We start from the raw sequence: 94,209 nt of genomic DNA on the forward strand, positions 1-94,209 counted from the left end.
GTCGGCTGATCGGCTCCTTCGTGCACGGCTCGATGGCCAACGCCATGCCGCAGGCGATCGGCGCGCAGGCCGCCCAGCCCGGCCGCCAGGTGATCTCACTGTCGGGCGACGGCGGCTTCACCATGCTGATGGGCGATCTGATCACGCTGACGCAGATGAAGCTGCCGGTGAAAGTGGTCGTCTTCAACAACGGCGTGCTCGGCTTCGTCGCGCTGGAGATGAAGGCCGCGGGCTTCGTCGACACCAATGTCGATCTGGAGAATCCTGATTTCGCAGCGATGGCGCGCGCGATGGGTATCTTTGCCCAACGCGTCGAAGACCCCGGCGAGCTGCCCGGCGCGATGAAGGAGATGCTGGCTTATAACGGGCCGGCGCTGCTCGACGTAGTCACCGCCAAGCAGGAGCTGTCGATGCCGCCGACCATCACGCCCGAGCAGCTCAAGGGCTTCAGCCTCTGGGTGCTGCGCGCCGTGATGAACGGTCGTGGCGACGAGGTGCTGGACCTTGCCAAGACGAATCTGCTGCCGCGTTAACTGCGCTTGGCTGACGGCACCGGTAGCCGCTCGTGACGGTGCTGGAAGCGCTGCCAGTGCAGCACGGTGCCGATCAGCAGCGCCGGCACGAAGCCGAGCACGATCAGGAAATGCGGCAGCGCCTTCGGCGAGATGAAGGCAATGGCAACGTCCGAGATCAGCCAGAGCGCGGCGAACATCACCGCGAAATCCGTCCGTGGGCAGCGCAGATAATAGAACACGGCAGTGACGACGATGGCAGGCCCGATCGCAATGGCGATCATCACCGCCGTCAGCTCCTTCGGCGTCAGCGCGTCGAGCACCATCGATGCCAGCAGCCAGAGTGCGGCGAACATGGCGACGATGTCGAGCGGATGCCGCAACTCAATATCTCCCGCGGGAACGCGATATCGTTGTGTCCTGCGCCCCGCCCGTCAAGTGAAATACGCCTATTCCTCGTCACTTCCGGGCGTTGGCCGCAACATGAAATGACCGAAGGCCGTGGCGATCGGCTTGTCCGGATAGTCCTGCCAGGCCCGCGCCTCGAAGGCGACGATGCGCCGTCCCTGCTTCACAATCGATACGTCGGCGAAGGTGTCGAGCGCCCGGCCCGAGCGCAGATAGTTGACGGTGAGGCCGATCGGTTTGGGTGGCGCCGCAATGCCGAGCTCGCGCGCCACGCCGACGATCGCGGTGGTTTCGAGAAAAGCGCCGGTCATGCCGCCATGAATCGCGGGCAGGATCGGATTGCCGACGATCTTCGGCGAGAACGGCATCGTCAGCGTGGCGTCTCCGTTAACGCGAATGCCGAGGCAGCGCGCGAACGGGCTGTTCGCGAACGGACCATCTGAATCCTCGGGCGTCTCGAGCGTCGGAATGCTGCGCGAATCCATTCTGCGGTCGGCGAGCATGTTGGTGCGGTTGGCGCCGATCATGAAGCAGGCGGTCGCGGTCGCCACCGGATCGTCTTCGGACTCCTGGTAAGCGGTGGAGCGGACGAAGGCGATCGAGCGTGTGGTGCGGTAGCAGACCGAATGCGCCTTGATATCGAGGCCCGGCGTTGCCGGCTTCTGATAGTCGATCCGCAGGTCGAGGGTCGCGATCGCGCGCGTGCCGTCGAGCGCGAGCTGCACCGCCATGCCGCAGCTCTCGTCCAGCATCGCGGTGACGACGCCGCCATGCAGAACGCCGGTCTCGGTGTCGCCGACGAAGACGGGACGGTAAGGCAGGCTGGACCAGGCCTCGCCGGGCGCGAAGCGGTCGAGCTGGAGCCCGCTGATATGGCCGTAATCGGAGCGCCGGCCCTTGATGGCCTCGGCGAGTTCCTCGAAGGGAAGCGCGGTCGATGAGCTAGGCATAGCGACGTTCTAGACCAGTGCCGCGCACCGCGCAAAACCCGCATGTAACCTTCGCACGCTCCCGCAAGGCCGGTTTGGTCTCGACAGAGGCGGCCGAAGCGACGATGGTGGGTGCTTCGTTCGTTCGACCTATCCGCAAGGAGCGCTCATGACCGACCCCGAAACACCCTCGACCGCCCAGGGGCCCGTCACCATTTCGACCTCCAGCTCGGAGCGGGCCCCGATCATCTATTTCGACGGCGCCTCCTGCTTCGGCCATCATAACGGCGCGATCCAGATCGAGCTTGCCGCGAATCTCCTGATGCCGGTCGGCGCCGCAGTCAGGGTCGACGTGGTCCAGACCGCGCACCTGCGTTGCAGCGTGGCCGCGGCGCTTGCCCTGCGCGAAGCGCTCGACAAGGCGCTGGCGATGTACAAGCAGGGCCAGCAGCAGCCGCAGGAGGAGATTCCGGCGGTGAAGAATTGAGATCGCGATTGACATCAATTTGTCTTTGCGCCACCTTTCGCGCAGGTTGATACAACCTGCCGGTTGCGCCCTCCGTGGAACGGTGAATGTATCGAGCCCTGATCGGCCCCCTTTGCCCGAGCGACCGGGTCAGCAACGCAACTACCTGACACACCTGGATCGCTCATGCAGAGGACGAACCCATGCGCGATTTTCGCGATGCCAAGGCTATGGCGCAGACCCTGCGCGAATCCCTGACCACCAAGACCGTCACCATCAGTCACAGCGAGAGCCTCGAACTGGTGTCGAGGATGCTGGGCGTCGCCGACTGGAACACGTTGTCGGCGGTGCTTCAGGCCGAGCGCCGTGACACGGTTGCGCCGGCTGCGAAGCTCACGGCGACAACGGCGTTCTATCCGGCCATTCCGTTGCGCGATCTCGTTCCGTTTCCGAACGAGACCTACCCGCTGTTCGTGGGACGCGAGAGAACGATCCAGGCCTTGAATCAGGCGTTCGAAGGTGGGCGGGAGGTTGTGGTGGCGATCCAGCGTGAGGCGGCGGTCGACGAGCCGGGCCTTGCGGATGTCTACGAGATCGGCGCCTAGCTCAGTTGCTTGAGCTTGAAGCACTCCGCGACGGCACGCTCAGGGTGTTGACCCGAGGACTTAGGCGTGTCGCGCTACGCGGCTTTGCCGTTGAATCGGTCGCGTATCAGGCCGAAGTCACTGCCATCAGCGAGGGAGCGACTCGCGACGCGCGGGATCTGATCCGAAGGATCTATCAGCGCTTCCAGGATTACACGGCGGTTCACGGAATTCTCGTGCCGGACATCTGGCTGTTCTTTGATTCAACCCGTGATCCCGGACAGATCGCCGATACCGTCGCCACGCGGATGAAGCTGCCTGTCAGCGAGAAATACGAGCTGTTGGCGACGCTCGATCCCATGACGCGGCTTGAGCGCATCGAAGCGCTGCTTGACCAGTCGCAACGTCCGGTTTCGGCAAATTACGCGGCCACGAAGCGGCTGGCGTTCGATCTCGCTGACCGGCGTCGCCATCAATACGCGACGCTTGAGCATTTGCTGCTCGCCCTGATCGAAGATGCGAACGCGTCCGCCGTGATGCTCGCCTGCTACGCCGATCTTGGCAAGCTGAGGCAGAGCCTCGTGCAATATCTCGACAACGAGCTCAAACACACCGTGATCGAGGCCGGAAGCGCCGAGCCCACCGCCGCGTTCAAGCGCGTCGACCGGCGTGCCGCATTCCACGCTCAGGAGGTGGGCCATGCGGCGGTCACTCGCGCCAATGCGCTTGTTGCCTTGTTCGCCGAAACACGAAGTCCCGCGGCACGTCTGCTCGCGGAGCATGGCGTCTCGCGCGCGCGCGCCGACAAAGCGATCGCGCGAGGTGTTGGCTAAGAGTGCTCCAACATCGGCGATCGCATCTCAATGCGATCGCCGATCCTTCAGCCCACATGCACCTTCGGCTTCTTGCCGCCGTTCCACTTGCCGTCGAGCGCGCGCTCGATCTGGGCGGCGAGTTGCAGCAAGAGCCCGTCATTGGCCTGCTTGGCGATGGCCTGGATGCCGAGCGGCAGGCCGTGCTCGTGGGTCGCCATTGGCAGCGAGATCGCCGGGATGCCGCAGAGATTGGCGAGCGGCGTGAAGGCGAAATTGCGCCAGAGATTGCCGAACCAGTCGAGCACGTCGGGATTGTCGGAGATCGTGAGATATTCCTTGGTGCCGACCTTCGGCGTCGGCAGCGCGGTGACCGGCGTCAGGATCACGTCCCACTGCTCGAAGAAAGCGCCGAAGCCGCGGGAGGTCGTGTTGAAGACGCCTTGCATCTTCGCGCGCTCGGCGAAGCTTGTGTGTCGGCCGGCTTCCCAGATGCGGATGTTCATGGGCTCGATCAGATCTTCCGGCGGCTTCTCCAGCCCGCGCGCGGCGAGCATGTTGGAGATCAACACCGCAAAGTTCGAGATGTAGCAGGTGGTCTGCGCCGCGAACGCAGCGCGGAAATCGAGTTCGGGCAGCGCATAATCGACGTGATGGCCGAGCCCTTCGAGGAAGCGGCCGGTCTTCTCCAGCTCGGTGGCGATGTGCGACGTTGCAGTGTAATCGCCCCAGGTGTGCGATAGCGCGATGCGGAGCTTGCCGGGATCGCGCTTGATCATCTCGGAATAGGGCTGCGCCGTGGTCCAGAACGGCATGAACTCGCCGGGGGCAGGTCCCCTTGCATGATCGACAAAGGCGGCAGTGTCGCGCACGCTGCGCGACTGGCAGCCCTGGATCGAGACGAGGCCGGTGAGATCGGACATGTGCGGTGCGAGCGAGAACACGCCACGCGACACTTTGAGCCCGATATTGCCGTTGACGCCGGCGGGAATGCGGATCGAGCCGCCGCCGTCGGTTGCATGCGCGATCGGCACCACGCCGGCCGCGACCATCGCGGCGCTGCCGGCCGACGATCCGCAAGTGGTGTAGTCGGTATTCCAGGGATTGCGCGTGACATAGACGGCGGGATTGTCGGCCGAGCTGCAGACGCCGAATTCCGGCGTCGTGGTACGTCCGATCAGGTTGAGGCCAGCCTGGCGGAATTTGCCGGTCAGGAAGGTGTCGGCGGCTGCGCGATTGCCGCGCATCAGGAGCGAACCCATCTCCTGGAGGCGGCCCTTCATGGTCGGTCCCAAATCCTTCATCAGGAAAGGCAGGCCTGCGAACGGGCCGGAGAGGTTGGCGCCGTCCTTGGCGGGATCGGCGATCAGGTCCTCGAACAGCTCGACCACGCCCGACAGCGCCGGATTGACCTTGGCGACGCCCGCCGCGGCCTGCCGCGCCAGTTCCTTCGCCGTCAGCTCGCCGTTGCGGACGCGCGCGGCCAGCGCCACGCCGTCGTGCTGCGCCCATTCATTCCAGCTCATCGGCAAAGTCATGTCGGCAAAATCCTCTTGATGCGGCGCCATCTTTCCTTTCGCAAGGACCTTCGTGAATCAACTGAGCCGGCGCGGGGGGCAGGGTTGCATGGGGCGGAGAGGTGGAGGCGCAGAGCTGCCGATCGTCTCAATCCGACAGTCGCGCGATCACTGCAACCGGCCCGCCGCCCGGCGGTCCCTGATGCTCGGCCCCGCCGGAGACGTAGATGGCGCCGGTGCCGGCGAGTCCCGCAATCAGGCCGCCAACCGCAGCGCGGGCGTGGCGGGTGGCGCTGATGTCGGTGTCTTCCAGCATGGTGTGGCGAAAGCCGCGCACGCTGCCGTTCGGCGAAGCCTCGGCTTTGGCGAAGATGTTGACCAGCTCGCGACCCGTCTTTGCCTGCGGCGCCACGCCGAGCCCGACGCTGTTCAGCGCCGACACCACCGCCGGGGCATCGATCGCGTCGGTCATTACGGCATGCCCGATCTCGAACGCGCTTGCTGAAGACAAGGAGTTGCCGAGCACGATGACGACGTTGTGCATCAACTCGATTCCGGCCGAAGTGGAGGCAACGGACGAGAACAGATCATCGCGCCGCAGCACGTCCTCGTCGCGGACGTCAGGCGCGATCTCGCCGAGCGCGACCGCGACACCGAGCGCGGAGGCGCCGCGCGAATAGGCCATCGAGCCATAGGCGCTGGCCGTCGCCGTCTTGTTGCCGCGAGCGTTGGCCGCTTCGACGCGATCGCTGGTGAGCAGTGGACACTTGATCTGCACGAAATGAACGTCGGCAGAGTCAGTGATGCCGGCATCCGCCATCGCCGCCTTGACGGCTTTCGCCGTCTCGGTAATCTGTGCCGAGTGGCCGAGCTCCTCGGGGAGGAAATCACGGGTGTGTGCCATGCCGATGCTCAGGCGCTTGCCGGACATGCCCGCCGGCCGCCCCTCGACGTCGCGCCGCGTAAACACCGTGATATGTGGGCTGAGCACGCCTTCGGTGCCGCCCGACATCACGAACGCGATGCGCTGCTCGACCTGCTCTGGAGGCAGGCCGAGCCGCGGCGCAAGCGCCGCGCACAACGCGGCCACAGCATATTCCCGCGTGAAATCGTTGACGCCGCCATTGCCCTCGGTCTTGCCGAGGATTGCGAGGATCTCGCTTGGATCGATCGCGCCTGAGCTGATCATACTGATGAGGCCGGACACGTCGCCGGGGCCCTTGGTGGCGATCCTGATGGCGTCGACCGATGTCGTCTGCATTGCACTTCTCTTTGGGGGTTCGGTGGTCCGGCAGACAAAACAGTCGTCCAAGCCGGGCGCCTGTCAATCCCCGTCGTCGTCCTGGCGAAAGCCAGGACCCATTACCCCCAGGGAGCAATTTGGCGAAGATTCGTCGTTCGGTATTGCTTCCGGCCGTGATCGACAGACTCGCCGTGGGTCCTGGTCTCCGGCAGGACGACAGCGGAATTTGTGCGCCGTCTTCGCCATCTCCACGAATGTGGCGAGATCGCATCGGTTCAACAAAAAATCCTCTGTCGACGGCCGTCCGCTGCACCTTGATGAATCAACCCCGGTTGGTTCATAAGCGGCGTCCCGTGGCCGGTGCTTCGCCGCCGTGTCGCGTGCTAGGATAGAGGAATTCTCGCGTGGCAAATATCAACCAGAAAATTGCGCAGGAGCTTGGGGTTCGTGCCGAGCAGGTCGAGGCAGCGGTGACGCTGCTCGACGGCGGCGCCACGGTTCCCTTCATCGCCCGCTACCGCAAGGAAGCGACCGGTGCGCTCGACGACGCGCAATTGCGCACCCTGGAGGAGCGCCTGGTTTACCTGCGTGAACTTGAAGACCGCCGCAAGGCCATCCTCGAATCGGTCCGCGAGCAGGGTAAGCTCGACGCGGCTCTCGAAGCCAGCATTCTTGCCGCCGACAGCAAGGCGCGTCTCGAAGACATCTATCTGCCGTTCAAGCCGAAGCGCCGCACCAAGGCCGAGATCGCCAAGGAAGCCGGCCTCGAGCCGCTCGCCGATCAGCTGATGGCAGAGCCTGGCAATGATCCCAAGGTCGTGGCCGAGGCCTTTGTCAACGCCGAGAAGGGCGTTGCCGATGCCGCTGCCGCGCTCGACGGCGCCCGCGCCATCCTGGTCGAACGTTTCGACGAGGACGCCGATCTGATCGGCGCTCTGCGCGAGGAGATGTGGACCAATGCGCGCATGGCCTCCAAGGTGCGCAACGGCAAGAAGACTGAGGGGGAGAAGTTCGCCGATTATTTCGATTTCTCCGAGCCGCTGACGAAGCTGCCGTCGCACCGCATCCTGGCGATGTTCCGCGGCGAAAAGGAAGAGATCCTCGACCTCCAGATCCAGGCCGAGGCCGAGGCGCCGCCGCCGGGCGTGCCGAGCGCCTATGAGCTGAAGATCATGAAGCGGTTCGGCATCGCCGACCTCAAGCGCCCCGGCGACCGCTGGCTGATCGACACCGTCCGCTGGGCTTGGCGCACCAAGATCCAGGTGCATCTCAACATCGACCTGCGCATGCGGTTGTGGAATTCGGCCGAGACCGAGGCCGTTCGCGTGTTCGCCTCGAACCTGCGCGACCTCCTGCTCGCCGCGCCCGCCGGCACCCGCGTCACCATGGGGCTCGATCCCGGCTACCGCACCGGCGTCAAGGTCGCGGTGGTCGATGCGACCGGCAAGGTGGTCGACACCACCGCAATCTATCCGCACGAGCCGCAGCGGCAATGGAACGAGTCGCTGGCGACCCTCGGCAGGCTCGCGCTGAAGCATCGCGTCGAGCTGATCGCGATCGGCAACGGCACCGCCTCGCGCGAGACCGACAAGCTCGCGGCCGACCTCGTCAAAGGCCTGCCCGAACTGAAGATGACCAAAATCGTGGTGTCCGAAGCGGGCGCGTCGGTCTATTCGGCCTCCGCCTTCGCCTCGGAAGAGCTGCCGGGCCTCGACGTCACGCTGCGGGGCGCGGTCTCGATCGCGCGGCGGCTCCAGGACCCGCTCGCCGAGCTGGTCAAGATCGAGCCCAAGGCGATCGGTGTCGGGCAGTATCAACACGACCTCGGCCAGGCCAAGCTCGCCAAATCGCTCGATGCCGTGGTCGAAGATTGCGTGAACGCCGTCGGCGTCGACGTCAACACTGCCTCCGCACCGCTGCTGGCCCGCGTGTCGGGCGTCGGCACAGGCCTTGCGCAGAGCATCGTGGCGCACCGTGACGCCAACGGCCCGTTCAAATCGCGCAAGGCGCTCAAGGACGTGCCGCGGCTCGGGCCGAAGGCATTCGAGCAGTGTGCGGGCTTTCTGCGCATCGTCGGCGGCGAGGATCCGCTCGACGCCTCTGGCGTGCATCCGGAAGCTTATCCGGTGGTGCGCCGGATTCTCGCGGCGACCAAGAGCGACATCAAGGCGCTGATCGGCAGCAGCGAGATCGTGCGCACGCTGAAGCCGAAGGATTTCGTCGACGAGACTTTCGGTCTGCCGACCGTCACCGACATTCTGCGCGAGCTCGAAAAGCCCGGCCGCGACCCGCGCCCGGCGTTCAAGGCCGCGGTGTTCAAGGAAGGCGTCGAGGAGATCAAGGATCTCAAGAAGGGCATGATCCTCGAGGGCACCGTGACCAACGTCGCCGCCTTCGGAGCCTTCGTCGACATCGGCGTGCACCAGGATGGCCTCGTGCACATCTCGGCGATGTCCAAGACCTACATCAAGGATCCGCGCGAGGTGGTGAAGCCCGGCGACATCGTCAAAGTGAAGGTGCTGGACTTCGAGGTCGCGCGCAAGCGCATCTCGCTGACGCTGCGGCTGGATGACGAGGTCGGCGCCAAGAAGGACGCGCCCGGCATGCAGCGCGACAACAATTCGCGCAACAGCGCGCGCATGACCTCGTCGGCGCCGCGCAAGCAGGAATCCTCCGGCGGCGGCGCGCTTGCGGAGGCGTTGCGGCGTGCAGCCGAGAAGAACGGCGGCAAGCGGGTGTGAGTCTCAACTTCTCCTCGCCCTTTTGCGGGGAGAGGTGATCTGCTCCACGGATAGCGAGTTCTATCGCCTCGTCATTGCGAGGATAGTAGCGAGGCAATCCAGACTGCCTCCACTGGACAGTCTGGATTTGCTTCGTCGCAAGAGCTGCTTGCAATTGACGAGGAGAGAGCGGTGGGCCGCCTCCCTAACACGCGCGTCAGAATCTGGCGCATTTGTAAGTTGAAGGAGACGGCGCGTTCTCCTCTTCTGAACCTCCGAGTGCGGCTGTGTGACCACCGCACTGTAAGGAGGATTTTCCGATGAAACACAGGCTTCTCACAGGCCTCGCCGCAGCGGCAGTTGCCGCAACGCTGGCGGTCGCATCGCCCGTTCTTGCCCGCGCCGGCGGTGGCGGACATGGCGGGTTTGGCGGCGGTGGCCACTTCGGGGGCGGCGGCATGCATGTCGGTGGTGGCGGCATGGGTGGCGGGGGCATGCGAGTGGGCGGCATGGGCGGCGCTCATTTCGGTGGCGCGCGCTTCGCCGGTTCACCAATGGCCGCCCGCGCCGCCATCGGGCCGCGCTTTGCCGGTGCGCCATTCGCGACCCGCACCGCCTTCGGCCCGCGGTTTGCCGGCACGGGCTGGCACGGCAGGCCCTTCATTGGCCGGCATGCTTTCTTCTTCCGCCATCATCATCGCTTCCACCGCTTCGCCTTCTTTGGCGCGCCTTTCATCTATGCCAGTTACTATGACGGCTGCTGGCGCAGGAGCTGGACGCCCTATGGCTGGCGATGGGTCAATGTGTGCGGAGACTATTGGTACTAGCATCGCCGGACCGCACCATTGTCGCGGTCGCCACCGGGCAGTTCCGCTCAGCCCCGGAACGGGATAGTCTGGTGGCGATCGTCGCGCGGAGTTCGTCATGACCGGAGGTCACCGCCGCATCCTGGTCGTCGAGGACGATCCGGAGACCGCAGGCCAGCTCGTCGAGGAACTGACGACCTCCGGCTACGAGGTCGATCTCGCCGGCACGGGACGCGAAGCGCTTCACCAGGGCGGCGCCCGCGACTATGCCGTGATCACTATCGACCGCATGCTGCCCGATATCGACGGCATCACGGTGATGCGCCAATTGCGCGACGACGGCATCGCTGCGCCGTTCCTGATCATTTCCGCGCTTGGCGAGGTGGATGATCGCGTGCGCGGCCTGCGCGCCGGCGGCGACGATTATCTCGTCAAGCCGTTCTCGTTCGTCGAGCTACTCGCACGCTTGGAGGCGCTTGGCCGCCGCAGCGAGACCATCGCCAAGGAAACGCTGCTGCGGGTCGGGGATCTCGCCATCGACATGATCGCACGCAGCGCCAGTCGCCGCGGCCGTAAGATCCCGCTGCTACCGCGCGAATTTCAGCTGCTCGAATATCTCGTTCGTAACGAGGGCCGCGTCGTCTCCCGCGCCATGCTGCTCCAGCACGTCTGGGACCTGCATTTCGACCCCTCCACCAACATCATCGACGTCTATGTCGGGCGCGTTCGCCGCAAGGTCGACGATGCCCAGGCCTATCCGCTGATCCACACCATCCGCGGCATCGGATATTGCCTCCGTGCTCCTGGCTAAGACGCTCCGCTCCTCGACCTTCCGCCTGGCGCTGATCGCGATCGCGGCGTTCGGGCTGATCGTCGCAGCGATCATGGCTTACGTCTATTTCGGCACGCTCGCCTATGTGAAGAGCCGGCTCGGCGAGACCGGCGATCACGATGCCTTCGCGCAGATGATCGAGCTCGCGATCGCTGCGGTCGCCGTGCTGCTGCTGGTGCTCGCCGGGCTCGCGGCCGTGCTGGTGACGCGGCGCACGGTCGGGCGGATCGAGCAAATCAACGCCACCAGCCGCGCCATCATGCTCGCCGGCCTCGACCAGCGCATTCCCTTGCGCGGCAGCAACGACGAATGGGACCGCGTCGCGGAAAACCTCAACCAAATGCTCGACCGCATCGAGACGCTGATGGGGGAGGTCAAACAGGTCAGCGACAACGTCGCCCACGATCTGCGCACCCCGCTGACGCGCATGCGCGGACGGCTGGAAAAGGCCTATCACACCCCGCGCAACAGCGAGGCGGATGCGGCGCTGATCGGCGACACCATCGCCGATCTCGACGCCGTGCTCGGCATGTTCGCTTCCATCACCCGGATATCGGAGATCGAGACCCGGGCCCGCACCGGCGCCTTCCGCGGGCTCGACCTCGCCGAGATCGCCGGCGAGGTCGTCGAGCTCTACGACGCCGCCGCCGAGCAGGTCGCCACAAAGCTCAGTCTCGCCAGCGATCGCGAGGTGCCGGTGACCGGCGACCGCGACCTCTTGTTCGATGCCATCGCCAATCTCGTCGACAACGCGATCAAGCACGGCCGCAAAGGCGGGCAGGTGACCGTCACCTGCCGTAGCGCCGATGGCGGCGCGGTGATCGCGATCGCCGACGACGGCCCGGGCATTCCCGCGGAGGAACGCGATTACGTGTTCAAGCGCTTCTACCGGCTCGAGCAGAGCCGCTATACGCCGGGCAATGGCCTCGGCCTCAGTCTCGTCGCCGCAGTCGCGCGCCTCCATGGCGCCGAGATCGCGCTGCATGACAATGCGCCGGGCCTCACCGTCCAGCTCAGCTTCAAGGCGGCATCAGCGACGTGAAGCGGTGGTGTCACAGATCGATCACGCCGCGGCGCGCCGCATGCGCGACCGCGTCGGTGCGGCCGGTGGCATCCAGCTTGTCGAGCAGCGAGCCGACATGGAATTTCACGGTGTGCACGGAGATGCCGAGCTGGCGCGCGATCATCTTGTTGGAGGCGCCCTCGGCCATCAGCGCCAGCACGTCGAGCTCGCGCTGGGTCAGCGCGATGTCGCCGGGCATGATGCGCGGATCGCGGGCAACAATCGTCGCCGCGGCGTCTTCGCCAGGCGCGACGAGGCGAAGTCCGGCGACGTTGCCGAGCAGCTTGGCCAGGCGATCGGCGAGGGCTGGGTCGTCGATCTCTAGGGCCAGCACGATCTCCGGCGCGTTGTCCTCGCTCACGCCTCCGGCCTCTCGCCGACCGTGACCTTGAAGCTGACCGGCTCGCCGCCGCGGCGAACCGCGACCTCGACCACCGCGCCGACGCTGGAAGGTCCCAGCGTCCGCGACAGCGCGCGCACGCCGGACAGTTTCTGGTCGTTGACCGCCACGATCACGTCGCCTTGCCGGATGCCGGCCGCGGCCGAAGGTCCGGTCCTGTCGACATTCATCACCATCGCACCGATACCGTCGTCGAGCCGCACCGGCTGCAGCCCTACGCCGAGATAACCGCGCGCGATGCGGCCGCGCGCCTCGAGCTGCGGCGCGACGCGCGCGATCGTCGCCGTCGGGATCACCAGCACCCGCCGCGGTCCGAGCACGGCCATGCCGAAGGCTTCACCCGACGCATCGAGCGCAAGTCCGCCCTGCTGGCTACCGCGCAGGCGGACGTCGAGCTCGATCCGCGCATCGATGTCGCCGCCGCGTAAGGAGCGCCAGCTCTTGCCGGACGCCGATACCATCCCGAGCGCCGCACTCGGCGCATCGCGGTTGGTTGCGACAACGATCGACAGCGTGCCTAGCGCAGGGACTGATGTGGTCAGCTTGACCGGGGCAATCGCGGCCTCAGTGCGCAGCAGCGCGATATCGGTCGTATGGTCGCGGCCGGCGATAGCGGCGGCCACTCGGTTGCCGTCGGGAAGGCCGATCTCGACCGCGCCCTCGTCGGCGAGGGCCTCGTCGGCCGTGACGATCAGGCCCGGCTTCCACACGAAGCCGCTCGCGCGGGAGCGGTGCGAGTAGACGGAGACGACGGACGGTGCGGTGCGCGCCACCATGTCCGCGAGCGCGGACGACAGTGAAGACAGAGGAGTTGGGTCGGTCATGGCAGGCTCCTGTAAGCTGTCCTCAATCTGGGATATCGCAGGCGGTCCGGAAACTGGCCGCGTGGCCAGGGCAGCGTCAGCGCCGGCCGACGAACATGTGATTGGGACCCGCTCACGGAAACGTGTAGCAATCGGCCCGACATTGCGCTGTACGGCCTCAACCATTTCCGCGGGCCCTGACTGAATGAGCATGGATCTCACCCGCCGCACTCTGCTTCAGCTCGCCGGCGCGGCCTCTCTCGCAATGGCGGCCGCTGCCGCGGCGCGCGCCGAGGACAATGCGCAGGGCGGCGGGCCGACTTATGCCAGCCGCACGCCGATGCGGGTCGGCATGGTGACGCTCCGGGTGAAGAACCTCGACAAGCTCGCCGATTACTACCGCGACGTGATCGGGCTCACCGTGATGGAGCGCTCGGCGACTGGCGCGAAGCTCGGCACGGCCGGCGTCGCGCTGCTGGTGCTGGAAGCCCGTCCCGATGCCGCAATCGAGCCGCGCAACGCCGCCGGCCTCTATCACACCGCCTTCCTGATGCCGACGCGCAAGGATCTCGCGCGCTGGCTGGTGCATGCCGCCGCTCACCGCGTGCCGCTGTCGGGATTTGCCGATCACCTTGTCAGCGAATCCGTCTATCTCGACGACCCCGAAGGCAACGGCATCGAGGTCTATGCCGACCGCGATCCCTCGCAATGGCAGTGGAGCGAGGGCGGCGTGAAGATGGCAACCGACGAGCTCAACATCCCCGACTTGCTGTCGCTGACCAATACGCGCGTGGCCGACTATGCCGGCGCGCCGGAAGGATTGCGCATCGGCCACATGCATCTGCGCGTCAGCGATCTCGCGCAGGCCGAGAGCTTCTATCACGCCAGCATCGGCCTCGACCCGACCCGCCGCCGCAGCGGTGCCGCGTTCCTCTCCTCGGGCCGCTATCATCATCACCTCGGCATGAATGTCTGGCAGAGCCAGGGTGCCGGCCAGCGCGACGATCAAATGACGGGTCTTGCCTGGTTCTCGCTGGTGACCGAGAAGCAGGACATCCTCGCAGCCCAGGAGGAGCGCCTGCGCAAGGTTGGCGCACGGGTCAGGGCGCTTGCGGGCGGCCTGGAGGCCGTCGATCCCTGGGGCACGCGGGTGCGCCTTCTCAGGGTTTGATCGCCGGCGCAGGCGTTGGTAATACGCCTCAGGCGCAAACCAATTGACCGGGGTCCACGCCCGATATGTCCGAATTCCACGGTGTCTTTCCCTATCTCGTCTCGCCCGTCGATGCCGACGGCACGGTGCGCACCGAAGTCCTCGGCAAGCTCTGCGACGATCTAATCGCCGCCGGCGTGCACGGTCTGACGCCGCTCGGCTCGACCGGCGAGTTCGCCTATCTCAATGCCGCGCAGCGCATGGCGATCGTGCAGACCACGATCGAGGCGGCCAAGGGCCGCGTGCCGGTGGTCGCGGGCGTCGCTTCAACCTCGATCGCGGACGCGCTGGCGCAGGCGAAAGCGTACCAGAAGCTCGGTGCCGACGGCATCCTGGCGATTTTGGAGGCCTATTTCTCGCTCGCCGATGCCCAGGTCGAATCCTACTTCCGCGCCATCGCCGATGCCGTGGACATTCCCGTCGTCATCTACACCAATCCGCAATTCCAACGCTCCGACCTCACCCTCGATGTCATCGCGCGCCTCGCCGAGCATCCGCGCATCGGCTAAAGGACGCCTCGACCAACACCGGCCGGCTGCTCTCGATCATGAACCGCTGCGGCGATGCCTTGCGGGTGTTCTCGGCCTCCGCCCATATCCCGGTCGCGGTGATGCTGATCGGCGGTCTCGGTTGGATGGCAGGTCCGGCCTGCATCATCCCGCGCCAGAGCGTTGCGCTGTACGAGCTCTGCAAGGCTGGTCGCTGGGAGGAGGCCATGAAGCTTCAGCGCCGGCTGTGGCGCATCAACGAGGCCTTTGCCCGCTTTAATCTCGCCGCCTGCATCAAGGCGGGGCTTTCGATCCAGGGCTACGACGTCAGCGACCCTGTCCCGCCGCAGGCCGCGCTGACGGCCGAGCAGCGCAGGATGGTGGAAGCGGCGTTGCGGGAGCTGGCATAGCCGATTGTCACGCGGCAATATGCCCCCAGGTGCTGCCGCAAGCCGAACTATTCCCTATCTGCTTCGATCAGGAAACTTCCAGGCGCTTGCGACGTTGCTGCGTGAGCGAGATCCGCCACCTTAGGATGAGCATCTGAGCATTGTCTTCAGTATACCGCGGTGATCACCCATGAATCGTCGCTACGGAATTGCCGCGGCAGCTCTGGCCGCTCTGCTACTCGTGGTCACTGCCGCGAAAATCCAGCATGCGCCGTGGACCACGCCCGCCGCGCGAGCCGTCGAGCAGCGCGGGCCGCTGTCGGAGGCCGAAAAGGCCACGATCGACATCTTCGAGCGCGTATCGCCTTCGGTTGTCCAGGTAGCGGTGAAATCGGCGGCCAGTCCTCTCATGGGTGAGGAGGGCCAGGGCGGCGCTTCCGGCACGGGATTCGTTTGGGACGCCGAGGGGCACCTGGTGACGAACAATCACGTCGTGGCCAATGGCGGCGAGATCGCCGTGCGCTTTGCGTCCGGAGAGGTGGCCCAGGTCGACCTGGTCGGTACCGCTCCCAACTACGATCTTGCGGTCCTGCGAATCCGGAGTGTGCGCGAACTCCCTCCGCCGGTGGCTCTCGGCAGTTCGAACGATCTGAAGGTCGGGCAATCCGCCTTTGCGATTGGCAATCCCTTCGGGCTGGATCAATCCATGACCAGCGGCATCATCAGTGCTCTCAAGCGCAGGCTTCCGACCCATGGCGGCCGGGAGATTGCCAACGTCATCCAGACTGATGCCGCGATCAACCCAGGCAATTCAGGCGGGCCGCTGCTGGATTCCGCAGGCCGCCTGATTGGCGTCACAACGGCGATCATATCGCCGTCCGGCTCGAACGCCGGCATCGGCTTTGCGGTGCCGGTCGATGTCGTGAACCGGATTGTCCCCGAACTCATCCGCAACGGTCGCGTGCCGACGCCCGGTATCGGCATCGTGGCCGCCAGTGAGGATGTTTCCACGCGGCTTGGCGCCCAAGGGGTGATCGTGGTGCGGACCGCCCCCGGCAGCCCTGCGGAGCGGGCGGGGATTCGCGGGGTCAACTTTTCGACTGGCGCGGTCGGAGACATCATCACCGCGGTGGAAGGCAAGCCGGTGCGGCGCCTCTCCGACTTGACCGATGCGCTGGAGCAGGCCGGCGCCGGGAAGACCATTCGCCTCACTGTCAAGCGGGGCTCGGACACCCGCGACGTGAATGTGGGCATCATCGACATCGAGCGTTCCTGACGTCGCAATCTGCGCGGCCAATGGAGGCGTGGCACGCAATGCTGATGTGCTGCGGCTCGGTTGTATCGACTGCAAAATCGGCTAAAACCGCCGCGGTCGTTTTCCGGATTTCAAGGACATAACGGAATGAACATTCTTCCCGGCAATTTGCGTTTCGGAGCGGGCCAGCCCGTCAAGCGTTTGGAAGATCAGCGGCTGCTCACCGGGAAGGGGCAATTCATTGACGACAAACCGGCGGACGGCGCGCTGTGGTTGCACGTGCTGCGCTCGCCGCATGCGCACGCGAAGATCGTCTCGATCGACACCAGCGCCGCGGCGTCGATGCCTGGCGTCACCGCGATCTATACCGGCGCCGACCTCGTCAAGGACGACATCGGCAGCATTCCGACGCTGAACATCTTCAAGCGTCCCGACGGCAAGCCGATGACGGTGCCGCCGCGCCGGCTGCTGGCCCATGAAGTCGTGCGCTACGCCGGCGAAGCGGTCGCCGCCGTCGTGGCCGCCTCGCGCGTGGAGGCGCAGAGCGCGGCCGAAGCGATCGTGGTCGAATACGACGTGCTGCCTGCGGTGGTCGACCCGGTGGAGGCCGTAAAGCCCGGTGCGCCCGTGGTGTGGCCGGACGCGCCCGATAACATCGTCGGCGCGATGAGCTATGGCGATGCAGCCAAGGTGGACGAGGCCTTTGCCAAAGCGGCGCACACGGTCGAGCTCGATCTCGTCAGCCAACGCCTCGTTCCATCCGCAATGGAGCCGCGCTCGACCATCGCCGAAATCGACAAGAAGACGGGACGGCTCCTGCTGCACGTGCAGTCGCAGACACCGGCCTCGACTCGTGACGTGCTGGCGGAGGCCGTGCTCAAGCGTCCCAAGGACAGCGTGCGGGTGCTGGTCGGCGACATCGGCGGCGGCTTCGGCCAGAAGACCAACCTCTATCCCGAGGACGGCATCGTCGCCTATGCCGCGACCAAGCTGAACAAGAAGATCCGCTGGCGCGGCGACCGCACCGACGAGTTCGTCGGCGGCACCCATGGCCGCGATCTCACCTCGACCGCTTCCTTCGCGCTGGATGAAAAGGGCAAGGTGCTGGCCTATCGCGTCAAGTCGATCGGCTGCACCGGCGCTTATTCCTCGGGTGCGGCCAATATCATCCCGCTGGTGCTCGGGCCGTTCGTGCAGACCGGCGTCTACGATCTGCCGCTGGTGCATTTCGAGGTGAAGTCGGTGATGACCCACACCGCCCCGGTCGGTGCCTATCGCGGTGCGGGCCGTCCCGAAGCCGTCTTCATCGTCGAGCGCCTGTTCGACGCGGCTGCGCGAAAGATCGGCATGGATCCGCGCGCGATCCGCAAGGCCAACTACATCAAGCCGGCGCAGCTGCCTTATACGAATGCCGCGGGCCAGGTTTATGACTCCGGCGCCTTCGCGCACATGCTCGACCGCGCCGTGAAGCTCGCCGACTGGGACGGCTTTGCCGCGCGCAAGAAGGCGGCCAGGAAGAAGGGCCTGCTCTATGGCCGCGGTCTCACCTCCTACATCGAATGGACCGGCGGCCGCGCCCATACCGAGAAGGTCAGCCTGCACGCGACCTCGCAAGGCCGCGTCGTCCTGCATTCCGGCACCATGGCGATGGGGCAGGGCTTGCAGACCACCTACACCCAGATGATCTCCGACACCCTCGGCATTCCCATGGACAAGATCGACGTCGTCCAAGGCGACACTGATCTCGCCATGGGCTTTGGCAGCGTCGGCTCCCGTTCGCTGTTCGTCGGCGGCACCGCCGTGGCCGTCTCCTCCAACGACCTCATCCAGAAGGCGCGCGAGAAGGCCGCGAACGTGCTGGAGACCTCGATCGAGGACATCGAATATCAGGGCGGCATGCTCACCGTGGTCGGCACCGACCGCCGCATCAGCCTGTTCGATCTCGCCGAGAAGGAGACCGGCGCCAAGCTCAGCGTCAATTCCGAAGGCGAGGTGGATGGGCCGAGCTGGCCGAACGGCACCCATATCTGCGAGGTCGAGATCGATCCCGAGACCGGCGTTTCCCGCGTCGTGCGCTACACCACCGTCGACGACGTCGGCGTTGCCGTGAACCCGATGCTGGTCACCGGGCAGATCCATGGCGGCGTTGTGCAAGGCATCGGTCAGGCGTTGTATGAGGGCGTGTCCTACGATGCCGACGGTCAGCTCCTCACCGCGAGCTACCAGGATTACTGCATCCCGCGCGCCGACGACGTTCCGCCGATTGTGGTGACGCTCGACGATTCCGCGCCCTGCCGCACCAATCCGCTCGGGGCCAAGGGCTGCGGCGAGTCCGGCGCCATCGGTGGCCCGCCCTGCGTCACCAATGGCGTGATGGACGCGCTGGCCGAGCTCGGCATCACCCAGCTCAATACGCCGCTGACGCCGCAGAAGATCTGGCAGGCGATCCGGGACGCGAAGGCGGGGTAGGCCTGGCGCGTTGTTGCGTTAGCTGCTGCGTCAAGCTCAGCTCGTCATCCCGGGGCGCGCAAAGCGCGAACCCGGGATCCATAACCACAGAGAGTGGTTTGGTGGGAAGCTGGTAACTCCGAGTCCCCGTAACCACCTCTCGCTGTGGTTATGGATCCCCGCCTCCGCGGGGACGACACACGGAGCAAGGGGCTCCATCTGGGCTACGAAGCCAGATTCAAATCCCCAGCATCATCTTCGCGATGATGTCGCGCTGGATCTCCGAGGTGCCGCCGAAGATCGTATATGCTCGCCCGTTGAGATATTCCGGGATCACCGTCAGCATCTCCTCCGGGACCGGCGGCTCGTGGTTGAGCCTGTAGAGCGGCCGCATCGGCTCCACCGCGAGGGCGTCGTGACCGATCACGTCGGCCCCTAATCGCGTCACGGCTTGCCGGATTTCGCTGTTGCGCAGCTTCAGGATCGACGACACCGCGCCGGGATTTTGTCCGGTCTGCAGCGCCGAGAGCACGCGCAGCTCGGTCATTTCAAGCGCGTCGATGTCGACCTCGACCTCGGAGATGCGCGTTGCGATGTCAGGACTGTCGATCGCGCGGCCCGTGAGGTCGGACCCGGCAAGATCCGCGATCGCCCTCAATCCCTCGCGCAGCTTCGCCGAGGCGATGCCGGAGCCGCGCTCGAACTCGAGCAGATATTTGCCATAGGTCCAGCCCTTGCCTTCCTCGCCGACGCGGTTGGCGACGGGCACGCGCACGTCGTCGAAGAACACCTGGTTGACCTCGTGGTCGCCGCCGATGGTGAGGATCGGGCGCGTGGTGATACCAGGCGTGTTCATGTCCATCAGGATGAAGCTGATGCCGTCCTGCTGCCGCGGCCCGTCGCTGGTGCGCACCAGTGCGAACATGCGGTTGGCGTGGTGGGCATGCGTGGTCCAGATTTTCGTGCCGTTGATGATGTAGTCGTCGCCGTCGCGCACCGCGCGCGTCTTCAGCGACGACAGATCGGAGCCCGAGCCTGGCTCGGAATAGCCCTGACACCAATAATCGTCACCTGAGAGAATACGCGGCAGATAAAAATTCTTCTGCTCGGGGCTGCCGAAGCCGATGATGACGGGGCCGACCATCTTCACGCCCATCACATTGACGTTCGGCACGCCGGCGCGTGCGCATTCGGTCTCGAAGATCCAGCGCTGCGCCGGGGTCCAGTCCGGCCCGCCATATTCGACCGGCCAGCCCGGCGCGCCCCAGCCCTGCCGGTGCAGCGCGCGCTGCCAGGCCTTGCCGATGTCAGGATCGGAGAACACCGAGGGCGTCAGCGCGGTTGCGCGCTTCATCTCCTCGGTGAGGTTTTTCGCAATGAAGCCGCGCACCTCGTCCTGGAAGGCGCGCTCCTCGGCATTGAACGACAGGTCCATGAAGCGCTCCTCGTATCAGGCCGGCAGTTTGGTACGGCCAAGCTGGGCGTGGCGGGCATAGTGGTGCGCGCTGCCGCCGAACAGCGTGTCGAAGGCCACCAGCCGCTTGAAATAGGCGCCGACCTCGAGCTCCTCGGTGACGCCCATGCCACCATGGAGCTGGATCGATTGCTCGCCGACGAAGCGCGCACACTTGCCGATCTTGGCCTTCGCACCCGACGCAGCCCGCGCGCGCTCAACGGGTTCGGCGTCGGCTTTCAGTGCGGCGCGCAGCGCCATCGAGCGCGCCTCGTCGACCTGCATCGCCATGTCGGCCAGGCGGTGGCGGATCACCTGGTTGGCCGAGAGCGGACGGCCGAACTGCTTTCGGATCTTGGTGTATTCGAGCGTGGTGTCGAGCAGCGTCTGCATGATGCCGACGGCTTCCGCACCTAGCGCAGCCATGGCGCGGTCGACGGCCCATTCGATCGCGGGCAGAGCATCGCTGCCGTCGCCAAGCAGGGCGCCTTCGGGAAGCTGCACGTCCGACAGCTCGATGTTGCAGGCGCGTCCGCCGCCGAGGCGAGCGTAGTCGGCGATTGTGAGGCCCGGTGCCGTCGCCGGCACCACGAACAGGCCGATCCGTTCCGAAGGTCCGTGATGGTCATGCATGAGTGCGGAGACGATGATCTCGTCGGCAGCATGCCCGTCGAGCACCGCGATCTTTTTGCCGGCCAGATGCCAGCCCTGCGACGTCTTGTTGGCGCTGGTTGCGACCTTGGCGAGATCGAACCGCGCCGCGCGCTCGGAATGTGCCAAGGTGAGCTTCAGTGATCCGTCCCCGACCTTGGGCAGGCTCGCCTGCTTTTGCGCCGTGGTGCCGCATCTAGCGATCAGCGCGGCCCCCAGCACCACGGTTGCGACATAGGGCTCCGACACCAGCCCGCGGCCTAAGGCTTCCATCAGGATGCCGACATCGACCGCCCCGCCGCCGAGCCCACCGAACTCTTCGGGAAGCGGCAACGCCAGCCAGCCGAGCTCGGCGAACTGCCTCCAGATGGCCGGGCTGAAGCCGAGCGGATCGCTTGCCATCGTGCGGCGGTGAGCGGCATCGTAGCTTTCGGCTACGAAGCGTTCCGCGCTCTCGCGCAGCAGGCGCTGCTCGTCACTGAGATTGAGGTCCATGTGCCTACTCCGCCGCCGGCGGCTTGCGCACCGAGGGATGCAGGCCGGAGGGATCGACGATCATGCCGTACTCCTGGAGATTGTGGGCATGGCAGAGCTGATGCAGTGCAAAGGCCTGGTCGATCGCGGCAGGCTGGCCCATCACGTCCACCGAGCGGTTGACGGCCTCCTTGGTTAGCTTCAGCGCGAAGGACGGTTTCGTCGCGATCCGGCGCGCCAACGCCAGCACGCTTGCTGACAGCTCCGCGCGTGGGACGACCTGATTGATCATACCGAGCTGATGCGCCTCCTGGGCGCTCCAGCTATCGGCGGTGAACAGGAACTCCTTGGCCTTGCGTGGGCCGAGCTCCCAGGGATGGACGAACCATTCGACGCCGCAGACGCCCATGGTGACGACAGGGTCGCAGAACTGCGCATCGTCGCTGGCGATAATGAGGTCGCAGGCCCAGGCCAGCATCAGCCCGCCGGCGATGCACTTGCCGTGCACTTCGGCGATGGTCGGCTTGGCGAGGTTGCGCCAGCGCCGCGTGATCTGGAGATAGATCTCCTGCTCGCGCGCGAAGCGGCCGTGAGCATTGGGCTCGGCAAAGCCACCCCAATTTCCGATCGGCGGAAAATCGACGCCCGCGGCATTTTTAGCCCCGGGACGCAGATCATGCCCGGACGAAAAGTGCGGACCGTTGCCGGCCAGGATGATCACCTTGACCGCGTCGTCCTGCACGGCCGCATCGAAGGCGGCGTTGAGGTCATAGGTCATTTGCAGGTTTTGCGCGTTGCGCGCGTCGGGCCGGTTCATCACGATCCGGGCAATCGGCGGCTCCGGCCGCTCCACGAGGATGGTCTCGAACGAGCTCATCGCTTTCCCTTGCCGTTTCCGTTCTTGTTTTATCCGAGTTGACTATGTCGTCCAGGGATAGGCAAGAGGCTTGCGTCAGTCGGCTGCTTTTCTCACGCGCCCAATCTGGTAGCTTGCGCCAGATTCCACCGGGAGAAATTTGATGCGCAAGATCCTGACCGTGCTGGCAGCGCTGGCCTCGCTGAGCTTGGCCAATTGCGGCTACAACGCGATCCAGAGCGAGGACCAGCAGATCAAGGCCAATTGGTCCGAAGTCGTGAACCAGTATCAGCGCCGCGCCGATCTCGTCCCCAATCTGGTCAATTCGGTGAAGGGGTTTGCCCAGCAGGAAAAGGACGTGCTGCTCGGCGTCACCAATGCGCGCGCCAAGGTTGGCAGCGTCCAGGCAACGCCGGAGGTGCTGAACGATCCCGCAGCCTTCCAGAAATTCCAGGCCGCCCAAAGCGAGCTCTCCAGCGCGCTGTCGCGGCTCCTCGTCGTCACCGAGAATTATCCGCAGCTCAAATCGGATGCCCTGTTCAAGGATCTGATGTCGCAGCTCGAAGGCACCGAGAACCGCATCACTGTGGCGCGAAACCGCTACATCAAGGCCGTGCAGGAGTACAACGTCACGGTCCGATCGTTCCCGACCAACCTCACCGCGATGGCATTCGGCTACAAGGAGAAGCCGAATTTCTCGGTCGAGAACGAGAAAGAGATCTCGACCGCGCCGAAGGTGGACTTCAACCCGGCGCCGGCGCCGTCGAAGTAGGCGCGTCGTTTCGCGAATGCGCCAAGTCTCAATCACCGCTCTCATTCCCCGCGAAAGCGGGGAATCCAATACGCCGCGGCCTCTCCGTATCTCGCCTGCGTCTCTGGAATACTGGATCGCCCGGTCCCGGCTCCGCCAAGGGCTTCGCCGGGCACCTCGGTATTGGGCCGGCGAAGCGTCAGCGAAGACGGCAAGCCGGGCGATGACAGCGAGGGTGTGGTGGGCCCTTTCGGTCTTCTCGTCGTTTGTTCTCGCCGTCGCACTTCTTTTCGCCTTCGCGCTCCCCGCCCACGCAGACATCGCCATCCCCCAACTGACCGGCCGCGTGGTTGACCAGACCGGCACGCTCTCGAGCGCCGAGATCGCTACGCTGTCGCAAAAGCTGCGCGACTTCGAGAATCGGAAGGGCAGCCAGCTCGCCGTCCTGATCGTGCCGACCACACAGCCGGAGACGATCGAGCAGTTCTCGATCCGCGTTGCCGAGGCCTGGAAGATCGGACGCAAGAAGGTTGACGACGGCGCCATCCTCATCGTCGCCAAGAACGACCGGCATTTGCGCATCGAGGTCGGCTATGGCCTCGAAGGCGTGCTCACCGACGTCACTTCGAGGCGGATCATCGATGAAGTCATCACGCCGAAATTCAGGACCGGCAATTTCAGCGGTGGCATCTCGGATGGTGTCGATCGCATGATGCGGGTCATCGATGGCGAGCCGTTGCCGTCACCCTCGCGCAGCGTCAACTTCGCCCACAATCTGGACGATCTCGTGCCGGCATTTGCCGTGGCGCTATTCGCTTCCATAGGCATCGGCGGGGTCTTCCGCGCGATGCTGGGGCGGCTGCTCGGATCATTGGTGACCGGCGGCATCATTGCCGCGGTGACTTGGCTCATCCTCGGCTCTGCCGCGCTCGCCGCGGCGGTCGGCGTACTCGGCTTTATCATCGGGTTTATCGCCGATCTGTTTTCGGCGGCAACGCCAGGCACGGGCCGCTCGCGCGGCGGCTCATGGTCGAGCGGCTCATCGGGAGGCGGTTGGAGCAGCGGATCGTCGAGCAGCGATGATAGCTTCAGCGGCGGCGGGGGCAGTTTTGGCGGCGGCGGCGCCTCGGGGAGTTGGTAGGTCATGAGCATCAAGCGCATCACCAGGCACCTCGTGCAGCATCATTGGCGGGCGAAGCGGATTTTTCCGCAGGCCGTGCTCGACCGCATCGAGCAGGCGATCAAGCGGGGCGAAGCCACCCATTCCGGCCAGGTCCGCTTCGTCGTCGAAGGCGCGCTCGATGGTGCGCCGCTGTTCCGCAACCAGCCGGCGCGCGCGCGCGCGCTCGACATGTTCTCGCATCTGCGCATCTGGGACACCGAGCACAACAACGGCGTTCTCATCTACCTCCTGCTCGCCGACCGCGACGTCGAGATCGTCGCCGACCGCGGCATCGACGCGAGGGTTGGAGCCGAGCGCTGGGAGAGCATCTGCCGCGCGATGGAGACCGAGTTCAGGGCGGGCCAGTTCGAACGCGGCGTGATCGCGGGCATTGAGGCCGTGTCGCGCGAGCTGGCGCGGCATTTCCCGCCGCAAAGACCGCATTCGAACGAGCTGCCGGATGCGCCCGTGGTGATGTGATCTCGCTGGTCTTGGCCAAGGCCAGGACCACGTCGGAGAGGCGCCCTGCCTCGCGAATGAATCCTACGGGCGCAATGCGCCCCAATGCCGCCTCCGCTGACAATTTGTTGCACGCCGCCACGCCGGTTCCACTTTCCCGGCCAAATTCGGCCTCGGACGAGTTCCTAAAACTTCGGTAAGCGGGTCCCGAGGTAAGGATTTCGCAAGCAATGAAAGTTACCAAAAGGTCAACCTAGACTGGAGTATTTGAGCCGTGAGCGAACCAATGCCCGAGCAGGCCGCCCTGGATCATGGCGCCGTCGAAGCCGCAGCGACCGCGTCGCAGACCGTCGAGGCCGCCGGGATCGACGCCCCCTCGATCGCCCCTGACCACGAGGCGCCGCCCAAAGCCGACCCGGTCAAGATCGAGCCGCCAAAAATCGAGGCATCAAGGATCGAGGTGCCGAAGTTCGAATCCAAGACTGAACCCAAGGCTCAGTCCAAAGCTGAGTCCAGGACTGAACCCAAGCCCGAGCCCGGCAAGCTGATTGTAATGGCACCTTCGGAACGCTCCTGGGATCGCGAGGACTTTGCCCCGCATGTGAAGGCGGAGGAGCCGCGCGAAACCGGCGGCAAGCGCCGCCTGTCGGCGATGGCTGCGGTGGTGGCGATCGCTGCTTGCGTCGGCGCGATCAGCGGCGCGCTCGCGACCGCCGGGATGATGCACTTTGCCGGCCCGGCCCCGGCGCCGGTACAGGTCGCCGATACCAGCGCGCTGGACGCTTCCGTCGCTCGGATCGATGCCGACCTCGTCGCGCTGAAGGCCAATGTCGAGCGCTCCTCCAAGACCGACGTCAGTCAGTTCAACCGGACCAACGACCGCCTCGACAAGCTCGAGAAGGCGCAGGCCGAGCCGTTGGCCAAGATCGCAAAACTGTCGGAGACCGTCGACAAACTCCGCGCCGCGCCGCCAGCGGCCCTTGCGCAGGCCGCAGCTGCCGCGCCCGCCAAGGAGACCACCGGCTCGATCGCGCCGGCCCAGGTTGCGACCGCCGCAGCTGCGCCGGCACCCGCCGCGCCCAAGACCGAGGTCGGCCGCCTGCCGACGATCGAAGGCTGGAGGCTGCGCAACGCAGCCAATGGCGGCGCGCTGATCGAAGGCCGCGACGGCCTCTACGAGGTATATCCCGGCGATCCCATCCCCGGCGTCGGCCGCGTCGATGCGATCCGCCGCCAGGACGGCCGCTGGGTGGTCGTCACCAGCAAGGGCCTGATCGTCGCGCGTTGAGCCCTCATATCCGGCCTTCGAAAAGGCGCTTCACCACCGCGTGAGACGCCTTTTTGCTTGAATCGGCTGGTCGGCGCGGTGTTACTTGGGGCATGAGCCGCGCCTTGCGAATTGTCGTTGCCGCCGCCGCATTCTTTGGCGGTGTCGTCTCGCTTTCCGCGGCGGAGAGCGCGCAATTGACGCGCGGCACGGCGATCACCGATCCTGATCTGTTGCGCCGGCTCGATCAGAGCGATGCTCTTACGATCGTGAGCCTGCTAAAGCCGGAACGGAACGCCGACGTTCCGCTCACGACGGACCTGCTGTTCTCGTCGTTGCCGCAGCTCAAAGCGATTCCGCCGGCGATCGATGCGGAATTGGACCGCTACATCGCTCGGTACAAGGCGACATACCCGGGCGAGACCATCGGCGTCGGCGAGGGCTTTGACGTGCAATTGTTCGACCGAGCCAATCTGAAATCGCCCGACACGCGTTTCGTGCTGGCCGGCATCGTCAACCGTATGGACCGCGCCTATGTCTCGGAAGAGTCCTGCGGCGAGATCCGGCTGATCTACCGTCTCGCGCGTTACGAGAGCAGGCCGGAGGGCGGCAACACCGCAACGCGCCTGCCGATGACGCTCAATCTGGTGATGAAGGCGCGCGACGCGCGCCAGACGGACGGGAACAATCGCGTCACCTGCGCCGAGATCGCGCGCCGCTGGCTCGACAATGGCGACTGGCAGGAGTTGATCGGCAGTCGCTCCTCGCCTGCCATGCTCGACCGCATCGAGACTAACATCCAGGTCTCCATCGCGCCGAAATCGGCGCTGCACGATTTTCGCTCCGACTATCTGCTCAAGGTGTTCAAGTACGACGCTGCGAGGAAAACGTTCGAGGAAGCGACGCTGGAGAACCAAATCGACCGCGACCGAATCCTTGCCGACGATGCGCTTCGGCGCGAGTTCAGGGATTGGCTGCTCGCGCCCGAAAACCTGCGCGAGTTCGATCGCGGCACGGTGCTGATCCCGGAAAAATTCCTGGCGACATCTGCGGTGGTGCCGACACCTGCCGGGCTCGATGCCTCGGTGTTGCAGCCAGAGTTCGGCATGATGCAAGGAGAAGGAAAAGGGGAGGGCAGCGACGTTCCCGTTTTCGGCGATGACGATGTGGTCGGTGCCTTGAACCAGGCTGCCGCGCGCGGCATCGAGCTGCAGAACGTCCGCTCGGCCGCGGGCTTTCAGCGCCGTCTCAACGACGTCACTTGTGCCGGCTGCCACCAGACCCGCGGCATCGGAGGCTTCCATTTCCCGGGCGTGGATTGGCTTGCGGACAAGTCCTCCAACTCCGCCAACGTGCCGGCCTCGCCGCATTTCTTCGGCGACCAGCTCCGCCGCCGCGACATCCTGACCGCATTCGCCGCGGGCAAACGTCCCGATTTCTCACGCGGATTTGCCAGCCGGCCACAGACCCGCGGTGGCCACGAACTGGCCGGGACCGAATATCAGGACGGCTGGGGCGCGCATTGTTCCCTGCAAAATGCGGGATCGGGAACGACGGACAAGAGTTTTACGTCATGGAGCTGTGCTAAAGGCCTTACCTGTCAGGCTGCTGCGGCCTCGCGCCGCATCGGCATGTGCTTCATCAAGACGCGCTAAACCGATTTGGATGACCCATGACGGATCCGAGCGAAGCCAACAAGGAGCGCAATCGCGAGATTGCGCACAACGAGGAAGCCAAGCAGGTCACCGGCAGCATCCGCGTTAGCACCTGGGCGGTCGCGATGGTGGTCATCATCGGCGGGATCCTGTTTACGCTCGGCTGGCTGGCCGTGCGGTAGTCGGCGCCCTCACTTGGCGTAATTCGTCATCCGTTTTCCTGGCAGCAGTTCATAGGCCGGCTTCCAGCCGGGCAGTGCGGCCATGCGGCCGAGCCAGGCGTGGATGGCCGGATGGCTCGCCGCGAAGTCGAAGCCGTGCTCGTCACTCGGATAATGCAGATAGGCCATCATCGAGATATCGGCGACCGTCGGCTTTGCGCCGATCGCGAATTCATTGTGCTGGAGGTGTTCATCGAGGATGCCGAGGAAGTCCTCGAGCCGTCGGCGAAAATGCTTGAGCACCTGCGGATCGTTTTTGGCGGTGAAGGCGCGCATGAAGCGATAGGTCGCCATGTAGCCGGTGAGCTTGTGGTTGTCCCAGAACAGCCAGCGCAACAGCTCGAATTTTTCCTCGTCCGTATCAGCGCCAAAGCGCCCGTACTGATCGGCAAGCTTGAGCAGGAGCGGCGCGGTCTGCGTCATCTTCACGCCGTTGATTTCGAGCACGGGGATCTCACCCATCGGGTTCACCGCCCTGCGCCATTCCGCGGTGCGCGTGACGCCGCCGCCGAAATCGGTCCAGACCGGCTCGAATTTCTCGCCGCAAAGCGTCAGCATCAGCGCCAGCTTGTAGCTGTTGCCGGATTCGGGGAAGTAGTGCAGGCGGTAGCTGGGCATGGGACCTCGCAGGCAGACGGGATGCGCTGCCGATCATTATACCGAGACGGTCTCGCGCCGTCATTGCGAGCATAGCGAAACAATCCAGCAATGCATCCGCGGGGGGATTCTGGATTGCTTCGCAGCGCTCGCGATGACGATGCCGTGCGAGTGCGGCTCCTAACCCACCGCCCCCGAACCCCGCAGCTGCTTGATCGCCGCCTCGTCGTATCCCGCCTTGCGCAAAATCTCGTCACTGTGCTCGCCGACAGCGGGCGGCTTGCGCGGCTGCACCTTCCTGGCGCCGTCGATCCAGATCGGGCTGTTGATGGTGAGCATGGTGTCGTTCTCGAACGGCACCAGAACCTCATTGTCGAGCATTTGCTTGTCGTTGGGGATGTCGTCGAGAATGGCAACGACGCCGAACACGAGGCCATTGCCGTCGAGGATCCTGCGCCATTCGGCGAGATCCTTGGTGGCGAAGGTGTCGTCCAGAATCTTGATCAGCTCGACCGAGCGGGCGTGGCGGTCGGCCTTGGTGACGAAGCGCGGATCGTCGATCAAGTCCTCGCGCCCGAGGCAGCGCGCCAGCGTCGGCCACTGCCGCTCCTCGTTGAGCAGGGACAGGATCAGCCAGCGGCCGTCCTTGCACTGGTAGTGGTTGGCCACCGCGTTCAGCGCGCGCTCGCGCGGGCGCCGCTCGCCGAACTTGGCGCCGCAGAGTTTCGCCTGCGCCAGCACGCTCGCGGCCCAGACGCCATTGGCCATCAGATTGGAAGCGACATGCGAGCCCTTGCCGGTCTTCTCGCGCTGATACAGCGCGGTGACGATGGCGCCATAGAAGGCCATGGCGCAGGGATGGTCGCCCATGCCGGCGACGGAGCGGGCCGGTGTCGTGTCGGTATCGGCGCGGACGAGGTCCATCAGGCCGGAGCGCGCCCAATAGGCATTGCTGTCGAAGCCGGGCTTGTTGGCTTCCTCGCCCTTCTCGCCATAGCCGGTGAAGGAGGCGTAGATCAGCCGGTCGTTGAGATGGGCGAGGTGGTCATAGGTGATGCCGAGCTTGGCGCGCACCGGCGGCGGCATATTGGTGATGAAGACGTCGGCCTCCGCCACCAGCTTATAGAGCACGGCCTGCGCTTCCGGCTTGGAGAGGTCGAGCGCGATGCTCTTCTTGTTGCGCGCCTCCAGCAGCCAGGCGAAATTGTGCTCACCGGTCGGATAGCCCGGAAGGTTCGGCAGATTGCGGTAGGGATCCCCAGTGCCGGGCGGCTCGATCTTGACGACGTCGGCGCCGAAATCCGACAGCACGGTCGCGGCCGCGGGCGCTGCGATGAAGCTCGCGCAGTCCAGAACCTTCAGCCCGGCAAAGATGCCCTTTTCCATCGCGGCGTTGCTCCCTCGCTCTTGTCGTTTCCCGCGCGCTGGAATTGGCGCGGGCGCCTCGTGGGAGCATTAGACCGATGTTTCGGCAGGATGCAACGGCGCCCGCTGCAGGGCCTCACTCCTCCCCCGCAAGCAACGCAGCATTGCCGCCGGCCGCCGCGGTGTTGATGGTCACGGTCTGCTCGGTCGCAAAGCGCGCGAGATAGTGCGGGCCGCCGGCCTTGGGGCCAGTTCCGGACAGGCCATTGCCACCAAACGGCTGCACGCCGACGACGGCGCCGATCATGTTGCGGTTGACGTAGATGTTGCCGACCTGGACTCGATCGATGATGGCCTCGATAGTGTCGTCGATGCGGGAGTGGACGCCGAGGGTGAGGCCGTAGCCGGTGCGCTCGATCGCTTGCAGGACCCGTTCCAGATTCTCGGCGCGGTAGCGTACGACATGCAGGATCGGCCCAAACACCTCCTCGGTGAGCTGGCTGGCTTCTTTGAGCTCGAAGATGTGCGGCGCGACGAAGCAGCCCTCCGGTGCGTGCCCTGCAAAGTGCAGCCGTGCCTCGCCCTTCATTCGCGCGATGTGTGCATCGAGACGCTGCTTGGCCTCGCGATCGATCACCGGCCCGACATGGGTCGCGACATCGCTGGGGTCGCCGATTCTGAGCTCGCGCGCCGCGCCCGCGATCATCTCGATCATGCGGTCGGCGACGTCCTCCTGCACGAACAACAGCCGCAGCGCCGAGCAGCGCTGGCCGGCGGAACGGAAGGCAGAGGTCACGACATCGTCGGCGACCTGTTCGGGCAGCGCGGTCGCGTCCGCAATCATGGCGTTGGTGCCGCCGGTCTCCGCGATCAGCGGCACGATCGGTCCGTCCTTGGCGGCGAGCTCGCGGTTGATGCTGCGAGCGACCTCGGTCGAGCCGGTAAAGACAGTTCCCGCGATGTCAGCATGCGCGGTCAGCACGGCACCGATGCGGCCGTCGCCGGTGACGAGATGCAGCGCGCTCTTGGGGATGCCAGCCTGGTGCAGCAGGGCTACGGCCTCGCGCGCGATGCGCGGCGTCTGCTCGGCAGGCTTTGCGACAACGCTGTTGCCGGCCATCAGCGCCGCTGTGACCTGGCCGAGGAAGATCGCGAGCGGAAAATTCCACGGCGAGATCGCGACGAAGACACCGCGGCCGCGCATAGCGAGCGCATTGCTCTCGCCGGTCGGGCCGGGCATGGCGGCGTCAACGCCGAACAATTTGCGGCCCTGCGCGGCATAATAGCGGCAGAAATCGGCGGCCTCGCGCAGCTCCGACAGCGCGTCGTCCAGCGTCTTGCCGCCCTCGGCTTGCAGCAGCGCGATGAAATGGGCCCTGCGGCTTTCCAAAAGATGCGCAGCCTGCTCCAGCGCCGCCGCGCGCGCAGCCGCCGGCGTCCGGCTCCAGGCGACAAAGCCGGCGCGCGCGGCAGTCACCGCTGCGTTGGCCCGATCCGGTGTGGCATCGGGGATGGGCTTGAGATCGATCGCCTCGGCCCTGATGTCGGCCAGCAGCTGGTCGAGTGCGGCACGCTCACCGAATTCGACCCCGCGCGAATTGCGGCGCTCCGGCGCAAAGAGATCGCGGGGCAGCGGAATCCTGGGATGAACCGCCTGTTGCGGACGCTCGATGGCATCGGCCGGACGCTGCAACAGCGCCGACACCGGCACGCGATAATCAGCGGCCTGCGCCACGAAGGAGGAATTGGCGCCGTTCTCGAGCAGTCGTCGCACCAGATAAGCGAGCAGGTCGCGATGGCTGCCGACAGGCGCATAGGTGCGGTAGGCGATGTCAGCATGGTCCTTGGCAAGCTGCTCGTACAGCGCTTCGCCCATGCCATGCAGGCGCTGGAATTCGAAGCCGCCACTGCCTTGCGCAAGCTCCAGCACAGTCGCGACGGTTAGCGCATTATGGGTGGCGAATTGCGGGAAGATGCGCGGCCTCAATGCCAGCAGCTTCGAAGCGCAGGCGACGTAGTTCAGGTCCGTCATCGCCTTGCGCGTGAACACGGGATAACCGTCGAGCCCGCGCTCCTGTGCACGCTTGATCTCGGTGTCCCAATAGGCCCCCTTCACCAGCCGCACCATCAGCTTGCGCTCATGCGCGCGGGCCAGCGCATCGACATAGTCGATCACCGCGCTCGCGCGCTTCTGATAAGCCTGGATCGCCAGGCCAAATCCGTCCCAGCCGCTCAGCGAGGCATCGGCGAGTGTTGCCGCGATCACGTCGAGCGACAGCTCCAGCCGGTCGGCTTCCTCGGCATCGACGGTGAAGTTCAAATCATGGGCTTTGGCGCGCTGCGCGAGGTCCAGCAGCAGCGGCACCAGTTCGCGCATCACGCGTTCGCGGCTGATCGCCTCGAAGCGCGGATGCAATGCCGAGAGCTTGACCGAGATGCCGGGCCGATCGGGCAGGGGATGGTTGCCCGCGGTCTTGCCGATGCTCTCGATCGCGCGCGCATAGGCCTCGAAATAGCGCTTGGCGTCCGCCGCCGTGCGTGCGCCTTCGCCGAGCATGTCGAAGGAATAGCGCGGCTTCTGGCCGGAGCGCGGCCGGCCGCGCTCGAGGGCCTGCTCGATCGTCTCCCCCAGCACGAAATGATTGCCCATCAGCCGCATCGCCTGGCGCGTGGCGGTGCGCACGGCGGGCGCCCCCAGCCGCTTCACCAGCCGGCCGATGGTGCCGTCAGGCGTCTCGCCGGGCTGGATCACCCGTGCCGAGAGGCCGAGCGCCCAGGCCGAGGCATTGACCAGGAAGGCGGTGGACTTGGTTTCGTGATGGATGAAGTCGCCCTCGCCGAGCTTGTCCTCGATGAACTGGTCGGCGGTGCGCGCATCGGGCACGCGCAGCAGCGCCTCGGCCAGCACCATCAAAGCGAGCCCCTCCTTGGTCGAGAGCGCGAATTCCCGCAGCATGTCCTCGACCCCACCGAGCCGGTCGTCGCGCTTGCGGATCGCCTCGATCAGCCGCGTCGCGGTGCGGTCGATCCGCGCCTCCTGCAGCGGGCTGAGATGCGACGCCGGCAAGAGGCGGGCGGCAATCTCGCTATCATCGGCCGCGTAGGGCGCGGAGAAGGGCGGTGGGATGTTCGGCATGGCGTGTCCTGTGGCTGAAATCCAGGATAAGGCCCGCGTTACCGTAGCTCGATAGACAATTTAGCCAAGTTGCCTTAGAAAATGAAGATCATTGGCTATTTGGCCCTGTAAGATATGGAACTTGACCGAATCGACCGGAAAATCCTCTCGATCTTGCAGGAGGATGGGCGCATCGCCAATGTCGAGCTCGCCGAGCGCATCGGGCTGTCGCCGACCTCGATCGGCGAGCGGTTGAAGCGCTTGCAGCGCGAGGGGTTTGTCGAAGGCTACGGCGCCCGCCTCAACCCGCACCGGCTTGGCCTCGGTCTCTTGGTGTTCGTCGAGGTCCTGCTCGACAAGACCACGCCCGACAATTTCGAGCGTTTTGCGCGCGCAGTGAAGCTGGCGCCTGAGGTGCTGGAATGTCATATGGTTGCCGGCGGCTTCGACTATCTTGTCAAGGCGCGGCTGGCAGACATGACCGCCTATCGACGTTTCCTCGGCCAGACCCTGCTGTCGATGCCGGGCGTGCGGGAGACGCGGACCTATGCGGTGATGGAGGAGATCAAGCGCGACGCACCGTTGCCGGTGGGCTGACGAAATGCCGTCGCGATTGTCATTGCTGTGGCGTTGGATGAGCGGTCTTCACGGGAAAAATAGCTGTCCTTGTGCAATCGCAACGCCTGTCGTCGAATGCACTGGCCGTCTTCTGAAATTTTTCTTGGCCCAGCTCCCGGACGGATCCGGGAGGCAGCAAAGGCTGACGCGGGCTTATACTTTGAGGTTCTCTGCGGAGGTCTTGCCCCGGTTTGCGATCTCTTCGTATTCCACCGTCTGTCCCTCGTTAAGTGTGGACAGACCGGCCTTCTGCACTGCCGAGATATGCACGAACACATCCTTGCCACCCGACGCAGGCTGGATAAATCCATAACCCTTCGTCGGGTTGAACCACTTGACCGTACCTTTAGCCATCACGACTTCTCCGCGGGTCTTCCTCCGAGATCTCGAATCGCCAGTCCCCGCCAACCGGCCGGTTCGGTCCTAACAGGATACGCGGAATGTGGCAGGCTTGGTAGCTCAAACCACATCGGCATTTCGCCGAATTCCGCTCAACTTCGCAGCGATTTTGCCGGTTTTGCCCGTTTCGCGGTCAAATGGCCCGTGTGCTGCGGATCTACTATCGAGAGGGATCGCGTAGCCGTTCTTCCTTAACCCTCCCCTGGAGGGCCCTCCAGGGGAGGGTAAGAGAAAACGCGGTTGATGCGGTCCTTCAGTACGTCGCGGCCAGATAATCGACGATCTTGCCGACGTCGGCATCGTCGATCGGTGCGCCATAGACCTTGATCATCTTGGTCACCTCGGCCTGCCAGAAGCCCTTCTTGTCCTTCATCGGCGGCTGCGTGGCGACGTAATCCGATGAGTGGCAGGCGCTGCAATTGCCCTGCACGACCTCAAGATTGGGCCCGGGCTTGAACGCCGCGACCTCGTCTGGGGTCTTGTAATTGACCGGCGCCGCAAGTGCCGAACCGATCACGGCGGCGAGAGCGAGCGAGATGGCGAGGAGAACGGTGCGCTGCATGGTCATTCTCCTTCAGGCCACGGTCACGCGGACGGTTTCGACCACGTTGTGCAGATAACCCGCCGGGTTCCAGCGCGGCGTATCCGGCTGGGTCTCGCCGCCATTGCCGGTGGCGCGGACCTTGAGCTCATGGCTGCCGGCCGCGAGCTTCACCGGCAGCTTCCATTCGCGGAACGAGTACTTGCCCAGATCCTTGCCGAGCTTGGCGCTGGTCCAGGTCTTGCCGCCGTCGGAGGAGACCTCGACCTCCTTGATGCCCTTGCCGCCGTCGAAGGCGATGCCGCGCAGAATCGCAGTTCCCGCCTTCAGCTTGGCGCCGTCGGGGACGCTGGTGATGAAGGAGCGGATGGTGAATCGGTTGATCGGGATCGTCGCCTTCGGCGCGGTGCCCGGCTCGACCGCGTTGTTCGGCGTGTCAGGGATGCGATAGGCCGACTTCATCCAGAAGCCGTCATAGACGTTGTCGATCACCGTGATCTCGTTGAGGTGCTTGACCCAGTAGGTGCCGTAATAGCCCGGCACGATCAGGCGCAGCGGGAAACCGTTGAGGAACGGCAGGTCCTCGCCGTTCATGCCATAGGCCAGCATCACCTCGCCGTCGGTGGCGTGATCGAGATCGAGCGCCTTGACGAAATCCGGCGTCTTGTCGCTGACCGGGCCGTCCATGCCGTTGAGGGTGACCTGTTTGGCGCCGGCCTGCACGCCCGCCATTTCCAGCACCGCCTTCAGTGGCACGCCGCGCCAGCGCGCATTGCCCATGGCGCCGTTGGCGAGCTGGCCGCCGGCGACACGTGGCTCGAAGAAGCCGCGGCTGTTGCCCGAACACTGGTTGACGGCGACGATCTCGGTCGCCTTCATCTTCCTTCAGCGACAGCTTCAGCGGCTTGTCGACCTTGCCCTTGACCTCGAGCGTGAACTTATCGGGGTCGAGATTGTAGGGCAGGTCGGAGAGATGATAGCGCACGAAGAATGCGTTGTTGGGCGTGATCGGGCCCTCGTTGAACACCGCGAACGGCGTCTCGAGCTGCGGCGGCCGGCTGGTCAGGCCGATCATCGGCCGCTTCTGTGGATATTTCACCAGCGGCCGTTCGCCATTCGCAAAGGGCAGGATGACGGTGTCGAGCGCCAGCGCTCTGGTTGAGTTCAGTGTGGCCGCAAGGGCGGAAAGGCCCGCTCCTTTGAGCAGGTCGCGTCGATCGAACATTCTCATCCCCTCCCGGAGCTTTTCGTCGGATCGCGGTCATCACCGCGATCCCGCACTCATCTGTTGCAACGATTTGGACGAAGTCAATTCGTGCTTTCGCAGCAAGCCCATGCCGCTGCGTTGCAGCAGGCCGGTGTTACGGGAGTAAGGCGAGGGCGATGAGATGGAGTCGAGTTGTAACCGCGGCGCCGGCGCGCTCCACCTCTCCCGTTTGCGGGAGAGGTCGGCGCGAAGCGCCGGGTGAGGGTTCTCTCCTCTAGGGGATTGTCCCGTTGCGGAAGCACCCTGTCCCCAACCCTCCCCCGCAAGCGGGGAGGGAGTGCACTTTCCGTGTGGCTTACGCGCTACGCGGCAACGCGCTCGCCTCGGTCGACGAGCGCCGTCAAGTCCCTCGCATCCGCGACGACACGCACGGCAAGCGGCTCATCGCGACCGCGGATCGCGACCTCCTGCTGCGGCAGGGCGTCGTCGGCAAGGCCCGCGGTGCGGCGGACTTCCTCCGAGACAATAGCCTCGCAAGCGAGCGTCTTGGTCATGTCCTGAAGCCGGGCAGCGACGTTGACAGCATCGCCAAGCGCGGTGAAGACGATGTGATCGCGATAGCCGATGTCGCCGATGATGACCTCGCCGCCGTGGATGCCGATGCCGAAGCGGATCGGCTGGCGCAGATCGTGGCTCAGGAGCTCGTTGAGCTCGTCGATACGCGTCGCGATGCCGGAGGCCGCCTTCAGCGCCTGCCGGCAGGCCGCTTGCGGCTCGGCCGACAGCCCGAACAGCGCCAGCATGCCGTCGCCGATGAACTGGTTCGGTTGACCGCCGTTCTCGATCACCGCCTGCGACACCGCGCCGAGGAAGCGGTTGACGATGAAGAGGGTGTCGAACGGCAGCTGCTTTTCCGCGAGCCGGGTCGAGCCGCGCATGTCCACGAACAGGCTGACCAGATAACGCTCCTGGCCAATTCTGGCGGGCGTCGAGGCTTGCGCATTCGCGGAGAGTGTGTGCGGTGTGAAGAGCTGAAAGAAGGAGAGGTCGGACGTCGGCCGCAGCTGGCAGGCGAGCCTGATCGAAGGGTCGCTGGCGCCGACACGGGTCAGCACGAAGACCTCGCGCGGCGACGGCTCGGGCAGGGCGCCATGATCGCCGATGATGCGGATGCGGCAGGTCGAGCAGCGGGCGCGGCCGCCACAGACGCTGGCATGCGGCACATTGTGGCGCAGGCTTGCTTCCAGCACCGACAGCCCCTTGGGGACCCGCACCGTTTTCCCATTGCCGTAGGACAGCGCGATCATGCCGCCGCGCCGTTCGCGTAACGCGCGCACGCCGCGCGCCGCTAGCGCCAGTCCGAGCAGGCCGAAATAACCTATGGTGAGGCTGCCGGTGATGCGGTCGAGCGTATTGCCTTCGGCGACCGTGCCGACCTGGCGGCGGGTGAGATTGTGCGTACGCCATTCTCCATCGTCGCTCTCGACGGCGACGCTGCGCCCGCCCTGGTAGATGCCGAGCAGCGACAGCGTCGGAATCAGCACGGCAGCCGCGAGCAGATAGGGTGCCGCGCGCGTGAACAACGGTTTGAGGCGAAGCCAGAAGAAGATCCCGATGCAGCCGTGCACCCACGCAATCAGAAGCAGGATCGTCATCTGCCAGAGCCGGCCGGGCGAGGCGACGAAGAACAGATAGAGCTCCTGCGGATAGAGTTTCTGGTGTCCGTACAGCGTCTGGCCGAGCCGCACTCCGATCACATGTCCCATAATCAGGACGGGAATGCTCAAGCCCAGCACCAGCTGTAGCGGCTCGATCGCCCGCCAGCGGAACTGCCGGCGCTGGTACAGCGCGTAGAGGCCAAGCCCCATATGGGTAAGTGCGGCCGTGTAGAAGACGATCGCGACGGGGAGGAACCGCCAGAATACGGTGTGGTAGTAGACCCCGACCTCCATGGCATCGACCGAGATGTTGCCGAGCGCATGGTTGAGGAAGTGGCTGACCACGTAGCAGAACAGGATGACGCCGCAGACGAGGCGCACCTGCCGCACGCTGGTGGCACGGACGGCAGACATCTGTATGGGAGCGGTGGCCATGATTCGACTGTATCAGTTCATGAAAGAGAACCGCCAGCGTAGCGTTTAATTCCGGAGGTGGACAGCTTTGGAGATCACATGCGCGGCAAGGAGCCACACACTCCGCCGTCGTCGGGGACGAGCGCGCGTCGATCCGGGACGACAGGGAGAATGGAGCTCCCGCATTGACTCCCCGTTACAGGTTGGCGAAAAGCGCGGCCGTGACGACAGCCCCTGATATCACCGTTTCCCTTCGCGGCGCCGCGCGCCGGCCCCTCGTCATGGCCGCAGCGATCATCGCCGCGATGACCGTGCTGCGGATCGTCTACGCCTCCGAGATCGAGTTGCGGACCGACGAGGCCTATTACTGGACCTGGTCAAAGGAAACGGCGCTCAGCTTCCTCGATCATCCGCCTGGCATTGCCTGGCTCATTCGCTTCGGCACCGCGATCTTCGGCGATACCGCGCTCGGCGTCCGCTTCGGCGGCATCGTCGCGATGCTGATGACGCAGCTGCTGCTCGCCGACATCGTCCGTCGTCTCACCCATGACGCACGGACAATCATGATCGCGGTGCTGATGCCGGAGGCCGCGCTCTATTACGGCCTGCTGATGGCCAAGGTCGCGCCCGATGTCGCCATGATCCCGTTCGCAATGGCGATGATGTGGTCGCTGGTGCGGCTGGCGCAAAGCGGCGATGGACGCTGGTGGCTTGCGGCCGGGCTGTTCGCGGGCCTGTCTATGCTGTCGAAATTCACCGCGATCCTGTTTGCGCCCGCGGTGGCTGCCTTTCTGCTGGTGCCGGATTGGCGTCGGCGTTGGTTGCGCAGTCCTTACCCTTACCTCGCTGTGCTGGTCGCGACTCTCGTGTTCTCGCCGGTGCTGATCTGGAATGCGCAGCACGACTGGGCCTCGTTCCGCTTCCAGGGCGTGCGCGCCACTGCCAATTACGGCATTTCGCTGCGCACCATCGGTGATTACATCGGCCTGCAATTCGGCCTGGTTGGCTTCGTGATGCTGCCGGTGATGCTAACGGGCCTGGTGCTGACGGCGTGGCGCGGCTATCGCACGCGCGAGCCGGTCGCGATCCTGTTGTCGACCGCGGTGCTGGTGCCGTTTCTCTATTTTTTGGTCAAGTCGACGACGCTGCGGGTCGGCGACACCTGGCCGATGTTCATGTGGCCGGTCGGCTTTGCCGCTGCGGCTGTGAACCTCGCAACGATGACGAAGGAGAGATGGTCGGCTCGCATGGTCAGATCGTCGGCGTTCTGGGCCAGGACATCCATCACGACGGGCATCGCCTTCGTCGTCATCGTGTTCCTCTATTACGTCGCCGCGCCCTGGAATCTCCTCGGCAAGATCGATCCGATCGGCGCCGAAGCCGGCTACGAGCAGGTCGCCGCGCGCGCGCAGGCCGCACTCGATGAGACCGGCGCGACCTGGATCGCGACGACCGACTACCGCACCTACGCCATGATGCGCTGGCTGTTCAGGGGCCGCGTGCCCGTCGTCGAGATCAACGAGCGCGGCCGCTTCCAGGATTTCCGCGATCCCGGCATGGACCGGATCAGGGACCACGCCGGCATCTATGTCGGGCGGGAGCCGGATCATCGATCATTGCTGTGGGAGAGCATCCCGGCGAAACGCAAGCAGCTTGGCCAAGTCGAGCGCCGCTGGCGCGGGCTCGTGATGGACACCTATGTGCTGGAAAAGCTCACCGGCTGGACCCCGGAGCTCTCACCGCCGAAGGACTCGCCGCTGTTCCAGTGGCGGGTGCTGGCGGGGGCATCCCATAGCCCTCCAGGGGAGGATAAGAGAGGGCGCGCTACTCCTCGTCGTCTTTCCGCCGCAGCAGATCCGTCGCGAGATCCGCGAGCTTCGGCGGCGGCAGCGCCGCGAACGGCAGCGGGCGCGTGACATCGATCGCGGCCAGCCCCAGCCGCGCCGTCAGCAACCCATTGAGCACGCCTTCGCCGAGCCGCTGTGACAGCTTCGCCGCGATGCCGTGGCCGAGCATCTGCTGAACCAAACTATCGCTCGCGGCCATGCCGCCCGTGATGGCGAGGTGGGCGATGACTTGGCGGAGCAGTCGGACCATGCCGAGCGCGCCAGGGCGGCCGCCGTAGAGATAGGCGAGCTGGCGGATCAGGCGCAGCGCAGCGACGAACACGAACAGTACGTCGATCGCCGCGCGCGGCGAGACTGCCGTGACGATCGAGACCTTTTGCGCGGCTGACGACACCAGCCGCCGCGCCTCTGCGTCCAGCGGCGACATCAACTCGCGCTCGGCGAGGCGGATCATATCGGCGCCGTCGATGATCTCGCCAGCATGGCTCTCAAGCGTCGCGCGGGCGCGGGCGAGCTGCGGGTTCTGGTGCGCAATCTTCAGGAGGTCGTGCACGATGAGGCGGCTTTCCTTGCGATCATCATTGGCAAGGACGGCGGCGGCGCGCTGATGCAGTTTCTCGATCGTCGCGAGCCGCGCCAGCCCGAACGCCTCGCGCCCGATCACGACCGCGAGCGCAAGTGCGGTGACGAACGCGAAGGCAAGGCCAACCATGCCGAGGCTGTCGCTGCGCGCAAATAGATCCTCGATCAGACGAACGACACCGAGCCCGGTACCGAGCAGCGTCAGCCCGGCGAGGCCGGACCAGAACAGCGCGCCCCAGGGAAAGCCGCGCCGCGCCGGAAGCGTGGTTTGAACTGGTACCGGCAGCGCCAGCGGATCGGGCTCCGGCGTGATCTGGATCGTGCCACGACCGACCCGTCCCGTCTCGTCGGCCTCGGTGACGACGACGCCGGGATCGTCCAGCCGGAACGTCGCCGGCCGCCGCTGCTGGGATCGCTCGTTCATGAGAGCTTGTCTCCGATCAGGAACTGAAAGGCACGGTCGAGGCGAATATGTGGCAGCGCCGGCTCTTCGGTGCCTTCTTCGTGCTCGAGCTTTGGCGGCCGGAAGCGCAGGAAGCGGAAATCACTCTTCTCGGCAGCTTGCGTCGCGAGTCCGCGGAACGCAGCCGTACCATTGAACAGCGGCTCGGGATCCAGCGGTAGATCGCCTGGAAAGGTCGCAACCTCGGTGTTGCCGTCGAAGAACTCGCCGCCAGCGCTTTCGCCTGCGGACGGTGTTCCTAAAATCGACGGCAATTTGTCGCGGCCATGCGCCACCTGCGCCTCGCGCGTGGCGCGGACGGCGGCGAGCGCGACGACGTCGATCTCCGCGCCGGTATTTTCGGCGCGCATAACCGCGCGGGTGACCGCACGGCGCAGCACGGCCTCGAGCCGGTCGTGGCTGGAATGATGCAGATGGTCCGCCTTGGTTGCCGCGAACAGGATGCGGTCGATGCGCGGCCGAAACAGGCTGGAGAGCAAGGTGCTGCGGCCGATGTTGAAACAATCGAGAATGCCGGCAAGCGCAGCTTCGAGGTCGTGCAGCGCTTCGGGTCCGGAGTTGAATGCCGTGAGCGCATCGGCCAGCACGATCTGGCGGTCGAGCCGGGCGAAATGATCACGAAAGAACGGCCGCACCACCATGTCCTTGTAGGCCTCATAGCGGCGCACCATCATCGCCCACAGCGATCCCTCGGGCGCCTGCCCGCCAGCGGGCACGTCGAGCGGCGCAAAGGTCAGCGCCGGCGTATCTGCGAGATTGCCGGGCATCAGGAAGCGGCCGGGCGGCAAGAGGCTCATCGCAAAACGCTCGTCGCGGCAGGCGCGTAAGTAATTGGTGAAGAGCTTGGCGGCCGTGAGCGTCGCCTGCTCGTCCTCACGTGCCTCGGGCTTGAGCGTTGCAAGATGCGCGTGCCAGTCTGCGGCAAGATGCGCGCGCGGCGCCTCGCGCGACAGTGTCAGGCTTTCGGCCGACCATTGTTCGTAGCTCTTCTGCAGCAGCGGCAAATCGAGCAGCCATTCGCCGGGATAGTCAACGATGTCGAGCGTGAGCGTGCGGTCCGCGCCGTTCCGGCGCTGATAATCGATGACGAGGCGGAGCTCGCTGATGTCGACGGTCGAGTTCGGCCAGCGCCGCTCCTCGATCAGCGCGCGCAGATGGGCCTCATAGGCAAAGCGCGGCACGGCATCGTCCGGCTGCGGCGCCAGATGCGCCCGTGCGATCCGGCCCGAGGCATAGGCGTCGAACACCGGAAACCGGCCGCCGCGGGTAAGGCCGTGGATCAAGGCGGTGATGAACACCGTCTTGCCGGCCCGCGACAGGCCGGTGACCCCGAGCCGCACCGTCGGATTGAAGAAATGCTCGCCATAGTCGATCAGCGCCCTCGCCGACAGCCGCGCCTCCTCGACCATATCCTGGAAACTGAATGCCATATGAACGCTGAGTGATCTCGGGCGGGAGGAATGTGCGACCGTTCACAAAAGTGGCAATTGCGTGAGGAAAATCAAGTTTCATACTTCCACCGCCTTTCTCGGCAAATCAGCCGCTTGAACGACGCGCCGGTCGCGAAACACCCATACAAGAAGGGCATTGCCTCACGTTGCGGATTGCCATGACCGTCTTCCAACTGAAACACTTCGCATCCTCCTCAGTCCATGCCGCGGCCGACGCGATCGGCTGGGATTATGACCGCGCCGAGCTGATCGCCGACGGTGTCATTCACGCCATCGGCGTGCTCGCCGGGCTCATCGCCGCGACCGTACTGGTGGTGCTGGCGGCGGTTTATGCCGACGCCACCGACATCGTCGGCGTCTCGATCTATGTCGCCGGCCTGCTTTCGATGCTGGTGCTGTCGGCGACCTATAATCTATGGCCGGTGTCGCCGGCCAAATGGGTGCTGCGGCGGTTCGACCATGCGGCGATCTATCTCCTGATCGCGGCGACCTACACCCCCTTCATCCTGGAGCTGAAGGACAGCGTGTTCGCGCTGCTACTGCTCACCGGCGTCTGGTGCGTCGCGATCCTCGGCATTGTGCTGAAGCTGTTCTATCCCGGCCGGTTCGACCGCATCTCAGTCGGCATCTATCTCGCGATGGGCTGGAGCGGCGTCATGCTCTACGACGCCGTGGTCAGGGCGCTTCCTGCGCTGGCGCTGGGCTTCATCCTTGCGGGCGGCCTGCTCTACAGCTTCGGCGTGATCTTCCACGCCTGGCGGCGGCTGCGCTTCCAGAATGCGATCTGGCACGGCTTTGTCTTGGCCGGCGCGGCGTGTCATTATACCGCGGTGCTCGACCTCGTGTTGAGCTGAGCAAGCCGCGAAGCGGTAGAAGAGACGCGGGCCAAGACAAGAGGAGACGTCGCATGCAGGTGACCGGCAAGGTCGTGGTCGTCACGGGCGGCGCCAACGGCATCGGCAAGGCGCTGTGCGAGGCTTTTCACAGGGCGGGTGCAGCCAAGGTCGTGGTCGCGGACATGGACGCCACCAACGCAAGGGCGGTCGCAGCCATGGTGGACGGTGCCGCCTTCAAATGCGACGTCGCGCAGGAAAAGGACATCGCCCACGTCATCGAGCAGACCGAGCGGCAGTTCGGCCCGATCGAGCTGTTCTGCTCCAACGCCGGCATCGGCGGCGGCTTCGATCCGATGTCGGAAAATGCCGGCGGCGATTCCGATGAGCCGTGGCAGCGGAGCTGGGCGATCCACGTCATGGCCCACGTCTATGCCGCGCGGCATCTCGTTCCGCGCATGAGGGCGCGCGGCGGCGGCTATTTCCTCAACACGATCTCGGCCGCAGGCCTGTTGTCGCAGGTCGGCAGCCCAGCTTATTCGACGACGAAGCACGCCGCGGTCGGCTTTGCCGAGAATCTCGCGATCTCGCACAAGGCGCACAACATCAAGGTCTCGATCCTCTGTCCGCAGGGCGTCGACACCAACATGCTGCGCTCGATCCCGAAAGGCCCGCAATCCGGCGACGGTGACCTGACGCCGGAGCAGGTCGCAAAAGACGTGCTCGCCGGCCTCGAACAGGAGACGTTCCTGATCCTGCCGCACCCCCAGGTGCTCGGCTACATGCGCAAGAAGACCGAGAATTACGACCGCTGGATCGGCGGCATGGCCAAGATCCAGGCGAAGATGCGGGAGGAGTTCGGGAAGTAAGGGCGCTGTCATGCCCTGCGCAGGCCGGCATCCAGTACTCCGCGGCTTCTCGATTGATCGCTGCGGCCTCGGAGTACTGGATCGCCCGCCTTCGCGGACGATGACAGTTGAATGTGTGACGGAATTCGCCCCTAGTGCTTCTGCCCGTAAAGCACCGGCACCGTCGAATCCACGACGACCTCGATCAGGCTCGTGCCCGCAAACGTCATTCCGCGCTTCAGCGCCTCGCCCAGCTCCGCCGCCTTCGTCACCCACACCGCTTCGCACCCCATGCCTTCGGCGAGCCGCACGAAATCGATCCCTGGCAGCTCCAGGCCCGGCACGTTCCTCACCTGCATCACCTGGCTGAACGAGCGCATCGCGCCATAGCCGGAATTGTTGATGACGACGACGGTGAGCGGCAGCTTGCGCTGCGCGGCGGTCCACAGCGCCTGGATCGAATACATCGCCGAGCCGTCGCCGATCAGGCAGACCGTGCGCTGCTTCGGCTTGCCGAGCGCCATGCCGACCGCGGCGGGCAGCGAATAGCCAAGGCCGCCGCTCGACATCGTGTAAAAGCTGTCCTGGCCGCGCATCGGCATGAACTTTTGCATCGCTGGCCGGTGCGAGGGGACTTCCTCGACCAGCGAGCTACCGTCCGGCATTGCCTGCGACAGCGCATGCAGCAGGAATTCGACCGGCAGCGGATCGGCGGCCTGCGGCGCCGGCGGCAGCGCGCGGCCCTTTGGCGCGGCGCGTTTGCTCTCCGGCAGAAGCTCGAGCAGCAGGCTCAGTGCAGGCTTCATCGTCGCGATGATGCTGGTGCCGACCGGCGTCACCGCCGCTGCATCCGGATCATCGGTGATCTGGAAGATCGTCGCACTGCCGTCGAAGATCGCGGCATGGCCCTCGACATGAAAGGTGAACACCGGCGCGCCGATCACGACGATCAGGTCGTGATCGCGTAGTGCATCGGACAGCTGCGCGGGCGAAGCATGCAGGAAGCCCGCGAATTGCGGATGGCGCTCGGGGAACGAGCAGCGCGCCGAGAACGGGCTGACCCAGACGCTGGCTTTGGCCTTCTCGGCCACGCGCACCATCAGATCGACTGCGCCGGCGCGATCGACGCCGGGGCCAACGACGACGGCAGGGTGCTTGCTAGACGTCAGCGCTTTCACCAGCGCCTGCATCGCATCAGGTTCGGGCCCGATCTCCCGGCTGACCTTGCGCGCCTCGATCGGAGATGCCGCATGCGCCCAATCGTCGATCGGGATCGACACGAAGGTCGGCCCGCACGGCGCCTGCATTGCGGTGTAATAGGCGCGCGCGATCGCGGCCGGCACGTCCTCGGCCCGTGCCGGCTCGACGCTGTATTTGACGTAAGGCCGCGGAAACTCCGACGCGCGCTCGGCGTAGAGAAACGCCTGCAAGGGAAGGATCGAGCGCGCCTGCTGGCCAGCGGTGATCACGAGCGGGGTCTGGTTGCGATGCGCGGTGTAGATGTTGCCGAGCGCGTTGCCGACGCCGGCCGCCGAATGCAAATTGACGAAGCCGGCATTGCGCGTGGCCTGGGCGTAGCCGTCGGCCATGCCGACCGCGCTGGCTTCCTGCAGCGCCAGCACATAGTCGATGTCGTCAGGCCAGTCGCTGAGGAACGGCAGCTCGGTCGAGCCGGGATTGCCGAACACCCTGTCGATGCCGAAAGAGCGCAGCAGGTCGAGCGTGGCCTGCTTCACGGTGACGGACTTGCTGCCGGTCTTGCCGTTCTTGGACATGGTTTCGGTCCCTTCTCGATCCTCAGGGTGAGGGTCTAGATTCCCGTATCGTCGCTGCGCTCGCAATGACGAGGAGGGAGCAGTGCACTACCACACCGCCGTGCCCTTCATCGTCGGCTGCCCTTCCGCGTTCGCGGTCCACAGCTCCATGCTCTCGCCGCTGTCGTTCGCGTTGATCGAGAACTCCGTGCCCTCGAACAGCGGCTGCACGCCCCGATAGGTAAATTTCTTCGGCGCCTTGCCGCCATGCAACCGGGCCGCCATTTCGATGATCAGCGCCGCCTGCAACGGGCCGTGGAAGATCAGGCCCGGATAGCCCTCGACCTTGGTGACGTAGTCGCGGTCGTAATGGATGCGGTGACCGTTGAAGGTCAGTGCGGAGTAGCGGAACAGCAGCACGGGATCGGAGACATGAGTCTCGCGATGCTGCGCCTTCGGTGGCGGGGGCGGAGCCTTGGCGGGCGCGGGCGCGCTGCTCGTCATCTCGCGATAGACGATGTCCTGCCGTTCGCGAATGGCGAGCCCGCGCGGCGAGGAAATGCTGTGCTCGACCGAGACGAAGCACAGCGTGCCGGTCGAGCCCGATTTCACCTGCACGTCGGCGATGCGTGAGGTGCGCGTCGATTCATCGCCAACGCGCAGCGGCTCAAGGAACTCGATCTCACCGCCGGCCCACATCCGGCGTGGCAGCGGCACCGGCGGCAGGAAGCCGCCGCGGGTCGGGTGGCCGTCGGGCCCTAACATCGACATTGGAAACACCGGCTGTGCCAGGCACCAATGCACCGTGAACGGTGCGGCATCGCCGTTCCTGGGCTCGCCGACCTCCTGGAACAGCGTCGCGCGCAATCCTTTCACGAGCTGCGCGGTGACGATGTCGGTGGCCTCTTGGCTGCGGCCGATCCATTGCCGCAAATGATCGATGTCGAGCTTCTCGGTCATGACGCCTCGCTCTGCTATGTCTTGGATTGGGGACGTTCGCCGATCGCCGGCACCGGCCCATAGCTGCGCGTCTCGCCAACGATGATCGGCGCCGGCGCGGGATAGCTGACCCGGCCGTTGGGCGTATCGACCTCGATGCGGCGCAGATGCGGATGGTTAGTGAGGTCGGCCATGGTGTTGACCTCGGCAAAGGCGATGTCGGCGTCGGACAGCCGCTTCAGCAGCTCGTCGCGCGTCATATGACTGAAGGCGTCCGCGACGGTCTTGTCGGTGAAGTCGCGGTTGCGCACGCGCTCGACCATGTTGGCGACGCGCGGATCGCTTGGCAGGTCCGGCTGGTTCAGCACCTTCGCGCAAAGCGTCTTCCACTCGCGCTCGCTCTGGATCGAGATCAGAATGTCCTTGCCGTCCTCCGAGGTGAACACGCCATAGGGCGCGATCGACGGATGGCGCAGGCCCATGCGCTTTGGAGGATTGCCGGCCTCCGAGTTGAGCAGCGGCACGGTGCACCAATCCGCCATCACGTCGAACATGGAGATGCGGATGTCGGCACCTTTGCCGGTACGCCCGCGCGCGATCAGCGCCTCCAGGATCGCCGCATGCGCGGTCGCGCCGGTCGCGACGTCGACGATCGACATGCCGACGCGCGAGGCGCCGTCGGGATTTCCGGTGATCGAGGCCAGGCCGCTTTCCGCCTGAATCAGCAAGTCATAGGCCTTGCGATGCGCGTACGGGCCCTCGTCGCCGTAGCCGGTGATCGTGCACGAGATCAGCTTGGGATAGTCCTTCAGCAGCCGCTCGCGCGAAAAGCCGAGCTTGTCCATCGAGCCCGGCTTGAGATTCTGGATCAGAACGTCGGCGCTTGCGATCAGCTTTTCCAGCTCGGCGCAGCCTTCTTTCGTTGCGAGATCGACCACCACCGATTGCTTGCCGCGGTTGAGCCACACGAAGTAGCTGCTCTGGCCCTTGGCTGCCGCGTCATAGCCGCGTGCAAAATCGCCCTCGGGGCGCTCGATCTTGATCACCTCCGCGCCGGCATCGGCCAGGCGCGACGAGCAGAACGGTGCCGCCACCGCCTGCTCGACCGCAATCACCCTGATCCCGTCAAGTGCTCCCATGATGGCTGCCTCAATACGAGCGGGGCATGCCGAGCACGTGCTCGGCGACGTAGGACAGCACGAGGTTGGTCGAGATCGGCGCCACCTGGTAGAGCCGCGTCTCGCGGAACTTGCGCTCGACGTCGTACTCCTCGGCGAAGCCGAAACCGCCATGAGTCTGGATGCAGGCATTGGCCGCTTCCCACGACGCGTCCGCCGCGAGCATCTTGGCCATGTTGGCCTCCGCACCGCAATCGAGCCCGGCCTCGTATTTACGCGTGGCCTCCTTCACCATCAGCTCGGCCGCACGCATCGAGGCGTAGGCCTTGGCGATCGGAAACTGGATGCCTTGATTCTGGCCGATCGGTCGGCCGAACACCGCGCGCTCCTTGGCATAGTTCGTGGCCTTCGCGATGAACCATTTGGCGTCACCGACGCATTCGGCCGCGATCAAAATGCGCTCGGCATTCATGCCGGAGAGGATGTACCGAAAGCCCTTGCCTTCCTCGCCGATCAGATTTTCCGCCGGCACCTTCATGTCGGTGAAGAACACTTCGGTGGTCGCGTGGTTCATCATGGTGCGGATCGGGCGGATCTCCAGACCATTGTTCTTGGCCTCGCGCATGTCGACGATGAATACCGAGAGACCATCGGTGCGCTTCTTGACCTGCTCCTTCGGCGTGGTGCGCGCCAGCAGCACCATCAGGTCGGAATGCTCGGCGCGGCTGGTCCAGATCTTCTGGCCGTTGACGATGTAGCTGTCGTTGCCGTCCTTGCGCGCGAAGGTCTTGAGCGAGGAGGTGTCGGTGCCGCTGGTCGGCTCGGTGACGCCGAAAGCTTGCAGGCGCAATTCGCCGCTCGCGATCTTCGGCAGATACTTCGCCTTCTGCTCGGCATTACCGTGCCGCAGCACCGTTCCCATCGTGTACATCTGGGCGTGGCAGCCGCCGCCATTGCAGCCCGCACGTTGAATCTCTTCCAGGATCGCCGCTGCGGCCGAGAGTTTCAGCCCCGCGCCGCCATATTCCTCAGGGATCAACACCGAGAGATAGCCGGCCTCAGTCAGCGCATCGACGAAAGCCTTCGGGTAAGCCATCTCGCGATCAAGCTTGCGCCAATACTCGCCGGGAAATTGCGCGCAGAGCTTGGCGACCGCTTCGCGGATGTCGGCGTAATCTTCGGTGTGGTGTTCTTGACTCATGGCGTTTCCAATCAATAGCGGCAGTTAAGATAACGCCGGCCAATCCCCCGGCGTTGTGAAAACAACGCCAGTCCCCTATGCTCATTTGCTATAGCGTATGGAGTAGCCTTCCAGGATTGGCAAGCATGGATTTCCGTCAGCTTAGGACCTTCAGTTGCGTGGCGGAGCTCGGCAGCCTGTCCAAGGCGTCCGACACGTTGCGCGTGGCGCAGCCGGCGCTCAGCCGCCAGATCAAGCTCTTGGAACACGAGCTGCGCACCGAGCTGTTCACGCGCAACGGCCGCGGCATGGTGCTGACCGAAGCCGGGCGCCTGCTGCTCGCGCGAACCTCCGGCATCGTCCGGCAGATCGACCAGATCCGCGACGACATCCAGTCGGCCAAGGGCCCGCCATCCGGCCAGGTCGTGCTTGGCCTGGTTCCGACCGTGAGCTGCGTGCTGTCGGCGCGCTTTGCGCGGCGCTGCGTCGAGAAATTTCCCGGTATCTCGCTGCGTATCGTCGAGAGCTACAGCGGCCATCTCGTCGAATGGCTGCATCGCGGCGAGATGGACTTGGCCATCCTCTACGGCCGCTCGGCCGACCTGCATCTCAACGTCGAGAGTCTCGGCCGCGACAACATCGTCGCTGTCGGCCCGCGCGGCTGTGGTCTCGCGCGCAGGAAGAGCGTCGACATCGGCTGGCTGCTGCGGCAACGGCTGGTGCTGCCCAGTCATTCGCACGGCCTCCGCGCGCTGATCGAGCACGCGGCGGCCCAGCGCAAGATCAAGCTCGACGTCCAGTTGGAAGCGGATTCGTTTCGCGTGCTGACGAGCCTGGTCGAGGAGGGCCTCGGTTTCGCGCTGCTGCCGCCATCATCCGTCCACGGCGAGGTCGCGGACGGCCGGCTGGAGACCGCGCCCGTATCCAAGCCGATGACGCGCGAGCTCATTTTCGCTTCTCCGATCGATCGTCCGGCCTCGACGGCCTCGCTCGCCATCACCGGACTTTTGCGCGAGGAGGTCGCGGCCTGCCGCAAGGAGGGCCTGTGGGACATCAGGCTGAGTTAAGTGCGCTCGTGCTTAGAACAGCCCGGTGCCAACTTGCCTTCGCATCTGGCGCGAGCTGTCATGCCGGAATTTTATAGCCGAGGTGTCGCTGCGCTTGCCGAGTATCAGGGGCGATGCGCTCTTCGCCTCACCCTCGGTGTCATTGCCCGCGAAGGCGGGCAATCCAGTATTCCAGAGGCCGCACGGCTGGAACCGAAAGGCTGCGGCGTACTGGATGCTCCGCTTTCGCGGAGCATGACAGCGGAGATTGATGAGGTCGCTTGCCCCAAAGAGCCTTCTAGGAGCGGAGCCTATCCTACCCCGGAATCCGCACCGGCAGCGACTCATACCCCTTGATGAAGCTCGAGTAGATCCGCTTGGGCTCGCCGACCACCTCGATGCGGTCGAAGCGCTTCAGCATCTCTTCCCAGATGATGCGGAGCTGGAGCTCGGCCAGACGCATGCCGACGCAGCGGTGGATGCCGAACCCGAAGGAGAGGTGGGTGCGCGGCCGCGGGCGGTCGATGATGAAATCGTTCGGCTTGTCGAACATCTCCTCGTCCCGGTTACCGGAGACGTACCACATCACGACGCGGTCGCCCTTCTTGATGTGCTTGCCGCCGATCTCGGTGTCTTGGAGCGCGGTGCGCCGCATATGCGCCAGCGGCGTCTGCCAGCGGATCACCTCCGGCACCATGGAATCGATCAACGCCGGGTTGGCGCGCAGCTTGTCGTACTGCTCCGGGTTCTCGTTCAGCGCCAGCACTGAGCCGGTCATGGTGTTGCGCGTGGTGTCGTTGCCGCCGACGATGAGCAGGATGATGTTGCCCATGAGGTTGTCGGGGTCCATGTGGCGTGTAGCCTCGTTATGGGCCATCAGCGACAACAAATCGTTGCGCGGCTCGGAATTGACGCGCTCGTTCCACAGCTTCGACATGTAGGCATAGCACTCGTCCATCTCGCGGCGGCGCTCTTCGGCCGAGGCGACGATGCCGCTCTTGGGCAGCGCGGTCGAGACGTCGGACCAGCGCGTCAGCTTGCGTCGCTCCTCCCAGGGGAAGTCGAACAGGGTCGCCAGCATCTGCGTCGTCAGCTCGATCGAGACGCGCTCGACGAAGTTGAAAGTCTCGTTGCGCGGCAGATTGTCCAGCACGGTCTGCGAGCGCTGGCGGATCAGTTTGGCCAGTTCGTCCAGATGCTGAGGGGTGAACATCGGCGACACAGTCTTGCGCTGCGCCGAGTGCCGGGGCTGGTCCATGGCGATGAAGCTCGGCCAGTCATAGCCTTCGGGCACGTCGCGGATCGAGATGCCGCCGAGCTTGGAGTCGGAGGAGAAGATGCCGTGATTGGTGTCGACGTGCATGATGTCGTTGTACTTCACCACCGACCAGTAGGGCTCGATCGGCGCGTTGGTGCAATAATGCACCGGCTCTTCCTTGCGCAGCCGCTCGAACCACGGCCATAAAGTATCGTCCTGGAACAGCCTGGGCGCGCCGGGGTGGAATTGCGACAACGGCGTCGCATAGGCCTCCTCGCGGGCCCTGCGCATGCGTTCGGCCTTGTCCACTCTAACCGGCGCTTGGATGTTCATGGTCGTGGCTCCAGTTGATCTTTCCTTCGCCTCTTTCCGCACGCGGGAGAGGGGAGTTCTTCGACTCACACGGCGATCTTCACCGGCAGCGTCTCGATACCCTTTACGAAACTCGAATAGACCCGCCTGGGTTCGCCGACCACATCGATATGGTCGAAGCGCTTGAGGATCTCTTCCCAGATGATCTTGAGCTGGAGTTCGGCCAGCCGCAAGCCCACGCAGCGGTGGATGCCGAAGCCGAAGGAGAGATGCGTGCGCGGGCGGGCGCGATCGATGATGAAATCGTAGGGCCTCTCGATCACCTCCTCGTCTCGGTTGCCCGAGACATACCACATCACGACCTTGTCACCCTTCTTGATCTGCTTGCCGCGGAACTCGAAGTCGGAGAGCGCCGTGCGCCGCATATGCGCGAGCGGCGTCTGCCAGCGGATCACCTCCGGCACGAAGCTGTCGAGCAGATCAGGATTCTCGCGCAGCTTGCGATATTGCTCCGGATGCTGGCTCAGCGCGTAGATCGAGCCCGACATGGTGTTGCGGGTGGTGTCGTTGCCTCCGACGATCAAAAGAATGAGATTGCCGAGGAAGTTCTTCGCATCCATGTCGCGCGTGGCGGCGCCATGCGCCATCATCGACAGGAGGTCGCTCTTCGGCGGCTGCGCGATGCGCTCCCTCCAGAGGCGGGAGAAATAGGCAGCGCATTCCGTCAGCTCGGCCTGCCGTTCGTCTTCGGTCGCCACGAGGCCGTCGGGACCGGGAATGGTGGTGGCAATGTCGGACCAGCGCGTCAGCTTGCGGCGGTCCTCCCAGGGGAAGTCGAACAGCACCGCCAGCATCTGCGTGGTGAGCTCGATCGAGACGCGGTCGACCCAGTCGAACACCTCGCCGCGCGGCAAATTGTCCAGGCACTCGGCCGAGCGCTTGCGGATGTTGAGCGCGAGATTGTCCAGATGCGTCGGTGTGAACATCGGCGCCACGGTCTTGCGCTGCGCCGCATGGCGCGGCGGGTCCATCGAGATGAAGCTCTCGCGGCGCAGGTCTGGATCGATGTCGCGGATGGTGATGCCGCCGAGCGCGGAGGCGGAGGAGAACACCGAATGATTGGTCTCGATCTCCATGATGTCGTTGTAGCGCGTCACCGACCAGTACGGCCCGAACATCGAGTCCTTGCAATAGTGCACGGGATCTTCCCGGCGCAGGCGGTCGAAATAGGGCCAGAACGTATCGGTCCTGAACAGTTCAGGATCGCCGGGATCGAATTGCTCCAGCGGCAGCGACGTGGCGCGCTCGCGCAACGCGTCGAGCGTAGCCGCGCTCTCGATGGTCCCATGCATGACCGCTCTCCCTGTTGTGAACCGCGCGTCGTTGAATTCTGCGCTGCGGTATTTGATTTGCAATTACAGCCGGTTGTCTACGCCGGGGCAAGGAGAGTTTTGCCACATCCAACCTTCCCGAGAGCGTCGGGCGGACGTGACGCTGGCACGCGAACGTGACCTCGCGCACGCCGCTCAGTGGGGAATTGTGCAAGAAACCAACTGGAATCGAGGTAAATCGAACCCGGTTACCTTGGGGATCGACTAACCTCTGATCTATAGTTTGGCCGTCACAGATCCGCACCCCGAGGTTGCCGCCGTGAACGACATGCAATGGGCCCCTACCGGCTCCGAACCCATACCGCCGCCGCTGCCGCCGATGCGGGTCGATTTCACCGGCAACCGCCCCGAATTCCGCAAACTGGTCACCAGGGGTGCCATGCTCGAGCTTGTCACCTTCGGCTTCTACCGGTTCTGGCTCGTCACCGACATCCGCCGTCATCTGTGGACCAACACTGCGATCGACGGCGATGCAGCCGAATACACCGGACGTGGTAAGGAGCTTTTGGTCGGCTTTCTGTTCGCACTTGCGATCCTGGTGCCGATCTATCTCGCCTATTTCCTTGTCGGCATCGAGTTCGAACGCTGGCAGGGCTTTGCCTCGGCGCCGCTCTTCATCGCCTTCTATGCCTTCGGCCAGTTCGCGATTTTTCGTGCGCGCCGCTATCGCCTGACGCGCACGGTCTGGCGCGGCGTGCGGTTCTGGATGGACGGCTCGGGCTGGGCCTATTCGTTCCGTGCCATGCTGTGGGGCTTGCTCGTGTTCCTGACGCTGGGCCTGGCGCTGCCCTGGCGTGAGGCTGCGCTCGAACGCTACAAGATGCAGCACACCCATTACGGCGATCTCACCGGCGATTTCGAAGGCGACGGCTGGACGTTCTTCAAGCGCGGCTGGTGGCTGTGGCTGCTCAGCCCGATCGCCCTGGTGATCTTCCCGCTCGCACCGTTCTTCTACGCCGAGTTCAAGGCGCGCGAATGGGGCTGGTGGCTCGACGGCATCCGTATCGGCAGCGTCAGCCTGTCTTCGCGCCTGCCTCATGACGCCTTCTATGGCCTGTACTGGAAGGTGATCGGCTGGTGGCTGCTGCTCTCGATGGCTTTTGCCGCCTATCTTGGCGGCGCCACCATGCTCGTCGTCACGCTGAGCGGCGTTCCGGTGGAGGAGGTGTTCGGCCCGGACAATGCTGCCAAGAGCATCCCGATGCTGGTGATGATGGTGATCGGCTATTTCGCGCTCGCCCTTGCCGTCAACATCGTCATGCGCGTCTATCTCCAGCGCGATCTCTGGGCCAAGGTGCTGGAGACTGTCGAGGTGCACGACATCGCGGCCGCGGCGGATGTGCGCGGCAGCGGCGAGCTCGCTGGCGCGCTCGGCGAAGGTTTTGCCGATGGACTGGATGTTGCGGGATTCTGAGCTGTGAGCGAGTTGTTGACCGAGGCCCCGGCGCAGTCCGCAAAGCCGACGATCTTCTTCGACGGCGTCTCGAGCCGCAAGCGTCAGGTGACGCTGACGCTCGGTGACGCGCTCGAGATCGCCGAGGACGGCGAAGCGCCCGTTCGCTGGGTCTATGCCGATATCCGCCGCGCCGACAGCCCGGCCGGGGTTTTGCGTCTGGCTTCGATATCCGCGCCGCCACTCGCGCGGCTCGAGGTCCGTGATGCCGCGCTCGCAGCCGATCTAGCCGCGCGATGCTTGCGCCTCGACGAGCACCAGACCACGCGCCGTGGCGTCGCCAGGATCGTCGGCTGGTCGGTGGCCGCCGCCGTCTCGATCGTCTGCGTCGTGCTGTTCGGCGTACCGCTCGCCGCCGACCGGCTCGCGCCGCTCGTGCCGAAACCGATCGAGCGCCGCATTGGCGATGCGTCCGAGGTCCAGGTGAAGACCATTTTCGGCCGCAGCGCGTGCGAAGATCCCGCGGGCAAGGCCGCATTCACAAAGCTCGTCAACCGTCTGCGCGATGCTGCCGGCCTCGACGACGATTCCATGACGGCGGGCGTGCTGCCGAGTTCGGTGCCGAACGCGTTCGCGCTCCCAGGCGGCAAGGTGTTCGTGCTGAAGGGCCTGCTCGACAAGGCTGAAAGCCCCGACGAGCTCGCCGGCATCCTCGCGCACGAGCTCGGCCATCTCAAGCATCACGACAACATGCGTGGCCTGATCTACAACGGCGGCACTTCCTTCCTGATCGGCCTGTTGTTCGGCGACGTCACCGGCTCCTCGGCCGTGATCTTCGCCTCGCGCAGTGTGGTCGAAGCCTCCTATTCGCGCGAGGCCGAGACCGGCGCCGACACCTTCGCCATCGACGTCATGCACGCACTCGGCCGCTCGCCCAAGCCCGCGGCCGAGCTGATGTCCCGCATCACCGGCAAGGAAGGCGGCTCCGGTCTCATGACGATCCTCGCCAGCCATCCGCTGACCGAAGACCGTCTTGCGCGCATGACCAAGGAAGATCGCCCCGCCAGCGGCCCGCCGCTGCTGACGGACAAGGAGTGGCGGGCGCTGAAGGCGATTTGCGGCAGCGGAAAGGTGTGAGCCGCCGGGGCTTACTTCGCCGGCGCCGCCGGCGGGTTCGAGCCAGTGGTGACGTTCGGCGCATTGTTCGGGCTGGATGTCGTGGTCTGCTGACCGACCTCGCGCCCATTGTAGAAGAAGATGGCTGCGATCACGGCGATCACGAAGATGGCGCCGATCGCCCAGCCCACCGGGCTGTTGCGGCGGGCACGGTCAGTTCTGCGGTCATCATTCTGATAGGTCATCGTGCTCTCCATGCTAGAGCAGGAGAACCTCGCGCGACGGAAGCTGTTCCTAATGTGCGCGTAGCACTTACCGCGTTCCGTAAGCGCGGTCGCCGGCGTCGCCAAGGCCGGGCAGGATGAAGCCATTCTCGTCGAGGCCTTCGTCCACCGCGGCCGTCCAGATCGGAACGTCCGGGTGCAGTCCGCGCAGGCGCTCGAGGCCTTCCGGCGCGGCGATCAGGCAGGCGAGGCGGATGTCTCTGGCGCCGCGTTCCTTCAGCCGGTCGATGGCGGCGACGGCCGTGTTGGCGGTGGCGACTACCGGCGTTACCACGATCGCGAGCCGCTCGCCGAGATCGGACGGCGATTTGAAGAAATACTCGACCGCGGCAAAGCTGTGCGGCTCACGGTAGAGCCCGATATGGGCGACGCGCGCGGTCGGCACCAGATCCATCATGCCGTCGACAAAGGTGGTGCCGGCGCGCAGCATCGGCACGAACACCAGCTTCTTGCCGGCGATCTTGGCCGAGTGCATCATTGCCAGCGGCGTCTCGATGACCGTGTCGGCGAGCGGTAGATCGCGCGTCACCTCGTAGCACAGCAGCATGCCGATTTCCTTGATCAGCTCGCGAAATGACTTGGTCGAGATGGACTTGTCCCGCACCAGCGTCAGCTTATGCTGCACCAGCGGATGATCGACGATCGTGACGCCTTCCATGATGGGATGCTCTTCTTCTTCCCTTCTCCCCTTGTGGGAGAAGGTGGCGCGAAGCGCCGGATAAGGGGTCGTCTCCACAAGCTTCGATGAGGGATGTGCCGGCGGAGACAACCCCTCACCCGGCTTCGCCTTCGCGAAGCCACCCTCTCCCACAAGGGGAGAGGGTTATTAAAAAACCGTGCCGTCGCTGATCACTTTGAGCGGCGGCGAACCGTCCGGACGGCGTGCAAAGGCGATCGCGCGGCCCGCGGCCCAGGTGCCGCCTTCCAGAATGCTGGCGAGCGGTAACGTCTGAGGCGTGCGGTCGAGCTTGGCGCGGATGCGCTCTGCCAGCCGGTCCAGCAGGGCGACGGTGAGCGCGCGCCACTCGATGACGAGCAGCGAATCCACGGCATGCGCGCGCGCGGCATCCGCGGCATCGCGCAGACGCAGCACTTCATGATCGACGAACAGGCCGCCATTGCGGTATTCGGCGAGCCCGGTCAGGCCGTCGATGTCGGTCACTTCGAAGCCCGCGCGCTGGAGCGGCTCGATCAGCGAATAACTCAGCCATTGCGACAGCTTGTGCAGCGGTACGAGACCGGCGGTGGCGTCGTCCGCCTCGATCGCCGGGTGACGCCAGCAATCGCCAAGCGGAATGCCCGCGAGTTCCAGCCGCGACGGCCAGATTGGTCCGAGCTGGTCCAGCACCGCGGAAAGGATGGCGGGCGCGGGAAGCGCGCCGCCCACGGCTTGCGCGGCGATGTGATCGAACAGGCCGCCCGGCCGCGGCGTATCGTTCAAACCGAATACCTCCGAACGCTCTGCGACCAGCTTGCCCAGACGGCGCAGCAGATCCGTGCGCCCTTCGAGTCCAAGCAGCGGATTGGCATCGCCGACCTGAAAGGCGGATGTGAGCCTGTCGCGCGGCAGCCTTGCAAGCACGTCCGCATCGGCCCTGAACGGCGCGCCGGGATCGCGCGAGAAAAGGCCGCCCGCAAACATATCAAGGCTTGCAATCGCAAGCCCCTCGGACCGGCCGATGCTTTCTCCTGTCACCGCGTCGCGATAGCGCCACGCCGCACCCGCGCCGGCATCGAGCAGCACGCTGACGATGGCGAGGTCGAACTCCGCGCGCGCCCGCGCCGCGCGATCCGGCCAGGACGTAGCGTCCGCGAGCTCCGCCCAGCGATCGACGCCGCCAAGCACGAAATGCCGCCATCGAGCATGGAAGGGAATGTCCAGCCTCGTATAGGCCTTGCGCGTCACCGCGAGCACGGCCTCCGCGACGCCGTCCATACGGTCGAGATCGATCGTGAAATGCTGGAGGCCGCCGGCAAGGCCGATCTCTAGCATCTGCGCGGCCCGCGCGCGGACCGCCGCCGCAGTGAGCAGCGCGCGCGCCCCTCGTTCCAAAGCCTCCACCATTGCGCGATCAGTATTTTTCCAGCGAACGCCCGACCACGTCGTTGACGTCCTTCTCCGGCGCGATCTCGGTCGAGTAATAGCCAGCGGCCTTCTTCGCGGCGATTTCGACATAGGCGTCGGCGGGAATGAGCTCCGGCGGGATCGGCACGCGCTCGACGATGTCGATGCCTTGCGAGGTCAGCGCGTCGTATTTCATGTCGCTCATCGACAGGAAGCGGTCGATGCGGGTCAAGCCGAGCCAGTGGATCGTATCCGGCATCAATTGCTGGAAGCGCGCGTCCTGCACGCCGGCGACGCATTCGGTGCGCTCGAAATAGGCGGCGGCGGCATCGCCGTCCTCCTGGCGCTTGCGCGCGTTGTAGACCAGGAATTTGGTGACCTCGCCAAGCGCGCGGCCTTCCTTGCGATTGTAGACGACGAGCCCGAGCCCGCCCTCCTGCGCGCCGCGCGCGGATTCCTCGATGCCGTGAATCAAATAGGGCCGGCAGGTGCAGATGTCGGACCCGAACACGTCCGAGCCGTTGCACTCGTCATGCACGCGGCAGGTGATCTTGGTGCGGTGGTCCGGTAGTTTTGTCACATCGCCGAACAAGTACACCGTGGTGCCGCCGATCGGCGGCAGGAACACTTTCATGTCCGGCCGTGTCACCAGCTCCGGGAACATGCCGGCAGTCTGCTCGAACAGCGTGCGCCGCAGCTCGGTCTCGCCGGTGCCGAAGCGAGTCGCGAGGCCCGGCAGGTACCACACCGGATCGATCGCGATCTTCACCACCGACACGCTGCCATTGGCGTGCACGACCTCGCCGTCGGCGCGTAGCCGCTTTGCCGCCAGCGCCTCGCGGATCTCCGGCAGGTCCAGTCGCGCGCGGGTTACCGCGATGCTCGGCCTGATGTCGAAGCCCTCGGCGATCTCCTGGCGGAAGTTTTCCGCAACGAGATGCCCCCACGGATCGAGCGCGACGATTTTCGTGGGATCATTCCATTGCGGGAACGGACCAATGGTCGCGGCGGGAAATGTGTTGGTGAGGTCAGGACGCCGGATCGGATCGAGCGCCCCGGCGGATACCGCGAGTGCCCGGTACATCGCGTAGGATCCGCCATGGCTGCCGATCACGTTGCGATCCCCAGCGCGCGACACCGTGCCGATGATCGGACCCCGGGCGCGCGCCTCAGTGGCGCCCCAATGGATCGGGAAGGCGGCCTTCCGGCCCGGCTCCGGATGGGAGGTCAGGCGGATGTGGTCGGTTCGGTTCGCGCGGCTCATGTCCAGGCTCCCAAAAAGCCAACGGCCCGCCGCTCGGACGGGCCTGGCTCGGTCGCGTTGCCAGTCGAGGACACCGGCGACGCGAGCTCAATCCAACATATTGTAGCGGCGAGGCACGACAGACAAGTTAATCGTGCCGGGCGGGCAGAGCCCCTTCGTGCCTAATTCCCGTCGTCAACGCGCCAGCAGCGCCGCCTTTGGCACCGCGCGCCCGCGTTGGCGGACCCGGCCGATCTACCTCTGCGGCCAGTTTAAGAGATTGAAATATTTCCAATTTTCATGTTTTCAAGGGGTGCCGAATGGGTTGGCTATGCGGACGACACGTTCTCGACAAAACCTTGACTCAGCCCAACCGTAGGATCGCCTTGCCTTGGAGACTGCCATGCCCGCCAGCTACATCGACCCCCGCAACGGACAGCTCTATCCGCTGGACCGGCCGCGCTGGTGCTCGGACGAGCGCACGCCGTTGCTGGTGACGCCGGGCGCCGGCATGTCGCGCGAAGACATCGATGGCCGCATGCGATCGCTCTGGCGTTACCGGGCGGCGCTGCCGGTCGAGATCGCAAAGCCGATCACGCTCGGCGAGGGCTGCACGCCCCTGGTCCAGCAGGATTGGGGCGAACTGCGACCGCTGTTCAAGCTCGAATGGTTCAACCCGACCGGCAGCTTCAAGGACCGTGGCTCTTCCGTGATGCTGTCCTTCCTGCGCCAGATCGGCATCAATGCGGTGCTGGAGGATTCTTCAGGCAATGGCGGCTCGTCCATGGCCGGGCTGGGTGCCGCCGGCGGCCTACGCGTGAAGATCCTCGCGCCTGCCTCGACCTCGCCGGCCAAGATCGCGCAGGTGCGCGCCTATGGCGCCGCGGTGCAGCTCGTCGATGGCCCGCGCGAGGAATCGGAGGCCGAGGCGATCCGCCAGTCGCACCAGACGTTTTATGCCAGCCACAATTGGCAGCGTTTTTCCTCGAAGGCACCAAATCGCTCGCCTATGAGATCTGGGAGGACCTCGGCTTCCGCGCGCCCGACAACGTCATCGTCCCGGTCGGTGCCGGCAGCAGCCTGCTCGGTTGCGCCTTCGGCTTCCGCGAGCTGCGCAAAGCCGGCCAGATCGCAAAGCTGCCGCGCCTGTTCGCGGCGCAGCCGCAAAATTGCTCGCCGATCGATGCAAGCTTCCAGGCCGGCGTCGATACGCCTGTCGCGCGCGAGGTGCACAAGACCATCGCCGAAGGCACCGCCATCAAGAATCCGCTGCGCCTGCGCGAGATCATCGGCGCCTTGCGCGAAAGCGGCGGCGGCACCGTCGCGCTCACCGAGGACGAGATCGTTGCTGCCCTGCGGCGTCTTGCACGGCAAGGATTGTTTGCCGAGCCGACCAGCGCCAGCGCAGCTGCCGCGCTGGAAAAACTGTCCGCTGCCGGGGCCATCAAGGCGAACGAGACCACGGTCGCCGTCCTCACCGGCACCGGCCTGAAAGCCGCCACCACCGTTGCCGATCTCGTGCAATAGTCTTCGATCTATTGAGCCTGCAGCGGGCCCGCGCGAGGCTAGACTGTTGCAGTGGGATCGTCATGCCCAACCTTGCCCCGCGCATCCACGTTCCTCGTGCCGCTGAGCCTTGCAAGGATGGACGGACAAGGCGGACCATACGGGAAGAAGGTTTCGGTGAGCGCGTTGAACCTTCGGCGTCCGTCGTCAGCCTCATGAACATCGAGCTCGAGAAGGAGAGTTCCATGACCGCGCAGGATCCGTTTGCAGGTTTCAAGGCCGTTCAGAAGGAGGCCTGGTCGCTGTTCACCCCGATGGAAGTGTTCACCACACCGGCCGCCGCCAAGCTGGTCGGTTTTGCCGGCGTCGTCGCCGGCCAAAGGTTGCTTGACGTTGCATGCGGCACGGGTGTGGTCGCAATCACGGCCGCGCGCCGCGGTGCGAAGGTGAGGGGTCTCGATCTGTCGCCGGTTCTGATCGAGCGCGCCCGCGAGCACGCCCAGCTGGTGAACCTCGATATCGACTTCGCTGACGGTGACGCCGAAAGCCTGCCCTATGGCGACAATGAGTTTGACGTGGTGCTCAGCCAGTTCGGCCACATGTTTGCACCGCGTCCCGACCTTGCCATCGGCGAGATGCTGCGGGTGCTGAAGCCCGGCGGCACCATCGCTTTCTCCACTTGGCCGCCACATCTCTATGTCGGACGGATGTTCGCGCTGATCGGCCGCCATCTGCCGCCGCCCGAGGGTATGGCGTCGCCGGTGTTGTGGGGCGATCCGAAAACGGTCGCCGAGCGTCTCGCCGGGAAAGCACAGGACATCTCCTTCGAGATGGACATGATGACGCCGTCCGCACTCAGCCCGCAGCATTTCCGCCGCACCATGGAAACGACGATCGGGCCTTTGATCAAGCTCGTCGCCCAGTACAAGGACGAGCCGGACAAGCTCAGGAGCTTCCGGGCCGAGTTTGAGGCGTTGATCTCGGAATATTTCGATGCCGGCAACAACGTGATGCGCCAGCAATATCTGATGACGAGAGCAAGGAAGGTGTGAGGGCGCGATCTTGACGCCCGCCTTTGGCGGGCCCTCAGGATGAGGACGGAGTGTACGGCCGCAGTTTCAACGAGCACCGATGCCGCTTAGCCTCATCCTGAGGAGACCGCTGGAAGCGGTCGTCTCGAAGGACGAGGCGCGTGCTCATTCGCCGCCCAAAAACCCATATGCGATTGCCTGCTCTCCAGGGAATGGTAAGAAGCGCCTCATTCCTTCAGATCGTTCACCCGCTTCACCCAGGTGCGCACGTCGGCGAGCACCTGGGGCAGCACCGCCTTGACCTCCTGCACCGTCATGCCGGGCTTGATGCGGGGGTCGTAGAGCAGATTGAGGATGTACTGGTCGTAGACGTCGAAATAGCCCATCGAGACGTTGTCATTGAACATCGTCCACGGCACGCTGGTGGTGTCGTTGATGGGCCCGAGCGATTGCAAGAGCTCCTCATAGGCGCAGTCGAGGAAGACGAAATCGCCGTTGTCGACGGTGAGGATGACGTCGGAATGCTCGATCTCGAAATTGTCGTTCTTGCGGAAGCCGGACAGGCATTGCGGATCGAGCGAGGTGCGGATCTCGCGCGCCTTCTCGGCGCCGTAGAAGCTGGTGAGGGTGCGGTAGAGATCGCGATCGCGCACGAGCTTCACCCGCACATTCGCCGCCTCATTGGTGTCGGTCATGGCGATGTCGAGATGCTGCACGCGGGCGGCGATGTCGGTCACGACCCTTGCGAGTTGCATCTTGCGGTCGGCGCGGTCGCTCTCGGCGTACACGCGCACCGGCCCGTCGAACTTGCGGATGCGGTCGACGCGGCCGGCGAGGTGATATTCGGCGCCGAACGCCGTCTTGAGAAAACCGTCAACGATCTCGCCGTCAGTAAAGCTCTTCTTCTCGGAGCGCTGGCGCGAGGCGATCGCGGGCAGTTCGCCCGCTCGGGCCGTGGTCGCGGTGTCAGGCACCAATGTGAGCGCGGCGAGCGCCAGCACGGCGGCGCGGACGGCGGGCGCGGTCAGGTTCAATGCGCTCATTGTCGTGCGACGCTGCCGCATTCGCGTCGCGCGCACAAGCCCACAAATTCACGCGCCCTGCGGGTTCCCTCTGTGGCAGCCTAGTTGTTCAGCACCACCACGGTGGTGCCGACCGCGACCCGGCTGTAGAGGTCGGTGACGTCCTCATTGGTCATGCGGAAGCAGCCCGAGGACACGGCCTGGCCGATCGTCTCCGGCTCGTTGGAGCCGTGGATGCGGTACAGCGTCGAGCCCAGATACATCGCGCGCGCGCCAAGCGGATTTTCGACGCCGCCTTTCATGTGGCGCGGCAAATCGGGCCGGCGGGCCAGCATCTGCGCCGGCGGCGTCCAGTCCGGCCATTCCTTCTTGGCGGTGATCCTGTGCACCCCGCCCCAGCGGAAGCCGTCGCGGCCGACGCCGATGCCGTAGCGCAGCGCCTGGCCGTTCTGGAGCACGAGATACAGCCGCCGCTCGCTCGTGTTCACCACGATCGTGCCGGGCGCGTAATTGCCGTTATAGATGACGGTGGTGCGGGGGACGGGATTGGCGCCGGAACGGAAGAAGTTCGGGCCGCCGCCCATGATGTCGCGCGAGTCGAACTCTTCGGCGAGCGCGCCTCCTGCCATGGCCGACAGCAGTGCCATGGCGGCGATCGGCGCGGCAAAAAACCGGATCATTGTCTCCCCCAACAAAAAATCGATTCAATGGAAGCCAGAGGCCATATTTGCGGGCATTTCGCAAGCCACGGCCGCGTGAGGGACGCCATGCTTAACGATTGGCGTTACCAAATCGGCAACCGCGCCCATTTGCCGAAAAGAATTAGCCAAGCCGGCGCATCGTTACGCCGGGCAGGGCGGCGATGGCGGCTATTGCTTTGACGGAACGCGCGAACAATGATTGATCGCACGGATATCTGGACAATGCCTGTCGTGGGAGCCTTGGGATGAACGGTGCGGAAAGCCTGGTGCGGACAATGGTCAAGGGCGGGGTGGACGTCTGCTTCACCAACCCCGGCACCTCCGAAATGCATTTTGTCGCAGCGCTCGACCGCGTGCCCGGCATGCGCTGCGTGCTCGGCCTGTTCGAAGGTGTGGTCACCGGGGCTGCCGACGGCTATTTCCGCATGAAGGGAACGCCGGCCTCGACCTTGCTGCATCTCGGCCCCGGCCTCGCCAACGGCCTTGCCAATCTGCACAACGCGAAGAAGGCCAATTCCGGCATCGTCAACATTGTCGGCCAGCACGCCGTCTACCACATCGGCTACAACGCGCCGCTGACCTCCGACATCGAGGGCCTGGCCCGGCCGATGTCGTCCTGGGTCCGCACCTCGCCGGATTCCACATCGGTCGCCGCCGACGGCGCCGCAGCGATTGCCGCCGCCAAGAGCGCGCCGCCGCAGATCGCCACCCTGATCCTGCCCGCCGACACCGCCTGGAACGAGGCCGACGGCATCGCCGAGGTTCCGGCCGAGCAGCAGCGGGCGAGCTATTCGCCGCAGGCGGTCGACCAGGCCGCAAGGATCCTGCATGGCGACGGGGAGGGCACGCTGCTGCTGATGACCGGCAGCGCGCTGAGCGAGCAGGGCCTGGCGCTCGCCGAGCGGATCGCCGGCAAGACCGGATGCACGGTGATGGGCCCGACCTTCCGTCCCAAGATGGCGCGCGGCCGCGGCCGTTTCTCGATCGATCGCATTCACTACGTCATCGAGCAGGCGCTGCCGATGCTGGCAAAATTCCGTCACATCGTGCTGGTCGAGTCCGACGATCCCGTGGCGTTCTTCGCCTATCCGAACAAGCCGAGCATGCTCAAGCCGCAGGGCTGCGAGGTCCATCGCATGACCTCCTGGGGCGAGAACTCGGTCGCCGCACTGGAAGCGCTTGCGGGCGCCGTAAAGGCCAGCGTCACGGACGTCAAGCCGCAGGCTCTGCAGGAACTGGTCAAGCCGACCGGCGCGCTCACCTTTGCCTCGATCGCACAGGCGATCGCCTGTGCGATTCCCGAGAACGCCATCATGGTCGACGAATCCCTCACCACCGGCCGCGGCTTCTTCCCGCCGACGGCGGCCGCCGCCCCGCACGACTGGCTCCAGAACATGGGCGGCTCGATCGGCTTCTCGACGCCGCTGTCGATCGGCGCCGCAATCGCCTGTCCGGATCGCAAGGTGATCACCATGGTCGGCGATGGCAGCGCGATGTACACGATCCAGTCGCTGTGGACGCAGGCCCGCGAGAACCTCGACATCGTCACCATCGTGTTCGCCAACCGCATCTACCAGATCCTGCGCGGCGAGTTCGACAATGTCGGCGCCGGCGAGCCCGGCCAGCGCGCCAACGACATGCTGCGGCTCGATCGTCCGACGCTGGATTTCGTCGCGCTCGCGAGGGGCATGGGCGTCCCCGGCCGTGCCGTCACCAATGCCGACGAGTTCAACAAGGCGCTCGCCGAAGCCGTCGCCGAGCCCGGGCCGCGCCTGATCGAAGTTCAGATGTGAGTCTGGCCGGTCGCGCCGCGACTTCAGTCCTCATCCTGAGGAGCCCGCGTGAGCGGGCGACTCGAAGGATGCTTGCAGGTGGGATACGGGCCTTCATGGTTCGAGACGCGCGTTCCGCGCTCCTCACCATGAGGATCTGGCGGCGGCGCAACTGAGTGCGCGTGATGGGCCCGGAGGCACGATGCAGACCGAGCTGAACAAGGTGATCGCGGCGCTCCGGGACTTCTACGCGCAGGAATCATTCCTGTTCGAGAAGGACGTCGGCGAGCGCGCGATCACGCACCGCTTCGCCGTGCACTTGGAGAAGCAGTTTTCCGGCTGGTCAGTTGATTGCAATTACGACCGGCTCGGTGAGCGCACGCTGCATCTGCCGCACGGCACCATCATCTCGACCGACGACCATCTCGGCAAGTCGATCTATCCTGATGTTGCCGTGCATCAGCGCGAGATCCCGAACAATTTGCTCACGATCGAGATCCGCAAGGCGAGCAATCACACGCCGCTCGAGCACGACCAGCACAAACTGAGGGCGTTGACCGACGTGCATGTCTGGTTTCCCTATTGGATGGGCGTGCTGCTGGTGCTGGATAGGCACCAGGTCACGATGTCGGAGGTCTATGTCAGCGGGCTCGTCGATGAAGCGCTGTCGCGCTGGTTCGCGATGCGGCTGGAGGAGACCGGCCTCGGAGCTCGCGCATAGCGGAGCGCGGTGTGCGCAGTCACGCACGCCGCCTTCTCGTCAGTAATAGTACGGCTGCGAGTAGGCGTAGCGCGGGTTGATGCCGCAAGAGGCCGATGTGCCGGAGGCGGTGGCGGCACATTGCTGATAGCTCGCGAACTGGCAATTGCCGGGATAGCCCCAGTTGCGGCCTTGCAGGCAATATCTGTCGTTTGCGGCCTGGGCCGGCGCCGCCGCTAAGGACGCGGCGATCACGATTGCGAACGATGCAAGGGTGAGGATGGTGCGACGCATTTCAATCTCCTTCTGGGGCGAGGTGGAACGGCCGTGCCTCGGCGTTCCCCGTGGTCTGTCTGACGCACGGTCATGCCTATCTTGGTGTCCGCGACGCGGGATGCGTTCGAGGTGAGTTACATCCTGACGCAGCCGGCGGCGGACAATGTGATCTCCACCACAGTTCGCGCAGAGGTTCCGACCTAATCTCAACGAACTTGCACGCCTCGATCCCGTGGGACTAGGCTTGCCTCATTCGGATCAGGCATTTTGGAGGTTCTGATGCAGAGATCATATTTGCTGGCTGCGACGGCAGCGCTGGTGCTCGTGATGCAAACGCCGCTCGCACTGGCGCAGGGCGCACCGGCCGCCGTCGGAACCGCTGCGCCTGCCGCAACGAGCACTGCGCCGGCCGCGACGACGGCACCGGCTGCGACCACCGACACCTCCAGCCAGCCGACCGATTCCAAGAAGAGCGCATCGAAGAAGCCGGCGAAGAAGAAGATGACGCGGCAGCAGGAGATCGATCATTCGGTCGACACCGGCACCGTCGCCGCGCGCTACCGCAGCTCGGTGCCCAAGCAATACCAGCAATACATTCCGTTCGATAAGCAGTAGCGGATGCGCCGCGGCGCGACCGGGATAGCGGTTGCGGCGCCGGTGCCGTCGAACGTATGGGCTTGGCCAGATTGGGTTCGACCGCATACATTGTGGCGATCCGCTTGCGGGTTCTAGCGAGAGCGTTTTCGAGCGAGTGGATACCGGTTCGCGTGAAGAAAACGCGTCAAAACAAGAATCTGGAGCTTCGGTTCAATCAGAACCGATAATACGCTAAAGGCCAAAGGTCCGGGGGAAGGAATGAGCGAGGACGGGAAGGATGCTGGCTTGGTGGCCATGATCACCAGCATCCTGGGGGGCAACAAGCGCGCAGACGTCGTGACGCCGCCGCCGCTCGCCGAGGCTCCGCCGACAGCGCCGACGAACGGGTTCGAGGCGGTCGAGCCGTCCAACACGGATGCTGCAGCGCCTGCCGTCGAGACTGTAGCAGCCGACACGCAGGTCGAGGCGCCCCCGAAAATCGTCACCACACGAGACGGCAAGCAATTGCTGCCTGCGGAAGCGATTGCCGATCTCGTGCTTGGCGAATTGCGCAAGATGGAGAATTTTCCCGCGACCGGCGCCTCCGTCACGGTCTACGGTTACAAGCACTGGAATGCCATGATCACCTTCGCGCCGTTCTCGACGACGTTCCAGAACGCGACCCGGTTCCGCCAGGCCATGCCGGACATCGTCTTCAAGCTGCGCCGTTTCGTCGAACTTGAGATATAGTCCGGGTCAGTCACCGGCGGAACGCGCTGCCGGCAGCCAGGACAGTTCGACAGGATTTTGAAAATTGAGCGTCGCCTTCACCAAGGAAGAAAGCGCCGAAACCGCGTCCGAAACGCTGTTGCCGGACCGCCCGATCTCGCCGCATCCGAACCTCGTGACGAAAAAAGGCTTGCAGGCGTTGCAGACGCAGCTTGCCGAGGCGCGCGAGGCCTATGAAGCCGCGCAAGCGATCGATGACGTCAACGAAAAGCGCCGGCAATCAGCCGTGCCACTGCGCGACGTCCGCTATCTCACCGAACGGCTGCGCACCGCGCAGGTCGTTCCCGATCCGACCTCGAGCGATGTCGTTGCCTTCGGCAGCACCGTCACCTTCAGCCGCACTGATGGCCGCGTGCAGACCTACCGCATCGTGGGCGAGGACGAAGCCGACCCGAAGGCGGGGACGATCTCGTTCGTCTCGCCAGTGGCGCGGGCGTTGATGGGGAAGGCGGCTGGCGATGTCGTGGGTGCGGGAGCGCAGGAGATCGAGATTCTGTCGATCGGATAGGCGCGCAGGGCGAAGCGAGGATTGCGTGAGCAAAGGGCGCTATCGACAGAGGCAATCTCATTCGCCTAAAGCATGATCCGGAAAAGAGCGAGGCCGCTATGTCAGCGCAACAAAGCTTGATGGTTGAATGAGACGGTTTCTGTCCGGCGCATTGCCGTTTTACGCGTTGGCCGGATTGGCCATTTGCATGTACCTCGTCCTGTACAGGACGAATCTTTTCGACTTGAACGCCATCGTCCAGGGGGCGACCGGTTCATCATGGTTTCCGGTCTTCATGTTCGTCTGCATTCTCGCCGAGTCGCTCTTCCCCTATTTTGGCTATTTTCCCGGAACTGCCCTCATCTTGATGTCCGTCGCGCTTACTCCGAAGTCCGCGGATGTCTCCGTTCTTATCGTGGCGTGGCTGGCCATCATCGTGGGCGCCGTTCTGAGTTACGGACAGGCTCGCTTTTTCAGACCGCTCCTGCAGCGCGTTGCCTCGAGAGCGGCACTGAGCCGATGTGAGTCCTTGCTCGACGCTTACGGCCGCTACGCCCGCGTTGCCTTGTTTGTCCATCCCAACGCTTGCGCGATGTATTTTACGGCACTCGGACTTCTCGGCCGGAACCTGACGCGAGAGCTCGCCCATCTTTGCGTGGGTGCGGCGGCCTCAGTGAGCGTTCTGTTCATCGTCGTGACCAGATTAGTGTCATCCGTGGGCGCCACCGATGGCGGGCAATTGCAGGTGCTGCTCGCGGCAGGGCTGGTCGCCATCGGGACCCTCGTCGGTCTGTATGCGGCATGGCGGCCGGATCGGATCGATTGAAGCTTGCTCCGTCATTGCGAGCGCAGCGAAGCAAATCCAGAGTGTGTCCGCGGAGGCAGACTGGATTTGCTTCGCTGCGCTCGCAATGACGACGAATCATCGCGCTTTACGCCTCCGGCAGCTCGACGCCCGTCAGCTTGCTCAATTTGCCGATGAGTTGGTCCTGAAATATCCGATCGCTCGCCTCACTGGCGGGCTGCTGCTGTTGGAGATGATGCCAGTAGCGCCCGCTGACCAGGGCAGCGGAATCCTCGCTCACCGCCAGCCAGGTCTGGGTCCGTTGTCCGGTGTCGAGATCGACCGGCGCGTTCGCGCCACCCATCTTCGTGCGCACCCATCCGGGATCGACGGCGTTGCTCAGGACCTTGGGCCAGCGTCGGGCCAGCGCAAAAGCGAGCGCGACGACATGCAGCTTGCTCTCGGCATAGCCTTTGGCCGAATCCCAAGCCCGCTTCGTCCAGTCGAGGTCGTCCAGCGAACCCTCTCCGCCGCGGTGCAGCCCGCTGCTGAGATACACCAATCGGTCGGGCCGCTCGATCAGGGCCGTCAGCATGTACGGCGCAAGCGTGTTGATGGCCAGAGTCTCGGCATGGCCTTCCGGTGTCGAGCCACGGCTCGGCCGCGTGTAGACGCCGGCGTTGTGGATGATCGCATCCATGCGCCCGATCGCATTGACCTGGTCGGCGATGCTCTTCGTCTCAGCGGCACTTCTGAGATCACCGACCACCATTCCGGCGGCACGCGACGCAAGCTGGCCAAGTGCTGCGGCACGATCGGCCGAACGCGCGTGCAGCACGACGCGGTGACCTTGATCGAGGAGGGATTGTGCCGCCGCGCGGCCGAGACCGTCCGCGCTGCCGGTGATGAATACGATCGCCATGCGCCGCTCCTCCGGATGTTTCAGAACGCATTCTACATTGCCCGCGCGCGTTTCCGATGTTGGTCGTCGCTCACGTTGCCGGGATCGGCGGGCGAGCGCCATCGGCTGCTTTCTCATCTCACCAAAGGGGTAGCGCGTCTGTCTCGGAAACAATGCCGACAAAGGGCAGCAGGTCGACGTCCCGCTCGTCGAGGCGTGCTTTCGTGCCGGCGGTAACAATGGTCCGTGCGCACTCGATTGAAGAGAGCTGTCCAGCCAGCATGTCTTGTGCGGATTTGAGTATCTTGCGACGGGCCGCGACGATCTCGGCTTCGTTCCAACTCATCGTCGCGGGCTTCTTCGCGGATGATGCCATCCTGCCCCTGTTTTGCCCGACGAGTCAATCGGAGATTCGGAAAAGTCGTAGAAGCCTAACCCCTTGATCCGGCTGACGTCGGCTACTGTGCATGGGGTTGTTTTCGCATTTTGGTTGAGCTTGGGGTCGCCCAACGCCATCAGCGTCGACGATCATTCGCAACCGGAAGGGTTCAGGAAAATGAATGGTGGGCGCACAAGGGATCGAACCTTGGACCTCTCCCGTGTGAACCACAATCTGTAGATCGCCGCCAACCAAATCCCGCCACAGTAAAGTTGCACAAGTGTCTGCCTTAAGGGGGCTAGCTGTCCATATGCGACCGCAATGGTCCATGGCGGGACATCCCATATTTTTGTATGCCCCCGTTGTACCCGCCGTGATTTTTCCCTGCGGGCACAATAGAGGAACGTGAAGCGAACGGGTTGTCATCGATTTATCGGCTCTCGCCTGGGATGTCGCGGGAGCGGGACAAAAGGAAAGGGTAGGGACGATGGAAGCGAGCGACAAAGCCCTCAGCGCTGGAGCGAGGACGAACTACTTCAGGCTCACTGATGCGGCGATCCGCGCGGCCGCGCTGCCGTCGGGCAAGTCCCAGCACTACTTACACGACACCGAGCAGCCTGGGCTTGCGATCAGGATGCGCGCGACTGGCGGCCGGACTTGGGTCTACCTGTTCACCAAGCCTGAGGCGAGGGGCACGCAACGCAAGACGTTGGGTGCATGGCCCAAGTTCAACGAGAAAGCCGCGCGCCAGGCCGCCACCATCGCCGCCGGCGAGGTGGCCAAGGGGGGCGATCCGAACGACGCCAAGCGTGAGGCCAAACGACAACAGCAGGCCGAGCGGGAGTGCATCACGCTGGCGAACCTGATCGTTGAGGACGGCCCCTACGAAACATCGCTGACTGGACGCCAAGTCGTCAACTGGAAGCCAGCGATGTCGGCGCTCAGGCGCGGTCTCAAGGCTCATGTCGATCTCGCCATCGGCGAACTGACGCGGCGGCAAATCATGGCGGCGGTGGATAAGATCGCCAAGACTGGCAAGCGCGGCGCAGCCAAGGACCTGCGCAAGCACGCCCACACATTCCTCGAATGGTGTGTCGGTGAAGGTTACGTCGAGCACAACGTGCTCGCCGGCTATCGCGCGCCGAAGGAAACCCGGGCGCAGCGGCTCGGCCGTCGCACAAAAGGACGGGCGCTGACCGACGACGAGATCATCAAGGTCTGGCAGGCGGCCGGCAAGCTTGGAGCGTTTGGGCTATTGACGCGCATGTGCCTGCTCAGCGGCCCGCGGCGAAGCGAGCCAACCACAATCGAGTGGCGAAAGCACATCATGGATGATCGCGTTACCTTCGATGCGGCGTGGACCAAGATGGGGCTGCACCACGACGTACCACGCACCCACCTCGTTGACGAGGTGCTCTCTGCGGCGAAATACTTCCAGCGGGCAACCTCCGACTATGTCTTCCCGTCACCGAAGACCGGCGGCCAGATGTCGGGTTTTACCAAGATGGTTAGCCGCCTGGTGAAGGAAGCAGGTGTCGCCAGATTCACCATGCATGATTTAAGGCGCAGCTTGCGCACCATCATGTCACGGTGCGGCTACGACAACGAGATCCAGCGGCTGTGCGTCGGGCAAAAGCCGCGGGGCATCGATCAGGTCTACAACCACGACGAACAGTGGATCATCCGCAAGATGGCGTTTGAAGCTGCACATGACTACATCGCGCAGTTGGTCGGCGCGAAACGGGTCGGCAAGGTCGTGCGGCTGCAGCGGACGAATCCGCTCGACGCTATTAAGGCCGAACTGCTGGGTCGTCTCCGCGAGCATTATGCGGCTGAGGGCGCCTAACAGTGTTATCGCACCCATCCAAATAGTCGCGCACTGCATCGACGCGATAGAGCGGGCGTCCATCGACGTAGCGCCATCTCAACGGGTGGTCCGGATTGCGTCGCCATTGCTCGAGCGCTCCAGGCGTACGCCGGATGATCGCGGCGACCTCCAGTGCCGTCAAATTGGAGCTGCCCGGCAGCTTATCGAAATCGAACGTCGCTGGCGGCGGCATGCCACGGTTCTTGCGTTTCACATCACGCGACATTTTCCTATTACCTCGCAACCCAAATACATCGATCCGAGTGATTTCGTCCTCGTCGCCCGTGTCTTCGACTGAACGAGGCAAAAAGATATTGGGCTTCCTTAGCAAGGAAGGAAGCTAGAGCTGGGGTAGGGCTGCCGGGTGGCTATGGCGTACAAATAGGACGAATACCCGTTAATCTGTGGGGCTTTCGCACGCACAAGCCGAGCACGGATTTATGGGGGGACAACAACCTGCCGTCACACTGCGCCGTACCAAAAGCACAATGCAACGATGGCGAACCTACTGTGGATGAGCGCATGCAGCCATCGTTCGCGCCTCCAATGAATGATTCTCTGGAAGAGCGACAACAACGCGTTCGCTCCAGACTAACAACGGCCTGTCGCTCCATCTTGGAACCGGCTCCGCCACGAGGGTAGCGTCAATGGCGGAGTTGATGAGATCGGTGACCAGATTGTCTCTCGTCCCGTCGACCAGATGTGTCTCGACAGGCGTAACGATGCCGGTGGTCGAGGTAGCCCGAAGACACCACCAGCCGAGAGGAAGGCGTGAACGCCGATAGCCAATCGACCGCTCTCGCCGCGGGAGTGGGTCTTAAGCGGCTTCCGCATCACCGAAGATCCGTCGCGTGCGGCATCGGAAATCCACTGCCCTAAATGATACGTTTACGGATCTTTGTTATAAAAAAGATACATAAACGGAACATAATGGCTTGACGCTAATGCCTGGGGGGGTATGTATACGTATCTTTGTTTGAACAAAAGGTACGAGTACAGCTCATGGAGCGCGGTTCGGAGACCACCTTCCAGCTAGGGCGCCTCCTCCGGGATGCCAGGAAACAAGCGGGTCTGACTCAAGAGCAGGTGGCCGAACGCGCCGGGATTTCCAGGCCTCGTTACCGTGATATCGAGCAGGGCGCGGCCGCCGCGCGTGCCACGACCCTGATCAACGTCGCCCGCGCGCTGGGTATGGAGTTGATGCTGATCCCACAAGCAATGGTCCCGGGCGTCAATGCTCTGCTTCGCCCTTCCGACGACGAAGACCGGCCGGCCTTCACAACCGATCGGGACGATGATCAATGAGTGTCCAGGTCCGCGCCCCCAAAACCATCCAATCGCTCGACGTGTTCCTTCAAAAGCTACAGGTCGGAACGCTGGTACGCACCCCGGGCGATTTCAACGCCTTCAGCCTCGATCCAGCCTATCGAGCCATGGCGAGGCCTCCCATCTTGAGTCTTTCCTTGCGCTCTGTCGACGGTGGCCTTCGCAAAGATCCGAAGCCCGCGGCGCACGTCTTGCCGGCATTCTTTGCGAACATGTTGCCTGAGGACAGGCTCCGCGAGGCAATGGAGAAGCACCACGCAGGAGCGGTGAGGCCGGGTAACGATTTCGACCTGCTGGCTGCGCTTGGCACGGACTTGCCGGGCGCCGTGCGCGTCGTGCCGAGCGACGGCACCACCACGAGAGCTGCTCAAGACGATCTGCATGCGATCAAAGCCCGCTTTTCTCTGGCCGGAGTTCAGATGAAGCTCTCTGTGATGAAGAACACGGGCAGGGCAGGCGGACTAACCTTGTCCATCGGCGACGAGCAGGGCCAATACATTGCGAAATTCCCTTCAACCAATCTTGTCGGATTGTCGGAAAATGAGTTCGCCATCCTGGCACTCTCGGAGGCCATCGGTATGGATGTGCCTCAACGAGAGCTTGTTGAAAAATCCGATTTCGAGGAAATACCCGAAGAGTTCAACACCCTCTCAACCGGTAAGGTTCTGTTGGTGAAGCGTTTCGATAGGGGCCCCGAAGGCAGTCGGATACATATCGAAGACTTTGCTCAGGTTTTCGGCCGGCAACCATCCAAAAAGTACGACGACGCTTCATACCACGATATCGCCTCCGCACTGAATGTTGCGGTGTCGACAGATGCCGCACTCGAATTTGTTCGCCGCCTGGCTCTTGCCGCGCTTGTCGGGAACGGAGACATGCACTTGAAAAATTGGTCCGCGATCTATCCGGGCGACGGTTGCACTCCGGCCATCGCCCCAGTGTACGACGTGCTGTCGACCACGGCCTATTTTCCAAAGGACGACATGGCGCTGTCATTGGGAGGCGAGAAGTCCTTCAAGGCACTTACTCCGGATCGTTGGCGGAAGTTTGCCAACCGGGCGCGGCTACCGGATCCCGCCGTCATCTCGGCCGTCAAGCAAGTCGTTTCATCGGTGAACGATCTTTGGTGGAAGCTTCCTGAGCGGGATGTTGTTCCGACGGCTGTCCTCGAAAAGATCGATGGAAAAATCCGCGAGATGAGCTTGGTTCTGGATCCGAGGTAAGTCTCAAATCTTTTTTGCCCTTAAGGTTCGCGAGCATTGCTGAGTTGGAAAGGCTGGCCATTATTTCAATATTCCCGCGCAACTAGCTACATCGCGCGTGACGCGGAATGATGCCGCTGCCAGATACCGTATTGTGCTGCGGCGCGGACGCCTACGCTCCGTGCGTGTTCGGTCGCTCCTCATAAAGCATGCGCGCGCGCCGTTGACGCATTTCATGGCAAAACCGCGATCAAGCGCGAGCTCTAAAGCGCAAATTCAGTATAGATCGCCCACATCAGTGCGCGGCAAGCCGAGCTAAAACAGAAGTATGCAGCGCTGACTGCCAAAATCGAGTTTTGACAGAACCTGGCTGTGCCCGGATCCCTTTCTCCGCCACATCCACCGCGGCATCCGAGGTCAGCCGACAAGGTCTCTCGGTCGATCTAAGCCAGACGAACGTGTGTCAGTTGGAGCCGCCACTTACCTCGGACCTGAGCACAGGCCAGCGTTGATCCTTGCGCGAAAAGATAGTCTCCGAGTGCATCCGGGCGGTTGACGACGAGCTGGGGAGTGCCGATCTTCAGAGAGATGGTCGCGAGAGTCGCCGATGGGGAATTTTACTTTGACCGACGCGCCGACATGCTAAAATACCATCCGAACAGATCGGATGCTAAGTGATACAAAGTTCATTTCCTTCGGCGCATATGAGTGCCGACGATCTCCACGCCTATGATTTCTCAAATCCCATGGATTTGAAATCCTGGGGCGTGGAGGATCCGTTCCTGCTTGAGATAGTTTCCACGCCAGCATTCCAGCGTCTTCGTTCCATCAGGTTCCTCGGGGGTATCGATTACGTTCTCGTGCAAAATCCGAATGGCGTTTGGGGCAATACGCGCTACACGCGCTACCAGCATAGTTTAGGTGTCGCGCGGCTCAGTCTCATGTACAGCCGCGCCTGCGGATTACCCGATCATGACCGACGACTTATCTTCGCGGCTGCCGCTCTGCATGACGTGGGCCACGCGCCGCTCTCGCACTCCCTGGAGCCGGTCTTCAAGGAGCTGTTTGAAATCGATCATCATGAAGCCACGAAGGACATTATCAGGGGTCGCGTTTCCATTGGTCAATCACTTTCGCAGACTTTGCGAACTTACGGAATAGATGCCGACAGAGTGATCGCCCTCATCTCGGGGCAAGATGCCAGCTACCACGGCTTCTTCTCTGGTCCGATCAATTTTGACACGATCGAAGGAATTCTTAGAACGAGAGCATATACGAGGCCCTCGATTAGTCCCTTGGCCCCCGAGCTCGTTGTCGCTGCCGCAGTAAACAGGTCTAGCGCCGCCGACCGGCAAACGGTCGATCAATTCTGGTTATACAAGGATCAGATCTATACGCATGTCATCAATTCGAAGGCAGGTGTATTGGCTGATCTGGCTTGCCAGGTTTTCATGAGGCAGCACTTGGCTGACATTGAACGGGAGGATTATTTCTCTACTGAGGATGCCATCTTCAGAAAGTTGCCTGGGCTCCGCAACTTGCTGAGAAGTAGGAATTTTGACGAGTTGGTTACCAGGTCCGTTAGCGGAACTATCGGAGTTACGATAAGAAGATTCTTCGTGGACCAGAATAGCGATTTCTTTGAGCGAGACGATAAAAAGCGCTATTTGCAAACACGGAGATCCGCGGCGCTGCAAGTCGACCTTCATGAAATGAAGGAAGTGCACGAAATGGGAGATCTGTTTGGTGACCGAGGCGATTGAACGAGCAAAGCATTATTCCGAGAAACAACTTGAAAAGTTGCGGAGCAATATCAAAGATCTGGTGCCCTCGGACGAAATGGTTTTCGTTAACGGCTCCTATGCGCGGCGGGAAGCTTCAGAGGGATCTGATATCGACTTCTATGTCGTAACCACCGGGCCGAAACCGGAGGAAACGCCCGATTGGGTACACAAGGTAAAATCCGAAATTGAACGGGTTGTGCCGATTGAACCCGCGGAGGATGGGGCTTTCGCAAAAATCGAGCCGCGAGAAACCCTTCTGCACAATATCGGCGGGGAAAACGACAGCAACCAGAACATCACGCGGCGCATGCTCCTCCTGCTGGAAGGCGAATGGCTGTTCAACGATGCCGGGCTCAAGAGCGTTCGTAGATCGATCCTAGAGCGATATATAGCCGACACCATCACCGATCATCAGCTCGCGCTGTTTTTGCTCAACGACATTGTTCGTTATTATCGGACCATGGCCGTGGATTACGAGTTCAAGACCGTCGAGGGTCCGAAGAAGAAGCCCTGGGGCATTAGAAATATAAAGCTCTTTTTTCCCGCAAGCTGCTTTACGCCGGCGGCTTGTTCAGCGTTGCGGCGACTGCCGATCTCCGGCGCGATAAGAAGATAGAGGAGCTCGAGAAGCTGTTCAACATGACTGTCATCGATCGTTTGCTCGACATCTGCGGTAAGCACGATTGTCGGCAGGTCTTGAGGAGTTACGACCGATTTCTGAACCAACTGGAGAAACCTGAAATTCGTGAGCATCTTAAGGGGCTCACCAAAGAGCAGCGGGATGACCCGGTTTTTCGTGATCTGAAGAATGAAGGGCACCACTTCACGCGCGAGCTGCTCAAGTTGTTTGAGCGAACCTTCGATTCAACTCATCCCATCAGGCGCGCGATCATCTTCTAACGGTGTTGAGCTAGAAGTCTGAGCTGTTGGGGGCAATCGCGTACGATGAGCTCACGAACAAAAAGCCGTCGATGGGCTGGCTGGTGAGCGTCAGCTCTGGCGATGAAATGAATTTGCTTTGTTGTGTGGCGGGCCAGCACGAACCGCGTGAGATGGCCATCCATCGCAGACGACTGCGTGCGCGCGCACGAGACACAGCATAGATTGAGGTGCTTCCGCGCGTCATTCGGTCCGATTTTGTGGTCCGCGAAGCAGTCGAAATTGCGGTCACGATTGCAAATCTTTCAGCGGTTGGGTCACGGGCGAGGCGATCATTGCCTTGCAGCAAAAACAAAGCTGATTTCGTTTCATTGACTGGATTGCGATCGCTTTTACGATCTGCGGTGTCCAAACGAGGTCGTTCATCATGCGGCAATCCGATCAAATCTGCGTCCTTCGCAAAGCGTTGCAGCCGGCTTCGGCTCTGAACGCGCTGCGCTGTGCAGACGCGACGACGGAGAGCTGTATCACCGCGCATCGGCTACAGCGGCCTGTTCGCCGACCGCCGGAGCGCATCGCGGTCCACTAGGATCGAAGCCAGAAAATAACTCCATCCCTAACTCCGCTGTTGCTCGGGCGACCAGCGCGCGGCGGAGCTTTGTTCAGACATCCCAATCGAGAGCACAATCATGAGCAATATTACCATCATCGACAACGTCATTCCCCGTGCGGACATCGTCAAGCGCGCGGCCCGGCTCGGAGCCGAAATCAAGAACGTCAGATTGTCAGGGGATCTCCCCGACGACGTTGTTCGTGCCATCAATCAGGTGCTGCTCGAGCACAAGGTCATCTTCTTCCGCGATCAGGCACATCTGGATGACGCGGAGCAGGAGCGCTTCGCCGTCAGGCTCGGCAAGCTGGTGCCACATCCGACCGTGGGCGCAACCAAGGGAACGTCATCGATTCTGGAGCTGGATTCGGAGCGCGGCGGCGGTCGCGCGGACCAATGGCACACGGACGTGACGTTCGTCGATGCTTATCCGAAGATCTCTGTGCTGCGAGGCGTTGTGATTCCGGCCTTCGGCGGCGACACAGTGTGGTCGAACACCGCGGCGGCGTATCTCGATCTACCGGCCCCCTTGCGCAAGCTCGCTGAGGAGCTTTGGGCGGTTCACAGCAATGCCTATGACTACGCGGTGAGGACCCGCGCGAGTGAGGCGGACAGGAAGCATTTCGAGGAAGTCTTCACCGGCACGATCTATGAGACCGAGCATCCGGTGGTGCGGGTTCATCCGGAGACCGGCGAGCGGACGCTGGTGCTCGGCAACTTCGTCCAGCGTTTCGTCGGCCTGCCGAAATATGACGGGCAGAAGTTGTTCGACCTGTTCCAGTCCCACATCACGGCGCCGGAAAACACCGTGCGATGGAGCTGGAAAGCCGGTGACGTCGCGATCTGGGACAATCGCGCGACCCAGCACTATGCGGTCAACGACTACGGTGATCAGCACCGGGTGGTCCGCCGCGCCACGATCGATGGCGACGTTCCGCTCAGCGTCGATGGCCGCCGCAGCGTGACCCGCATCAAGACATCGAAGCCGCAGGCGGCGAAGGCCGCCTGATCCGATCCGAGCAACCACCAGGATGCATGCAATGATCAAATTCCTTCGTGCGGGGCACGACGCCGCGCGGCTTCTGCTCGCAGGTGCATTGAGCCTTGGCCTGATGGCCCCGGCTTTCGCTGAGCCACCGCTTGAGAAGACCGAGATCCGCTACCAGGGTTGGGTCGGGCAGGTGACGTTCATCGAGCTTGCCGAGGACCTCGGCTATCTCGCGCCGCTGAAGCTCAAATGGGTCGGCAACACCATCAGCGGGCCGCAGGATATCCAGGCTGTCGTGACCGGCGATATCGACATCGGGGACGCCTTCTATGGCGCGATCCTCAAGCTGATCTCGGCGCGGGCACCGATCAAGGCCGTCGTCGGCTACTACGGCTCGGACGCCAACACTTACCAAGGCTACTACGTCAAGGACGACAGCCCGATCAAGACGGCGCGAGACCTGATTGGCAAGAAGGTGGCCGTCAATACGCTGGGCGCCCACTTGGAGTTCGTCCTTCGCGAATATCTGGCGCGGAACGGCCTTAGCGCAAGCGAGGCCAAGCAGGTCACCCTGGTCGCGGTGCCGCCCGTCACGGGCGAGCAGGCGCTGCGTCAGGGACAGGTCGAGGTGAGCACGCTGAGCGGCATCTTGCGCGACAAAGCTCTGGAGCGCGGCGGAATCCACGCGCTCTTCAACGACACTGATCTATTCGGTCAATTCACCGGCGGTTCCTACGTGCTGCGGGAGAAGTTCATCAAGGACAATCCCGAAGCATCCCGCAAGCTCGTGGAGGGCGTCTCCCGCGCCATCGGATGGGCACACACAGCACCGGCTGAGGAGGTGAGGGCGCGGTTCGAGCGGATCATCGCAGATCGCAAGCGCAATGAAGACGGCTCCTCGATCAAATACTGGAAGAGCACGGGCGTTGCGGCCAAAGGCGGCATGATCTCGGATGCCGAGATCCAGGTGTGGATCGACTGGCTTGTGAAGGATGGCTTGTTCAAGCCGGGTCAGATCAAGGCGTCAGATACCTATACCAACGCGTTCAACTATTTCCGTCCTGGGAAGACCGCGGAGGCCAGATGACCACGTCCAAAATCCGCTTCGAGCATGTGCGCAAGGAATTCCTTGTCCGCGGCAAGGATGGCAGGCCGGCGCAGGGCTTCACAGCTCTGGATGACATCACGCTGGACGCCCGTGCCGGCGAATTCCTGGCGCTGGTGGGACCGAGCGGCTGCGGCAAGTCGACCCTGCTGGACCTGCTCGGCGGCCTCACCCGGCCGAGCAGCGGACGGATCCTGCTCGACGGCAAAGTGATCGAGGGGCCTGCGCGCGATCGGGGCATCGTGTTTCAGCAATACGCGTTGTTTCCGTGGCGTACGGCCGCACAGAATGTCGAGTTTGGGCTCGACATCGCTGGTTTAAAGACAAAGGAGCGGCGCGAACGCGCGCTGCATTACCTCGACCTGGTCGGGCTATCCGGCTTCGCCGACCGGTACCCCCACGAGCTCTCCGGTGGCATGAAGCAGCGCGTCGCCATCGCGCGAAGTCTCGCCTACGATCCCGAGGTCCTGCTGATGGATGAGCCCTTTGCTGCATTGCTGGAGAGCTCTATGATGATGTCTCCGCGAGCCTGCTACGGGCCTTGAGCGGCTTCCTGATATCAGTCGTGCTGATCGTGCCACTTGGTCTCGCTGTCGGTTGGTATTCGCGCCTCGGCAATCTCCTGAACCAGTTCATCGAGATCTGCCGGAACACGGCCCCGCTCGCGCTGTTGCCGGTGTTCATCTTGCTGCTCGGCATCGGCGAGATGTCGAAGATCACCATGGTGATCTATAGCTGCGCTTGGCCGCTTCTCCTCAACACCGTCGCGGCTGTAAAGCAGGTGGATCCGCTCCTCATCAAATCGGCGCGAACCATGGGGGCTACGCCGCAGCAACTCTTCCGCAAAGTTATTCTTCCCGCCGCGTTTCCGACCATCTTTGTCGGCATCCGCCTTGCGAGCGCGTCCGCGATGCTGGTCTTAGTGGCGTCCGAGATGGTCGGGGCGAAGGCTGGCCTTGGCTACCTCATCATCAACAGCCAGTACAGCTTCCTGATCCCTCAGATGTATTTCGGTATCTTGGGTATCACCGTGATCGGCCTCGCGTTGAATGCCATGCTTCAAGGTCTGGAGCGGCACCTCATGCGATGGAAGCCACAGGCAGCAGCCTGAAGCACCACCGATCGCTATTTCGTGCCAATCATGATCGCCCCAAGCCAGCGCGGAGGGCACATCTGCGCCGGCCGGATTATTTGAACTTGATGCCGTCGCGTCGTGCTGGTGTTCGACGGCAGACCCGCAGGCATCTGGAAAGCGGTGCGTGCAGCCGGTGTCATTCATGCGTGCCACAGGGATTTCCGCGGTACCTGGAGCGCCAGTCCGGCGGTTCGGGGTGCCTGATATACGTGTGATCGGTGTTGTGTATCGGCGGTACAGTCGGCTGCCTGATCGTTGCTGTCCCTCCTGCCGTTGAACAATCTCCGAGCTTAAGACGATGTCCCGAGAAAGTGCAGGACCTATCTCACACGTCGAGCAGCGTCGCCCAGAGGGCTTTGAAAATAAACTCGCTCCAAACAGGCTTATCAATCCTTGTCCTGGTCCACCTGATTCTTTCAGTTTAACGAAAAGGTGCCAATGTTTCGAATAGACATCTGACTGTAGCGTTTTCGTCAGCCTCATGGTCCATCATGGTGTCACCATTGGGAGATCTCGAAAATGCTTGATGCCGCCACAACTGCGCTTCTACGATCCGTCCTCGATGAGGTCTGTGCGAGCCTTCCCCGCGATGAGACCGGCGCTCGCGCTCACGTTGCCGCAAAGATCTTAGAGGCGGCCAATACAGGTGAGAAAGCCCGCGAGCGTCTGAAGCACATCGCTCGTGAGGCTCTGTCAGGAACGACTAGAAATGTCAGAGCTGAAAGCAAGAATGTTGTGCAGGTGATCTGATGTATGGTCTGCAGCAGACCAGCGTTCACGGAAGGCAGCCGGACCGCCGAATACGATCGCTGAGCTCTGATAGGTCGGCGCGGATCGGCGTTATGCTCAAGCTCTTCTTCTTCGAGATGTGAGTAGACCCAAGTTTGACGCGTCGGCGCGGCACTGGCGCTCATGCGCCGGACTGAGCCAGCCGCGCTGCTTCGGAGCGCGGACCCTCTGAGAGCAGTTCAGCTCTCGTCCGCCTGGTTTGCTTTAGGGTGGAAAACTACCATACGCGCCTGAATATATCCGCGCCCTTCAGCTTGCGGGGCTTGCCTTTGCTGTCAACGTAGAAAAGCGTCCATGACGTTGGCATCTGCGATCCCTTGATTGTACCCACCCAGCTAGTGAAGGAATTGCACTGGGCAAAAGTGACAACAAAATACAAGCCGGTTGGACTAACCGATCCCGATGCAGGATACGGTATGCCCTGGCAGGCGAAACCTTGGGCATGGTTTGTGAAGGTCCCTTGTAGTACCCCGCCATTGGTAGACCAAACAAACAGTTCAGAGCCGCGTTCATTTTTCCAGTAAGAGGGGGCAGGAAGCCCTTGCGCCATGGCCTCGGCGGAGAGCAATACGGATTGAACGAGCAACAAAAATCCTAGAAGTTTCTTCATATTGAAGCTCCCAAACAGACGTGGAACACCGTGCAGTCTGGTACAACCTGAGGTCACGTTCGCTGCTCATATCGTGCATTCGACAACAGAATGCGGCGCGCATGCCCCAACTCACGCTGGATCGCGGCGCAGGGCTCAGTTGAGTCCCACACTCTTACTTGCCACATGGTTTCCGGCGATGACTGCCCCGCACTCGGCTCATTGACGTTTGCGCCGAATGAGTTTTGATCGCGAGTTGGAGAGCGACTTTGGCCCGGACTTTTCGTCAAGGCATCGATTGCGTGTCTATACTGCGGCTGAGTTAGGCCGAACAGTCGTCGAGGGCGAGAAGATTGTCGTTCCAGACCCCATCGGCATAAGTCTGAATGAATTTACGTCCCGAGGGGCTTTTTCGCACGGCAACCCAGGCCGTCGAATTGCCGTTTTGCGTATAGAACCGGTGGTACTTGTTCTCGATAGAATGGACGACGTTCTCCACCTTGTCCCGCCATCGTCCTCCTTCGGGCTTGGGTCCACCCACCTCCGTGATGTGTTCATGCTGGCTCATGCGGTTCGGCTTGCGAACACAATCAATACGGTAAGTCGCCATAGTCTTAGTTTCCTTCCAACCAAGAATATATTCGGCGCGATCAAGCCCTGTGTCGGTACGTGAGGGGCTTACCGGAGCTCCTGCGAATGCGTCGCGCACGTCCTTGATCGTCAATTCAGGTGCCAGCGGCAATACCGAGAACGCGATGGCGGCTGGGGTGCCACGCAATGCTTTCAGTACTGCGTGATCCGATTTGCATCGCTAACACAACGCGATGCAGATATTCGGCAAAAAATCTCTTCTGGTCGCCGCGAATCACTATCGAACTGGTATTACGCAGCACGGAAGCCAATTGCTTACCGCGATCAGCAATGTGCGGCGCCAGTCGTGCCCGCTAGTGTCGAAGCTATGGTGAGGCCTTTACTCGACTCCATCGACAGAATTCCTGAGCTTGCGGCTAGAGCTCTAGAGATTTAGCGGCAACAATTGATGGCTTTAGTCGGGGAGAAAGAAGCTGAAACATGTAAGTTGGCTTGCGCGGCTTCTACAATCACCGGTAAATGATGATGTTTTGCTTGCCGGTGAAAATAAATGGCTCAATCCCGTATCCTTGCTGTTTACGTCGCGCTAACGGTTCTGTTTCTCTCTGCGCCGGCGAGAGGGCAGCAGGCTCAGCCGGCACAGGGTGACGGACAGAGCCCTGCGCAGTCAGCGGGCGCTAACGCCCCTCAGATCGCGCCGAGCGATCCGCAGAAGCAATGTGTCAAGCCCGGAGAGTTCGCTGTAGAACTTCGATCTGGTCGCAATCCTGTAGGCTCCCCAATCGTCCTGGCCACGAACTTCTTGCCCACCGACCAGCGGGTCGATGTCGGCGTGCGCGCGCCGTTTGTCGATGGTGCGCGCTATTTCGCGGGCATCGACTACGGAGACGAGACCTATCTTTTTAAGCGGCAAGACGTCGTCACCCACCGCGCGACGGAGACGGACGCCTTAGTCAAGAAGCATCTGCTCGAGCCCGATCAGACCATCGTCACATTGAATATGGGCGACGATCTGGCCTGGTTTTGGAGTAGGGTCGATCTCTATCTCTACACCTGCAACAGCCCAGTCGGTCAGTCGCCCTGGCGTGTATCATCCGTAAGCGTCCGCCTCAGTCCGTACTGGTTCAGCATTGGGACCGTCCTTGTCGAGGTGCTGGTTCTCTACCTCTGGATAGCCTTTGCACTCCGCAAGAAGGATCACACGTTGGGATCTTTCTTGCGCGCGTTGAACCCCGCACAGGTCTCCGCGGGCCCGGACGGCAAAGGAAGTCTGTCGACCTTCCAGACACTGGCTTTCTCTCTGGCGGTTGCTGCCCTGATTTCGCTGCTTCTCCTTCAGACCGGAACGTTGGTTGATCTGTCCGGATCGATCCTGACGCTCTTGGGCATTAGCGGCATTGGCGCAACCATAGCAAAGGGCACTGACAGCCAACGGAACACGTTGTCGGCAGACAATCGGGCATGGCTCCTGCGCCGCAATTGGCTTCCGATGGCAAAGACGTCAGTCGATCCGTCGAATGCGAGCTGGCGTGACTTCTTCTCCACTGACGGTGTCTTCGATGTGTACCGCTACCAAAGCTTTATATTCGGGCTGGTCGTGATCGGTGGGCTGATCGCGGCGGGCGTAAACCAGCTTTCGACCTTCGTCGTTCCGGACACGATCCTGGGCATCGTCGGACTTAGCCAGCTCGTCTACATCGGCGGCAAGCTGGTGACACCGACGAACATTTCCGACCTCAATGCGGCCATTGCCAGTCTCCGCTCTGAAGAGCAGAAGCTCAAGGCCGCCGCGATCGCCGCTAAGCAGGGGCAGGTGATAAGCCTGGCAGAGGCGATCCCGCTCGTGGGCCAAAGCACCTACGACGCATACCGTCAGAAAGCCAGGGATGTAGCCGCCATCTTCACCGATGCGACCGGCATTACCGTCGCAGATGCATCCCTCGAACCTCTCGTCACATGATAAAGGCAGACTGACATGGCTAAGAACATCTTGGTGTTCGCGGACGGCACGGGCAACGAAGGCGGTCTCCTGCCTGACGAGAGCCGCACGAACGTCTATAAGCTCTACCGAGCAACGCGTACCGGGCCGGATTCGATCATCGACCCAAAGAGGCAATTAGCACTCTACATTCCCGGTATTGGGACGCCTGTGCCTGGACACACCAACGCTTGGGGCAGGTTGAAAGAGACTGTCCAGCAGATGTTCGGATTCGGCATCACGAAGAAGATCATCGATTGCTATGTCGCGATTATCGGCGTCTGGGAGCCTGAAGATCGTATCTACCTGTTCGGCTTCAGCCGCGGCGCCTATACGGCGAGGTGCCTCGCGCACGTACTCGAGCTCTGCGGTATTCCGACGAAGGAGCGGGACGGTCAGCCGATCAGTCTTGATCCGGCTTCGTTGAGGAAAGTTGCCAAGGAGGCAGTCTCCTCGATCTACTGGCTTGGAATGCCAAGGGCAGCCGCGGAGGCCGACAGCGGGCGGCGCAGTTTCGCAATGCCTACAGCTCACAAGTCGGACGTCGTGCAGGGGCTTCCGCCTATTTTATCGGAATTTGGGACGCTGTCGCCGCGATCGGTTGGCAACGCTTCTTTCCAGACTGGGCTTACGATCGACATTTTCCATCCGATATCCAGTACGCCCGGCATCTGCAATCAATCGATGAGGGCCGGAGGGACTTCAAGCGGGTACCCTGGGGTGGAAGCGGTACCGTGAAGTGGCCGGAGCGACAGGGTGAGCCCGAGCAGTTCGACCAGATCTGGTTTGCCGGCAATCACGCCGACATCGGTGGAAGCTATCCCGAGAACGAATCTCGCCTGTCTGACATCACGCTTGCCTGGATGGTGGAATTCATCACCCAGAAGATTCCGGAGACCGGTCGCGTCTTGGTCGATAGAGACCTATTAAGATTATATCCGTCGGCGGACGGCATGATGCACGATGAATGCATGATGGGTATGGGTGGCACCGCGCTCAAATGGTCAAAGGCGGTGCGCCAGGTGCCCGACACAGCGCAACTTCACCCAACCGTCTATGAGCGGCTAGCAATGAAGGCGGTGCGCAATTTTACGAGCTTCGCACCGTACCGGCCCGTCGCCTTGCAGAACCATCTTAAGGCCAAGACATACTACCAGGCTGATAGCAGCGGAGGCGGCGATACGGTCGCAACCAGCCTCGAGAAGAAGCCGGAACCTACCGCGAGTGGCACTTTGCCCAGTTGATTCGAGCGCATGCTGACCTGCATTTCCGGATGGCGATCGAATGCGACCGCCTTGAATCGTCCCTGGCCAAGAGAAAGATAAAGGAAAATGCTGCCACAGCACAGTCGGGGTCCGATATTCCAGCCCCACAAACGTAAATCGCGTTGTTCGGCGAGGACGACTTAGCTCGCCACTCGATGTCTGCGGGAGGCGACATAGTCGATCTCAGCCCGGCTGACGGCGAAATTCATCAATTCCCGATCGCTCAAATCTGACAAAGAGGCGCGCATTGTCTGGCGCTCGCGACGCGCCCTATAAACACCAGAATACTTGGAGATGATCGAGGAAAGAACCGATGCCAATGTCGCGTAGGCCGCCATTCGGCATCTCCAATCGACCCAAATAGCAAGGGCAGGACTATTAAGTCCCGTCTTGAGGTAAGTCTGCATTCCCGCGCAAGCTCGCTCAAGCTTTCTCCCCGCTCGTGCAGGGTGTTTCTTGGCCTCATTGAGCAGCTTTTACGCGCAGTTTTCTGTTTTGCCGCGGAGAATCATCTCCAGATCAGAAGAAGCTGACGGAGCGCGCCGAACCCTGGATAAGTTCGATCTGCGGGAGTGCAGTCAGCGGACACTTGCTCGACCGAGTCGCGCTCTCGTGTTCTCACCCTTTGATGGGAATGGAATTCTGTTCGAAGAGGAGATGTCAGCTGGATCGAGCATAAAATGAAAGTGCCTGTTTGTAGAGTGTCACGCCTGGAGCAGGACCGGTTCAAATGACGCAGCTCCTGAGCCCTGTACTCAGCGGGGGGTTACTACGAGTGCAAGCCCATCCCGACATCGGACCGATGTTGCCTTTGCTGTTGTTCAGCGGAGCCGGCGATATTGCTATCGCTCGTAGTGGCCATCTGCTCGCCTGAGAATCTTGGCTGCGCTTTCGCAATAGTGCCGTAGACCTAGAAGAGAAAGACCAGAGCGGAACGACGGTGGAGGCCGCGTTTCTATCTCATCCGGCAGACGAATAGGCGCGAGGCGACTACGAGAACGAGGCCCAGCAGCCGTCTTCCTCGTGACCGCCTGTTCTCCGATTGCAGGTATCATCGAGGAGCCGCTGCCCCACCTTCTTCCAGATCAACTCGGGACCGTATAGCCGCAAGGCGTCAACCTTCTGAATTTCGACCGTGCGCCCGCATCGGCGGCAGTCGACGCGCAACACGTGCCGGTTGATCTCACAGAGGCGCCGAGCCTCGGCCGAGCTGGGGGCGGGCCGCGCGTCGGCGGCAGCTTGGTCCAAAATCGCCTGCCAGTATTCCGGCGGCATCGGATCTGCCGGACCGACCGCAGGCGATATCGAGGCGGTCTTGCCGGCTTGGGGAGCGGCAGCAGCCAACTTGTCCATTTGTTTTCGGGTCGGCATGCGCCAACTCGCGGGTCTTTCGGAGGCCATCGGCGATTAGAACATATAACGAACATCGCAGTCGACTCGGAACCTGTAAAGCCAAAACAAGCAGGTCCGCGATCGCAGCATGCTATGGTTTTTCTAAAAAAACCAAAATATAACTAGAAAAGCTTGGACTTGGTATGGGTTCCCATGAAGCGCAGTGATCTCAGCCACACGATCCGCGAGACCCTTAAGAGGTTGCCCCCGCCCTACGATTCCCATTATGGGATCGTCCCGCCGGCGCCTCCGGAAGACGGCGTCTTCGCCCCTGGAGCGACCAAAACCCTTGAAGCTGCTCAAGCGGCTTTCGGGAAGGTCGACGCCATCGCGGCCCAGATGAAGGACCCCTACATCGTCAGCCGGGTCCTGACCAGACGTGAGGCGGTCAGCTCCTCATCAATCGAAGGTACCCAGAGCACCCTCGACGAATTGCTGTCCGTTGAGGAGACCGGCGATGATGGCGCCCGGGACGAAGCGCGCCAAGTCCGCAACTACGCCGTTGCCTTGGATGGCTTCATCCCGAGGGCCGCCAAGCACGGCTACAGCGTCTTCACGATGGACCTGATCAGTGATCTCCATCGCGCTGTGATGAAGGACGATCCCGACTACCAGGATGTTCCCGGCGACCTCCGCTCCCGCGTCGTGTGGATCGGCGGAAATAAGGACATCGCGTATTCAAGTCTCAACCCTCCGCCCCCCGCCGATGTCCCGGGCTGCCTCGCCCAAACGGTTGATTACCTTCGCAACGAAGGGATGCAGCAGATGACGCAAGGGTTCATCACGCGCATGGCGATCGCCCACACCCATTTCGAGGCGGTACACCCATTCCGCGACGGCAACGGTCGCGTCGGTCGCCTTTTACTTCCGCTGATGATGGCGGCGGAGAAGCATGTGCCTCTGTACCTATCGCCTTACATCGAAAGCAAAAAGGGTACGTACTACGCCTCGCTGAAGCACGCGCAACAACGGCTTGACTGGGAGCCCATCATCACATTCATGGCCGACGCTATAGCCGGTACCGTCGAAGAACTGATCCGAACCAGGACGGCGCTGTCGGAATTATCTGAGCGCTGGAGGCAGCGACGAAAATTCCGAAAGGGCTCGGCCGCGTTGCGAACCTTGGACGAACTTCACAACTATCCAGTGGTGACCGCGAAGCGACTTGGACAACTCCTCGATGTCTCCCCTGCACAGATAAATCAGGGCATCGCACAATTGCAAGAAGCCGGCATTCTGCAAGAGAGGACCGGATACGCGCGCAACCGCGTCTACGCCGCTCCGGAAGCTCTCGCCATCATCAACCGTCCGTTCGGCGAAGAGCCCATCCTTACCGAGACCGATTTCGACGAAACTTGATCCGACCGAGATCTCGGCTGGTACGAAGCGGCCTCGATCAGACCTGCGCTTGCGTATCCGATGGTCATCATGATCATCGGCACTTATGCCGTTCGATGCGTCATCATCATACTGGCGATGATCATCGCATGGCGATCATCGGTATCGTGAACCAGGCCGGCAGAGGACCGGCAGCAGCAGCAGAGTTCTTCAGGCCCGGACATCGACATTGCGCACAATGGCAGCGTGGCGTGATTTTGCGCAGCGACGACACCTCGTTGCGCCGTCCTTCAATATGTCGGACGCAGCACGAGGCGCTCGCCAACTAGCCTTGCAAGATAACCGCTCGGTTGAGAAGATGCGACAGTCGACAATCGCGACGGAAGTCAGGTCAGGGCGTTGGGGTGTCACAATGTCGGGCGAATCGCTGCGGTGTCGATCACAAGAAATAACCACTACGTCCCGCAATGGTATCAACAGGGGTTCTTTGAGCCTGGGTGCTCGTCGCTTGCCTACGTCGACACGACACCTGATCGGAAGGTCCTGGCGGACGGCCGCGTGATTACTCAAAGGGGCGCGTGGGACAGTACGCCGACCTCATTGGCATTTCGCCAGAAGGACTTGTATTCGACCTTTTTCGGAACGTCCGTCAATGACGAAATTGAGCGCCGCTTATTCGGCGATGTCGACGCCAGGGGCTCGCAAGCGGTTCGCGCCTTCATAGGCACAGACATTGGCGAATGGCACGACCATTTCCAAGACTTCTTCGAGTTTCTCGATATCCAGAAACTCCGTACGCCGAAGGGCTTGGACTGGCTCAAGGCCCAATATCCCAATCTCACGCAGAACGAACTGATGTTCGAGATGCAGGGCATCTGCATGCTGCACTGCGCGATCTGGGTCGGAGGCGTGCCCGAGATTGTCTCTGCCGAAGACTCCGACGTGAAGTTCATTACTAGCGACCACCCCGTGACGATCTACAACCACGCGGTCCCTCCCACGGATGGCGCGTGCGCGTACCCGCTTGATCCCGGAATAGCGCTGCGGGGTTCGCAGACGCTTTACCCGATGGATCGCGACCACTGTTTGATCCTCACGAATCTGGAGTACGCAAAGGACCCGAGGACTGACCCCCTCCAGAAGAGGACCTTTGCGCGCAACTACCGGCAGTCCATAACCAAGATCGACTCGTTGATCCGCGAGCGGAGGCTTACCGCGCAGGAAGTTGCGGAAATCAATTTCATCGTCAAAAAGCGTGCGCGCCGCTATATCGGCGGTGGGCGCAAGGAATGGCTATACACTTAGCAGCGAAGGTCGCACACCAGCATCTTCACCAATGAAATTGAAGCGATTGCCGATATTCGTTTCCCGAATTCGCGCTAGAAAAAAGCTCTCGAATCCAGCCGCGTCGATTTCGTCCATCAATTGAAAATCTTCGTCGGCCGGGCCGACAATATGGAAAATCATTCTTTGGATGGAAATTCCGCTTAGTACACTGTCGTCCAAAAGGCCCATTCATGTCCCCCGTCAGATGCCGCGAAGCAGCAGGACGGAAGTAGCAGAAACTTCGCCACTCAACTAACGTGAAGCGAAGAACATAAAGAGAACGATCCGGCCCGTCAAGTCGTTTTGCGGGGGCGGCAGAGCCGCCCCTCGATCTAAAGTCTTATCACCGCCGAGTAGTCTTGGCCTTCTGAACCGTAGAAACGATTACGTTGGGCAGACTAACCCTGAGGTCAGCAATCTGTTGCTGAACCCTCGCCAACCCCGCAGCATCAGCACCACGCGCATCAATGGTTACGTTGACTGGCGCGCTAACTGATGCTCCCGGCATCACTCCGTTAGGCAGAACCTGCGAGCCCTTCGGCAGATTGACTAGCTCCGGCCCTTTCTCGCCAACAATTGACCAACCGCCCGGTGCGTTGTCCGTGCCGTCTGCAAACATTGGGAACGAAAGACCGCCAGTACCTGCACCAAGTCCGCTAGAGCATGTTGGAGCGCTACCACCGCCGCCAGTGCCGAACAGCCCTAGCAATCCCCCACCGGTCGTACCGCCGAACGCCTTTGACCAAAGGTTGTCGATTGCCATTGACATCAGCTTGTCGGCAATCTTGTTCAGCGCGTTTACACCGGCCGGCTGGAAGGAAGACCAAAACGAGTTGCTCGCCTGCATAGCGTGCGTTAGGTCTGTCGCGAATCCGGTAATGTCCTGTCGGGCTGCCCTCATATGCAACGACCATTCAACGCTAGACTTGCGCCAACGTTCGTCGAACTCTGCCGCCTTATCTATTGTCTCGTCACTGATAACTACCCCGGCGTCTTGCGCCGCATTCCTGATGCTGTCCAAGCCGTGTGCGGCTTGCTCTAGAAACGGAATCCATTCCTTGGTAAAGCCAAGCATCTGCGCAATTGCGATTTGATCTTGTGGGGTCTGAGCCCTGCGCACAAGGTCGCCTGCAGTCGTCAACAGTTGCGTCTCAGTCAGTAGCTGACCGTTGGCATTTTTGATGCTAAGTCCGTTCTCCTGCTAGAAGCCCCGTTTCAATCAGGAGCCTCCATGCCAAAGAAAACCAAGAAGATTACCCGCCGTGAATGGACCGCAGCGGACGTGAAAGAGTTGCGCGCCCATTCAAAGGCGAAAACACCTGTGACAAAAATCTCGAAGCAGACCAAGCGAAGCGTGCCCTCTTTACGGATGAAGGCATCAAGCCTCGGAATTGGACTCGGTCACCAACGTTGACTCGTCGCTGTTTCGTTCTCTCCGATCAAGATGTTCGCGGAAGGTTTTTCCTACTGCCGGAAAGAGATTTCCGACAATGAACCAATCGCGAACATCTATCGCTTTGTGCGTGGGTTTTGGCGCACCGTCGCAGCGCTTTCCGCATTTGCGGATGCCAGCGCATCAACGCGTGCGCTTAGTGCGCCTAACTGATCCGACATCAGCTTGCGATTACTGCCTTCCGATGCAATTTTTCGCTGGATGTCCGCTATCCGGTCCACAAGACTTTGCTGGCTCGACTGAAGATCTTTTACCGTTTGCTCAAGAGCTGCTACCGCACGATTTGTCTGTTCGACGCCAGAATCTTGGCGAGTAGCAGTCGCTGCCTGCAGGGCCTCAATTCTGTTATTCATCCAAACGAAGCCGCCTCCGGCCAGCACAACAACCAGCGTGACGACGAGCCAAGGCAAGACCGGCCGGTTGGAATTAACGGACTCTGTCATCATCACTCCTTCGGATAGCATTACGACCATCCAACGCACGGAATCTGACATAGTTGCGGCGGCTGATCCATTTCTAGGATGTTGCTTGCCGCTTCATGGGCAAACTATATCGATGACTCCAAACCATGTTCTCCTTGTCGCCATACTCTTCCCAGAGCGCCGCTAACTCTTCCTGAGACTTAAAGCGGAAGAAGCCGCATGCGGCGTCACCGCGAAGCCAAGCCTGCGCGTTAGCGCTCAGAGCCTGTCGCTTATTCAGCGCCCTTTTTCTTGGTGCCATGCATCACCGCCGATTAGCAGGCAACGCTGGCGGACGGCCGGAAGCCGCTTCACCGATATCAAGGCCAAGTTCTCGAAATAAACGGGCCATGCCGATACGGCTATCCCGCTCGATCGCAACGGCCGGGTGCGCCCGTGGGCTGCCGAACCGGTCCTGATACGTCATACCTTCTTTGGCAATAACCTTCCGGGCGTCTTCCGCGCGGTCGTAGGCTTCTCAAGCCTTGGTTAGAAGAATGATGTGGTGCGGCTCGAATTCGTATTCCGCGACGCCGCCGCTGAAGAATGCTGCCGCATCCTTGCTAAGGTGCTTGGGTGGTTTGTAGGTCTGTGTAGCCATTGTTGCCTTTCTAAAATTTTTGATTTGAACGGGGTCACCGTCCGTAAAAGTTTTCCCATGGGCCGATTAGAGCCCTTAACGCTGTGAGGACTCGACGCCCCCTAGCCCTATCCCGAACGGGCCAGTTAAGACTGTCTGGCTTCGCCGATTTCCTTGCGCGTTAGCCCGACGTACGCGATGCTACCGCTTGGTTCGTCAGGGCCGCCAAGGTCGCAGATTAAAAGCCGCAACTGCGCCTGAAAGATCGCTCGCTTTCTTACGGCATTCAGATGTCCTTAGCTTGACATCATCACGGTTGTTTTCGTGGAGACGTCTCTCGAAATGCATTCCGGCCGCATGCAGCACGCCAGCGCCTATCTCGATTGCGATGGCCAGGGCGGTTATAAAGAACTCGCCAGAGGCAAAGTGATATATTCCAAATCCGAGAGCGGCAGCTTCGAACCCGAACATGATGTATCCTAAAGCCTTTAGCGGTCCCAACGCTTCACTGTTGACATTTGTCCGCTTGATATCATTTGCCAGACGTTTCAGTTGGCGTGCGTGGTCCGCGACCCTCATGGCAGCTGTCCGTTGAGCGTACGTTCATGGGGCGGCTCTTCACCTTCCACAACTATCTCTATGGTGGAATCCTCTTTGGCCTTGATCCTCAGTTCGGATATCACCGCCTCGTTGAATTTGCTTACAAGTGAGCTGCTGCCGGTTTGATGGACACCGAGATTAGGTGTTTCATGAAGCCGGAGGTGGGCGATGAAGAGACGGAAGTTCAGTCGCGAGTTCAAGATCGAGGCGGTCAAGCTTGTTAGGGAGCGTGGGGTGTCGGTGGCGCAGGCCGGGCGCGACCTGGATGTTCATGAGAACGTTCTGCGCAAATGGGTGAAAGAGTTCGGCTCCGATCCGGTGCAGGCCTTTCCCGGCCACGGGCAGATGAAGCCGGAGCAGCAGGAGATCGAGCGGTTGCGCCGTGAGGTCGCCAGGTTGAAGGCCGAGCGGGATATCCTAAAAAACTGTCCAGCGTTGTGGCGCGCCTGCGCGGGGTAGAAACAGCCTTGTGCTATCTTCTTGGCTAGGAGGGTAGCGGCCGTCAGCTTATTGGAGGCAGAATCCCCGTTAAAAAACGTGGTCCATGGGTGCATGCGGACTTGGGAGTGGTGACGCTGCTCCGGCGGCGATCCCGATTAGGAAGATGACGATTGGCATAACCCAGACCCTCCTGCCCATCATTAAATGGAGGACCCGCTTATGCCCAAGAGGACGACTGGTGACCGCCCGGAGCTGAAGCCGGTCAATGTCGGCGCGGCCGCCATCGACATCGGATCAAAGATGCACATGGCTGCGGTGAACCCAGCCTGCACTGATATGCCAGTGCGCACGTTCGGCACATTCACAGAAGACCTGCATCATCTGGCAGACTGGTTTAAGGCCTGCGGCGTGACGAGTGTCGCGATGGAATCCACCGGGGTCTATTGGATCCCGGTTTACGAGATCCTGGAGCAGCGCGGGTTTGAGGTCATTCTGGTCAATGCTCGCTACGCAAAGAACGTGCCCGGGCGCAAAAGCGATGTCAGCGATGCCGCATGGTTGCGCCAGCTTCATTCCTATGGCCTGTTACGCGGCAGCTTCCGACCTGATGCCGAGATTGCAACCCTGCGCGCCTATTTGCGCCAGCGGGAGCGGTTGGTGGAATATGCCGCTGCCCATATCCAGCATATGCAGAAGGCCCTGATGGAGATGAACC

General features: G+C 63.0%; 89 protein-coding genes and 6 pseudogenes (1 of these 95 running past the window's edge). 52 read left to right on the forward strand and 43 right to left on the reverse strand.

Features of this window, described 5'->3' with window-relative positions; genetic code table 11:
• Positions 1–533, forward strand: the final stretch of a protein-coding gene (poxB, locus tag IVA87_RS04650) for a ubiquinone-dependent pyruvate dehydrogenase (RefSeq protein WP_247307366.1). 1,204 nt of this gene lie to the left of the window's left edge; only the last 533 of its 1,737 coding nucleotides appear in the window; the start codon falls outside the window, past its left edge; its stop codon occupies positions 531–533.
• On the opposite strand, the gene IVA87_RS04655 is transcribed toward poxB, so the two are convergent.
• Positions 530–895, reverse strand: a complete 366-nt coding sequence (locus IVA87_RS04655; RefSeq protein WP_247307363.1) for a hypothetical protein — start codon at positions 893–895, stop codon at positions 530–532. The two genes, poxB and IVA87_RS04655, sit on opposite strands and share 4 nt — an antisense overlap.
• Before the next feature lie 66 nt (positions 896–961).
• Complete coding sequence (locus tag IVA87_RS04660) at positions 962–1,870, reverse strand: PaaI family thioesterase (RefSeq protein WP_247307360.1); 909 nt, start codon at positions 1,868–1,870, stop codon at positions 962–964.
• A 148-nt stretch (positions 1,871–2,018) separates the two neighbouring features.
• On the opposite strand from IVA87_RS04660, the gene IVA87_RS04665 reads away from it, so the two are divergent.
• The 3 genes from IVA87_RS04665 (at position 2,019) to IVA87_RS35010 (ending at position 3,732) form a co-directional block, all read left to right on the forward strand.
• Complete coding sequence (locus IVA87_RS04665; RefSeq protein WP_247307357.1) at positions 2,019–2,336, forward strand: hypothetical protein; 318 nt, start codon at positions 2,019–2,021, stop codon at positions 2,334–2,336.
• 182 nt (positions 2,337–2,518) lie between these two features.
• The gene (locus IVA87_RS35005; RefSeq protein ID WP_253075107.1) at positions 2,519–2,920 is read left to right on the forward strand and encodes an LON peptidase substrate-binding domain-containing protein; all 402 of its coding nucleotides are present in this window, start codon (positions 2,519–2,521) and stop codon (positions 2,918–2,920) included.
• A gap of 47 nt (positions 2,921–2,967) precedes the next feature.
• The gene (locus IVA87_RS35010) at positions 2,968–3,732 is read left to right on the forward strand and encodes an LON peptidase substrate-binding domain-containing protein (protein WP_253075108.1); all 765 of its coding nucleotides are present in this window, start codon (positions 2,968–2,970) and stop codon (positions 3,730–3,732) included.
• Between the two features lie 47 nt (positions 3,733–3,779).
• Here IVA87_RS35010 and IVA87_RS04680 read toward each other — a convergent pair whose 3' ends face one another.
• Together IVA87_RS04680 and IVA87_RS04685 are read right to left on the reverse strand one after the other, a co-directional pair.
• Entirely contained in the window at positions 3,780–5,249 is a 1,470-nt protein-coding gene (locus tag IVA87_RS04680) for an amidase (protein ID WP_247332895.1), read from the reverse strand.
• Between the two features lie 127 nt (positions 5,250–5,376).
• The gene (locus tag IVA87_RS04685) at positions 5,377–6,489 is read right to left on the reverse strand and encodes a ring-opening amidohydrolase (protein ID WP_247307353.1); all 1,113 of its coding nucleotides are present in this window, start codon (positions 6,487–6,489) and stop codon (positions 5,377–5,379) included.
• Positions 6,490–6,875: 386 nt separating this feature from the next.
• On the opposite strand from IVA87_RS04685, the gene IVA87_RS04690 reads away from it, so the two are divergent.
• The 4 genes from IVA87_RS04690 (at position 6,876) to IVA87_RS04705 (ending at position 11,871) form a co-directional block, all read left to right on the forward strand.
• On the forward strand, positions 6,876–9,212 hold the full coding sequence (locus IVA87_RS04690) for a Tex family protein (protein ID WP_247307351.1): 2,337 nt from the start codon (positions 6,876–6,878) through the stop codon (positions 9,210–9,212).
• A 299-nt stretch (positions 9,213–9,511) separates the two neighbouring features.
• Positions 9,512–10,018 carry a hypothetical protein gene (locus IVA87_RS04695; RefSeq protein ID WP_247307349.1) on the forward strand — a complete coding sequence of 169 codons (507 nt, stop codon included), beginning with the start codon at positions 9,512–9,514 and terminating at the stop codon, positions 10,016–10,018.
• A 97-nt stretch (positions 10,019–10,115) separates the two neighbouring features.
• Positions 10,116–10,808 (forward strand): response regulator transcription factor, encoded by a 693-nt coding sequence (locus IVA87_RS04700; RefSeq protein WP_247307347.1) that lies wholly within the window; start codon positions 10,116–10,118, stop codon positions 10,806–10,808.
• On the forward strand, positions 10,795–11,871 hold the full coding sequence (locus tag IVA87_RS04705; protein WP_247307344.1) for a HAMP domain-containing sensor histidine kinase: 1,077 nt from the start codon (positions 10,795–10,797) through the stop codon (positions 11,869–11,871). The genes IVA87_RS04700 and IVA87_RS04705 overlap by 14 nt, the downstream gene beginning before the upstream one ends.
• A 10-nt stretch (positions 11,872–11,881) precedes the next feature.
• Here the strand turns inward: IVA87_RS04705 and IVA87_RS04710 are convergent, their stop codons facing one another.
• Positions 11,882–12,253 (reverse strand): helix-turn-helix transcriptional regulator, encoded by a 372-nt coding sequence (locus IVA87_RS04710; protein ID WP_247307342.1) that lies wholly within the window; start codon positions 12,251–12,253, stop codon positions 11,882–11,884.
• A complete protein-coding gene (locus IVA87_RS04715) occupies positions 12,250–13,116 on the reverse strand; it encodes a S1C family serine protease (protein ID WP_247307338.1) in 867 nt (288 codons plus the stop codon). The genes IVA87_RS04710 and IVA87_RS04715 overlap by 4 nt, the downstream gene beginning before the upstream one ends.
• A 184-nt stretch (positions 13,117–13,300) precedes the next feature.
• Between IVA87_RS04715 and IVA87_RS04720 the strand changes: the two genes are divergently transcribed.
• The 4 genes and pseudogenes from IVA87_RS04720 (at position 13,301) to IVA87_RS04735 (ending at position 18,906) form a co-directional block, all read left to right on the forward strand.
• On the forward strand, positions 13,301–14,266 hold the full coding sequence (locus tag IVA87_RS04720) for a VOC family protein (RefSeq protein WP_247307335.1): 966 nt from the start codon (positions 13,301–13,303) through the stop codon (positions 14,264–14,266).
• A 65-nt stretch (positions 14,267–14,331) separates the two neighbouring features.
• Positions 14,332–15,203 (forward strand): annotated as a pseudogene (locus tag IVA87_RS04725) (dihydrodipicolinate synthase family protein).
• 169 nt (positions 15,204–15,372) lie between these two features.
• Positions 15,373–16,458 carry a trypsin-like peptidase domain-containing protein gene (locus IVA87_RS04730; RefSeq protein WP_247307333.1) on the forward strand — a complete coding sequence of 362 codons (1,086 nt, stop codon included), beginning with the start codon at positions 15,373–15,375 and terminating at the stop codon, positions 16,456–16,458.
• Positions 16,459–16,584: 126 nt separating this feature from the next.
• Positions 16,585–18,906, forward strand: a complete 2,322-nt coding sequence (locus tag IVA87_RS04735; protein ID WP_247307330.1) for a xanthine dehydrogenase family protein molybdopterin-binding subunit — start codon at positions 16,585–16,587, stop codon at positions 18,904–18,906.
• A 217-nt stretch (positions 18,907–19,123) separates the two neighbouring features.
• On the opposite strand, the gene IVA87_RS04740 is transcribed toward IVA87_RS04735, so the two are convergent.
• The 3 genes from IVA87_RS04740 to IVA87_RS04750 are packed head-to-tail and all read right to left on the reverse strand — an operon-like array spanning position 19,124 to position 22,340.
• The gene (locus IVA87_RS04740) at positions 19,124–20,320 is read right to left on the reverse strand and encodes an acyl-CoA dehydrogenase family protein (RefSeq protein WP_247307327.1); all 1,197 of its coding nucleotides are present in this window, start codon (positions 20,318–20,320) and stop codon (positions 19,124–19,126) included.
• A 15-nt stretch (positions 20,321–20,335) separates the two neighbouring features.
• Positions 20,336–21,484 carry an acyl-CoA dehydrogenase gene (locus tag IVA87_RS04745; RefSeq protein ID WP_247307324.1) on the reverse strand — a complete coding sequence of 383 codons (1,149 nt, stop codon included), beginning with the start codon at positions 21,482–21,484 and terminating at the stop codon, positions 20,336–20,338.
• A 4-nt stretch (positions 21,485–21,488) separates the two neighbouring features.
• Positions 21,489–22,340, reverse strand: a complete 852-nt coding sequence (locus tag IVA87_RS04750) for an enoyl-CoA hydratase (protein WP_247307321.1) — start codon at positions 22,338–22,340, stop codon at positions 21,489–21,491.
• 142 nt (positions 22,341–22,482) lie between these two features.
• On the opposite strand from IVA87_RS04750, the gene IVA87_RS04755 reads away from it, so the two are divergent.
• The 6 genes from IVA87_RS04755 to IVA87_RS04780 all read left to right on the forward strand — a co-directional run bounded on the left by IVA87_RS04755 (position 22,483) and on the right by IVA87_RS04780 (position 27,795).
• A complete protein-coding gene (locus IVA87_RS04755) occupies positions 22,483–23,091 on the forward strand; it encodes a LemA family protein (RefSeq protein WP_247307317.1) in 609 nt (202 codons plus the stop codon).
• A 202-nt stretch (positions 23,092–23,293) separates the two neighbouring features.
• Positions 23,294–24,211: a YgcG family protein gene (locus tag IVA87_RS04760; RefSeq protein ID WP_247307314.1), complete on the forward strand. Its 918-nt coding sequence runs from the start codon at positions 23,294–23,296 to the stop codon at positions 24,209–24,211.
• 3 nt (positions 24,212–24,214) lie between these two features.
• Positions 24,215–24,712 carry a TPM domain-containing protein gene (locus IVA87_RS04765; RefSeq protein WP_247307312.1) on the forward strand — a complete coding sequence of 166 codons (498 nt, stop codon included), beginning with the start codon at positions 24,215–24,217 and terminating at the stop codon, positions 24,710–24,712.
• Positions 24,713–24,977: 265 nt separating this feature from the next.
• Complete coding sequence (locus IVA87_RS04770; RefSeq protein WP_247332896.1) at positions 24,978–25,979, forward strand: hypothetical protein; 1,002 nt, start codon at positions 24,978–24,980, stop codon at positions 25,977–25,979.
• 92 nt (positions 25,980–26,071) lie between these two features.
• The gene (locus IVA87_RS04775) at positions 26,072–27,613 is read left to right on the forward strand and encodes a hypothetical protein (RefSeq protein WP_247307309.1); all 1,542 of its coding nucleotides are present in this window, start codon (positions 26,072–26,074) and stop codon (positions 27,611–27,613) included.
• A 17-nt stretch (positions 27,614–27,630) separates the two neighbouring features.
• Entirely contained in the window at positions 27,631–27,795 is a 165-nt protein-coding gene (locus tag IVA87_RS04780) for a hypothetical protein (protein ID WP_247307306.1), read from the forward strand.
• Positions 27,796–27,804: 9 nt separating this feature from the next.
• Here IVA87_RS04780 and IVA87_RS04785 read toward each other — a convergent pair whose 3' ends face one another.
• The 3 genes from IVA87_RS04785 to putA form a co-directional block, all read right to left on the reverse strand.
• On the reverse strand, positions 27,805–28,452 hold the full coding sequence (locus tag IVA87_RS04785; protein ID WP_247307304.1) for a glutathione S-transferase family protein: 648 nt from the start codon (positions 28,450–28,452) through the stop codon (positions 27,805–27,807).
• Between the two features lie 159 nt (positions 28,453–28,611).
• A complete protein-coding gene (locus IVA87_RS04790; RefSeq protein WP_247307302.1) occupies positions 28,612–29,817 on the reverse strand; it encodes a CoA transferase in 1,206 nt (401 codons plus the stop codon).
• Between the two features lie 115 nt (positions 29,818–29,932).
• Positions 29,933–32,932 (reverse strand): bifunctional proline dehydrogenase/L-glutamate gamma-semialdehyde dehydrogenase PutA, encoded by a 3,000-nt coding sequence (gene putA / locus IVA87_RS04795; RefSeq protein ID WP_247332852.1) that lies wholly within the window; start codon positions 32,930–32,932, stop codon positions 29,933–29,935.
• A gap of 114 nt (positions 32,933–33,046) precedes the next feature.
• Between putA and IVA87_RS04800 the strand changes: the two genes are divergently transcribed.
• Positions 33,047–33,508, forward strand: a complete 462-nt coding sequence (locus tag IVA87_RS04800) for an Lrp/AsnC ligand binding domain-containing protein (RefSeq protein ID WP_247307297.1) — start codon at positions 33,047–33,049, stop codon at positions 33,506–33,508.
• A gap of 174 nt (positions 33,509–33,682) precedes the next feature.
• Here the strand turns inward: IVA87_RS04800 and IVA87_RS04805 are convergent, their stop codons facing one another.
• The 4 genes and pseudogenes from IVA87_RS04805 to IVA87_RS04820 all read right to left on the reverse strand — a co-directional run bounded on the left by IVA87_RS04805 (position 33,683) and on the right by IVA87_RS04820 (position 37,769).
• On the reverse strand, positions 33,683–33,883 hold the full coding sequence (locus tag IVA87_RS04805) for a cold-shock protein (RefSeq protein WP_008563500.1): 201 nt from the start codon (positions 33,881–33,883) through the stop codon (positions 33,683–33,685).
• A gap of 298 nt (positions 33,884–34,181) precedes the next feature.
• Positions 34,182–34,490: a cytochrome c gene (locus tag IVA87_RS04810; RefSeq protein ID WP_247307296.1), complete on the reverse strand. Its 309-nt coding sequence runs from the start codon at positions 34,488–34,490 to the stop codon at positions 34,182–34,184.
• Positions 34,491–34,502: 12 nt separating this feature from the next.
• A pseudogene (locus IVA87_RS04815) lies at positions 34,503–35,694 on the reverse strand (molybdopterin-dependent oxidoreductase).
• Positions 35,695–36,038: 344 nt separating this feature from the next.
• Entirely contained in the window at positions 36,039–37,769 is a 1,731-nt protein-coding gene (locus IVA87_RS04820) for an adenylate/guanylate cyclase domain-containing protein (protein ID WP_247332853.1), read from the reverse strand.
• Between the two features lie 260 nt (positions 37,770–38,029).
• Between IVA87_RS04820 and IVA87_RS04825 the strand changes: the two genes are divergently transcribed.
• Positions 38,030–39,664 carry a glycosyltransferase family 39 protein gene (locus IVA87_RS04825; RefSeq protein WP_247307586.1) on the forward strand — a complete coding sequence of 545 codons (1,635 nt, stop codon included), beginning with the start codon at positions 38,030–38,032 and terminating at the stop codon, positions 39,662–39,664.
• Here the strand turns inward: IVA87_RS04825 and IVA87_RS04830 are convergent.
• Both IVA87_RS04830 and IVA87_RS04835 read right to left on the reverse strand, forming a co-directional pair.
• Positions 39,573–40,601 (reverse strand): TIGR01620 family protein, encoded by a 1,029-nt coding sequence (locus IVA87_RS04830; RefSeq protein WP_247307287.1) that lies wholly within the window; start codon positions 40,599–40,601, stop codon positions 39,573–39,575. The two genes, IVA87_RS04825 and IVA87_RS04830, sit on opposite strands and share 92 nt — an antisense overlap.
• The gene (locus tag IVA87_RS04835) at positions 40,598–42,070 is read right to left on the reverse strand and encodes a YcjX family protein (RefSeq protein ID WP_247307285.1); all 1,473 of its coding nucleotides are present in this window, start codon (positions 42,068–42,070) and stop codon (positions 40,598–40,600) included. Before IVA87_RS04835 ends, IVA87_RS04830 begins: the two co-directional genes overlap by 4 nt.
• A gap of 179 nt (positions 42,071–42,249) precedes the next feature.
• Here IVA87_RS04835 and IVA87_RS04840 point away from each other — a divergent pair, with 179 nt between their 5' ends.
• Positions 42,250–42,945: a hemolysin III family protein gene (locus tag IVA87_RS04840; protein WP_247277411.1), complete on the forward strand. Its 696-nt coding sequence runs from the start codon at positions 42,250–42,252 to the stop codon at positions 42,943–42,945.
• A 53-nt stretch (positions 42,946–42,998) separates the two neighbouring features.
• Positions 42,999–43,793 carry an SDR family oxidoreductase gene (locus tag IVA87_RS04845; RefSeq protein WP_247307281.1) on the forward strand — a complete coding sequence of 265 codons (795 nt, stop codon included), beginning with the start codon at positions 42,999–43,001 and terminating at the stop codon, positions 43,791–43,793.
• A gap of 131 nt (positions 43,794–43,924) precedes the next feature.
• On the opposite strand, the gene mdlC is transcribed toward IVA87_RS04845, so the two are convergent.
• From mdlC to IVA87_RS04865, 4 genes are all read right to left on the reverse strand, one after another.
• A complete protein-coding gene (gene mdlC / locus IVA87_RS04850) occupies positions 43,925–45,547 on the reverse strand; it encodes a benzoylformate decarboxylase (RefSeq protein WP_247307279.1) in 1,623 nt (540 codons plus the stop codon).
• An 87-nt stretch (positions 45,548–45,634) separates the two neighbouring features.
• Complete coding sequence (locus IVA87_RS04855; RefSeq protein WP_247332854.1) at positions 45,635–46,486, reverse strand: MaoC family dehydratase N-terminal domain-containing protein; 852 nt, start codon at positions 46,484–46,486, stop codon at positions 45,635–45,637.
• A 14-nt stretch (positions 46,487–46,500) separates the two neighbouring features.
• Entirely contained in the window at positions 46,501–47,604 is a 1,104-nt protein-coding gene (locus IVA87_RS04860) for a CaiB/BaiF CoA-transferase family protein (protein ID WP_247307257.1), read from the reverse strand.
• A gap of 10 nt (positions 47,605–47,614) precedes the next feature.
• On the reverse strand, positions 47,615–48,784 hold the full coding sequence (locus IVA87_RS04865; protein WP_247307254.1) for an acyl-CoA dehydrogenase family protein: 1,170 nt from the start codon (positions 48,782–48,784) through the stop codon (positions 47,615–47,617).
• Positions 48,785–48,909: 125 nt separating this feature from the next.
• On the opposite strand from IVA87_RS04865, the gene IVA87_RS04870 reads away from it, so the two are divergent.
• A complete protein-coding gene (locus IVA87_RS04870; RefSeq protein WP_247307252.1) occupies positions 48,910–49,830 on the forward strand; it encodes a LysR substrate-binding domain-containing protein in 921 nt (306 codons plus the stop codon).
• A 295-nt stretch (positions 49,831–50,125) separates the two neighbouring features.
• Here the strand turns inward: IVA87_RS04870 and IVA87_RS04875 are convergent, their stop codons facing one another.
• On the reverse strand, positions 50,126–51,400 hold the full coding sequence (locus IVA87_RS04875; RefSeq protein ID WP_247307249.1) for a cytochrome P450: 1,275 nt from the start codon (positions 51,398–51,400) through the stop codon (positions 50,126–50,128).
• A 65-nt stretch (positions 51,401–51,465) separates the two neighbouring features.
• Positions 51,466–52,731 carry a cytochrome P450 gene (locus tag IVA87_RS04880; protein ID WP_247332855.1) on the reverse strand — a complete coding sequence of 422 codons (1,266 nt, stop codon included), beginning with the start codon at positions 52,729–52,731 and terminating at the stop codon, positions 51,466–51,468.
• 307 nt (positions 52,732–53,038) lie between these two features.
• Between IVA87_RS04880 and IVA87_RS04885 the strand changes: the two genes are divergently transcribed.
• Complete coding sequence (locus IVA87_RS04885; protein WP_247307583.1) at positions 53,039–54,184, forward strand: YjgN family protein; 1,146 nt, start codon at positions 53,039–53,041, stop codon at positions 54,182–54,184.
• A 3-nt stretch (positions 54,185–54,187) separates the two neighbouring features.
• The gene (locus IVA87_RS04890) at positions 54,188–55,300 is read left to right on the forward strand and encodes a M48 family metallopeptidase (RefSeq protein WP_247307243.1); all 1,113 of its coding nucleotides are present in this window, start codon (positions 54,188–54,190) and stop codon (positions 55,298–55,300) included.
• Positions 55,301–55,311: 11 nt separating this feature from the next.
• Here the strand turns inward: IVA87_RS04890 and IVA87_RS04895 are convergent, their stop codons facing one another.
• The 4 genes from IVA87_RS04895 to IVA87_RS04910 all read right to left on the reverse strand — a co-directional run bounded on the left by IVA87_RS04895 (position 55,312) and on the right by IVA87_RS04910 (position 58,892).
• Positions 55,312–55,524 carry a hypothetical protein gene (locus IVA87_RS04895; RefSeq protein ID WP_247307240.1) on the reverse strand — a complete coding sequence of 71 codons (213 nt, stop codon included), beginning with the start codon at positions 55,522–55,524 and terminating at the stop codon, positions 55,312–55,314.
• Positions 55,525–55,591: 67 nt separating this feature from the next.
• The gene (upp, locus tag IVA87_RS04900) at positions 55,592–56,221 is read right to left on the reverse strand and encodes a uracil phosphoribosyltransferase (protein WP_247307237.1); all 630 of its coding nucleotides are present in this window, start codon (positions 56,219–56,221) and stop codon (positions 55,592–55,594) included.
• Between the two features lie 168 nt (positions 56,222–56,389).
• Positions 56,390–57,628 (reverse strand): URC4/urg3 family protein, encoded by a 1,239-nt coding sequence (locus IVA87_RS04905; protein WP_247307234.1) that lies wholly within the window; start codon positions 57,626–57,628, stop codon positions 56,390–56,392.
• A 7-nt stretch (positions 57,629–57,635) separates the two neighbouring features.
• Complete coding sequence (locus IVA87_RS04910; protein WP_247307231.1) at positions 57,636–58,892, reverse strand: GTP cyclohydrolase II; 1,257 nt, start codon at positions 58,890–58,892, stop codon at positions 57,636–57,638.
• 382 nt (positions 58,893–59,274) lie between these two features.
• On the opposite strand from IVA87_RS04910, the pseudogene IVA87_RS04915 reads away from it, so the two are divergent.
• Positions 59,275–60,398, forward strand: a pseudogene (locus IVA87_RS04915) (threonine synthase).
• A 224-nt stretch (positions 60,399–60,622) separates the two neighbouring features.
• Positions 60,623–61,429 carry a class I SAM-dependent methyltransferase gene (locus tag IVA87_RS04920; protein ID WP_247307225.1) on the forward strand — a complete coding sequence of 269 codons (807 nt, stop codon included), beginning with the start codon at positions 60,623–60,625 and terminating at the stop codon, positions 61,427–61,429.
• Positions 61,430–61,635: 206 nt separating this feature from the next.
• Here the strand turns inward: IVA87_RS04920 and IVA87_RS04925 are convergent, their stop codons facing one another.
• Both IVA87_RS04925 and IVA87_RS04930 read right to left on the reverse strand, forming a co-directional pair.
• A complete protein-coding gene (locus IVA87_RS04925) occupies positions 61,636–62,451 on the reverse strand; it encodes a DUF2927 domain-containing protein (protein WP_247307222.1) in 816 nt (271 codons plus the stop codon).
• 80 nt (positions 62,452–62,531) lie between these two features.
• Entirely contained in the window at positions 62,532–63,110 is a 579-nt protein-coding gene (locus tag IVA87_RS04930; protein WP_247307218.1) for a L,D-transpeptidase, read from the reverse strand.
• Between the two features lie 266 nt (positions 63,111–63,376).
• Here IVA87_RS04930 and IVA87_RS04935 point away from each other — a divergent pair, with 266 nt between their 5' ends.
• Together IVA87_RS04935 and IVA87_RS04940 are read left to right on the forward strand one after the other, a co-directional pair.
• Positions 63,377–64,924, forward strand: a complete 1,548-nt coding sequence (locus IVA87_RS04935; protein WP_247307215.1) for an acetolactate synthase large subunit — start codon at positions 63,377–63,379, stop codon at positions 64,922–64,924.
• 181 nt (positions 64,925–65,105) lie between these two features.
• On the forward strand, positions 65,106–65,624 hold the full coding sequence (locus IVA87_RS04940) for a hypothetical protein (protein ID WP_247307208.1): 519 nt from the start codon (positions 65,106–65,108) through the stop codon (positions 65,622–65,624).
• Positions 65,625–65,663: 39 nt separating this feature from the next.
• Here IVA87_RS04940 and IVA87_RS04945 read toward each other — a convergent pair whose 3' ends face one another.
• Complete coding sequence (locus tag IVA87_RS04945; RefSeq protein WP_247307206.1) at positions 65,664–65,897, reverse strand: DUF3551 domain-containing protein; 234 nt, start codon at positions 65,895–65,897, stop codon at positions 65,664–65,666.
• Between the two features lie 261 nt (positions 65,898–66,158).
• Between IVA87_RS04945 and IVA87_RS04950 the strand changes: the two genes are divergently transcribed.
• The 4 genes from IVA87_RS04950 to IVA87_RS04965 all read left to right on the forward strand — a co-directional run bounded on the left by IVA87_RS04950 (position 66,159) and on the right by IVA87_RS04965 (position 68,557).
• Positions 66,159–66,494 (forward strand): hypothetical protein, encoded by a 336-nt coding sequence (locus tag IVA87_RS04950; RefSeq protein WP_247332856.1) that lies wholly within the window; start codon positions 66,159–66,161, stop codon positions 66,492–66,494.
• 240 nt (positions 66,495–66,734) lie between these two features.
• Positions 66,735–67,205, forward strand: coding sequence for a hypothetical protein (locus tag IVA87_RS04955; protein ID WP_247307200.1), 471 nt, complete (start codon positions 66,735–66,737; stop codon positions 67,203–67,205).
• A gap of 64 nt (positions 67,206–67,269) precedes the next feature.
• On the forward strand, positions 67,270–67,752 hold the full coding sequence (gene greA / locus IVA87_RS04960) for a transcription elongation factor GreA (protein ID WP_247307198.1): 483 nt from the start codon (positions 67,270–67,272) through the stop codon (positions 67,750–67,752).
• A gap of 127 nt (positions 67,753–67,879) precedes the next feature.
• Positions 67,880–68,557 (forward strand): hypothetical protein, encoded by a 678-nt coding sequence (locus IVA87_RS04965; protein ID WP_247307196.1) that lies wholly within the window; start codon positions 67,880–67,882, stop codon positions 68,555–68,557.
• A 106-nt stretch (positions 68,558–68,663) separates the two neighbouring features.
• Here the strand turns inward: IVA87_RS04965 and IVA87_RS04970 are convergent, their stop codons facing one another.
• The gene (locus IVA87_RS04970) at positions 68,664–69,437 is read right to left on the reverse strand and encodes an SDR family NAD(P)-dependent oxidoreductase (protein ID WP_247307580.1); all 774 of its coding nucleotides are present in this window, start codon (positions 69,435–69,437) and stop codon (positions 68,664–68,666) included.
• Between the two features lie 118 nt (positions 69,438–69,555).
• Complete coding sequence (locus IVA87_RS04975) at positions 69,556–69,792, reverse strand: hypothetical protein (RefSeq protein ID WP_247307194.1); 237 nt, start codon at positions 69,790–69,792, stop codon at positions 69,556–69,558.
• Between the two features lie 490 nt (positions 69,793–70,282).
• Between IVA87_RS04975 and IVA87_RS04980 the strand changes: the two genes are divergently transcribed.
• The 6 genes from IVA87_RS04980 to IVA87_RS05005 all read left to right on the forward strand — a co-directional run bounded on the left by IVA87_RS04980 (position 70,283) and on the right by IVA87_RS05005 (position 76,874).
• Positions 70,283–71,641, forward strand: a complete 1,359-nt coding sequence (locus tag IVA87_RS04980) for an integrase arm-type DNA-binding domain-containing protein (RefSeq protein ID WP_247332857.1) — start codon at positions 70,283–70,285, stop codon at positions 71,639–71,641.
• 1,023 nt (positions 71,642–72,664) lie between these two features.
• Positions 72,665–72,967, forward strand: a complete 303-nt coding sequence (locus IVA87_RS04985; protein WP_346015850.1) for a helix-turn-helix transcriptional regulator — start codon at positions 72,665–72,667, stop codon at positions 72,965–72,967.
• Entirely contained in the window at positions 72,964–74,211 is a 1,248-nt protein-coding gene (locus IVA87_RS04990; RefSeq protein ID WP_247332858.1) for a HipA domain-containing protein, read from the forward strand. The genes IVA87_RS04985 and IVA87_RS04990 overlap by 4 nt, the downstream gene beginning before the upstream one ends.
• Positions 74,212–74,894: 683 nt before the next feature.
• On the forward strand, positions 74,895–75,953 hold the full coding sequence (locus IVA87_RS04995; protein ID WP_247332860.1) for an HD domain-containing protein: 1,059 nt from the start codon (positions 74,895–74,897) through the stop codon (positions 75,951–75,953).
• The gene (locus IVA87_RS05000; RefSeq protein WP_247332862.1) at positions 75,937–76,590 is read left to right on the forward strand and encodes a nucleotidyltransferase domain-containing protein; all 654 of its coding nucleotides are present in this window, start codon (positions 75,937–75,939) and stop codon (positions 76,588–76,590) included. The genes IVA87_RS04995 and IVA87_RS05000 overlap by 17 nt, the downstream gene beginning before the upstream one ends.
• A gap of 23 nt (positions 76,591–76,613) precedes the next feature.
• Positions 76,614–76,874, forward strand: coding sequence for a hypothetical protein (locus IVA87_RS05005; protein WP_247332866.1), 261 nt, complete (start codon positions 76,614–76,616; stop codon positions 76,872–76,874).
• A 10-nt stretch (positions 76,875–76,884) separates the two neighbouring features.
• Here the strand turns inward: IVA87_RS05005 and IVA87_RS05010 are convergent, their stop codons facing one another.
• The gene (locus IVA87_RS05010; protein ID WP_247332868.1) at positions 76,885–77,298 is read right to left on the reverse strand and encodes a hypothetical protein; all 414 of its coding nucleotides are present in this window, start codon (positions 77,296–77,298) and stop codon (positions 76,885–76,887) included.
• A 244-nt stretch (positions 77,299–77,542) separates the two neighbouring features.
• Between IVA87_RS05010 and IVA87_RS05015 the strand changes: the two genes are divergently transcribed.
• The 5 genes and pseudogenes from IVA87_RS05015 to IVA87_RS05035 all read left to right on the forward strand — a co-directional run bounded on the left by IVA87_RS05015 (position 77,543) and on the right by IVA87_RS05035 (position 81,441).
• Positions 77,543–78,472, forward strand: coding sequence for a TauD/TfdA family dioxygenase (locus IVA87_RS05015; RefSeq protein WP_247307180.1), 930 nt, complete (start codon positions 77,543–77,545; stop codon positions 78,470–78,472).
• 31 nt (positions 78,473–78,503) lie between these two features.
• Positions 78,504–79,538: an ABC transporter substrate-binding protein gene (locus tag IVA87_RS05020; protein WP_247332870.1), complete on the forward strand. Its 1,035-nt coding sequence runs from the start codon at positions 78,504–78,506 to the stop codon at positions 79,536–79,538.
• Positions 79,535–80,053 (forward strand): annotated as a pseudogene (locus IVA87_RS05025) (ATP-binding cassette domain-containing protein); the annotation flags it as partial. The gene IVA87_RS05020 and the pseudogene IVA87_RS05025, both read left to right, overlap by 4 nt.
• Positions 80,054–80,097: 44 nt before the next feature.
• On the forward strand, positions 80,098–80,667 hold the full coding sequence (locus tag IVA87_RS05030; RefSeq protein ID WP_247332872.1) for an ABC transporter permease: 570 nt from the start codon (positions 80,098–80,100) through the stop codon (positions 80,665–80,667).
• 543 nt (positions 80,668–81,210) lie between these two features.
• Complete coding sequence (locus IVA87_RS05035; RefSeq protein WP_247332874.1) at positions 81,211–81,441, forward strand: hypothetical protein; 231 nt, start codon at positions 81,211–81,213, stop codon at positions 81,439–81,441.
• Positions 81,442–81,697: 256 nt separating this feature from the next.
• Here the strand turns inward: IVA87_RS05035 and IVA87_RS05040 are convergent, their stop codons facing one another.
• Together IVA87_RS05040 and IVA87_RS05045 are read right to left on the reverse strand one after the other, a co-directional pair.
• Positions 81,698–82,090 (reverse strand): avidin/streptavidin family protein, encoded by a 393-nt coding sequence (locus tag IVA87_RS05040; protein WP_247307169.1) that lies wholly within the window; start codon positions 82,088–82,090, stop codon positions 81,698–81,700.
• Between the two features lie 301 nt (positions 82,091–82,391).
• Positions 82,392–82,793 carry a DUF3892 domain-containing protein gene (locus IVA87_RS05045; protein ID WP_247332877.1) on the reverse strand — a complete coding sequence of 134 codons (402 nt, stop codon included), beginning with the start codon at positions 82,791–82,793 and terminating at the stop codon, positions 82,392–82,394.
• A gap of 417 nt (positions 82,794–83,210) precedes the next feature.
• On the opposite strand from IVA87_RS05045, the gene IVA87_RS05050 reads away from it, so the two are divergent.
• The 3 genes and pseudogenes from IVA87_RS05050 (at position 83,211) to IVA87_RS35020 (ending at position 85,882) form a co-directional block, all read left to right on the forward strand.
• On the forward strand, positions 83,211–84,620 hold the full coding sequence (locus tag IVA87_RS05050) for a hypothetical protein (RefSeq protein WP_247332879.1): 1,410 nt from the start codon (positions 83,211–83,213) through the stop codon (positions 84,618–84,620).
• 15 nt (positions 84,621–84,635) lie between these two features.
• Positions 84,636–84,968: pseudogene (locus tag IVA87_RS35015) on the forward strand (DUF2235 domain-containing protein); the annotation flags it as partial.
• A 245-nt stretch (positions 84,969–85,213) separates the two neighbouring features.
• Positions 85,214–85,882, forward strand: a complete 669-nt coding sequence (locus IVA87_RS35020; RefSeq protein ID WP_346658338.1) for a DUF2235 domain-containing protein — start codon at positions 85,214–85,216, stop codon at positions 85,880–85,882.
• Positions 85,883–86,043: 161 nt separating this feature from the next.
• Here IVA87_RS35020 and IVA87_RS05060 read toward each other — a convergent pair whose 3' ends face one another.
• Together IVA87_RS05060 and IVA87_RS05065 are read right to left on the reverse strand one after the other, a co-directional pair.
• Positions 86,044–86,241 (reverse strand): hypothetical protein, encoded by a 198-nt coding sequence (locus IVA87_RS05060; protein ID WP_247332881.1) that lies wholly within the window; start codon positions 86,239–86,241, stop codon positions 86,044–86,046.
• A 652-nt stretch (positions 86,242–86,893) separates the two neighbouring features.
• Positions 86,894–87,274: a hypothetical protein gene (locus IVA87_RS05065; protein WP_247307156.1), complete on the reverse strand. Its 381-nt coding sequence runs from the start codon at positions 87,272–87,274 to the stop codon at positions 86,894–86,896.
• Positions 87,275–87,448: 174 nt separating this feature from the next.
• Between IVA87_RS05065 and IVA87_RS05070 the strand changes: the two genes are divergently transcribed.
• Positions 87,449–88,654 (forward strand): Fic/DOC family N-terminal domain-containing protein, encoded by a 1,206-nt coding sequence (locus IVA87_RS05070; protein WP_247307154.1) that lies wholly within the window; start codon positions 87,449–87,451, stop codon positions 88,652–88,654.
• A gap of 411 nt (positions 88,655–89,065) precedes the next feature.
• Positions 89,066–89,938 (forward strand): DUF4238 domain-containing protein, encoded by an 873-nt coding sequence (locus tag IVA87_RS05075; RefSeq protein WP_247332883.1) that lies wholly within the window; start codon positions 89,066–89,068, stop codon positions 89,936–89,938.
• On the opposite strand, the gene IVA87_RS05080 is transcribed toward IVA87_RS05075, so the two are convergent.
• On the reverse strand, positions 89,927–90,148 hold the full coding sequence (locus IVA87_RS05080) for a hypothetical protein (RefSeq protein ID WP_247332885.1): 222 nt from the start codon (positions 90,146–90,148) through the stop codon (positions 89,927–89,929). The two genes, IVA87_RS05075 and IVA87_RS05080, sit on opposite strands and share 12 nt — an antisense overlap.
• A gap of 154 nt (positions 90,149–90,302) precedes the next feature.
• Positions 90,303–91,100, reverse strand: a complete 798-nt coding sequence (locus IVA87_RS05085) for a hypothetical protein (RefSeq protein ID WP_247332887.1) — start codon at positions 91,098–91,100, stop codon at positions 90,303–90,305.
• A 90-nt stretch (positions 91,101–91,190) separates the two neighbouring features.
• On the opposite strand from IVA87_RS05085, the gene IVA87_RS05090 reads away from it, so the two are divergent.
• A complete protein-coding gene (locus tag IVA87_RS05090; RefSeq protein ID WP_247332889.1) occupies positions 91,191–91,373 on the forward strand; it encodes a hypothetical protein in 183 nt (60 codons plus the stop codon).
• 95 nt (positions 91,374–91,468) lie between these two features.
• Here the strand turns inward: IVA87_RS05090 and IVA87_RS05095 are convergent, their stop codons facing one another.
• The 3 genes from IVA87_RS05095 to IVA87_RS05100 form a co-directional block, all read right to left on the reverse strand.
• Positions 91,469–91,855 carry a hypothetical protein gene (locus IVA87_RS05095; RefSeq protein ID WP_247332891.1) on the reverse strand — a complete coding sequence of 129 codons (387 nt, stop codon included), beginning with the start codon at positions 91,853–91,855 and terminating at the stop codon, positions 91,469–91,471.
• Between the two features lie 496 nt (positions 91,856–92,351).
• Positions 92,352–92,474, reverse strand: coding sequence for a hypothetical protein (locus IVA87_RS35080; protein ID WP_256464883.1), 123 nt, complete (start codon positions 92,472–92,474; stop codon positions 92,352–92,354).
• Positions 92,475–92,669: 195 nt separating this feature from the next.
• Positions 92,670–93,032 (reverse strand): hypothetical protein, encoded by a 363-nt coding sequence (locus IVA87_RS05100; RefSeq protein WP_247332892.1) that lies wholly within the window; start codon positions 93,030–93,032, stop codon positions 92,670–92,672.
• A 189-nt stretch (positions 93,033–93,221) separates the two neighbouring features.
• Between IVA87_RS05100 and IVA87_RS05105 the strand changes: the two are divergent.
• Positions 93,222–93,476: pseudogene (locus IVA87_RS05105) on the forward strand (transposase); the annotation flags it as partial.
• A gap of 237 nt (positions 93,477–93,713) precedes the next feature.
• Positions 93,714–94,209: transposase (locus IVA87_RS05110; RefSeq protein WP_247332893.1), on the forward strand; the 496-nt coding region annotated here is incomplete at its 3' end.

Origin of the sequence: Bradyrhizobium sp. 147, from assembly GCF_023073935.1 — a bacterium.
Lineage (GTDB): Bacteria > Pseudomonadota > Alphaproteobacteria > Rhizobiales > Xanthobacteraceae > Bradyrhizobium.

What these genes read in the sequence shown, in the direction of transcription:
- IVA87_RS04660 (WP_247307360.1), bottom strand. Translation starts at nt 1,870, where the DNA reads ATGCCTAGCTCATCGACCGCGCTTCCCTTCGAGGAACTCGCCGAGGCC.
- IVA87_RS04665 (WP_247307357.1), top strand. Translation starts at nt 2,019, where the DNA reads ATGACCGACCCCGAAACACCCTCGACCGCCCAGGGGCCCGTCACCATT.
- IVA87_RS35005 (WP_253075107.1), top strand. Translation starts at nt 2,519, where the DNA reads ATGCGCGATTTTCGCGATGCCAAGGCTATGGCGCAGACCCTGCGCGAA.
- IVA87_RS04680 (WP_247332895.1), bottom strand. Translation starts at nt 5,249, where the DNA reads ATGACTTTGCCGATGAGCTGGAATGAATGGGCGCAGCACGACGGCGTG.
- IVA87_RS04685 (WP_247307353.1), bottom strand. Translation starts at nt 6,489, where the DNA reads ATGCAGACGACATCGGTCGACGCCATCAGGATCGCCACCAAGGGCCCC.
- IVA87_RS04695 (WP_247307349.1), top strand. Translation starts at nt 9,512, where the DNA reads ATGAAACACAGGCTTCTCACAGGCCTCGCCGCAGCGGCAGTTGCCGCA.
- IVA87_RS04700 (WP_247307347.1), top strand. Translation starts at nt 10,116, where the DNA reads ATGACCGGAGGTCACCGCCGCATCCTGGTCGTCGAGGACGATCCGGAG.
- IVA87_RS04715 (WP_247307338.1), bottom strand. Translation starts at nt 13,116, where the DNA reads ATGACCGACCCAACTCCTCTGTCTTCACTGTCGTCCGCGCTCGCGGAC.
- IVA87_RS04720 (WP_247307335.1), top strand. Translation starts at nt 13,301, where the DNA reads ATGAGCATGGATCTCACCCGCCGCACTCTGCTTCAGCTCGCCGGCGCG.
- IVA87_RS04730 (WP_247307333.1), top strand. Translation starts at nt 15,373, where the DNA reads ATGAATCGTCGCTACGGAATTGCCGCGGCAGCTCTGGCCGCTCTGCTA.
- IVA87_RS04735 (WP_247307330.1), top strand. Translation starts at nt 16,585, where the DNA reads ATGAACATTCTTCCCGGCAATTTGCGTTTCGGAGCGGGCCAGCCCGTC.
- IVA87_RS04740 (WP_247307327.1), bottom strand. Translation starts at nt 20,320, where the DNA reads ATGGACCTGTCGTTCAATGCCGAGGAGCGCGCCTTCCAGGACGAGGTG.
- IVA87_RS04745 (WP_247307324.1), bottom strand. Translation starts at nt 21,484, where the DNA reads ATGGACCTCAATCTCAGTGACGAGCAGCGCCTGCTGCGCGAGAGCGCG.
- IVA87_RS04750 (WP_247307321.1), bottom strand. Translation starts at nt 22,340, where the DNA reads ATGAGCTCGTTCGAGACCATCCTCGTGGAGCGGCCGGAGCCGCCGATT.
- IVA87_RS04755 (WP_247307317.1), top strand. Translation starts at nt 22,483, where the DNA reads ATGCGCAAGATCCTGACCGTGCTGGCAGCGCTGGCCTCGCTGAGCTTG.
- IVA87_RS04760 (WP_247307314.1), top strand. Translation starts at nt 23,294, where the DNA reads ATGACAGCGAGGGTGTGGTGGGCCCTTTCGGTCTTCTCGTCGTTTGTT.
- IVA87_RS04765 (WP_247307312.1), top strand. Translation starts at nt 24,215, where the DNA reads ATGAGCATCAAGCGCATCACCAGGCACCTCGTGCAGCATCATTGGCGG.
- IVA87_RS04770 (WP_247332896.1), top strand. Translation starts at nt 24,978, where the DNA reads ATGCCCGAGCAGGCCGCCCTGGATCATGGCGCCGTCGAAGCCGCAGCG.
- IVA87_RS04775 (WP_247307309.1), top strand. Translation starts at nt 26,072, where the DNA reads ATGAGCCGCGCCTTGCGAATTGTCGTTGCCGCCGCCGCATTCTTTGGC.
- IVA87_RS04780 (WP_247307306.1), top strand. Translation starts at nt 27,631, where the DNA reads ATGACGGATCCGAGCGAAGCCAACAAGGAGCGCAATCGCGAGATTGCG.
- IVA87_RS04785 (WP_247307304.1), bottom strand. Translation starts at nt 28,452, where the DNA reads ATGCCCAGCTACCGCCTGCACTACTTCCCCGAATCCGGCAACAGCTAC.
- IVA87_RS04790 (WP_247307302.1), bottom strand. Translation starts at nt 29,817, where the DNA reads ATGGAAAAGGGCATCTTTGCCGGGCTGAAGGTTCTGGACTGCGCGAGC.
- putA (WP_247332852.1), bottom strand. Translation starts at nt 32,932, where the DNA reads ATGCCGAACATCCCACCGCCCTTCTCCGCGCCCTACGCGGCCGATGAT.
- IVA87_RS04800 (WP_247307297.1), top strand. Translation starts at nt 33,047, where the DNA reads ATGGAACTTGACCGAATCGACCGGAAAATCCTCTCGATCTTGCAGGAG.
- IVA87_RS04805 (WP_008563500.1), bottom strand. Translation starts at nt 33,883, where the DNA reads ATGGCTAAAGGTACGGTCAAGTGGTTCAACCCGACGAAGGGTTATGGA.
- IVA87_RS04810 (WP_247307296.1), bottom strand. Translation starts at nt 34,490, where the DNA reads ATGCAGCGCACCGTTCTCCTCGCCATCTCGCTCGCTCTCGCCGCCGTG.
- IVA87_RS04820 (WP_247332853.1), bottom strand. Translation starts at nt 37,769, where the DNA reads ATGGCCACCGCTCCCATACAGATGTCTGCCGTCCGTGCCACCAGCGTG.
- IVA87_RS04825 (WP_247307586.1), top strand. Translation starts at nt 38,030, where the DNA reads ATGGCCGCAGCGATCATCGCCGCGATGACCGTGCTGCGGATCGTCTAC.
- IVA87_RS04830 (WP_247307287.1), bottom strand. Translation starts at nt 40,601, where the DNA reads ATGAACGAGCGATCCCAGCAGCGGCGGCCGGCGACGTTCCGGCTGGAC.
- IVA87_RS04835 (WP_247307285.1), bottom strand. Translation starts at nt 42,070, where the DNA reads ATGGCATTCAGTTTCCAGGATATGGTCGAGGAGGCGCGGCTGTCGGCG.
- IVA87_RS04840 (WP_247277411.1), top strand. Translation starts at nt 42,250, where the DNA reads ATGACCGTCTTCCAACTGAAACACTTCGCATCCTCCTCAGTCCATGCC.
- IVA87_RS04845 (WP_247307281.1), top strand. Translation starts at nt 42,999, where the DNA reads ATGCAGGTGACCGGCAAGGTCGTGGTCGTCACGGGCGGCGCCAACGGC.
- mdlC (WP_247307279.1), bottom strand. Translation starts at nt 45,547, where the DNA reads ATGTCCAAGAACGGCAAGACCGGCAGCAAGTCCGTCACCGTGAAGCAG.
- IVA87_RS04855 (WP_247332854.1), bottom strand. Translation starts at nt 46,486, where the DNA reads ATGACCGAGAAGCTCGACATCGATCATTTGCGGCAATGGATCGGCCGC.
- IVA87_RS04860 (WP_247307257.1), bottom strand. Translation starts at nt 47,604, where the DNA reads ATGGGAGCACTTGACGGGATCAGGGTGATTGCGGTCGAGCAGGCGGTG.
- IVA87_RS04865 (WP_247307254.1), bottom strand. Translation starts at nt 48,784, where the DNA reads ATGAGTCAAGAACACCACACCGAAGATTACGCCGACATCCGCGAAGCG.
- IVA87_RS04870 (WP_247307252.1), top strand. Translation starts at nt 48,910, where the DNA reads ATGGATTTCCGTCAGCTTAGGACCTTCAGTTGCGTGGCGGAGCTCGGC.
- IVA87_RS04875 (WP_247307249.1), bottom strand. Translation starts at nt 51,400, where the DNA reads ATGAACATCCAAGCGCCGGTTAGAGTGGACAAGGCCGAACGCATGCGC.
- IVA87_RS04880 (WP_247332855.1), bottom strand. Translation starts at nt 52,731, where the DNA reads ATGCATGGGACCATCGAGAGCGCGGCTACGCTCGACGCGTTGCGCGAG.
- IVA87_RS04885 (WP_247307583.1), top strand. Translation starts at nt 53,039, where the DNA reads ATGCAATGGGCCCCTACCGGCTCCGAACCCATACCGCCGCCGCTGCCG.
- IVA87_RS04895 (WP_247307240.1), bottom strand. Translation starts at nt 55,524, where the DNA reads ATGACCTATCAGAATGATGACCGCAGAACTGACCGTGCCCGCCGCAAC.
- upp (WP_247307237.1), bottom strand. Translation starts at nt 56,221, where the DNA reads ATGGAAGGCGTCACGATCGTCGATCATCCGCTGGTGCAGCATAAGCTG.
- IVA87_RS04905 (WP_247307234.1), bottom strand. Translation starts at nt 57,628, where the DNA reads ATGGTGGAGGCTTTGGAACGAGGGGCGCGCGCGCTGCTCACTGCGGCG.
- IVA87_RS04910 (WP_247307231.1), bottom strand. Translation starts at nt 58,892, where the DNA reads ATGAGCCGCGCGAACCGAACCGACCACATCCGCCTGACCTCCCATCCG.
- IVA87_RS04920 (WP_247307225.1), top strand. Translation starts at nt 60,623, where the DNA reads ATGACCGCGCAGGATCCGTTTGCAGGTTTCAAGGCCGTTCAGAAGGAG.
- IVA87_RS04925 (WP_247307222.1), bottom strand. Translation starts at nt 62,451, where the DNA reads ATGAGCGCATTGAACCTGACCGCGCCCGCCGTCCGCGCCGCCGTGCTG.
- IVA87_RS04930 (WP_247307218.1), bottom strand. Translation starts at nt 63,110, where the DNA reads ATGATCCGGTTTTTTGCCGCGCCGATCGCCGCCATGGCACTGCTGTCG.
- IVA87_RS04935 (WP_247307215.1), top strand. Translation starts at nt 63,377, where the DNA reads ATGAACGGTGCGGAAAGCCTGGTGCGGACAATGGTCAAGGGCGGGGTG.
- IVA87_RS04940 (WP_247307208.1), top strand. Translation starts at nt 65,106, where the DNA reads ATGCAGACCGAGCTGAACAAGGTGATCGCGGCGCTCCGGGACTTCTAC.
- IVA87_RS04945 (WP_247307206.1), bottom strand. Translation starts at nt 65,897, where the DNA reads ATGCGTCGCACCATCCTCACCCTTGCATCGTTCGCAATCGTGATCGCC.
- IVA87_RS04950 (WP_247332856.1), top strand. Translation starts at nt 66,159, where the DNA reads ATGCAGAGATCATATTTGCTGGCTGCGACGGCAGCGCTGGTGCTCGTG.
- IVA87_RS04955 (WP_247307200.1), top strand. Translation starts at nt 66,735, where the DNA reads ATGAGCGAGGACGGGAAGGATGCTGGCTTGGTGGCCATGATCACCAGC.
- IVA87_RS04965 (WP_247307196.1), top strand. Translation starts at nt 67,880, where the DNA reads ATGAGACGGTTTCTGTCCGGCGCATTGCCGTTTTACGCGTTGGCCGGA.
- IVA87_RS04970 (WP_247307580.1), bottom strand. Translation starts at nt 69,437, where the DNA reads ATGGCGATCGTATTCATCACCGGCAGCGCGGACGGTCTCGGCCGCGCG.
- IVA87_RS04975 (WP_247307194.1), bottom strand. Translation starts at nt 69,792, where the DNA reads ATGGCATCATCCGCGAAGAAGCCCGCGACGATGAGTTGGAACGAAGCC.
- IVA87_RS04980 (WP_247332857.1), top strand. Translation starts at nt 70,283, where the DNA reads ATGGAAGCGAGCGACAAAGCCCTCAGCGCTGGAGCGAGGACGAACTAC.
- IVA87_RS04985 (WP_346015850.1), top strand. Translation starts at nt 72,665, where the DNA reads ATGGAGCGCGGTTCGGAGACCACCTTCCAGCTAGGGCGCCTCCTCCGG.
- IVA87_RS04990 (WP_247332858.1), top strand. Translation starts at nt 72,964, where the DNA reads ATGAGTGTCCAGGTCCGCGCCCCCAAAACCATCCAATCGCTCGACGTG.
- IVA87_RS04995 (WP_247332860.1), top strand. Translation starts at nt 74,895, where the DNA reads ATGAGTGCCGACGATCTCCACGCCTATGATTTCTCAAATCCCATGGAT.
- IVA87_RS05005 (WP_247332866.1), top strand. Translation starts at nt 76,614, where the DNA reads ATGACTGTCATCGATCGTTTGCTCGACATCTGCGGTAAGCACGATTGT.
- IVA87_RS05015 (WP_247307180.1), top strand. Translation starts at nt 77,543, where the DNA reads ATGAGCAATATTACCATCATCGACAACGTCATTCCCCGTGCGGACATC.
- IVA87_RS05020 (WP_247332870.1), top strand. Translation starts at nt 78,504, where the DNA reads ATGATCAAATTCCTTCGTGCGGGGCACGACGCCGCGCGGCTTCTGCTC.
- IVA87_RS05035 (WP_247332874.1), top strand. Translation starts at nt 81,211, where the DNA reads ATGCTTGATGCCGCCACAACTGCGCTTCTACGATCCGTCCTCGATGAG.
- IVA87_RS05040 (WP_247307169.1), bottom strand. Translation starts at nt 82,090, where the DNA reads ATGAAGAAACTTCTAGGATTTTTGTTGCTCGTTCAATCCGTATTGCTC.
- IVA87_RS05050 (WP_247332879.1), top strand. Translation starts at nt 83,211, where the DNA reads ATGGCTCAATCCCGTATCCTTGCTGTTTACGTCGCGCTAACGGTTCTG.
- IVA87_RS05060 (WP_247332881.1), bottom strand. Translation starts at nt 86,241, where the DNA reads ATGGCGGCCTACGCGACATTGGCATCGGTTCTTTCCTCGATCATCTCC.
- IVA87_RS05065 (WP_247307156.1), bottom strand. Translation starts at nt 87,274, where the DNA reads ATGCCGACCCGAAAACAAATGGACAAGTTGGCTGCTGCCGCTCCCCAA.
- IVA87_RS05070 (WP_247307154.1), top strand. Translation starts at nt 87,449, where the DNA reads ATGAAGCGCAGTGATCTCAGCCACACGATCCGCGAGACCCTTAAGAGG.
- IVA87_RS05080 (WP_247332885.1), bottom strand. Translation starts at nt 90,148, where the DNA reads ATGGGCCTTTTGGACGACAGTGTACTAAGCGGAATTTCCATCCAAAGA.
- IVA87_RS05090 (WP_247332889.1), top strand. Translation starts at nt 91,191, where the DNA reads ATGCCAAAGAAAACCAAGAAGATTACCCGCCGTGAATGGACCGCAGCG.
- IVA87_RS05095 (WP_247332891.1), bottom strand. Translation starts at nt 91,855, where the DNA reads ATGACAGAGTCCGTTAATTCCAACCGGCCGGTCTTGCCTTGGCTCGTC.
- IVA87_RS35080 (WP_256464883.1), bottom strand. Translation starts at nt 92,474, where the DNA reads ATGGCTACACAGACCTACAAACCACCCAAGCACCTTAGCAAGGATGCG.
- IVA87_RS05100 (WP_247332892.1), bottom strand. Translation starts at nt 93,032, where the DNA reads ATGAGGGTCGCGGACCACGCACGCCAACTGAAACGTCTGGCAAATGAT.